The following is an 81,958-nucleotide window of genomic DNA, read 5'->3' on the forward strand; positions in this document are numbered from 1 at the left end:
TTGTTTGAGTGTTTTTTATTCTAAAAGGCGAGTTTTTGCTACTCTTCCCTCCAGATATCCCGATTATTAACGCTTTATAAGGAGTAAAGATGGGTTCTATTAGAAGTTATAAAGGTATTCGACCTCAACTAGGCAAGCGCGTATATGTCGACTCAACTTCTGTTCTTGTCGGTGATATCCAAATTGGTGACGACTCGAGTGTTTGGCCATTAGTTGCAGCTCGTGGTGATGTGAACCATATCCACATTGGTGCTCGAACCAATATTCAAGATGGTAGCGTACTGCATGTAACCCATAAAAATACTGAGAATCCCAACGGCTATCCGCTAATCATTGGTAATGATGTCACTATTGGTCATAAAGTCATGTTGCACGGCTGCGAAATCCACGATCGTGTATTGGTTGGTATGGGAGCGATCGTTTTAGATAACGTTGTTGTCGAATCAGACGTAATGATAGGCGCTGGAAGTTTAGTCCCACCGGGGAAAAGGTTGGAAAGCGGCTATTTATATGTTGGTAGTCCAGTAAAACAAGCTCGCCCCTTATCAGAGAATGAACGAGCTTTCTTACAAAAGTCTGCCAATAACTATGTACAGAATAAAAATGACTACATAAACGAAGTAGAAGACGTCAACGACGAATGATGTAGTTGGTTAGCAATAAGCTAATCGATGATGATATTGCCTTCTTCATTGAAGGCTTCATCTTCAATTAGCTCTTCCGCGATTTCTTCTATGTCGAATCGATAGTCAATAAATACTTTAATTGCCGCTTGTTCAGTTTCAACCAGGGAGCCACCAAGCTTTTCTAGCTTCTGCTTTGTTACATAGCATTCAATCAGAGCTCCTGATTGCTGCGCGGTAAAGTTTACCGCTTGTAATGTTTTATCCCATGATTGCATATCTGGGAATAAGATGGACTGATTCATCGTTTACTGACCTTCAAGGTTCTTTCTTAATTCTCTAAGGATTTGTTTTGCGCCAGGGCGTAAACCACGCCACAGCATAAAGCTTTCCGCAGCTTGTCCCACTAGCATTCCAAGACCATCATAAGCATGAGCGGCACCACTTTCTTTTGCCCATAAGTTAAAACTGGTCGTCCCTTGCCCGTAAATCATGTCGTAGCTCGTACTGTTAGCTGCAAAGATAGAAGAGGAGATAGCCGGCAGCTCACCGCTTAGGGAAGCAGACGTGGAGTTAATAATCACGTCGAACTCATCACTAATATCATCCATCTCTTTGGCAATGATAGAGCCATGTGCAATAAACAACTCCGCAAGCTCCTGCGCTTTGCTGAAGGTTCGATTAGTAATGGTTAAAGAACTAGGCTTTTGATCAAGAAGCGGCTTGATCACTCCACGAGCGGCACCGCCAGCGCCAATGATCAGGATCCGCGCACCTTCTAACACAACTTGATGTTGAAGTAGGTCTTGAACCAAACCTGCTCCATCGGTGTTATCGCCAATGATCTCACCATCATCTAACTTCTTGAGCGTATTGACTGCCCCGGCTAGCTGAGCACGTTCGGTCAGTCTACTAGCAAATTGATAAGCATCTTCTTTAAATGGCATGGTGATGTTGCACCCCTTGCCTCCTTCAGCAAAGAACAGCTTCGCTGCGTCAATAAAACCATCTACAGGAGCACTTTCTGCGGTATACACCAAAGATTGATTGGTTTGACGAGCAAACAAGGTGTGAATGAATGGCGACTTGCTGTGTCCAATAGGATTACCAAACACGGCATAGCGATCAATTTGCTGAGTCATTTCCTTACCTTTATTCCTTACCTACTATAGAGAAAAAACAGGGTCATCTGATTACAGATGACCCTATCACTATCTATCTATATAGAAAAGGAGATTCAACGCTCACCACTCTCGTGGCGTTAAGTATCGCTCGTAAAGTTCAGCCTCTGGAGAACCAGGTTGTGGCTCATAGCTGTATTCCCAACGCGCAAGTGGTGGCATCGACATAAGAATTGACTCTGTACGACCGCCACTTTGCAGACCAAATAGAGTTCCACGATCATACACTAGGTTGAATTCAACGTAGCGACCACGACGGTAAAGTTGGAATTCACGCTCACGCTCACTGAATTCAATTTCTTTACGACGAGACACAATCGGTAGGTAAGCTTGGCAGTATCCTTCACCAACCGCCTTGATGTAATCAAAACACTTGTCGAATTCCCACTGGTTTAGGTCATCAAAGAACAAACCACCAACACCACGAGTTTCATTTCGATGCGGTAGGAAGAAATACTTATCACACCAAGCTTTATGCTCTGCATAGACATCATCACCGAAAGGTGCACAAAGTTGTTTTGCGGTTTCATGCCATGATTGGCAATCTTCTTCGAATGGATAGAAAGGTGTTAGATCAAAACCACCACCAAACCACCAGATAGGCTCTTCACCCTCTTTCTCTGCGATAAAGAAGCGTACGTTAGCGTGAGAAGTCGGTACATATGGGTTGTGAGGATGGATAACCAAAGAAACACCCATCGCTTCAAAGCGGCGACCAGCTAACTCTGGACGATGCGCCGTGGCTGATGCTGGCATCTCATTACCTTCGACATGAGAGAAATTCACTCCCCCTTGCTCAAAAACGTCACCATCACGCAAAACACGGGTACGACCACCACCACCAAGGCGCTCCCCTTTTTCACGTTGCCATGCGTCTTCAACAAAGACGGCCTTTCCATCTTCTTGTTCTAACTGCTGACAAATGGAATCCTGAAGTGACATCAGGAACTGTTTTACGGCGTGCTTATCGATTGCTGACATACGTGTAGTACCTATTGATTGCTGACTAGCAGGGTTAGCCCTGTCTTAATATTTGCGAGGTTTTAGCATCACGAATTTCACTAGGCTTGTCACGACCGCTGGTTTCACCACATAAGATCGCCACAAGCCGGTCACCCAATTGTTGCTCTACTTCTTCAGTCGTCATACAAGGAGGCTGACCAGTGAGGTTCGCGCTGGTAGAGGTTAGCGGCTTTCCGAAAGCATTACACATCTTTTGTACCAAAGGATGATCCGTCACACGCACTGCAATCGAATCAAATTGCCCCGATACCCAATGAGAAACTTTGTCACTCGCAGGCATAATCCAAGTGTATGGACCAGGCCACGTTGCGTGTACTTTATCTAACTGCTCTTGAGTCAACTGAGATTCATCAACATAAGGCAAAAGCTGTTCATAGTTTGCCGCAATTAAGATTAATCCTTTCTCAACAGGGCGTTGTTTTAGCTCTAGCAATTTTTGAATCGCTTCTGGGTTATCTGGGTCACAGCCAACACCAAACACCCCCTCTGTTGGGTAGGCAATCACTTCGCCTTTTTGTAGTGCTTCTAGCACCTGTTCAAAGTTCTCCACCGATACTTCCTGATAATCTTGTCTGTTGTGTTTGTACTAAGTGTACAAATATTCATTCTCAGAGACTAAAGCAATTTGTTTATAAAATGTATCAATCGTATTCACAAACGCACGCAAACGTTTGCTTGAGGTGAAAATCCCCGTATAATGCGCACAAATTTATCAGCTCACCTAATTTTGCAGCTTGAAGGAGTTTGAGATGAAAGTCGGTATCATCATGGGTTCTAAATCAGATTGGCCAACCATGAAACTAGCAGCGGACATGCTGGATCAATTTGGCGTGTCTTACGAAACAAAGGTGGTGTCAGCTCACCGTACTCCTCAATTGTTGGCTGATTACGCAAGCAGTGCTAAAGAACGTGGCATTAAAGTCATCATCGCAGGTGCGGGCGGTGCTGCCCACCTACCAGGCATGGCGGCGGCGTTTACCAGCGTACCTGTACTTGGTGTTCCCGTTCAGTCTCGCGCACTGAAAGGCATGGACTCACTACTTTCTATCGTACAGATGCCAAAAGGTATTGCGGTTGGTACATTAGCTATTGGCGAAGCAGGCGCAGCAAACGCTGGTATCCTAGCCGCTCAAATCCTTGGTACACATGATGAAGCGATCATGGCAAAAGTCGAAGCGTTCCGTAACGAACAAACGGAAACCGTATTGGCGAACCCAAACCCTGCTGAGGATTAATCAGATGCATGTACTGGTTCTTGGTGCGGGTCAGTTAGCTCGTATGATGTCTCTGGCTGGTGCGCCACTGAATATTCAAATTTCAGCTTACGATGTGGGCAGTGGTAATATCGTTCATCCACTGACTCAACATGTACTAGGCAACGGCTTAGAAAATGCGATCGAACAAGTTGATGTAATCACTGCTGAGTTCGAGCATATCCCGCATGACGTGCTTGATATTTGCGAAGCGAGCGGTAAGTTCTTACCAAGTACACAAGCTATCAAAGCAGGCGGTGATCGCCGCATTGAAAAGGCATTACTTGATGATGCTGGCGTACGTAATGCGAAATACTATGTGATCAAAACTCGTGAAGATTTTGACCGCGCAATTGAACACGTCGGCATGCCAATGGTTCTGAAAAGTGCATTGGGCGGTTACGATGGAAAAGGTCAGTGGCGTTTAAAAGAACCTTCTCAGATCGACATAATTTGGACAGAAATGGTGGAATGCATTGCTTCAACACCAACTCAAGCCATTGTTGCTGAGGAGTTTGTTCCTTTTAACCGTGAAGTTTCACTGATTGGTGCTCGCAGTAACGATGGCAGTATTGAAGTTTACCCTCTCGCAGAAAACATCCACACAAATGGTGTATTAAGCCTCTCAACAGCAATTGATGCTCCAGAGTTGCAAGAACAAGCAAAAGAGATGTTCACGGCCGTCGCCAATAGTTTGAATTACGTTGGCGTGCTAGCCCTGGAGTTCTTCGACGTTGACGGCAAGTTGCTGGTTAACGAAATCGCACCACGCGTACACAACTCAGGTCACTGGACTCAGCAGGGTGCAGAAACTTGTCAGTTTGAGAACCACCTACGCGCTGTGTGTGGTATGCCTTTAGGTAGTACTAAGCTCGTTCGCGAGACCTCGATGATCAATATTCTCGGTGAAGATACCTTGCCAGATGCGCTACTCGCGATGAATGGTTGCCATATTCATTGGTATGGCAAAGAGAAACGAGAAGGTCGTAAGATGGGTCACATCAACGTATGCGGTGATTACACTGGTGAGTTGAATCGTAGGTTGTGTGCATTAACAAACGTGCTTGATGAAGAAACCTTCCCAGCAGTTCATGAATTTGCCAAACAGTGGCAAGCATAGAAAAGTTGATAAATAGACAACAAAGGGTCGCATGATGCGACCCTTTTTAATTTTGCCTGAGATTTATTGTGATTGTGTATGCTGGCACTTGCGACTTGCACATTGCAACTTAACCCCGCTGGCGAGTTTCTTTTCTACCAACAAGGTAAACCCGCATTCCTCACAGCGACCTCTTACAGGTGGTAAGTTTACCGCAAACTTGCACTTCGGATAGTTATCACACGCGTAGAATGTCTTACCAAACCGGGTCTTACGTTCAACTAAATGCCCTTTACCACACTCAGGGCAAGCGTATAGCTCTTTCGATTCTTGCTCGGGTTCGGGCTGATTGATTGATTCGATATGATGACAAGTTGGGTAATGACTACAGCCAACGAACATGCCGTATCGCCCTTGTCGGAGCACCAACTCATTGCCACAGTCAGGGCAAGGCACACCTAACTCTTTTACGATGTGGCCATCATTACTGTGCAACGGCTTGATATAGTCGCAGCTTGGGTATTGGCTACAACCAAGAAAAGGACCATGTTTGCCATGTTTCAGCCTGACTTCCCCACCACATTTAGGGCACGGCTCTCTCTCAAGCGCATGCTCGTGTGCCGAGAAAAGGTTGTGATCGATTTTACTACTCATACTCACCGTTAAAGCAGAAGATATTAGTGAAGAATACCCTGTTCCTTGGTGTACAGCAGCTCTTCCATCAGCGTGTAGGCATTTTCGTTGCCAGGGACATTAAACAGAACCATAAGAATGATCCACTTAAGGTCTTCAAGCTCAAATTCATTGGTTTCTAGCCCCATTACACGATCGATAACCATCTCACGTGTTTCTGTGGTTAGAACATTAATTTGCTCTAAGAACAGCAGAAAACCACGACATTCAAGATCTAAGCGCTGCATCTCTGATGCCGTATAGATACGTGTCGATGCCGATGCTATGCAAGTTGAAATCGCTGAATGCTCATCACTTTGTTGCAATGCTGCCAGCTCTTCTAACCAGACAAGGGCTTTGTAGATGTCTTTTTGCTGGAAGCCTGCACGAAGCAATTCATCTTCCAACTCGTCTTGTTCGACCTGTAACTCTGCATCGCTATGGATGTAGGTTTCGAATAGATACATAAGTATATCCATCATCATAGCTAGCCCCTCCCCTTTCGAATATAGCCACCGGATACTGCAACAACATGCCCTGAAAGCTCAAGCTCTAAGAGCTGCATCATGACTTCTTGGACAGGTATATTGGTCCTGCTTGCAAGAATATCAACTGGTGTAGCCTCATTTCCTACGTTAGCTAACAGCTGAGGAAATGGCAATTCTTCTTCATCAATTGGCGTAGAAAATAAATCCAAGCTCTGATTAATAGACCAGTCGAGCAAAGACTGTATTTCATTCAACACCTCTTGAGTGTTTTGTACGAGACAAGCCCCATTACGAATCAACTGATTACCACCGCTGGCATTGGGAGCATTAATCGAAGCTGGTATAGCGAAAACTTCACGGTCTTGCTCAAGAGCGTAGCGAGCGGTGATTAATGAGCCACTCTTTTCTGCTGCTTCGACAACCAACACGCCAAGCGACAAACCACTAATGATTCGATTACGTCGTGGGAAGTTTTCTGCTCGAGGTTTTGCATCTGGGCGAAACTCAGAGACTAACGCACCGTTTTCCATCACTCGCCGCGCTAAACCTCGGTGACGGGCTGGATAAACTTGCTCTAACCCTGAACCCAATACCGCAATGGTTTTACCGTCCGCTTGCAAAGCACCATCATGAGCGTGTCCATCGATACCCAAAGCCAAACCACTGGTAACAATCAGATCATGTTTCACCAAATCTGCAGCGAACTGACGTGCGTGTTGAAGCCCATCAACACTAGCATTACGGCTGCCGACCATGGCAATTTGAGGTTGAGACAAACAACTCGCTTCTCCCTTTATAAATAGTAAAGGAGGTGGAGCGACCGTTTGTTTGAGAAGTGGGGGATACAGAGTATCCGCCAAAGTAACAATATGATGATGAGATGAGGCGCTAGCCCAAGTAAGACAAGCGTCGACTTCTTTATCGACCTCAGACCATGCTTGCAGTTGCTTCGTGGTAAAACCCAAAAGCTGAAGCTGCTCAGTTGAGTATCCGACAATATTGCTTGGCGTATCTTTACTCAGCAGCTTATTCATCTTCACCCCGCCAATGCCTGGCAAGCAGCTCAGCTTTAACCAGGCGGCGAGGTCAGTATCATTGCGTAGTTTCATTCGTGGTCGATTCCTCAGCCAGAGGAGAAACCACTGATACCTCTTTATTGATTGGCTTAGTGCTATTGGTAATCAGTGCAAGACTGAAATATTCATAAGGACGAATGACCAGCAGTTCACCAACCTTACTTTGCGGCAAGGTGATCTTAGAGTCGAGTAAGCCACTGTCTTTCACAAAACCATCGCCACCTTTGAAAACCGGGTGCGCATCTTCTTTAAGATCAAACACACTGCCTTGGCGAAGTTGATCGGATGTTCCTTTATCAATCACAACCACTTGATTGGTTGAGCTAAATCGAATGCCCTCAATATTACCCAGCAATACTGCAGAACTGCCTTTTGGTGATGGCTGTGGGTAAAAGGTCGTCGTGAAATCACCATTTTCTAATGTTTGGACCGGCAAAGCGATATCGTTACGAATAATCTCTTGCAGTTGAGTGGTGATCTTTAATCCTGAGTACTCACTTGATGCCTCGATAAGTTCCCCTTTTGCAATCAAACGTAAAGCGGTAATTTGCTTAGATACGTCTTCACGGGAAAATGTTTCGACTGGACGATAGATAGCCCAACCTGTCGCCGTTTGTTCACCACTAATATACAGGGTGTCCTCAGCAGTCAGATATTTACTGCCTTTGCTACTACCCATCACTTTAGCCGCGCTTTCTAGCGTTTCATCGTCCACCAAACGGTCCGACTTGAGGTAAGGCATAACCAAACCTTCAGCAACGGTTGGCACCGCTTTCTTTTCCGTGATACGAGCTTTAGGGCTGAGCTTTTTCACCGCTTTTAAGCTCAATACTGGTTGACCATTAATCCATACTAGCGACAACTTGTCTCCGGGATAAATAAGGTGCGGATTATCGATCTCTGGATTGACCTGCCACAAACGAGGCCACAACCATGGGCTATCCAGATACATTGCTGAAATATCCCAAAGCGTGTCACCTTTGACCACAACATAAGTTTTAGGTGCGTCATCTTTGACGGTAAGCGGTTGGGAGTCCGTGTTTGCTACGGCATTGAAAGAGAAAAGTAACGGCAACGTAATGCGAGAAACGTTGCGGAAAATTCGATTCATGACCCTCGTCCTTGGTCTGTTAGGCAACTACCAGAATGGAAATTGGTATAAGGATGCTGTCATTTAGGTCATAAAATGTCTAGAATTGAGCCAACAAGGTTTGTGCTGTTACGGCACAGTTCAATATTTCGAGTGAATATGTCTGTATTACAAGTATTAACATTCCCAGATGATCGCCTGCGTACCGTTGCAAAACCTGTAGAAGAGGTGACACCTGAGATTCAAAAAATCGTCGATGACATGATTGAAACCATGTACGACGAAGAGGGTATTGGTCTGGCTGCAACGCAGGTTGATATCCACAAACGTATCGTAGTAATTGATATTTCAGAAACTCGTGATGAGCCAATGGTGCTTATCAACCCTGAGATTCTGGAAAAGCGTGGCGAAGATGGCATCGAAGAAGGCTGTCTATCGGTACCAGGTGCTCGTGCACTTGTGCCGCGTGCTGCTGAAGTTACTGTTAAAGCACTAGATCGTGATGGCAAAGAGTACACTTTTGAAGCCGACGATCTGCTAGCCATCTGTGTTCAACACGAACTAGACCATTTGATGGGTAAGTTGTTCGTTGATTACCTATCGCCACTGAAGCGTAAGCGTATTCAGGACAAGCTAGCAAAAATCAAACGCTTTAACGAGAAACAGCAAAACGCTTAATCTCGATACAATTTAATTAGAAGGAAGCCTACCTTGAGTCAGTCTTTACGTATTGTCTTTGCAGGTACTCCGGATTTCGCCGCCCGTCACTTGGCGGCGTTGTTGTCTTCGGAGCACGAAGTAATTGCGGTTTATACTCAACCAGATCGCCCAGCAGGCCGTGGTAAGAAGCTTACTGCAAGCCCAGTAAAAACCATCGCGCTTGAGCATGACATTCCGGTTTATCAACCAGAAAACTTCAAGTCAGATGAGGCTAAGCAAGAACTAGCGGATCTGAATGCCGACATCATGGTTGTTGTCGCTTATGGTCTATTACTTCCGCAAGTTGTGTTAGACACGCCTAAACTAGGCTGTATCAATGTTCACGGTTCGATTCTTCCTCGTTGGCGTGGCGCTGCTCCTATCCAACGTTCAATTTGGGCAGGTGATGCTGAAACTGGTGTTACCATTATGCAGATGGACATTGGTTTGGATACGGGTGACATGCTTAAAATCGCAACGTTACCGATTGAAGCAAGCGACACTAGTGCATCAATGTACGAAAAACTCGCAGGTTTAGGTCCTGATGCGCTGATTGATTGTTTAGCAGACATCGCAGCCGGCAAAGCAGAGCCCGTGAAACAAGACGACGAGTTAGCAAACTACGCGAAGAAGCTGAGCAAAGAAGAAGCGCGCATTGATTGGAACGATGATGCTGCGCACATTGAACGTTGTGTTCGCGCATTCAACCCATGGCCAATGAGCCACTTTGAAGCGGCTGAAAACAGCATCAAAGTATGGGAAAGTCGTGTCACGGATCAAACCAGCGACAAGCCAGCAGGCACCATTTTGCAAGCGGACAAAACCGGTATTTATGTTGCGACAGGCAACGGTGTATTGGTTCTGGAACAACTGCAAGTTCCGGGCAAAAAAGCCATGTCAGTTCAAGATATTCTGAACTCACGTGCATCTTGGTTTGAAGTTGGCACTCAACTGGTTTAAAAACCAGATAACCGTGTCAAAGACCAATAATACGAACTTTTAGAGGGCAGAGATGCCCTCCTTTACTTTAAGGTACTTATCATGAATGTTCGCGCTGCGGCTGCCAACGTCTTGTATCTTGTCGTCGACAAGGGCCACTCACTTTCAAGCGCTCTTCCAGCGGCTCAACAAAACGTACGACCACGTGATCACGCTCTTTTGCAAGAAATTTGCTATGGTGCTCTACGTTACCTCCCTCGCCTAGAAATGATTGCAAACCAGTTGATGGACAAGCCGTTAAAGGGCAAACAACGCGTTTTCCATCACCTGATTTTGGTTGGCATTTACCAATTGAGCTTCATGCGTATTCCTGCACACGCTGCAGTGGGTGAAACGGTTGAAGGTACTAAAGAGCTGAAAGGCCCCCGCTTGCGCGGTCTTATCAACGCAGTATTACGTAACTACCAGCGCAACCAAGAAGAACTGGATCAAATGGCTGTCAGCAACAATGCGGGCAAGTACGGTCACCCGAGCTGGTTACTTAAACTGCTGCAAGAAGCTTACCCACAACAATGGGAAAGCATTGTTGAAGCCAACAACCAGAAAGCGCCAATGTGGTTGCGTGTAAACCACCAGCACCACACTCGTGATGAATACCTTGCGCTACTCAAAAATGAAAACATTGATAGCACGCCACACACACAAGCAATGGACGCCCTAAAATTGGCGGCACCATGCGATGTGATGAAACTGCCGGGCTTTGAAAAAGGTTGGGTATCGGTGCAAGATGCGGCAGCGCAGCTGTCGATTAACTATCTTGAACCAAAAGATGGCGAGCTGATCCTAGACTGCTGCGCAGCACCAGGCGGTAAGACAGCGCACATTCTTGAGCGTACATCTGGTAGTGAAGTGGTTGCCATTGATTGCGATGACACGCGCCTTAAACGTGTGCACGAAAACCTGAAGCGCCTCAACCTTCAAGCAAAAGTGGTTTGCGGCGATGCGCGTAATCCTCAAGAATGGTGGCAAGGCGAACAATTTGATCGCATTTTGCTGGATGCTCCGTGTTCTGCAACTGGCGTGATTCGTCGTCACCCAGACATCAAATGGCTACGTCGTGCTGATGATATTGCCGCACTTGCGGATCTACAGAGCGAAATTTTTGATGCAATGTGGACGCAACTAAAACCTGGCGGCACCATGGTTTACGCGACTTGTTCAATCACACCACAAGAAAACGTGGAACAAGTAAAAGCGTTCTTAGCACGTACTGCAGACGCGCAATTAGTGGACTCCGATCCAAAGCAACCTGGTCGTCAGATTCTACCAGGCGAAGAAGATATGGATGGTTTCTACTACGCAGTGCTAACAAAAAAACACGCGTAACAGCATGCTAAATAGGGCGATTGAAGTGAATTCAATCGCCTTTTTCAGATAACGAGTAAAGAGTATGAAGATCATTATTCTTGGTGCTGGTCAGGTTGGCGGCACACTGGCGGAAAACCTAGTTGGTGAGAACAACGACATCACCATCGTCGACAAAAATGGCGACCGACTGCGTGAGTTACAAGACAAATACGACCTACGAGTGGTCAACGGTCACGCAAGCCACCCAGATGTTCTGCACGAAGCCGGTGCGCAAGACGCCGATATGCTTGTCGCAGTAACCAACACCGATGAGACCAACATGGCAGCCTGTCAAGTTGCGTTCACTCTGTTCAATACCCCAAACCGTGTTGCACGTATTCGTTCTCCAGAGTATCTGGCAGAAAAAGAAGCCCTATTTAAGTCTGGTGCCATTCCTGTCGATCACCTTATCGCACCAGAAGAGCTGGTAACGAGCTACATCGAGCGCCTCATCCAATACCCAGGCGCACTGCAAGTGGTAAGCTTTGCCGAGCAGAAAGTCAGCCTAGTAGCCGTTAAAGCCTATTACGGTGGTCCGCTTGTGGGCAACGCTCTGTCTGCCCTGCGTGAGCACATGCCACACATCGATACTCGTGTTGCTGCGATTTTCCGTCAGGGTCGTCCTATTCGTCCACAAGGCACTACCATCATTGAAGCTGACGATGAGGTGTTCTTCGTTGCAGCAAGTAACCACATTCGCTCGGTAATGAGTGAGCTTCAGCGACTTGAGAAACCTTACCGCCGCATCATGATTGTTGGCGGTGGTAACATCGGTGCGAGTTTAGCCAAACGCCTTGAGCAAACTTACAGCGTGAAGCTGATCGAACGTAACTATCAGCGTGCAGAAAAGCTGTCCGAGCAACTAGAAAATACCATCGTCTTCTGTGGTGATGCGGCAGATCAAGAACTGCTGACTGAAGAAAACATTGACCAAGTAGACGTGTTCATCGCGCTGACTAACGAAGATGAGACCAACATCATGTCAGCGATGTTGGCAAAACGCATGGGCGCAAAGAAAGTGATGGTGCTAATCCAACGCGGCGCTTATGTCGACCTTGTACAAGGCGGCGTGATTGATGTGGCAATCTCACCACAGCAAGCGACGATTTCTGCTCTACTAACGCACGTTCGCCGTGCTGACATCGTGAACGTTTCTTCACTGCGTCGTGGCGCAGCCGAAGCAATCGAAGCCGTTGCGCACGGTGACGAAACCACATCCAAAGTGGTGGGTCGCGCGATTGGCGATATCAAACTCCCACCAGGAACCACTATTGGTGCTATCGTTCGTGGCGAAGAAGTTCTTATCGCACACGATCGTACTGTCATCGAACAAGATGACCACGTCGTGATGTTCCTGGTCGACAAAAAGTACGTACCAGACGTCGAAGCGCTGTTCCAGCCGAGTCCATTCTTCCTCTAGGATTTTCCTATGGTCAACTTACGTCCCGTACTGTTTGTTATCGGGCTGGTTTTATCCAAACTAGCCCTTTTTATGTACGTGCCGACTTTGGTCGCGTTTTTCACTGGTACGGGCGGGTTCCTCGACTTCGCCCAAGCCGTAGTGATCACTCATCTCGCCGCTTTTATCTGTTTAACGATTGGTCGAACCGCCAAATTCAAACTCAGCGTGCGTGATATGTTTCTCATCACCAGTTTGGTATGGACTATCGCCAGTGCGTTTGCCGCCCTGCCATTTGTCTTTATCAACCATATCAGCTTTACCGACGCCTACTTCGAAACCATGTCAGGTATCACGACTACTGGTTCGACCGTACTTAGTGGTTTAGACAACATGGCGCCAAGCATCTTACTGTGGCGTTCTATCTTGCAATGGCTGGGTGGTATTGGCTTTATCGTGATGGCAGTAGCTATCCTACCGATGCTTAACGTTGGTGGTATGAAGCTATTCCAAACCGAATCCTCCGATTGGTCAGACAAAAGCAGCCCAAGAGCTAAGACTGTCGCGAAGAACATCGTATTGGTGTATTTGATGCTGACAGGCTTGTGTATCGTGGGATACTTGTTAACTGGCATGAACCTGTTTGAAGCAATCAACCACGCATTCACGACTCTATCCACCGGCGGTTACTCGACATCAGATGGTTCGATGAACCATTTCTCCAACGGTGCTCATTGGGTTGCGACCACCTTTATGTTCCTCGGTGGTTTGCCATTCCTACTGTTCGTAGCGGCATTACGTAAGCGCAGTATCGATGTCTTGATGAAAGACGCCCAAGTTCGCGGCTTTGCTTACCTATTTTTGTTTTCAAGCTTAGTGGTCGCCGCTTGGTTGGTACTTCGTGATGGCTACACCATTTTGGATGCACTGCGAGTTTCAATGTTCAATATTGTTTCAGTGGTCACCACGACGGGTTTTGGCCTGGAAGATTTCACAGCTTGGGGCGCATTGCCATCGACATTGTTTGCTTTCTTGATGATGGCAGGCGCATGTTCAGGCTCCACCTCTGGCGGGATTAAAATCTTCCGTTTTCAGATCGCGATGACACTACTCAACAAGCAAATCATGAAGCTTATTCACCCTTCAGGTGTTTTTGTTCAGCGCTACAATCAACGCCCTGTAAACGATGATATTGTTCGCTCTGTGGTGGCGTTTGGTTTGATGTTTTTCATCACCATCATCTTCATTGCTGGTTGTTTAAGTGCTCTCGGCCTTGATCCAGTCACCAGTATTTCGGGGTCGATTACCGCAGTTGCAAACGTGGGACCGGGGATGGGTGACATCATTGGACCAACGGGTAACTTTGCCCCACTGCCTGACACTGCAAAATGGTTATTAAGCTTTGGTATGTTAATGGGGCGTTTGGAAATTCTGACTATTCTTGTACTGTTCTTCCCTGCGTTTTGGCGCCGTTAAACAGACTCAAATAAAAGGTATAACAATGAAAACATGGATCACTCTGGCGACCCTACTCGCCTCTTCATCCGTTTACGCAGCTGAAGTCGTGAAGCTAGCAGATGGGCGCGAAGTAAAATTGAATGACGACTTCACATGGGAGTACGTCGTGAAGAAAGCAGCGTCTGAAAACACATTAGAAAAAGTTGAGGCGGTAGAGGCGGCTGCTGTTGTTGCATCAACAACAGCCGTAGAAGCAGTCACCACGCAAACCACTAAAGCACCTGAGATTGCAACAATTCCAGTCGTAAACAAAAAAGTGGGCACAACCATAGTCGTGAATGCGAAGAAGCCGACAATGCAGCTGTCCGACTCTGGTGTGGATGTGTTAATTGGTTCAGCGCGTTATGAAGACGGTGAACTGATCCTACCGACCTCAGTAACCAATCAAAGCTCACAATCGGTGATTCAGGTTGAAGTGGAAGTACAGGTATTCGATATGTCTGGCAAACCGTTGGCGAAAGAAAGCGTCACAGTTTGGCAATCCATCAAACGTATGGCAGACACTTACCTACGTCCGCAACAAGCTGAGCAAGGTAAAGCAATCAAGCTGGCAGTACCACAGTCGCAGCAATACCAGTTCTCGGCAGAAGTATTAGAAGTGAAGACCCGCTAATACAATAAAATATGCTTAGTCGAGTCTATTTCTATCAACTAAATAGGCTCGACAAAGTAGTAAATAGCGAAGAAATGGCATACACACCCCGCCAAAACAAAGCCGTGCCAAATTGCATGATTAAATGGGATTCGTTTCGCTACGTAGAAAATCACCCCAATTGAATACACCAATCCACCCGCCGCTAATAGTGTCAAGCCACCAATATCTAAATTAATCGCCAACTGATAAATCACAATCAGCGACAACCACCCCATCACCAGATACGTCATCAAAGACAGCTTCTTGAATCGATATACAAATGCAACCTTCATGATGATACCAATCAGCGCAATGGTCCAAATCACAATCATCAGCCCAATCGCTAATGGAGTACGCAGACTCACCAATAAAAACGGCGTGTAGCTGCCTGCAATCAAAAGATAGATGGCGCAGTGATCGAACGTTTTCAGCCAACGTTTAGCTTTGGGGTACGGAATGGCGTGGTAGAGCGTGGATGCCAGAAACAGGACAATCATACTAGAGCCGTATATTGCCATGCTGGTAATGGTCAACGTATCCGCTTGGTGGTCGATCGCCTTGATTAAAAGCAACACCAAACCAACGATGCCAAAAATCATCCCAATACCATGAGTGATCGAGTTGGCTAGCTCTTCGCCCTGACTGTATTGTGCTTTCTGTGGTGAGGACATGAACGCGCCTATACTAGAGTTTCGAATATTCACTCTAGTATGGCACATTAAGCTTACACGTGTAAGCTTAAATTATGACTAGTGGGCAGCAGTGGTTTGCTCAAGGTAATTCAGTACCAGCGGACCTACATCTTCTAATTGGGTGCTAACTGGAATGCTCAGTTCTCGTTTAAGTTTGCCGCTGCCTAGTAGGCTCGCCAACATGCCACTCGCCCCACTTCGTGTACGGTCAACTTCAAACCAAAGTTTAAGAGCCTGCTCGTCGCGATGAGCAACAAACTCTAATTCACGCCATACGCCATGATATGGTCCATCGGTTGGCACCATTTCAAACTCTTGCACGAATGGCAAATCAAAGCCTTTCACTTCTTCACACTCGACTTGGCGGATACGCAAACCTTGCGATTCAAAAGCAGACAAAATGGCATCCATAAGTGGGTCAGGTCTAACGGTAAGAATGTCTTTGTCGGTAGGGTCGAGCGCCATCGCAACGTCTAGGCCAGTCTCTAGCCAAACTTTGGCATCACCAATGGTCACAGGCGTATTCCAAGGCACATCAAGTTTAACCTCAAAAGTACGGTCTTCGCCGGGATGGATAGTAAATGCGTATGGGAGGTTCCACTTAGCAAGCACATGCGTTTGCGGTACCCGACGCATGCTGTGTCCTTCGCGAGCTCCGCGATCATCAGGCGCTTCTGCAATATAACGGCAACAAAGCTTCAGATCGATGTTGTCGATTGCTTGTTCAGTCGCTCCGCCATACACGTGGATAGAAACATCAACGCTCTGACCGGGATACAGTACATCTTGGTTTAGGATCGAATCGACCTTAGCACTGCCGATCCCAAAACTCGCAAGTGTCTTCTTCAAAAATGACATATGCACCTCCTTCGTAGAGATCTCATACTACTACTGCTGATCATGGGATCAAAACAAATTTTCGTCTCGATTTCGCACAGAAAACCATAAAATCCATACAATTCAACTGCTCAACTATCGACCAATTATAGCAGGAGTGCTAACCTATACATGATATGCATGCATATCGTTATTCCTGATGCATTATTTGGATTGGCGAGAGCCAGAAGAGCCACCCTTCAAGCAGTTGAAGCTCAACTCATAATGAATCAGGCCATTACATCGGCAATGGATATGCCTGGCAGTTAGGTATCTAAATGCGCCCAACAACAGTCAGGTTCGCACATACTAATCGTAGTGCAATGCGCCGTCGCAGTGGTTTCACTACTGCGCCAAAGGCAAAACAAGTTGCGCCAGCAATGACTCTGGTTGAGAAGACAGCGGTTATGCCAAGTGTTCCAAACAAAGTTATCAAAGCAGCTTAATTAAAAAGCGCGGCAATCACCGCGCTTTTTTCTTTGCTCCCCTACCTTTCCTATTTGGTGTTCGCCAAGCAATTTGATACCTTTAGTAGCAAATAACACCTATAAATTCTGTGGAGAAAGAAATGAAGTGTCATCGTATTGAAGAGTTGCTTGAGCTTCTAGAGCCTGAGTGGCATAAAGACCAAGAAATGAACCTGCTGCAGTTCATCCTAAAGCTAGCAAATGAAGCTGGCTATGAAGGCAAACTGGAAGATCTCACCGACGACGTGTTGATCTACCACCTAAAAATGCGCAACAGCGGCAAAGATGAAATGATCCCAGGTCTTAAGAAAGACCAAGAAGATGATTTCAAGACAGCAATCCTACGCGCACGCGGTATCATCAAGTAATCCGCTCAACACCCAAGCATTGATAAGCGACTCATTTGAGTCGCTTTTTTTATAACTAAATCAAACAGTTTAAAAAGGTGGTTATAACTGTTCAGTCATTTATTAGGTTAACTGTACTGACTTTTGTTGTTAAACGTTGACTGCGTTAAAGAAACGGAATTGTTATTGATTGTATAATCGCCGTTCATCAGTATTTACTAAAATAATTATGTTCAGCCATGAATCATGGCATGGACGAAGCAGCAATGTCATCGAGCAACATCACTAGAAGTGTCGCCGTACATTATAAAAAGCCTAAAGAAGGATGTGTGCATGAGTCAGGATAAGATTGATATCAAAGATGTGACTCCAAAAACCTTTAACCCGAAAACCCACAAAGGGAAAGGGGATCGTTTCAACCCAAGTAATCGAATCTATGTTCGAGAAAGTAAAGGCACCTTTCAGAAACTCCGTCGCTACGGCGGTTGGTTTTTATTGTTGCTGTTTGCATTGGTACCATGGATTCCTTACGGCGAGCGCCAAGCCATTTTGCTGGACATCGGTAACCAGCAGTTCAACTTTTTCGGCACAACGCTGTATCCACAAGACCTTACCCTACTCGCACTGCTGTTTGTAATAGCAGCGTTTGGGCTGTTCTTTATCACCACCTTCTTGGGGCGGGTTTGGTGTGGCTACTTGTGCCCGCAAACCGTGTGGACCTTCATCTATATTTGGTTTGAAGAGAAGCTCGAAGGCAGTGCAAATAAACGCCGAAAGCAGGATTCCAATAAGCTGACTGCAAATTTAGCCATGCGCAAAACCCTCAAACACATTGCGTGGTTTGCGATAGCTCTTGCGACAGGCTTTACCTTTGTTGGCTATTTCGTACCCATGAAGCAATTAGTCGTCGACTTTTTCACCTTTAATGCCAACTTTTGGCCCGTATTTTGGGTAATGTTTTTTGCTATTTGTACTTACGGTAACGCTGGCTGGATGCGCTCTATTATGTGTATTCACATGTGCCCTTATGCGCGTTTCCAATCGGCTATGTTCGATAAAGACACCTTCATCGTGGGTTACGACACCAAACGTGGTGAAAAACGTGGTCCTCGTTCACGCAAAGCCGATCCAAAGCAACTTGGTTTAGGTGACTGTATCGATTGTGATCTGTGTGTTCAGGTATGTCCGACTGGTATCGATATCCGGGATGGCTTGCAGTATGAGTGTATCAACTGTGGCGCGTGTATTGATGCATGTGACAACACCATGGAGCGCATGGGTTACGAGAAAGGTCTGATCAACTACACCACCGAACATCGTCTCTCAGGTAAGAGTACCAAAGTCATGCGTCCAAAACTGCTTGGTTATGGTGCGGTACTGTTAGTCATGATTGGCTTGTTCTTCCTACAAGTGGCATCGGTTGATCCAGCAGGCATGAGCGTGCTGCGTGACCGTAACCAATTGTTCCGCGTTAACAGCTCAGGCGAAGTAGAAAACACCTATACCTTAAAAGTGATCAACAAGACCCAACAAGTTCAAGAGTACGACTTGAACGTCGAAGGTTTGAGTGATGTCAGCTGGTATGGCAAACAAACCATTCAAGTTGAACCAGGAGAAGTATTAAACTTACCAATGAGCCTTGGCGCAGATCCTGACAAGCTAAACTCTGCGATCACAACAATTCAGTTTATACTCACCGATAAGAGCAACGAATTCACCATTGAAGTGGAAAGCCGATTTATCAAGAAGCTATAACTTCGATGACCAATGGAAAAAGGCTCAGCAATGAGCCTTTTTATTTATATGTCCCAAGGCACCTTCAACTTTGATGCCCTCACGCCAGACTTTATGTGGTACGCGTTAGAGAGCATCGGTATTCGAGCGGAATCTGGATTTCTCGCTCTCAACAGTTACGAAAACCGTGTTTACCAGTTCACCGATGAAGAACGCAAGCGCTATGTGGTGAAGTTCTACCGTCCTGAGCGCTGGAGCAATGAACAAATTCAAGAAGAACATGACTTCACCCTTGAATTGATCGACAACGAAATCCCAGTTGCTCCACCCGTGCGCATCAACGGACACACCCTACACCATTACCAAGGCTACGGCTTTGCTTTATTTGAGAGTGTGGGAGGTCGTCAATATGAAGTCGACAACTTAGATCAGCTCGAAGGTGTGGGTCGTTTTTTAGGGCGAATCCACAAAGTAGGCAGCCGCCAAGCCTTCCAGCATCGCCCAACGATTGGCTTGCAAGAATATCTTTATCAGCCAAGAAAGATTCTGCAAAACGCTAACATGATCCCAATGCATTTAGAGAATAGCTTCTTCAACGATTTAGACATGTTAATCAAATCGATTGAAAGCCACTGGCAGGATGGTTTCAATACCATTCGCCTACACGGAGATTGCCATCCGGGCAACATCTTATGGCGCGATGGTCCCATGTTTGTCGATTTGGATGACTCACGCAATGGTCCAGCAGTGCAAGACTTATGGATGCTACTCAATGGTGAGCGCCAAGATAAACTAATGCAGTTGGATATCGTCTTAGAAGCTTATCAGGAGTTTTGTGACTTTAACTCGGCAGAATTGAAACTAATCGAACCACTTCGCGGTCTACGAATGGTGCACTATATGGCATGGCTAGCAAAACGTTGGCATGACCCGGCATTTCCGCTCGCTTTTCCATGGTTCAATGAGCCAAAATACTGGGAAGGTCAGGTCCTTGCATTTAAAGAGCAGATTGCCAACTTAGAAGAAGCACCACTGTCTTTAATGCCTCAATGGTAAGTCAGGCCGAACAATTCAAAATGGAGATATTTAAATGAAAAAGCTGTTCGCACTGTTTTCTATGCTGATGCTAAGCCTGTCGGCACATGCAGCGCAATTCAAAGAAGGTGAACATTACAAAGTATTGGATCTAGAGGCATCGAAAAAGCCTGTAGTGACTGAGTTCTTCTCTTTCTACTGCCCACACTGTCATTCATTCGAGCCTATCATTCAGCAGCTGAAACAAAAGCTACCTGAAGGCGTAAAACTACAGAAGAACCACGTATCCTTCATGGGCGGAAACATGGGACCTTCAATGAGCAAAGCATACGCGACCATGGTTGCTCTAAAAGTAGAAGATAAGATGGTGCCTGTGATGTTTAACCGTATCCACAACATGCGTAAGCCACCACGTGACGATGCTGAAATTCGTCAAATCTTCCTAGACGAAGGTGTGGACGCGAAAAAATTCGACGCAGCATTCAAAGGTTTCGCAGTCGATTCAATGGTTCGCCGTATGGACAAGCAATTTGAAAACAGCGGTCTAACAGGCGTTCCTGCAGTTATCGTTAACAATAAGTACCTAGTTCAAGCGCAAGGCATTAAGTCAATGGACGAGTACTTTGCACTAGTAAACTACTTGCTAACGCTTAAGTAATCTGTGCAAAAACAAGAAAGGGGAGCACTGTGCTCCCCTTCTTTATTTGTGTATTTCTTGCAGCAGTTGATCTTTCTCCTGCCAAACATCACCAAGCCATTGTTGGAACTGGCGTTTATACGGCTTGTCATTAAAATAATCGCCCAATACACGTTCGTCGACAGGAAGCACTTTCACACGCACGACAATCTTGGTCATACGCCCCATAAGAATATCTTTAAATGGCTTCTCCGTATTATCTGGATATGCCAAGGTCACATCAATGATGTTCTCAAATTGCTCACCCATTGCCGCTAACGTATAAGCAATACCACCTGATTTTGGCTGCAACAAATATTGATAACCCGCTCGACTTTTACGCTGCTTCTCTTGTGTAAAACGCGTTCCTTCCACGTAATTCACTACTGTAGTTGGTGTATGTTTAAACTTGGCGCAAGAGCGGCGCGTCGTTTGCAAATCTTGTCCACGTTTATGTGGATTACGAAGCAGATATTCACGAGAATAGCGACGCATAAATGGCATATCTAATGCCCAACAAGCCATACCGATAAAAGGCACGTAAAGTAACTGTTGTTTTAAGAAAAATTTAGGCATAGGGATGCGATCTTTAAATACGCAGCACAGTACAACAATATCAGTCCAACTAAGATGATTACTGATCAGTAGGTACCAACCATCTTTCTTTAAGTTTTCTCCGCCTTGAACATCCCATTCAACGCGATTAAACAAAGCAAGGATGCCTGCATTGACTGTAGCCCAAACCCACATCATTTTGTTTGCAGCTTCGGTACCCTTGGCTTTGAGCTTTGCTGTTGGAAGCAAAAGCTTAAAAATGGCAATGATACAAATAGCGATGGAACAAATCGCAGAATTTATAATCACAAAAGAAGCGTTAAAAATGAGTAACAAATATGCCAACATGGTAACCAATCAGTAACTAGTGTACGTGAACAATAAAACAGCGTGTAATTATACGAATCCGTTGCCACATTGGAATATTTGTAATAATGGTCAGATTTGTTTCACTGTAAAACCGGACCAACGCTCAACTAACATTCTTCATTCGACAAACAAGGAGAAAGCGAATGAATCCAAGGCTAACCTTACTGCCTTTGGCTCTTATCGTCAGTACAGCTCAGGCTCAACTTGCTGAAACAGCAGGTTTTAGCGGTGAAATTTCGCTCAATGCAGGCTTCGTTTCATCAGAATCTCATTTCAATACCGATAATAGCAGCACCATCAACTCTCTCGATCAAAGCGCTGAGAGTGATAGCTCCTTTATTGCTGCGCCATTAGGCAACATCGCTTATACATTTGGTAGCAAACTCAACCAGCAAGTATACGTTGGTACTACGCGTGCCGATATTGCAGTGGGTACTTTAGCGTTCCAGTTAGGATATCAGTACCAATTGCCATCAGGCACAATATTAGATGTATCTTACCTTCCTACCGTTTTAAAAGGTGAAACGTGGCGCAACCCATATAAAACAGGTTCTGCAAGACAAACCACTGACGAAGGTGGCAACGCGTACCGCTTCCAAATCAAACGCTTCTTAGATGACAACTTTAACCTTGATTTGGCATACGCAGACAAAGATGTGGAAAAAGATGAAGTCACTGACCGCACTTTAGCCCGTGACGCGAAAGTATATTACGTAAAAGGCGATTATCGTATCCCGTTGAGTCGCACATCAATGCTACAACCTGCTTTAACCTACATTAATCAAGATGCCGTTGGTGATGCCGAGTCATTTGATTCATATGGTTTAGACTTAAGCTGGTTCCAATTTATGAACCGTCACCGCTTTGCCTTAACCGCTGGCTACACAATGAAAGACTACCAATCAGCAAGCAACACGTTTGGTAAAACACGTAGCGACGACACATTAAGTCTGTTTGCGGCATACGAATACGAAAATGTATTCGATTGGCAAAACTGGTCGTTCATTTCTCTGGCTGGCTACAGCAATACCGATTCGAATATCACTTTCTACGATGAGAAAGAATATTTAGTTTCAGTTGGTATGAACTACAACTTCTAAGATCGATACTCGCAGTAAATGGGATCCATTTGCTGCGAGTATAAAATGGACTGATCGTCACAATAAAAACAATTCATTGCTCAAACAATAGCCAATCGAACGCTCTTGTGGATAATATGCGCCCTATTTATTATTTGCGAGAGCCATACATGCACATCGATCCTCAATACGCTTCCGAACAAAACTTAATGAGCGTTCTTTCCAAGAACTTTCCGGGTTTTATCGCTGTGCGAAAAGAGACAGGTGAACATGTCGCCCTCAACCAGCGCTACCGTGCTTTCTTCGAAGAAGACATTCTCGGCATCAGCTTAGACAACATGATCACAGATTGTGATAACGAAGACCTACGAGATCTGTTACTTCAATGCAAACGCAACGATCAAGCTTTGATCGACAGCAAAGCCCCGATGCGAGTGGATATTGAAACCTTTCAAAATCACCACTTTGAATCTATGCGCTACCTTACCGAAGTTAATGGTGAGCGTCATATCGTATTGATGGCATGGGATATAACAGCGCGTATCGAAGAACAAAACCAGTTAAAACAAAGCCTGCATTACGATCACCTAACAGGTGCATTAAATAAAAAAGCGTTGATGTCAGCCATACAAAAGGGCTGTGACTGCTGCGTTGTGGCTTATCTTGATTTGGATAAATTCAAGCAAGTTAACGACACTTATGGTCATGCTATTGGAGATAAAGTACTGATCGACTTTGCTACCTTAATGATGCAAAAACTGGGAGAGAATGGCACGCTCTACCGAGTTGGTGGTGATGAGTTTGTCGTCCTATTTGATTGCATGCCATTATCCAGTGCTCAAGACATCCTGTTGAATATTCGCCAATTTGTAGAAAATGATATCCATCTACATGGTATCTCATTCAGTTTTGGCTTGGTGGAGTGCCAAGAGAATCTTGAGCAATGTATCGAGCATGCAGACCAAGCACTCTACCAAGATAAACGCAACCGAAAGCAGGCTTAAATTTATACTGCCTGCGCCGTCAACTGTTTGAGTAATCTATCCATCGCTCGATACCCCAATGCTTCTGCAAGGTGAGTTCGTTCAATTTGTGGTGAACCTTCCAGATCAGCGATAGTACGCGCAACTTTGATGATGCGGTGATACGCGCGAATCGACAATCCCAAGCGGTGCAAAGCGTTCTCTAGAAACTCGGCATCGCTTTTTTGTAGCGGGCAAAACGCTTCAATCTCTCGACTGCCCAACAGTGCATTAACCTTACCGCTGCGATTGAGCATATCATTGCGTGCTTGATTTACTCGTTCCTTGACCGCCGCTGTTGGTTCCCCTCGATCGCCCCCTTCAGATAATGTGCCTTTCGGCAAAGCAAGAATTTCCAGCGACATGTCAAAACGATCTAGAAGCGGACCTGATAAACGTCCAAGGTAGCGCAAAATAGCTTGTGGATTCGTCCGTGCTTGATTCCCTTCATAATATCCTGTCGGACTGGGGTTTAATGCACCAACCAATTGGAATCGAGCAGGAAAGCGCGTTTTACCTTGCGCTCTAGAGATAATAATTTCTCCTGACTCCAAAGGCTCTCGCAAAGAATCGAGCACCTTACGGTCAAACTCCGGCATCTCATCTAAAAACAACAACCCATTATGGGCTAGAGATATCTCGCCCGGTCTTGGTACTGAGCCACCTCCGACTAAAGCAGCCATTGAGCTGGAATGGTGCGGAGCGCGGAACGGTCGCGTCTTCCAATTGTGTTCATTGATTTCACTTTGAGTCAGCGACGCCACAGAAGCGGTTTCCATGGCTTCTTCATCGCTCATCTCTGGCAATAAATCACATAGCCGTGATGCCAACATGGTTTTACCTGTACCTGGAGGACCAAGAAAAAGTAGGTTGTGATTGCCAGCCGCAGCAATTTCTAAAGCGCGTTTACCTTGTTGTTGACCAATGATGTCTTGTAAATCACGACCGTGCGTTTTGGTCTCTTTTTTCTTCGGGGTTTGATATAAATTCAATTGATGCTGACCACAAAGCTCAGCACACACTTCCAGTAACGATTGGGCTGATTTATGCTGCTCTTTACCCACTAATGCCGCTTGATCACCATTCGCATGAGGCACCACTAAACGACGCTGTTTTTTGTTCGCAGCCAACGCAGCAGGTAGCACGCCTTTTACAGGTCTCAGCCCTCCAGAAAGGGCTAATTCACCAACAAATTCGTAGTTTTTGAGCTTATCTGTCGCGATTTGTTCTGAAGCAGCCAAAATCCCTAATGCAATCGGCAGATCAAAGCGCCCACCTTCTTTGGGCAAGTCAGCAGGAGCCAAATTGACCGTAATTCGTTTTGCTGGAAACTGAAAATTGGAATTAACGATCGCACTTCGGACACGATCTTTCGATTCTTTTACTGTGGTTTCCGGTAGACCCACCAGCGTAAACCCCGGCATCCCATTGCTGATGTGGACTTCCACGCTTACCGACGGCGCTTGCACACCCACACTTGCTCGACTATGAATGATTGCCAGCCCCATAATTTCCTCAAATTTTTGTTCGTTATATAACCAGATGTTTTCTATATGGATATGTTATATAGCCTGTCCAGAATGGTACTTAATGTGAAAAAAGAATGACTTTTTGCTTGTCATGCAGCAGATTTGTGTGTTACCACTAGTGACGCAAACATTTTCGTAGAACATTACACACTACTTTTTAACGAAAAAAAGAACGACAGACAGATGAACTTATTCGCTCACAACAACTCACTGCTAGCCCTGATTATCGTGGTCATTATTGGCACCGCGCGGGGTATTGTGGGCGAAAGATAACCACAAATTACGAAAAACCCCCGCACTGAAAAGTCCGGGGGTTTTTTTACAACTACAAGTTGTCATCTGTCTAACCCTCAGACAGCTTAACGGGAAGAATGGGAGTGCACATGAAGTGCAAAACACATGGCGATAGCTACGAGCCACAACGTAGCAAAGGAGGTTTACGATGACCGGTGCAGAACTAGTCGTAGCCGCTTTAAGGCAACAAGGCATCGAAACGGTGTTTGGGTATCCGGGTGGAGCCATCATGCCGATCTACGATGCCTTGTATGACGGAGGTGTGGAACACATCTTATGTCGTCATGAACAAGGGGCTGCCATGGCCGCCATAGGGATGGCCCGCGCAACACAAGACGTTGCGGTTTGTATGGCAACTTCCGGACCAGGAGCCACCAACCTTGTTACTGGTCTTGCCGATGCCTTTCTCGATTCCGTTCCTCTAGTAGCCATCACAGGTCAGGTTGCTAGCTCTCATATCGGTACCGATGCATTCCAAGAAATGGATGTGATTGGTATGTCCCTAGCTTGTACCAAACACAGCTACCTAGTGACCGACATTGAAGACCTTGCTCCAACACTTGCCGAAGCGTTCGAAGTTGCAAAAACAGGTCGACCAGGTCCAGTGATTGTCGATATCGCCAAAGACGTTCAGCTTGCCCAAGCACCCACAGAACTTCTGCCTCCTTTTGTTCCACCAGCCCCTCCATTAGCAAGTGACGCCGATATCCAGCGCGCACAAGAAGTACTTGCCGCTTCAACTCGCCCAGTTTTATACGTCGGCGGTGGTGTACAGATTGCCAAAGCGACAGATGCAGTACGCGAGTTTCTACGGTTAAACCCAATGCCAGCGGTCAGCACGCTGAAAGGCTTGGGCACCATTGAACGTCATGACCCACACTATTTAGGTATGCTGGGTATGCACGGCACTAAAGCTGCGAACCTAGTAGTTCAAGAATCTGACCTTTTGATTGTGGTTGGGGCTCGTTTTGATGATCGTGTGACGGGCAAACTCGATACCTTTGCGCCGCATGCCAAAGTGATTCATATCGATATCGATGCAGCCGAAATTCACAAGCTTCGCCATGCTAATGCACCACTTCGCGGTGAAATCAGCAAGATTCTTCCTCAACTAGAACTGACTCAAGATATCTCCCCTTGGGTGCATCACAGCGAAAGTCTGCGTAGCGGATTCAAATGGCGTTACGACCACCCAGGCGAGTTGATCTACGCACCGCTACTACTCAAACAACTGTCTGACATGATGCCGGATAGCTCAATTGTGTCGACCGACGTCGGTCAGCACCAGATGTGGGCAGCACAACATATCCAACCACGCGATCCGCAAAACTTCATCACTTCGGCCGGTCTTGGCACCATGGGTTTTGGTCTGCCAGCCGCAATGGGTGCCGCGGTCGCACGTCCTGATGATCAGTCTATCCTTATTACAGGTGACGGTTCATTTATGATGAACGTGCAGGAGTTGGGCACGCTAAAGCGTCGTCAGATTCCAGTGAAGATAGTCCTTCTTAACAACCAACGTCTTGGCATGGTTCGCCAATGGCAGTCGCTATTCTTCGACGGTCGTCATAGCGAAACCATTCTTGATGACAACCCAGATTTCGTGATGCTTGCAAAAGCCTTCGATATCCCGGGCAAGACCATCACCAAGAAAGAAGAAGTCGAACCGGCTCTCAAAGAGATGCTAGAAAGTAAGACTTCTTACATGCTTCACGTTTTAATCGATGAGGAAGAAAACGTGTGGCCACTTGTACCGCCAGGTGCATCAAATAGTGACATGTTGGAAAACACTTAAGAGGCAATCACATGGACAGATATTTACTCGACATCAAAGCCGACGACAAACCGGTACTGTTAGAGCGCGTTCTTCGTGTGATTCGTCACCGAGGCTTTGTGATCAAACAAGTCGCAGCTACCCAAAACCATGAAAGCAAAGTAGCCAGCGTAGAGATCATCGTCGACAGCGATCGACCTATCTCGTTCTTGGTCAATCAAATTGAGAAGTTGTGGGATATTCGTACCGTAGAAGTACTTAAGATCCGCAACGATGAACTCCCAAATCACAACTTACAACAACACGTAAGTGCATAAGGAAGGCAATAAATGGCAACGAAAACTGCAGATTACATTTGGTTTAATGGCGAGATGCTCCCGTGGGCTGAAGCGAACGTTCACGTTCTTACTCACGCAATGCATTACGGCACCTCTGTTTTTGAAGGCGTACGCTGTTACAACACGCCAAAAGGACCAATTGTCTTCCGTCACCGTGAACATGCGCAACGTCTAAAAGATTCAGCCAAGATTTACCGCTTCCCGATTCCATACTCTGTGGAAGAAATTATGGAAGCAACACGTGAAACCCTTCGCCAGAACAAGCTCGACAGTGCTTACATTCGTCCATTGGGCTTTGTGGGCAATGTTGGCTTGGGTGTTTGCCCGCCTGTTGGCACTGAAATGGATCTGATCATTGCGGCTTTCCCTTGGGGGTCTTACCTAGGTGAAGAAGCGTTAGAGAAAGGTGTTGATGCGATGATTTCAAGCTGGAACCGTGCAGCACCAAATACTATCCCTACCGCAGCGAAAGCAGGTGGTAACTACCTATCTTCACTGCTCGTTGGCGGTGAAGCTCGTCGTCACGGTTATGATGAAGGCATCGCTCTCAGCGTAGATGGTTACTTATCGGAAGGCGCAGGTGAAAACATCTTTGTTATCAAAGATGGCGTCATCACAACACCACCAGCAACCAGCGCTATTCTGCCAGGCATCACTCGCGATTCAATCATGACCATTGCGCGTGATAAAGGCTATGAAGTTCGTGAAGCAAACATTGCTCGTGAAGCCCTTTACCTTGCTGACGAAGTCTTCATGACAGGCACAGCCGCTGAAGTCGTGCCTGTTGCAACCATCGACAAAATTGAAGTAGGCAGCGGTAAGCGCGGTCCTATCACCAAAGAACTACAAGCGGCCTATTTCGGCCTATTTAACGGCACCACGGAAGATAAGTGGGGCTGGTTAGACTATGTGTACCCAGAACAGAAGTAAGAAGGATTAGGAAATGCCAAAATATAGATCAGCAACCACCACACATGGTCGTAACATGGCGGGAGCACGTGCATTGTGGCGTGCCACTGGCGTCAAAGAAGAAGACTTCGGTAAACCAATCATCGCAGTAGTAAACTCATTTACTCAGTTTGTTCCGGGTCACGTACACCTGAAAGATATGGGTCAGCTTGTAGCACGCGAAATCGAAAAAGCTGGCGGTATCGCAAAAGAATTCAACACCATCGCCGTTGATGATGGTATCGCAATGGGTCACGGTGGCATGCTGTACTCATTGCCTTCACGCGAACTGATCGCAGACTCCGTTGAGTACATGGTAAACGCACACTGTGCCGATGCTATGGTGTGTATCTCTAACTGTGACAAAATCACTCCGGGAATGTTGATGGCATCAATGCGTCTCAACATTCCTGTTATCTTTGTTTCTGGTGGTCCAATGGAAGCGGGTAAAACCAAGCTTTCCGATCAGATCATCAAGCTAGACCTTGTTGATGCAATGATCCAGGGCGCAGATCCAAAAGTTTCTGATGAGCAAAGCGAACAGATCGAGCGCAGTGCATGCCCAACGTGTGGATCGTGTTCAGGCATGTTTACCGCAAACTCGATGAACTGTTTAACTGAAGCACTCGGTCTTTCTCAGCCAGGCAACGGTTCTATGTTGGCGACTCACGCAGACCGTGAACAGCTATTCCTTAACGCGGGTCGACGTATTGTTGAACTGACTCGTCGTTACTACGAGCAAGATGACGAATCCGCATTGCCACGCAACATCGCAACCTTTGATGCCTTTGAAAATGCTATGGCACTGGACATCGCTATGGGTGGCTCAACTAATACGATTTTGCACTTATTGGCAGCAGCGCAAGAAGGCGAAGTCGATTTTGATATGGAAGATATCGATCGCCTGTCTCGCCAAGTACCGCACCTGTGTAAAGTCGCACCGTCCACTCAGAAATATCACATGGAAGACGTGCACCGCGCTGGTGGTGTAATGGCTATCCTTGGTGAGCTTGACCGTGCCGGTCTACTGCACAATGATGCGCGCACCGTACTTGGTCTTTCCATGAAAGAGCAGCTCGCAAGATACGACATCATCCAAACTGAAGACGAAGAAGTACTCAAGTTCTACCGCGCAGGTCCTGCAGGTATTCGTACTACACAAGCATTCTCACAAGATTGTCGCTGGGATCGACTTGATGATGACCGCGCTGAAGGTTGTATTCGTGCCAAAGACAATGCTTTCAGCCAAGAAGGTGGTCTAGCTGTTCTATCTGGCAATATCGCACTTGATGGCTGTATCGTTAAGACCGCTGGCGTTGATGAAAGCATTCTTAAGTTCACTGGTCCTGCCGTGGTTTTCGAGAGCCAAGAAGACGCCGTTGAAGGCATCTTAGGCGGAAAAGTTAAAGCGGGCGACGCGGTAATTATCCGCTACGAAGGCCCTAAAGGTGGTCCGGGCATGCAAGAAATGCTGTACCCAACCACTTACTTGAAATCGATGGGACTCGGTAAAGAGTGTGCACTTCTGACTGACGGTCGCTTCTCTGGTGGTACATCAGGTCTGTCTATAGGTCACGCCTCTCCTGAAGCGGCAAATGGTGGTGCGATTGGTCTGGTAAAAGAAGGCGATATGATCGCAATTGATATTCCAAACCGTTCAATTTCACTCCAAGTATCTGAACAAGAGCTTGCTGAGCGACGTGCAAAACAAGACGAACTAGGCTGGAAACCTGTTGACCGCCAACGTGAAGTTTCATTTGCACTCAAAGCTTACGCAAGTATGGCAACCAGTGCTGACAAAGGTGCAGTACGAGACAAATCTAAGCTCGAGGGCTAGCTTTATGAGTCAACCCTTTCCCTTAAAACAGGAAAACCAATCTGGTGCAGATTATCTGCGCCAGATCTTGCGAGCTCCTGTGTATGAAGTTGCGACAGTCACCCCATTGCAAGAAATGCCTCGCCTTGCTGCACGCATTGGTAACAATGTGCAAATCAAGCGCGAAGATCGCCAGCCCGTGCACTCGTTCAAACTGCGCGGTGCTTACAACATGGTGGCAAGCCTGTCTGAAGCACAGAAAGCCGCTGGTGTCATTGCTGCATCCGCAGGTAATCACGCCCAAGGCATGGCGCTTTCGGGTACAAAGCTAGGCATAAAAACCACCATCGTGATGCCAAAAACCACACCAGATATCAAAGTCGATGCTGTACGCGGGTTTGGTGGCAACGTGGTGCTGCATGGCAGTAATTTTGATGAAGCAAAAGCGGAAGCTGAGCGCCTATCCGAGTTAAACGGTTATACCTTTGTCCCACCATTCGATCATCCACTGGTGATTGCAGGTCAAGGTACTATCGGCATGGAAATGCTGCAGCAAAATGGTCACCTAGATTACATTTTCGTACCTGTTGGTGGTGGCGGTTTAGCCGCAGGCGTAGCGGTGCTTGTGAAGCAGTTGATGCCAGAAATCAAAGTAATTGCGGTCGAGCCAGAAGACTCTTCATGCTTAAAAGCAGCTTTGGATGCTGGTGAGCCAGTCGTACTAGACCAAGTCAGTATGTTTGCCGATGGCGTCGCAGTAAAGCGCATTGGTGAAGAGACGTTTCGTCTGTGCCAAAAGTACATTGATGGGCATATCGCAGTCTCCAGTGATGAAATCTGCGCTGCTGTGAAAGACATCTTTGAAGATACTCGTGCTATCGCAGAACCTTCCGGCGCACTTGCTCTAGCGGGCTTAAAGAAGTTTGCTGAGCAAAACAAACTCGAAGGCAAAAATCTAGGCACCGTACTGTCAGGCGCCAACACCAACTTCCATGGTTTGCGTTATGTTTCTGAACGCTGCGAGCTTGGTGAGAAACGTGAAGGTCTGCTTGCGGTCACCATTCCTGAGCGTCAAGGTGCCTTCTTTGAGTTCTGTAACCTCATTGGCGGTCGTGCCGTAACGGAGTTTAACTATCGTTACAACGATGACGCACTGGCGAATATCTTTGTCGGTGTGCGTTTGCAAGGCGGTCAGGAAGAACTAGAAAACATCATCCATGACTTGCGTGATGGTGGTTACCCTGTGGTTGACCTCTCTGATGATGAAATGGCGAAACTGCACGTACGCTATATGATTGGTGGTAAACCATCTAAGCCACTCAAAGAACGCCTCTACAGCTTTGAGTTTCCAGAATATCCGGGAGCGCTACTGAAGTTCTTGAGTACACTCGGTACCCATTGGAATATCAGCTTGTTCAACTACCGTAACCACGGAGCTGACTACGGACGCGTTTTATGTGGTTTCGAGTTAGATGAAAGCGATTTAGCTCAGTTTTCTGCGCATTTGCGCGAACTTGGCTATCAATGCAAAGACGAAACAGATAACCCGTCTTACAAGTTTTTCTTGTCTTAGAGCCGCCAAAGCCACTTTCCTTGAAAGTGGCTTTTTGTTAGTACTGCAGCCAATCCTGATGCAGTTTATTTGGTGTGCCTAAGTAATCCACCATCCATTGAATCAACTTGTGATTGTCATCTTTACGCCACACCAAACAACATTGGCTCAACGGTTTATCATCCTCCAGGACTTTTTCCACCAGCACACCATCGTGGATCAGTGGCATGGCAATATGGCGCGGCATGTAACCGACTCCTACTCCATTCTTCAGACATTCGATCGCGCTATACCAATTAGGTAACAGCAGACGACGCTGTTTCGGATAATGACCAGTATGACGTTTTGGCAGCACGTTCGAGGTATCATCGAGACAGATCGCCGGAAATTGACTCACAAACTCTTCTGTCAGGACTTGCTGGCGAACACAAGGGTGCGCAGGTGACATAACAAATGCCCAATCCAATACCCCCATGTCTTTTACTTCAAAATCACCCCCAACTGGAATCGCTGACGTTGCACCGACGACAATATCAGCACGCCCTTGGGCAATCGCTTCCCATGAGCCGTTAAACACTTCCATGTTGATTTGCAGCTCAGCAAATTCAAACTCACGATAAAAATCTTCAACCAAAGGCTTAAGCTTATCGAGTTTAACCACGTTATCCAGTGTGAGCTTCAATGTTGACTGCCAACCATGTGCCGCGCGGCGAGTTTGCGCTTTCACTTCAGCCATTTGTCGTAGCATTAAACGCGCTTCTTCAATGAACAACTCTCCAGCTGGTGTCAGTTCCACTTTTCTCGGTAATCGACGGAACAACACTACATCGAGATCTTGCTCTACTTGACGAACACCGTAGCTGATCGCAGAAGGGACTTTATGCAGCACTTCAGCAGCCGCAGTAAAACTGCCCAATCGAGCAACGGTATCGAGCATTTCCAGTGAAGACTTGGAGAACATGATTTCGACCTTTCAAAATTTTTGATTGATAACCAATAATTTTAGCGTTTTATTTTCTTAAAATCGAAAAATAGAATGGCGAGGTAAATAAATCAGGGTTGGCGCCAACTGATATTGACTAAAAAATGATTAAATAATTTGATTGGTTGAATCATGAAAATATCAAAACTACAACTCGTTTACCTTGCAGCCTTGTCTATGCTTGGCTTTATTGCGACCGATATGTACCTACCTGCGTTCAAAGCGATGGAAATCGACTTTGCAACAGGTCCAGAACAAATCGCACTTTCACTGACCGTATTTCTTGTTGGTATGGCTTTTGGTCAATTGATGTGGGGCTTGGCTTCAGACAAATTTGGACACCGTAATACACTGGCAGCTGGTTTAGTGCTGTTTACTGTTGCGTCCTTCGGTCTCGCATTCAGTGAGCAAGTGTGGCAACTATTAGCATTGCGCTTTGTTCAAGCAATTGGTGTCTGTGCCCCAGCTGTTATTTGGCAAGCGATGGTGATCAAACGTCACTCTAGCAGTAGCCAGCAGATTTTTGCGACCATCATGCCGCTGGTGGCTCTGTCTCCAGCATTAGCACCTCAGTTAGGTGTACTGCTCGCAGATAGTTTTGGCTGGCATAGCATTTTTGTAGCGTTGACACTGATGGGCGTACTGCTTGTCGTTGCGACAATGGCGCAAAAAAATGAAAAGGCAGAAACAAAACAAACCAGCATGTCGTCTGACATCAAAGCACTTCTAGGGTCTAAAACTTACCTAGGCAACGTGTTTATGTTTGCGACGGCATCTGCAGCTTTCTTCGCTTACCTAACAGGTATGCCAGAAATCATGTCTCAACTCGGCTACGAAGCAAAAGACATCGGTTTGAGCTTTATCCCACAAACCATTGCTTTCATAGTGGGTGGTTACCTAGGTAAAGTTGGTGTTCGCAAATTTGGTGATGAAAAAATTCTGCGTCAGTTGATCGGTTTATTCAGTGTTGCCGCGTTGCTTATCTTTGTAGCTTCGCAGTGGGAATTGACCTCCATCTGGCCAATCCTAGCGCCTTTCTGTTTGATTGCGGTAGCGAATGGTGCACTGTACCCAATCGTAGTAAACCGTGCATTGGCAAGTGCGAAGCAAAGCCCTGCAACCGCAGCTGGTTTGCAAAACAGCCTGCAAATTACCGTGAGCAGCCTATCAAGCGCGCTAGTAGCAGCGATGGCAAGCCAAGCTCAGATGGTAACGGGTGTTGCAATCATCATCTGTATGGGTGGTCTGTGGATGGGTTACATCTTGTCTAACCGTGAATTGTCTAAACACTTCACAACTCCAGACAATGCTCGCGTAGTGAGTGAAGACGAGCTTTAGATTCAATTCAAAGTTATCTTAAAACAAAGAGCCGCTGCTGAGCGGCTCTTTTATTCTGTATTAGTAACAATAAGCAACGAACTTACATGCTCTTCAGTCCCCACTTTTCAGCGGTTTGCTCAAAGAAGCCTTGGGTTTTCTTCAACTCAACCCAATGATTGATGTAATTAATCCATACTTGATCATCTTGAGGTAGCAGCATCGCAATAGGGGTAGACTTACGAGGCTCCTTCACCGGCACTATCGCCAGTTGCTTAAACTTGGTCACCAACGTTGCCGCTTCTACATTGGATGTTACCGATACATCAGCGCGGCGAGCTAATAATTCTTGGAAATCACGCGCAGGCGCTTCAATCACAATATGTTGTGCAGATGGAAAGAAATCTTTGACCATCTTTTCTTGCACAGTTCCCAGCGTAGCCGCCACTTTTACATCAGGTTTGTCAAAGTCTGCCCAATCAGAGAACTTCGCTAAGTCTTTCTTTTGTACAACAGGAACAAACGCAAGGTAGAAATACGGTTGACTATAACCCGCAACTTTCGCTCGTGACATATTCAATGATGCACTACCCGTAATATCGTATTTGTTGGCAGTAATGCCATTGACTAGCGTTTTCCAATCGGTCGCGACGTATTCCACCTTAACACCAAGATCTTTGGCAAGCTCAGAGGTGACGTCGATATCAAAACCACGATAGCTATTGGTCGCTGGATCTTTCATCGTCATCGGATTCCAATCCCCTGTCGTCCCGACACGCAACACACCTTTATCTAAGATCTCTTGTAGACGACTTTCTGCATGAGCGACTTGAGTTATCGCAAGCAAACACATTCCTAGCGCAAGCAAAGTTTTTTTCATTTTCTATTCCCTTAAAAGAATGACGGTAGGAGATATTCCCTTTAATTATTAACCATTAGTACGGCTTCATTGATAACATAGCAGCAACAAAGGAAGTTTTTTAGTCAGTTCAGGGAGTAAATGTGAACTATCGACATCTATGCTTAGTTTCGCTGCTGTTTCTCACCGGTTGTTCCGATTACCAATGGGGCTGGTATGTGCTTGACCCATCAACCGAGCAAGGGCTAACAAACATCAAGTTTTTGGTCGCCGGTTTTAATGACACGATCCAAGTGTCACTACTCAGCATGCTGTTTGCAATGACCATCGGATTGATTATTGCTCTTCCCGCCCTTTCTGACTCTCCGGTGCTCAAGTGGATCAACCGCGTTTATGTGGAAGTGATCCGCTCTATTCCCGTTTTGGTATTGTTGCTGTGGGTGTATTACGGAATGCCAACGTTACTCGATGTATCCTTAAACCACTTTTGGGCAGGTGTCATTGCGCTAACTATCGCAGAAAGTGCCTTTATGGCGGAAGTATTTAGAGGGGGAATCCAAGCCATCAGTCGCGGACAACACGAGGCAGCGGAGTCATTAGGGTTAAACTACTGGCAAAAAATGCGCTTAGTGATCCTTCCACAAGCATTTCGTCAAATCTTACCGCCGCTGGGGAATCAATTTGTTTATATCCTTAAGATGAGTTCGTTAGTCAGCGTAATCGGTCTAAGCGACCTAACAAGGCGTGCTAATGAATTGGTCGTGAATGAGTACTTACCATTAGAGATCTATACATTTCTCGTCTTAGAGTACTTGGTACTGATTCTTTTGGTCTCTCAAGCGGTTCGCTGGCTAGAAAAACGCATAGCGATTCCGAGTCACTAAACTCTCCCTTTCACAACACTAGATACAACAAAGCCGCTCATCTGAGCGGCTTTGGTTTATTTCGGTTAAAGAAAGCAGCTGAGGCTTACTTTTGTTTTACCGGGCGTTGCCAACCGGTAATTTTGCGCTCTTTCGCGCGAGTAATCACAAGCTCACCTTCTGCAACGTCTTTGGTTAATGTCGTACCAGCACCAATCGTTGCACCATCAGCAATCGTCACTGGCGCAACAAGCTGGCTATCTGAGCCAACGAAGACGTCGTTACCAATGATGGTCTTAAACTTGTTCGCACCATCGTAGTTACAAGTGATGGTACCTGCACCGATGTTAGTACGTTGACCGATCTCAGCATCACCTAGGTAAGTCAGATGGTTCGCTTTAGAGCCTTCGCCGATACGTGCGTTTTTCACTTCTACGAAGTTACCTACGTGAGAATCGTTACGCATTTCTGCGCCAGGACGTAGGCGCGTGAATGGACCAACTGTACATTCTTCACCAACTGTTGCACCTTCAATCACACTGTAAGGACGAACCACCGTGTTATCATCGATTTCACAGTCTTTCAGTACGCAACCAGCACCGATTACGACGTTATCACCCAGTGATACTTTACCTTCGATGATCACGTTTGCATCGATTTCACAATCCATACCGCATTGCAGTTCACCGCGTAGGTCGAAACGTGCTGGATCACGCAGCATTACGCCTTGCTCTAATAGCTTCTGTGCTTGCATTGATTGGAATGCACGCTCAAGACGAGCCAGTTGAGCACGGTCGTTAACGCCTTCTACTTCAATCGCGTTTACTGGGTGCACAGCCTCAACCGCGCGACCTTCATCGTGTGCTGCCGCGATAACGTCTGTTAAGTAGTATTCGCCTTGTGCGTTTTCATTATTTAGACCAGCAAGCCAGCGTTTCAGGTCACCACCTGTCGCCACCAGCACACCGGTATTACATTCTTTGATGAGCTTCTGCTCTTCTGTTGCGTCTTTTTGCTCGACGATCGCCACTACTGGACCATTTTTGCGAATGATACGACCGTAACCCATTGGGTTGTCTAGCATCACTGTTAGTAGTGCAATACCGCCTGTTGGTTGTGCATCTAATAGGTTTTCAATCGTTTCAGCTGAAATCAGTGGAACATCACCGTAAAGCACCAGTACTTTTTCATCGTCTTCAAACTTCGGAGACGCTTGATCAACCGCGTGACCTGTACCTAGTTGCTCCGCTTGCAGTACCCAATTAACCGGCTCTTCTGCTAGCGTTTGCTGCATTTGATCACCACCGTGACCATATACTAGGTGGATGTTTTGTGCACCAAGACCTGTACATGTATCGATAACATGTTTTGCCATCGGCTTCCCTGCCAAAGTGTGTAGCACTTTAGGCATGTTCGAATACATACGGGTACCTTTACCCGCAGCAAGAATCACAGCACTGAATTTCATTAATAACCTATTGACGTTCTATTTTAATTGGGCGTTATTTTAAACAGCTTGAAAGGAATAGTTAATGGTGGGATGTAAATTTCCAACTAAAATTAATCAAAAAGGCGACCAATTGGCCGCCTTTTTTCATGCAACGTTGCTAATTGAGCTTAGCGACGCTTTTTGGTCAGCTCGATAACTCGTAGCTGAGCAATGGCTTTAGCCAGTTCACTGGCCGCTTGTGCGAAGTCCATGTCACCATGCTGATTCTGGATTTGCTCCTCAGCGCGGCGCTTGGCTTCTTCTGCCTTCGCTGCGTCTAGATCTTCACCACGAATCGCAGTATCAGCCAGTACTGTAGCAGTACCAGGCTGAACTTCGACCATACCACCAGAGACATAAATGAACTCTTCGTGGCCGTGCTGTTTCACAATACGCACCATACCAGGCTTAATAGCGGACAGCAGCGGAGTGTGACCGTGGAAAATACCCAGTTCACCTTCGCTACCGGTCACCTGAAACGTTTCTACACGACCAGAGAAAATACGTTTCTCAGCGCTTACTACGTCTAGGTGAAAGGTTATTGGTGCCATATCGCCTCCTAGTTAGCCTTATAGCTTCTTCGCATTCTCGATAGCATCGTCAATCGTACCGCAGTACATGAACGCTTGCTCTGGAATGTCATCGTATTCACCAGCTAGTAGACCTTTGAAGCCACGTAGTGTCTCTTTAAGAGGTACGTAAACGCCTGGGTCACCTGTAAATACTTCCGCTACGTGGTAAGGCTGAGTTAGGAAACGCTCAATCTTACGTGCACGAGATACAACTTGCTTATCTTCTTCAGATAGCTCGTCCATACCTAGAATCGCGATGATATCTTTCAGCTCTTTGTAGCGCTGAAGTGTCTGCTGAACGCCACGAGCTGTGTCGTAGTGCTCTTGACCAACTACTAGTGGGTCTAGCTGACGAGAAGTCGAATCTAGTGGGTCGATCGCAGGGTATAGACCCATAGCTGCGATGTTACGGTTAAGTACAACCGTTGCATCCAAGTGCGCGAACGTTGTTGCTGGAGACGGGTCAGTCAAGTCATCCGCAGGTACGTATACCGCCTGTACAGACGTGATAGAACCTTGCTTAGTTGACGTGATACGCTCCTGAAGTACACCCATCTCTTCTGCAAGAGTTGGCTGGTAACCTACCGCAGAAGGCATACGACCTAGAAGTGCTGATACCTCAGTACCTGCAAGCGTGTAACGGTAGATGTTATCAACGAACAGAAGTACGTCACGACCTTCGTCACGGAAACGTTCTGCCATTGTTAGACCAGTCAGTGCAACACGTAGACGGTTGCCTGGTGGCTCGTTCATCTGACCGTAAACCATCGCTACTTTAGATTCTTCAGGATTCTCAACGTTTACAACGCCCGCTTCCTGCATCTCGAAGTAGAAATCGTTACCTTCACGAGTACGTTCACCAACACCAGCAAATACTGATAGACCTGAGTGTTGAAGTGCGATGTTGTTGATAAGCTCCATCATGTTAACGGTCTTACCTACACCTGCACCACCGAATAGGCCGATTTTACCACCCTTAGCGAATGGACAAACCAAGTCGATTACTTTAACACCAGTTTCTAGAAGTGCTGTTTCGTTTGATTGCTCTTCGTAGCTTGGTGCTTCACGGTGAATAGAGTAAACCTCTTCTGCACCGATCTCACCACGCTCATCAATCGCGTCACCTAGGACGTTCATGATACGACCTAGAGTTTTAGTACCTACTGGTACTGAAATTGGAGCGCCAGTGTTAACCACTTCAACGCCACGACGTAAACCATCAGAGCTACCCATTACGATACAACGAACTACGCCACCGCCTAGCTGTTGTTGAACCTCAAGAACTAGACGCTCTTTAGATTCTGTAACGTTTAGAGCGTCATATACACTTGGTACTTCGCTCTGTGGGAACTCTACGTCGACTACCGCACCGATGATCTGTACGATCTTACCTGTAGCCATCGTTAATCCTCTAAACTATTTCGTTTTACCTAAGCTTAAACCGCAGATGCACCACCAACGATTTCCGATAATTCTTGTGTGATCGCAGCCTGACGGGCTTTGTTGTACACAAGTTCTAAATCTTCAATCAAGTTGGTTGCGTTATCCGTTGCAGCCTTCATCGCAATCATTCGAGCCGCTTGCTCACAAGCAAGGTTCTCAACCACACCTTGGTATACCTGAGACTCTACGTAACGCACTAGAAGTGTGTCTAATAGAGGTTTTGGCTCAGGCTCATAGATGTAGTCCCATGAGTGCTCACGCTGCATCTCTTCGCTGTCCGATTTAGGCAAAGGTAGCAATTGATCGATCGTTGGTTGCTGAATCATAGTGTTCACAAACTTGTTGAACACCACATATAGACGATCCAGTTCACCTTCATCGTATTTCTTAAGCATTACGCCAACAGAACCGATTAGGTCTTCTAGGCTTGGGCTATCACCCAGACCAGAAACCTGTGCCGCAACTTTTGCGCCACCATGTTTAAAGAAAGCTGTTGCTTTTGAACCAATTACAGCCAGTTCAACTTCAGCACCTTTCTCTTTCCATGATTGCATGTCTGTAACGGCTTTCTTGAACACGTTAATGTTCAAACCACCACACAGACCACGGTCTGTCGAAACGATGATGTAACCAACACGTTTAGCTTCACGCTCTTCTAGGTACGGATGACGGTACTCTAGGTTTGCGTTAGCCACATGACCGATCACTTTACGCATTGTTTCAGCGTATGGACGAGAAGCTTCCATTGCGTCTTGAGAACGACGCATTTTTGAAGCTGCTACCATTTCCATCGCTTTCGTAATTTTCTGAGTGCTTTTAACACTACCGATTTTATTACGTATCTCTTTTGCGCCGGCCATCGTTACTCTCCGTTAGTTGGTGGCAGAAACTGCCACCGACCTAATTACCAAGTTTGGGTTGCTACGAAGTCGTCAGTCAGTTTCTTCAACTGAGCTTCAACTTCATCGTTGTATGCACCCGTCTTGTCGATCTCAGCTGCGAATTCAGCGTATTGACCGCGAGCGTACGATAGTAGAGCCGCTTCGAAATCTAGCAGTTTGCTTAGTTCAACATCTGCTAAATAGCCGCGCTCTGCCGCGAAGATTACTAGTGCTTGGTCAAATACAGACATTGGAGCGTACTGCTTTTGCTTCATTAGTTCTGTAACTTTTTGACCGTGGTCTAGCTGTTTCTTCGTCGCTTCATCAAGGTCAGACGAGAACTGCGCGAATGCCGCTAGTTCACGGTACTGAGCTAGTGCAGTACGGATACCGCCTGATAGCTTCTTGATGATTTTCGTCTGAGCTGAACCACCTACACGAGATACTGAGATACCTGGGTCAACCGCTGGACGTACACCTGCGTTGAATAGCTCAGTTTGTAGGAAGATCTGACCATCGGTAATCGAGATTACGTTAGTCGGTACGAATGCTGAAACGTCACCTGCTTGAGTTTCAATGATAGGAAGAGCAGTTAGAGAACCAGTCTTACCTTTCACTTCACCGTTAGTGAAACGCTCTACGTACTCTTCGTTTACACGAGCTGCACGCTCTAGTAGACGCGAGTGTAGGTAGAATACATCACCTGGGAATGCCTCACGGCCTGGTGGACGTTTTAGTAGTAGAGAGATCTGACGGTAAGCTACCGCTTGCTTAGATAGATCATCGTAAACAATCAGTGCGTCTTCACCGCGATCGCGGAAGTATTCACCCATCGCACAACCTGCGTATGGCGCTAGATATTGTAGCGCTGCAGATTCAGAAGCAGATGCAACAACAACGATAGTGTTAGCTAGCGCGCCGTGCTCTTCTAGTTTGCGAACTACGTTAGCGATAGTCGATGCTTTCTGACCGATTGCTACGTAGATTGAGAAAATACCAGAGTCTTTCTGGTTGATAATCGCGTCGATCGCCATTGCTGTTTTACCAGTCTGACGGTCACCAATTACAAGCTCACGCTGACCACGACCGATTGGGATCATTGAGTCAACTGATTTGTAACCAGTTTGCACAGGTTGGTCTACCGATTTACGGTCGATTACACCTGGTGCGATTACTTCTACAGGCGAAGTCAATTTAGCTTCGATTGGACCTTTACCATCGATAGGCTCACCTAGTGTGTTCACTACGCGACCTAGAAGTTCTGGACCAACTGGCACTTCAAGAATGCGACCAGTACCTGTAACTTTCATGCCTTCCTTAAGGTCAGCATATGGGCCCATTACTACCGCACCAACCGAGTCACGCTCAAGGTTAAGTGCTAGTGCATAACGGCCACCCGGTAATTCAATCATTTCACCTTGCATCACGTCCGCTAGGCCGTGGATGCGGATGATACCATCGCTTACCGATACGATAGTACCCTCGTTGCGAGCTTCACTAACAACTTCGAAAGATTCGATACGTTGTTTGATCAGATCGCTAATTTCCGTGGAATTAAGTTGCATGCTCCAATCCCCATTAAGACTGCAATGCATCGCTCAGGCGGTTCAAACGACCACGCGCTGAGTCATCGATGACTAGGTCTCCGGCTCGAATAATAACCCCACCAAGTAGGGTCTCATCTACACTGCAATTCAGCTTCACTTTGCGTTCAAGACGCACTTCAAGTTTGCTGCCAATGTTTGCAAGTTGTTCATCAGAAAGTTCGCTTGCTGAAATTACTTCAACATCGATTTCTTTCTCATGCTCTTTCTTCAATAGGAAGAATTGTTCACAAACATCAGGAAGGGCCGTCAGACGACCATTCTCAGCCATTACCTTAATCAGGTTTTGACCGTGCGCATCAACTTGTTCGCCACAAACTGCAACAAAGATTTCTGCCATTTTGTCAGCAGAAACAGAACCCGTTAGAAGTTCATTCATTTGTTCGTTTTTGGCAACTTCAGCAGCAAAAGATAGCATTTGACCCCATTGGTCTAGCTGATCTTTGTCTACAGCAAAGTCGAAGGCTGCTTTAGCATAGGGGCGTGCGATTGTAGTCAAATCAGACATATGCGCCCCCAGACTTAAAGTTTTGCAGTAATGTTGTCGAGAATATCTTTCTGAGCGTCTTTATCGATAGTACGCTCAAGGATTTTCTCAGCACCAGCTACAGCCAGAGTAGCAACTTGTTTGCGCAGCTCATCGCGTGCACGATTACGTTCAGCTTCAAGTTCTGCTTCCGCTTGCGCTAGGATTTTCTGGCGTTCTGCCTGAGCTTCCTCGCGAGCTTCATCAATAATTTGAGACTTACGCTTGTTCGCTTGGTCGATGATCTCAGTTGCTGTGCGCTTCGCTTCTTTCATCTGATCAGAAGCGTTGGCTTGTGCTAGATCCAAGTCTTTTGCAGCACGTTCCGCTGCTTGAAGACCATCAGCAATTTTCTTCTGACGCTCTTCGATCGCTTGCATCAATGGTGGCCATACATACTTCATGCAGAACCACACAAATAGTGCGAACGAGATTGCTTGACCTAGCAGAGTTGCGTTTATGTTCACAACAGCTACCCCTCTATTTGGACTTAGTGTTAATCAGTGACAAGCCTGAGCTCGTCCCGAGTTAAAGGTGATTAACCTAGTTGACCAACGAATGGGTTTGCGAATGTGAATAGTAGCGCGATTACGATACCGATCATTGGAACCGCATCAAGTAGACCTGCGATGATGAACATCTTAACTTGTAGCATAGGAGCCATTTCTGGTTGACGTGCTGCACCTTCTAGGAATTTACCACCTAGTAGTGCGAAACCAATCGCTGTACCAAGAGAAGCAAGACCGACGATAATACCTACGGCGATTGCAGAAAAGCTCAGTAAAGTTTCCATTACTATCTCCAATTTATAGTTGTTGGCTTAGTGCCCAAATAAAAAGCTTAAAAAATTAATGATCAGAATCTTCGTGTGCCATTGACAGGTAAACAATTGTCAACATCATGAATACGAAGGCTTGAATCGTAATAACCAAGATATGGAAGATTGCCCACGGTAGTGAACCCATCCATTGCAAGTACCATGGTAGCATTGCCGCACAAAGAATGAATACAACCTCACCCGCGAACATGTTACCGAATAGACGCATACCAAGTGATAGAGGCTTCGCTAGTAGCGATACCACTTCAATCAGTAGGTTAAACGGAATCATCAGTGGGTGATTGAATGGATGTAGTGCAAGTTCTTTTGCGAATCCACCTAGACCTTTCACTTTGATGCTGTAGTAGATCATCAATGCGAAAACGCCTAGAGCCATAGCCATGGTGATATTCACATCAGCAGACGGTACAACCTTAAGATAAGGGATACCTAGCCAATGCTCTGCTGGGTACGGTAAGAAGTCGATAGGAACTAAGTCCATCACGTTCATCAAAAATACCCAACAAAAGATAGTCAGTGCTAAAGGCGCGATCAGTGGGTTGCGTCCATGGAACGTGTCTTTGACGTTTTCCGCGACAAATTCAACGATCATTTCTACAGCACACTGAAGCTTACCCGGTACACCCGCTGTTGTTCTCTTCGCTACTTTGTAAAAAATTCCGAGGAAGATTAAACCAGTAAACCAAGAAAAAAACAGGCTATCGATATGTACGTTCCAGAAACTTGTCTCCTCCGCTACTAGACCTAACTTGTAAAGAGATAGGTTAGTAAGGTGGTGGGCAATGTAACCGGACGATGTTAGCGCTTCACCTGGCGCAGCCATAACTCATCCTATTTTTTGTTGTTAATGAATAGCACTGGTGCACAGATATTAATACCTAGTACCAGCAAATAGGTTAGTTTGAGGGGAACAAGTTCCACCTGCATATACATGTAGGCTACGTAGAACAACACAACCGTGATGAGGATTTTCAGAACTTCGCCTGTATAGAAAGAAGCCGCGATACGCTTGGCAGCGCGAGCCCCACTAAACATAAAAGCACATAACGCAAAGACAGCATTGGCAACAACAAAAATGCCCCCACCAACCAGCGCTGAAATTCCCCATTCAGGATTCACGGCTATCGCCATTCCTGCAGCCACAAAAATAACCGCGCCAGACTGGATCATTAACAATTGCTTTGCGAGCTCTCGTCCTGGTCTAGCTAACGCAGCTACCATGTATTCGTACCTCTAGTAATATCCACTTTGCACTAAACTCTCTGTGCAGGGAAATTGGCGAAAATTATACGGTGAGAACAATTGAATGCAATTATATTGCATCAAAAACTTACAGTTTTGTTTACAATCCGACAACTTTCACACAAAATTCGATTATTTTGATTAATTGACCTAAATCAATTATCTCATCTAGGCCTCTAGCTTGGCAATCAGTTGATCCAATTTGTGAGGCTCATCAAGACTTATCGTCACTTTCGCTTTGCCGTTTGCAGAACGGACCAAAGAAACCTTAGCATCAAGCAGTTGACTCAATTTATGCGACATTTGCTCTGCTTCGGTATCTTCTTGTTGAGCTTTTTGCTCATTCTGTGGGGCTAAGCACTTTTTTACTAACTGTTCGGTTTGGCGAACAGTCATTTGCTTCTTAGCCACTTGTTGCGCCACTTCGACCTGCTGTTCGCCTTCTAACGCTAACAGAGCTCGAGCATGACCCATTTCCAATTTTTTATCTGCAACCAGACCTTTTACATCAATTTCCAACTGATTTAGACGTAATAGGTTGCTCACGGTCGTTCTTGATTTTCCGATCACATCGGCCACTTGCTGATGTGTCAACGTGAATTCATCTTGTAGACGTTCAAGCGCTTGCGCTTCTTCAATCACGTTCAAATCTTCGCGCTGAATGTTTTCAATCAACGCCATCGCTATCGCAGCACGGTCTTCGACCTTTTTCACCAAACAAGGTACACGTTTTAGACCGGCTTGCTTTGCCGCACGCCAACGACGCTCACCTGCGATGATTTCAAACTGACCGCTTGCCACTTGGCGAACCACTATTGGCTGAATAATGCCTTGCGATTGAATCGAAGCGGCTAGTTCTTCTAGCGCTTCTGGAGCCATATCTTTACGAGGTTGGTAAACACCCGGCTGCAATTGACCAATAGCCAAATCAGTCAACTCGCCATCAGCCGACAACGCTTGGCTTTGCGATGCAATGTGCTGTTTTTCACGAGCTAACGAACTGGTCGACAACAACGCATCCAGTCCTTTTCCTAGACCACGCTTAGACATAGGAGGAATTCCTTAGGTTAGAGTTAAACTGGGATTTCTTCGCGGCGGAGCATTTCGCCCGCTAAAGCAAGATACGCTTTGGCGCCAGCTGAGTACTTGTCATAGTACATAGCTGGTTTACCGTGGCTCGGCGCTTCGGCCAAACGCACATTACGTGGGATCACAGTACGGTAAACTTTACTACCAAAGTGTTTTTTAAGTTGATCGGATACTTCATTAGATAGGCGGTTACGTGGGTCGTACATGGTACGCAGTAAACCTTCAATTTTGAGGTTCTCATTAACCACGGCCGCTAACTTGCTGATTGTATCCATAAGAGCAGTTAAACCTTCTAACGCAAAGTATTCACATTGCATCGGCACCAGCACAGAGTCGGCTGCGGCCATTGCGTTGATTGTAAGAAGGTTTAGAGAAGGAGGACAATCAATAAAGATGAAATCATAGTTATCGCGAACTGGCGCAAGGGCGTTTTTGAGACGAACCTCACGCGCGAATACTTCCATCAATTTGATTTCTGCAGCAGTCACGTCACCGTTCGCTGCAATCAGATCGTATTTCCCAGTGGTTTGTGTGCAAACCACTTGATCAAAAGGGGTATCTTCAACCAAAAGATCATACGCTGTCGCGTCAACCATGTACTTGTCGACACCACTAGCCATAGTAGCATTGCCTTGAGGGTCGAGATCGATCACCAAAACTTTGCGCTTTGTTGCCGCCATCGAAGCTGCTAAGTTAATGCACGTTGTTGTTTTGCCGACCCCACCTTTCTGGTTGGCGATTGCTACAATTTTACCCACGATTACCTCGCTAATTTTCCTTGCGCGATAAGATTACTAGATGACGATCACCTTCCAACTCAGGAACAGCTAAAGATATGATCTCCGTCACACTACACCATTCAGGAAGCTGATCTATTTCATCTTTAGGGTGTTGTCCTTTCAATGCAAGAAACACCCCTGAATCTTGTTTAGGCAAATGATGACACCATTCCACCATGTCCGTCATTGAAGCAAAAGCTCGACTCAAAACGCCATCAAATTTTTCTTCTGGCTGGAATTCTTCAACGCGACTTTGAATTGGTGTCACATTTTTCAACCCAAGTGCGTGCACAACTTGCTTGAGAAAACGAATGCGCTTACCAAGGCTATCGAGCAAGAAGAACGTCTTCTCAGGGTTCATGATTGCGAGTGGAATGCCAGGTAAACCAGGTCCTGTGCCAACATCGATAAAGCGCTCACCCGGTAAGTGAGTGCTAACGATGATGCTATCAAGGATATGTTTCACTAACATCTCAAGCGGATCACGGACCGACGTCAAGTTGTAAGCTTTGTTCCACTTGTCGAGCAATTCGACGTAACCGACTAACTGCTCGCGTTGCTTTTCAGACACTTCTAAATCGGTTTGTGCGATCAGCTCGTCTAATCTGGTACGTAAAGCGCTCATTATTCTTCCTCACCTTTCTTCAGCAAACCGTGCTTCTTCAGGTGAACAAGCAAAATAGAAATCGCCGCAGGGGTAATGCCCGAGATGCGAGATGCAATACCAATGCTTTCTGGTTTCGCTTCTGTCAGCTTTGCAACGACTTCATTGGAAAGACCTTTCACGTCTTTGTAGTCCAAATCAGCTGGCAACTTAGTGTGCTCATGGCGCAGTGATTTTTCGATCTCTTCTTGTTGACGCTTGATGTAACCATCGTACTTAACCTGAATTTCAACTTGCTCAGCAGCTTGTTGATCTTCCAATGCCGGAGCAAAAGCTTCGAGCTCGGTCAATTGTGAGTATGAGATCTCTGGGCGACGAAGAAGATCCTCACCACTTGCTTCACGCGCCATTGGCGTTTTCAGCAGCTTGTTTAATTCATCGATACCGATTGAATTTGGATTCATCCAGGTCGACTTTAGGCGTTGGCGCTCAGTTTCCATGTTGTCGATTTTTTCGTTGAAACGTGCCCAACGAACATCATCAATCAAACCAAGTTCACGTGCTTTTTCAGTCAAACGCAAATCGGCGTTATCTTCACGTAGCAACAAACGGTATTCCGCTCGAGACGTGAACATTCGGTACGGTTCTTTGGTACCCATGGTCGACAGATCGTCAATTAGAACCCCCATGTAAGCTTGGTCACGACGAGGGCTCCAGCCTTCTTTGCCTTGACTGTGCAAACTTGCATTAAGACCAGCCATTAAACCTTGTGCAGCGGCTTCTTCATAACCTGTTGTACCGTTGATTTGCCCCGCGAAGAACAAACCATTGATGAATTTGGTTTCGTACGTTTGCTTCAAATCACGAGGGTCGAAGAAATCGTATTCAATCGCATAACCAGGACGAACAATGTGTGCGTTTTCAAACCCTTTCATTGAGCGAACGATTTGAACTTGAACGTCAAACGGCAAACTGGTGGAAATACCATTAGGGTATAACTCGTGCGTCGTTAAACCTTCTGGCTCAATAAAGATTTGGTGACTGTTTTTATCCGCAAAGCGCATCACTTTGTCTTCGATAGACGGACAGTAGCGTGGACCTATACCTTCGATCACACCAGCGTACATTGGGCTACGATCAAGGTTATTACGGATCACTTCATGAGTTTGCTCATTGGTGTGAGTGATAAAACATGGGATCTGACGTGGATGGTGCTCTCGTTTCCCCATAAATGAAAATACAGGTGTCGGGTTGTCACCATGCTGCGCTTCTAGCACTGAGAAATCAACGCTTCGAGCATCAATACGCGGTGGCGTACCTGTTTTTAATCGATCAACTCGGAATGGTAGTTCACGCAATCGATCCGCCAATGCTATCGATGGTGGATCACCAGCACGACCACCGGATGAACTTTCCATACCAATGTGGATCTTACCACCAAGGAAAGTACCAACCGTTAATACCACAGCTTTCGCGTGGAATTTCAGCCCCATTTGTGTCACAACGCCAACCACACGATCTTGCTCCACAATCAGATCGTCGACCGATTGCTGGAACAGAGTTAGATTTGGCGCATTTTCTAATGCGTTGCGTACGTATGCTTTGTATAGAGCACGGTCTGCTTGAGCTCGTGTAGCTCGAACCGCTGGACCTTTGGAAGCATTTAGCGTTCGGAATTGAATACCTGCATGGTCAATGGCTTCAGCCATCAGACCGCCCATAGCATCCACTTCTTTTACTAAGTGACCTTTACCGATACCACCAATCGCCGGATTACAAGACATCTGGCCTAATGTATCGATGTTATGGGTAAGGAGAAGGGTTTTTTGTCCTGTGCGTGCAGATGCGAGCGCGGCTTCCGTTCCTGCGTGTCCGCCACCAACAACAATGACGTCAAAGTTTTCGTGATAAAGCATGAACTGACCTCAGGTATTCAAAGGATTTAATGGACAGATAAAAAAGAGCGGTATTTTACCTTTTTTATCTATGAGAGAGAATCGTTTTCTCGCTTTTCACATTTTAGACCTTAAGACTATATATATAAGATCTATATATATGATCTTTTATTGGATCTATTATTAGGATCGCAGGTTTCTGTGGATAACTGGAAAATGATCAACAAGATCATGGATCTTCTTTGGATCAAATCTTGTGATCATGATTTGATCTGATCGAGGATTTCCTGAGATCAAAATTGATGGTTATGCACAGGGCTAAAAAAAGATCTAAGTTGTTATTTGGATAACTAAAGGAAAGTCACTGGATCTTACCTTACTTATCCACAGATGTTTTGGGTGTTTTTTGAGCGGTTGAACGGTGTTGGCTGATAGGAGTTATTCACAAAGAGGAAAAACAGAGCCGTAATTCGGCTCTGTGAAAGGGGGATTAAGCAGAAAAACGTGCGAGGTTCTCGTTTAACCAAGCTTCTGCTGCGTCTTCAGGTACATCATGGTTAAGCACGTCTATTTTCAAGCAATCTGCTAAAGGTGTTGCACCAATATCTTCTAGTAGGTCATATGCATGCTGACCTGCTGCACAGAATGTATCGTAGCTTGAATCACCAATTGCGATGACGGCGAACTTCACATCCGCCATTTTTGGTGGCGTATTTTGCAGTGCGTTGATGAAAGGTTGGATATTGTCTGGATATTCACCTGCACCGTGAGTTGAAGTGATAACTAACCAAGTGCCTCGATTCTCGATCGACGACAACTCTGGTTGATTGTGGATCGTTGTTTCCAATCCGTTCTCATTGAGTAGATCACTTAGGTGATCACCAACGTATTCCGCACCACCGAGAGTACTGCCTGTAATAATGTGGATCATGTGTCTTCCTTTATAAGTCATACCAACGACAAGTTGCAGTTGTTCGTCAGTACAAAAAGAAACGCGGTGTTAAGCTTATGCCTGACACCGCGCGTTTTACTATTTACCGATACAGAATGAGGAGAAGATTCGTCCAAGGAGGTCATCGGAACTGAACTCTCCGGTAATCTCGTTCAAGTGTTGCTGAGTGATACGCAGTTCTTCTGCCAAAATCTCGCCAGCCATGAAGCCTTCAAGCTGTTCTTGACCTATTTGTAGGTGCTGAGCTGCACGTTCTAATGCATCGAGATGGCGACGACGAGCCATAAAGCCGCCTTCCGTATTGCCTGAGAAGCCCATACATTCTTTTAAATGGGTGCGTAAAGCATCCACACCTGCGCCTGTTTTTGCCGAAAGACGAATTAACGTTGGATCATTCACATGGCAGATCCCCATTTCTTCACCGGTTTGATCCGCTTTGTTACGGATCACCGTCATTCCAATACTGTTTGGTAGGCGATCAACGAAATCCGGCCATATGTCTTTTGGATCCGTGGCGTCAGTCGTGGTGCCATCTACCATGAAGAGCACACGGTCCGCTTGGGCTATTTCGTCCCATGCTCGCTCGATACCGATTTTCTCAACCTCATCTGAAGCATCACGCAGACCGGCAGTATCAATAATGTGTAGAGGCATACCATCAATGTGAATGTGTTCACGCAGTACATCACGTGTTGTACCGGCAATATCAGTCACAATTGCAGACTCTTTGCCTGACAGAGCATTCAGAAGGCTAGATTTACCCGCATTAGGACGACCTGCAATCACGACTTTCATACCTTCACGCATGATGGCGCCTTGGTTTGCTTCTTTACGCACTGCATCTAGGTTATCGATGATGGCTTGAAGATCGGCTGATACTTTTCCATCGGCAAGAAAGTCTATTTCTTCTTCAGGGAAATCGATCGCTGCTTCAACGTAAATTCGTAGGTGAATCAACGACTCCACCAGCGTTTGAATACGTTGTGAGAACTGACCCTGCAGCGATTGCAATGCTGATTTTGCCGCTTCTTCTGAGCTTGCATCGATCAAGTCTGCGATCGCTTCAGCTTGCGTTAAGTCCATCTTATCATTCAAGAATGCACGTTCTGAGAATTCGCCAGGACGGGCTGCACGAACACCATCAATGCCCAGAATACGTTTAATTAGCATGTCCATTACAACAGGACCGCCGTGACCTTGAAGTTCTAGAACGTCTTCGCCAGTGAACGAATGTGGGTTAGGGAAGTACAGTGCAATGCCTTGGTCTAGCACGATGCCATCTTCCGCTTGGAATGGCAGATACTCTGCGTAGCGAGGCTTTAGCGTTTTACCTGTGACTTCTAGTGCCACTTGATTGGCCTTAGGGCCTGAAACACGAATAATGCCGACACCACCACGACCGGGTGCGGTAGCCTGAGCGACAATCGTATCTGTAGTCATAATCTTGCCTTTTGAGCTGGGCTATAGGGTTTTACAGACCTAGGGAGCCAGAACCAATTAGTTAGCTGAATTGTAATCAGCCAAAAACAAAAAGGCGACCTTTTGGCCGCCTTTCTTATGCTTTTCTATAAAGGTTTACTTAGTGTGTAAGCCTTTTTTCTCCAGCGCTTTGTAAATCAAAGTCTGCTGGATCAGCGTAACGATGTTCGACACCAACCAGTATAGAACTAGACCTGATGGGAAGAACAAGAAGAAGAAGGTAAACATAACCGGCATAAAGGTCATGATCTTCTGCTGCATTGGATCCGTTACTGTTGTTGGGCTCATCTTCTGGATTAGGAACATTGACGCACCCATCAGTAGCGGCAGGATGTAGTAAGGGTCCTGTGCTGAAAGGTCGTGAATCCAACCAAAGAATGGTGAATGACGTAGCTCAACTGATTCCATTAGTGCCCAGTATAGAGCGATGAAGATAGGCATCTGTAGGATAAGAGGTAGACAGCCGCCCAGAGGGTTCACTTTCTCTTTCTTATACAGTTCCATCATCTCTTGGCTCATGCGCTGACGGTCATCGCCGATGCGCTCACGCATAGCTTGCAGCTTAGGCTGTAGCATACGCATTTTCGCCATAGACGTGTATTGCGCTTTCGTTAGTGGGTACATTGCACCACGAACGATGAAGGTCAAACAGATGATTGCCACACCCCAGTTACCCACGAAGTTTTGGATGAAAGCAAGCAGTGAGTGAAGTGGTTTAGCGATGAACCATAGCCAGCCGTAGTCCACTACTAGGTCTAGGTTTGGTGCTACTGCAGCCATTTCTTTTTGCAGTTTAGGACCAACCCAAAGCGTTGCTTCAAACTTCGCTTGGTCACCCGTCGCGATAGTTTTGTTTGGCATACGTACGCCGATATCACCTAGATTACCAATCACGCGAGTGTACAGGTTAGTACCTGGTTCGTTACGTGGGATCCAAGCTGCAGCGAAGTAGTGTTGGATCATTGCTGCCCAACCTTGACCATCTGCTAGGTTGAGAGACAAGTTGCGATCCTGCATGTCTTCAAAGCTGTATTTTTTGTAACGAACGTCTTCTGTTGAGTAAGCACCGCCACGGTAAGTTGGCATTGTGATGCTACCACCAGCGTCCATTAGGTTTTGACGCAAGTGAGCGTACATACCAAATGTTGCGTTGTTACCAGAGTTGTTCACTACATCGTATTCCACGTTCAGCGCGTAGCTGCCACGTTTCAGTACGTAAGTTTTAATGTATTCGATACCGTTTGCAGTGAACGTCATTGGAACGCGTAGTTCGTCTTGACCGTCAGCCAGTTTGAAGCTGTCTGCACTTATGTTGTAGTGAGGACGGTTAGTGCTGCTTAGGTCGATACCTTGAGGACCCACTAGACCGCTTTGCGCGATGAACTGGTGACCTTTAGTGTCTTTTAGCAGAACGAATGGATCTGATGAATCAAGTTCAGCAGAGTATTTGTTAAGGTCGGCATGTACCACATCGCCACCAACGGTGTCGATCGACAGAGTTAAAACATCAGTCGTTACTGTGATAGTTTTTGCAGAAGCTTGCTGTTGACCTGGAACTGGGTCTAGCTCATCAGCAAAAGATGGTGCAGGTAGAGTACTGCTTGATTGAGCCTGTTCAACTGCTTGAGGTGCTGGGTTCTTTGCTACTTGCCACTGTTGAAACAGCAAGAAAGAAACCAGTGCCAGAGCAATGAGCAGGATATTACGTTGAGAATCCATCGTTAGTTATCTCTGTCTTGTTTTTGGACTGGTGGAACGGGGTCATACCCCCCTTCATTCAAAGGGTGGCATTTTAATAGACGTTTGCCTGATAACCAACATCCTTTTACAAAACCGTGAGCTCTCAAAGCTTCTAGCGCGTAAGTGGAACAAGTTGGTGTGAACCGGCAGCGAGGACCAATCAGAGGGCTGATAAACCAGCGATAAAGATTAACGAGCCCAATGGCTATCCACGTGAAGGGCGAGACAGGCGATGCCATAGCTTATCAAACAACTTAAATAATTCCTCATTGCTTAAATCTTGCGCGCTTTTCTTCGCGATCACAACAAAATCTTTATTTGGAAGCTGATGTTGATTGTTACGAAAGCTTTCACGAGCCAAACGTTTAAAACGGTTACGACCGACAGCAGTTTTGATTTGCTTTTTCGGAACAGCTAAACCTAATCGTGGGTGAGAAAGTTTGTTATTGCGAGCAATGATGGTGAAATGAGGCGAGCCAGCTCGATGAGCTTGCTGGAAGACGTTTTGATAATGCTCGGGAGTTAACAAGCGTAACTCCCGATTAAACGCGTACGTGTTCAAAATAAACTAGCGATTATTTTGATAGGCGCGCACGGCCTTTTGCACGACGTGCGTTGATAACTTTACGACCGTTCTTAGTTGCCATGCGAGCACGGAAGCCGTGAGTACGCTTGCGCTTTAGAACTGTAGGTTGAAAAGTGCGTTTCATGATAATTACCTTTACTGATCAGTAGTTTTAGGTTCTTGTTAAACCCGGCGTGGGCATTTTGCTTTCTTTATATAAAGAAGCTCTTTATTAAAGAAGAACAACCGACGCCTCTCAACAAAGAGGCGGAATTGTAATCACACTCACATAATGTGTCAATGACTCATGAGTACGAAATTCCGACCGGGCGATTATACGTAGTGTGAGTCAAATCTCAAGGATCGATTGATCTTGATGCTTGATCTTTACTCTATTCCCACTTGGTTAAGGAATTTTTTCAAACGAGGATCTTGTGGATTATCGAAGATATCTTGTGGAGAACCTTGTTCAACAATGTTGCCTTCAGCCATAAAGATCACTCTGTCAGCGACTTCTTTGGCAAATTGCATCTCGTGCGTTACCACCAGCATGGTTTGGTGTTGATTCGCTAACTTCTTCATTAATGAGAGAACTTCTCCGACCCACTCAGGATCCAGAGCTGATGTTGGTTCATCAAAAAGCAGCAATTCGGGTTGCAGTGCCATCGCTCTACCGATACCCACACGTTGTTGTTGTCCACCCGAGAGCGCCGCTGGATAACTTTCACCTTTGTCCCCAAGACCAATGTCATCCAGAATCTGTTGAGCACGTTTTAACGCGTCATCTTTCTTCCATCCTCGAACAGTAATCAAGCCCTCTGCGATGTTCTGACGCGCATTCATATGAGCAAATAGGGCATAGTTTTGAAAGACAAACCCAGTACGGCGACGTAGAGCAAGCACTTCTGCTTTGGTGTGTTTTTGTGTGTCGACCGAAATGTCATCGATGGTAATGCAACCTTCGTCTGCTTGCTCTAAGAAGTTTACGGTACGTAGAAGTGTCGACTTGCCAGTACCGCTTGAGCCGATAATAACGATGATCTCACCTTGTTTGATGTCGAGATCAATGCCTTTTAGAACTTCAGTATCGCCAAAACGTTTGTGAATGTTTTCTAGTTTGATCATCGTACGTACGCCTTATTCAATTTCGCTTCTGCCCAAATCTGTACTCGAGTCAGGATAACCACCACGCCCCAGTAAATCAGAGCGACAGCAAGGAACGCTTCAAAGAAACGGAAGCTAGACGAAGCTTCCATCTGCGCTTTGGCCATGATTTCTGCAACACCAAGTGTGAAGGCGAGGGATGTCGACTTAATCATATCGATGAAGTAGTTCATCAATGAAGGCAGTGCGACACGTGTTGCCTGCGGTAAAATCACACGGCGCATCGCTTGTGTGGTTGTCATACCGACCGACAAGCTTGCTTCCATTTGGCTGCGATCAATGCCAATGATGGCTGCACGAATGCTCTCTGCCATATAAGCGGCAAAGTGCAGCGTTAAACCAATTACCGCAGCAGAAAAGGCATCGATTCCCACCATAAATGGGAAGATTTGCGGTAAGCCGTAGTAGAGCAGAAACAGTTGTACTAAAAGCGGAGTACCACGGAAGAAGCTGATATAAAGTTGGCTCAATTGGTCGAGAACTGGCAGCTTAAATACGCGAATGTTCGCTAAAATGACGGATAGAATTAAAGAAAAGACCAATCCCCATGTGGCCATTTCCATGGTCGTGCCAAGATACTTGAGCAGTATCGGTAGCAGCTCCAGCATGTAATTAAAATCAAATCCCATACGACTTACCTTGAGAAAAGAAAAGGTGGAATACTAAGTTCCACCTTGTCATTGAGTTAAAAAAGGACGCGAGATAAAGCCCTGCGTCCTAAAAGAAGAGAAGTTTTACTTCGTGATGTCGGCACCAAACCATTTCACTGAAATCTTCTCTACTGTTCCGTCTGCGCGCATTTCTGCAAGTGCTTTATTCACTTCCGCTTGTAGCTTACGACCCTTTTCGTTATCCACGAATGGCCAAGCGTTTTGAATCGTTTCAAATGGTTCACCTGCCAGTTGAAGCGGTAGACCCGTTTTCTTAATCAGCTCTAGGGCAGACAAACGATCCATGATGAAAGCATCCGCACGACCTAGTGCCACATCGTGTTCAATACCTGTATCGTAAGTCTTAATGTTGATCTTGCCATCTTTGTCGTAATCACGTAGCAACTGTTCAAAGTTAGAGCCTAGGTTAACAGCAACGGTTTTGCCTGCGAGATCTTCGACACCTTGGATGCTGTCGTTGCCTTTACGTACGGTAATTTGCGCACCATCTACTACGTATGGGTCTGCAAATAGGTATTTCGCTTTACGCGCATCTGTCATCGTGATTTGGTTCGAGATGGTATCAATACGACCTGTTTCGAGTAGGCCAAACAAACCAGAAAAGTTCGCTGTTACGTATTCGATCTTGTAATCATTACGCTTACCGATCTCATCCCACATATCCACTTCAAAACCTTGTAGCTTATCTTGCTTCACAAAAGTGAATGGGAAGTAGCGACCAGACATGCCAACTTTGACTTCAGTTGCTGCTTGAACGGTGGCGGCAGATAAAGCGATGGCTGCAACTGCAACCTTAATCCAGTTTTTCATAATACATCTCCATAATTTTATGGTTGGAAATACTACTGTCAGTTAGCTCAATTAAAGAAATAACCAAGTGCAATAACCTAGACCTCAGAGTAATAAGATCTTATTTGGTATAGATAGTAGCCAAGATATAGGGATAAATGATGAAAAAACGATCGAAAGAAGCATGAGTGACGATCGAAATAAGCCGATGAATGAAAATTCATACACAGAGTTATCACCAATGACTCGATCTGACTGATTTTGCCTAAATGTGGATCAATGTGTGGGCAAATTTGGGGCAAGATGTGTTGATCTCACTAAGTTGGGCGAAAATATTGTGAATAACTTAGATCTTATTCACTGGATCATCGATCAATTGCTGGCGATCTTGGTTATCAACAGGTAAAATTGCCAGTCTTTTCCGATAATTCAAATACTCAGTGGGGGCACCGTGTCATCTTCGCTTTGGTTGCAATGTTTGCAGCAGCTTCAAGAAGAGCTACCAGCTACAGAATTCAGTATGTGGGTTCGTCCGTTACAAGCGGAGCTCAATGACAATACTCTCACTTTGTTTGCACCTAACCGCTTTGTGTTGGATTGGGTTCGTGACAAGTACCTGAATAGCATTAATCGCTTACTGCAAGAATACTGCGGTAATGATGTACCTAGTTTACGCTTTGAAGTTGGCAGTCGCCGAGTTGCAGCACCAAAACCGGCACCGACACGAACGCCGGCGGATGTTGCGGCAGAGTCTTCAGCGCCCGCTCAGCTGCAAGCCCGTAAGCCTGTGCATAAAACGTGGGATGATGACGTGCAAGTGATCGCAGACATCAACCACCGCTCTAATGTGAACCCAAAACATAAGTTCAATAACTTCGTTGAAGGTAAGTCGAACCAATTGGGTCTTGCTGCTGCTCGTCAGGTTTCGGATAACCCAGGTGCTGCATATAACCCGCTGTTCCTATACGGTGGTACTGGCTTGGGTAAAACGCACTTGTTGCATGCAATGGGTAATGCCATTGTGGATAACAACCCAAATGCGAAAGTGGTGTACATGCACTCTGAGCGTTTTGTGCAAGATATGGTGAAAGCACTGCAAAACAATGCGATTGAAGAGTTCAAACGCTACTACCGAAGTGTTGATGCGTTGCTTATCGATGATATCCAATTCTTTGCCAATAAAGAGCGTTCACAAGAAGAATTCTTCCATACCTTCAACGCATTGCTAGAAGGTAACCAACAGATCATTTTGACTTCAGATCGCTACCCAAAAGAGATCAGCGGTGTAGAAGATCGTCTGAAATCACGTTTCGGTTGGGGATTAACCGTCGCGATCGAGCCACCAGAGCTTGAAACTCGTGTAGCGATCTTGATGAAGAAAGCGGAAGACCACCAAATCCACCTAGCAGATGAAGTGGCATTCTTTATTGCTAAGCGTCTGCGTTCCAACGTTCGTGAGTTGGAAGGGGCACTTAACCGCGTTATTGCTAACGCGAACTTCACCGGTCGCCCAATCACGATTGATTTCGTTCGTGAAGCGCTGCGCGACCTACTTGCTCTGCAAGAGAAGCTCGTTACTATCGACAATATTCAAAAGACAGTGGCGGAATACTACAAGATTAAAGTGGCTGATCTGCTGTCTAAGCGTCGCTCTCGCTCAGTTGCTCGTCCTCGTCAGTTGGCGATGGCGCTGGCAAAAGAGCTGACTAATCATAGCTTGCCGGAAATTGGTGATGCGTTTGGTGGTCGTGACCACACCACTGTATTGCATGCTTGTCGCAAGATTGAGCAGCTACGTGAAGAGAGCCACGATATTAAAGAAGATTACTCTAACTTGATTCGCACCCTGTCTTCTTAATCGGTTAGAATGACAGTATTCCAAGCAAATCATTAATTGAGCTGACAGCGTAAAGAGCCAAGCATGAAATTTACTATTGAACGTAGTCATTTAATCAAACCGCTACAACAGGTTTCGGGCGCATTAGGTGGTCGACCAACCCTACCAATTCTGGGTAACCTACTGCTTAAAGTAGAAGATAACGTGTTATCCATGACCGCGACCGATTTGGAAGTGGAATTGGTGAGCAAAGTGACTCTAGAAGGGGATTTTGAAGCAGGCAGCATTACCGTTCCTTCTCGTAAGTTTCTTGATATCTGTCGTGGTCTACCTGATGACTCCATCATTACCTTCGTATTAGAAGGCGATCGCGTACAGGTACGTTCTGGTCGTAGCCGTTTCTCACTGGCAACACTTCCAGCGAACGATTTCCCAAACATTGAAGATTGGCAGAGTGAAGTAGAAGTTTCACTAACTCAGTCTGATCTACGTACGCTGATTGAAAAAACACAATTCTCTATGGCGAACCAAGACGTTCGTTACTACCTAAACGGCATGTTGTTTGAAATCGACGGTACGACGCTACGCAGCGTGGCAACCGATGGTCACCGTATGGCAGTATCTCAAACTCAGCTCGGTGCAGATTTTGCGCAAAAGCAAATTATCGTGCCTCGCAAGGGGGTACAAGAGCTTGTTAAACTGATGGATGCGCCAGAACAGCCTGTCGTACTACAAATTGGCAGCTCAAATGTACGTGCAGAAGTGAACAACTTTATCTTCACTTCTAAGCTGGTTGATGGTCGTTTCCCTGATTATCGCCGCGTATTGCCGCAAAGCACCAACAAAACGCTAGAAGCAAGTTGTGATGAGTTACGTCAAGCCTTCTCACGTGCAGCTATTCTTTCTAATGAAAAATTCCGTGGTGTTCGTGTGAATCTTGCGGGTAGTGAAATGCGCATTACTGCTAACAACCCAGAGCAAGAAGAAGCAGAAGAAATGCTAGACGTGACCTTTGAAGGTGACGCTATCGAGATCGGCTTTAACGTAAGCTACGTGCTTGATGTACTTAATACACTGCGTTGTGACAATGTGCGTGTGTCGATGTCGGATGCCAACGCCAGTGCGTTGATTGAAAACGCAGACGACGATAGTGCAATGTACGTGGTGATGCCAATTCGTCTGTAAGTCATCTGAATGCCACTTTCTCGCCTCATCATTCAGCAGTTTCGAAACATTAAAGCCTGTGATATTGACCTATCAGCAGGCTTTAACTTTCTTATTGGACCGAACGGCAGCGGTAAAACCAGTGTTTTAGAAGCCATTTACTTGCTCGGGCATGGTCGCTCTTTCAAGAGTTCGTTGACCGGTCGAGTTATCCAAAATGAGTGCGATGAGCTGTTTGTTCATGGTCGTTTTTTGAACTCGGATCAATTTGAGCTACCTATCGGCATTAATAAGCAGCGTGATGGCTCAACAGAGGTTAAAATAGGCGGTCAATCTGGACAAAAACTGGCGCAACTTGCACAAGTTTTGCCTTTACAGTTGATACATCCAGAAGGATTTGATCTACTAACGGATGGTCCAAAACATCGTCGTGCATTCATCGACTGGGGTGTGTTTCACACCGAGCCTGCTTTTTATGATGCATGGGGGCGTTTCAAGCGTCTTAACAAGCAACGCAATGCTCTGCTTAAAACGGCCAGAAGTTATCGTGAACTCAGTTATTGGGATCAAGAGATGGCACATTTGGCTGAAAACATCAGTCAATGGCGAGCACTATACATCGAACAGATGAAAAGCGTAGCGGAAACTATCTGTCAGACGTTTTTGCCAGAATTTGAGATCCAATTAAAGTATTATCGTGGTTGGGACAAAGACACCCCTTATCATGAGATACTAGAAAAAAATTTCGAGCGTGATCAGTCATTGGGTTACACCTTTAGTGGTCCAAATAAAGCTGATTTGCGCATTAAAGTGAATGGAACGCCAGTTGAAGACGTTTTGTCACGCGGTCAATTAAAACTCATGGTGTGTGCTTTGCGTGTGGCGCAGGGGCAACACCTTACCGAAATGACCGGAAAACAATGTATTTACCTAATTGACGACTTTGCGTCGGAATTAGACAGCCAACGTCGCAAGCGTCTAGCTGACTGCTTGAAAGAGACGGGCGCACAAGTATTTGTAAGCTCTATCACTGAAAGCCAAATCGCCGATATGTTGGACGATACGGGCAAATTGTTTCATGTGGAACATGGCAGGATAGAGTAAAACTAGAAGAGAGAAACTCATGTCTGAAAATTACGATTCATCGAGTATTAAGGTACTGAAGGGTCTGGATGCGGTACGTAAGCGTCCAGGTATGTACATCGGCGACACGGACGACGGCACTGGTCTTCACCACATGGTCTTCGAGGTGGTGGATAACTCAATTGATGAAGCGTTGGCAGGTCACTGTAAAGACATCGTTGTGACAATTCATGAGGACAACTCGGTTTCAGTTACGGATGATGGTCGTGGCATTCCAACAGAAATGCACCCAGAAGAAAAAGTATCTGCTGCAGAAGTTATCATGACGGTACTTCATGCTGGTGGTAAGTTCGATGATAACTCATACAAAGTATCAGGCGGTCTACACGGCGTAGGTGTTTCAGTAGTAAACGCACTGTCTGAGAAAGTGGTTCTGACTATCCACCGCGGCGGTCATATCCATACGCAAACTTACCATCATGGTGAGCCTCAAGCGCCACTAGCAGTAATTGGTGATACTGACCAAACTGGTACACAAATCCGTTTCTGGCCAAGTGCAGAAACATTCTCGAACACAGAATTTCACTACGACATCCTAGCGAAGCGTCTACGTGAACTTTCTTTCCTGAACTCTGGTGTTTCAATCAAACTGGTTGATGAGCGCGAAGCAGACAAGAGCGACCACTTCATGTTTGAAGGTGGTATCCAAGCGTTTGTTGAGCACCTAAACACCAACAAAACACCAATCATCGAGAAAATCTTCCACTTCGACTTTGAGCGCGAAGATGGTATCTCGGTAGAAGTGGCGATGCAGTGGAATGACGGTTTCCAAGAGAACATCTACTGTTTCACTAACAACATCCCACAACGCGACGGTGGTACTCACCTTGCCGGTTTCCGTGCAGCACTAACGCGTACACTGAACTCTTTCATGGACAAAGAAGGCTTCTCTAAGAAAGCGAAAACAGCAACTTCTGGTGATGACGCGCGTGAAGGTCTAACTGCGGTTGTTTCGGTTAAAGTGCCTGATCCTAAGTTCTCAAGCCAAACTAAAGACAAACTGGTTTCTTCTGAAGTGAAGTCAGCGGTTGAATCAGCAATGGGTGAGAAACTGTCTGAGTTCCTAATTGAGAACCCGGCAGAAGCGAAGATGGTTTGTTCGAAAATCATCGATGCAGCTCGTGCTCGTGAAGCGGCGCGTAAAGCTCGTGAAATGACTCGTCGTAAAGGCGCACTAGACCTAGCTGGTCTGCCAGGCAAACTTGCAGACTGTCAGGAAAAAGATCCAGCACTCTCTGAACTATACATAGTGGAGGGTGATTCGGCAGGCGGCTCCGCAAAACAAGGCCGTAACCGTAAGAACCAAGCAATCCTACCGCTAAAAGGTAAGATTCTTAACGTAGAAAAAGCGCGTTTCGACAAGATGCTTTCTTCTCAAGAAGTAGCAACGCTGATCACTGCACTAGGCTGTGGTATCGGTCGTGATGAGTACAACCCGGATAAACTGCGTTACCACAACATCATCATCATGACCGATGCTGACGTCGATGGTTCGCACATCCGTACGCTACTGTTGACCTTCTTCTACCGTCAAATGCCAGAGCTTATCGAGCGTGGCTATGTGTACATTGCTCAGCCACCGCTTTACAAAGTGAAGAAAGGCAAACAAGAGCAGTACATCAAAGACGAAGATGCGATGAACCAATACCAAGTTGCTTTGGCACTTGATAACGCATCGCTACACGTAAACGCAGAAGCACCAGCATTGGCAGGCGAAGCGCTAGAGAAGCTAGTTCAGCAATACAACGCTGGTATCAAGCTAGCGGATCGCATGAGCCGCCGCTACCCAAGCGCACTAGTTCATGAGCTAATTTACACGCCGCGTCTAACGGCAGAGCAATGTCACAATGCTGCAGCAGTAGAAGCGTGGACAAAACAGCTTGTTGAGCAGCTAAACGCGAAAGAAGTAGGCGCAAGCCAATACAGCTTCGAAGTTGAGCAACACGAAGAGCTAGGTCTAAACCTACCTAAGATCATCGTACGTACTCACGGTGTGACTCATGACTACGCACTAAGCATCGACCTACTGAACTCGAAAGAGTACGGCAAACTAGCGGATCTATCTGAAGCGCTAGACGGTCTGCTAGAAGAAGGCGCTTACATCAAACGTGGTGAGCGTACTCAGCCGGTATCAAGCTTTGCAGCGGCACTTGAGTGGCTAATCAAAGAGTCGCGTCGTGGTCTAAGCCTACAGCGCTACAAAGGTCTAGGTGAGATGAACCCAGATCAGCTTTGGGAAACCACAATGGACCCAGAGACACGTCGCATGATGCAAGTAACCATTGAAGATGCGGTAGGCGCAGACCAATTGTTCACAACGCTAATGGGTGACCAAGTTGAGCCGCGTCGTAACTTCATTGAAGAGAACGCGCTGAAAGTAGCAAACCTAGACGTTTAGACTATTTTTCCTTTGCTGGATATGCTGATTTCGTTGTCGAAGATGCTCACATACACTTGTATGCTGCGCGCCTTCTCCTAGAACTAAGCATATCCCCCTGCGGAAAAACGAATCTAAATTTCTTTTGATAGAATTTTAAAAGCACTGCCTTCGGGTGGTGCTTTTTTATTGAGTGGAGAGAAACCAGATAAAAGAAACGAGACACAAGAATGGGCTGCACTCTATGGAGGCGGGGAAGCTTGGCTTTGAAACTCTACATTTAAGGAAAGAGTGGATGTAAGTGGCGCTTTTCATTATTAGTATGTTAGGACGTCATCTTCGAGAGGGAGGAACGATCGAGTCGGGGATCTAAAATATTTTCACCGTAGCCCTTGAAAGCCCATTTTTCGACCTTATATCTAGTTATGAAGAGGGATGGCTAACTTGCTCAACAAGAGAAGAACAGCGCCTCTGGAATCGCTAAACGAGATCGCTCAAGAGAGGATACTCAGTATTAGCACACAACTTGACCCTAGATTCGACATCATGTCCCCGCACCTAAAGAGTAGGTCAGAGGAATGAATCATCGGATCCCTTAGCTCGGCGTTTTCTTGCATAAATGCGCCACGTGGATGACCCTCATCTGGGCTAAGACTATTGCTTAAAAGAGGATAGATTATGCGTAATGTAGATTTCTCACCACTATACCGTAATGCAATTGGCTTCGACCGTCTGTTTAACCTGATGGAAGCAAGCTCTGCGAAAAACACTTCTGGCGGTTACCCTCCATACAACATCGAGCAAAAAGACGAGCACAACTACCGTATTACTATGGCAGTCGCTGGCTTTGCTGAAGATCAGCTCGATTTGACTCAAAACGAAAACATGTTGATCGTGAAGGGCGAGCGTAAAGCAGAAGAAGGTAAAAACTACGTTTACCAAGGCATTGCAGAGCGCGATTTTGAACGTAAATTCCAACTTGCGGATTACGTAAAAGTCGTTGGTGCATCAATGGAAAACGGTCTACTTCATATCGATTTAGTTCGTGAAATTCCAGAAGCGATGCAACCACGTAAGATTGCTATCGGTGGCAACAACCTGATTGAAAACAGCTAATCAGCTGATGACACTGCAGTTAACCACACGGTTATAGAATGAGAAAGAGCGCCTTCCATTATGGAAAAGGGCGCTCTTTTTAGTTTGGGGTTTTCAAATCCGCTATTTCAAAGCCGTAATTTCAAAGAGAAGAACGGCTGAGTTTAATCGGTCTATTTACCTTCGCGGTAAGCCTTTTCCACTTCTTCTGCGATAATCGCAATGCCTTTTTGCATCATCTCATCGTCTTGAACGTAGTTCATACGCAAGCATTGGTGTGCATGATCCCACTCGTCTTTCTGACCAATAAAGAAGTATTCACCCGGAACAATCAAGACCCCACGCGCTTTCAAGCGTTGGTACAGTTCCATTGTCGAAATTGGCAGTTCATCAAACCATAGCCACAAGAAGATAGCGCCTTCTGGTTTGTGAATACGGAAGCGTTCATCGGTAATCGCTTCTTGGAGCAGTTCAACCGCACGTTGCGACTTCTGTTTGTAGAACGGCTTAATCACCTCTGAGCTCAGTTTTAGCAGATCGCCTTTACCAATAATGTGGTTTGCCAACGCAGGACCAACACTGCCTGGAGCTAGGCTGATGATGCCGTTCATATTGGTTAATGCTTGAGTGATTTCTTCACTCGCAATCACAATCCCACAACGCACGCCCGGCAAGCCAAGTTTAGATAGGCTCATGCACAGGATGGTGTTTTCATTCCAGAACGGCTCGACATCTTCAAAGATGATATTTGGGAACGGCAGACCGTAGGCGTTATCGATGATTAGCGGAATGTTGTTCTCACGTGCTAGTTTGTCCAGTTTACGTACTTCTTCGTCTGTCAGTACGTTACCTGTTGGATTGGTTGGGCGAGACGCGCAGATTGCCGCAACAGAGTCATCGACGGTTAGCTGCTCAAAATCGACGTGGTATTTAAACAGACCGTTATCCAACAGTTCGATCTCTGGGTGGTAAGAGACAAAGATATCTTCATCAATGCCTGCGTCACCATAACCGATGTACTCAGGCGCGATAGGCAGTAGCACTTTCTTGTGCGAACCGTCTGGCTGTTTACCTGCCAACAAGTTGAACAAGTAGAAAAAGCCACTTTGGCTGCCGTTAGTTAGGCTGATGTTTTTCTCAGAAATATCCCAGCCATATGTTTCACGGAATAACTGAGCCAACGCTTTAACGAACGCGTCTTTGCCCTGCGGACCATCGTAGTTGGCGAGGGCGGCGACGAGCTCCCCACTGGCGAGCATTTCCTCACTGGCTTGGCGAAAGTAATCGAGCATGGCAGGAATGGCGGCTGGGTTACCTCCACCGAGCATGATGGCACCTGGTGTGCGCAGACCATCATTCAAATCGTCCATTAACTGCGTGATACCTGAATACTGATTAAATTTTTCACCAAACTTTGAGAACTGCATTTGTCGTTATACCTAATTCATTGTGATTGCTTTGTATATGTTTGTGCCGATGTTTTATCGGCTTATCGAGTAATCCTTGACCTTACCTCAATGCGTAATTAACGCAAAGTGTGAATTAAGCCGAAAAAGAAAAAAGTGTGTCATCAGACCAGAGGTACGAGATAAAAAGGCAAAAAGAGCAATAAAAAAGGGAAGCTTATGCTTCCCTTGCTGGTGGAGAGAGTGTGATTTACTCACCGGTGTAAATAATCAGCACCTTATCGTCTTGGTATTGGCGTTCGAACGCGTAGTAACCTTCTTGATTGCGAGTGATGTGCTTACCTTGAGCAACCGCTGGGTGGCGTTTACGGAATTCACCCAACTTTTGCCAATGTTGCAGTAGATCTTCACGCTCGCCATGAATCTTATCCCATGGCATATCTGAGCGTGTGCCTTGGTGAGCATCTGAACCAGTAATGCCAAAATCACGAGCTATCTCATCACCGTAATAGATCTGTACTGCACCTGGAGCCAGCATCAGTGCATTTGCGGCACGAGCTTGGTCATCAAAGCTGCGGCTGCGTGCTGACCAGAACAGCTGTGTGTCGTGTGAAGATAGGTAGCTCAACACGTTGAACTCAGGATCGGTATTGATGCGCTCTGCATAGCGGCGGTAATCATTATCAAGTTGAGCGAAACACTTCAGCGCTTTTGGTGCTACATCAGATTGGAACTCGAAGTTGATGATGGAATCGAAGCCGTTATCGAAATACGGGCTCTTCACTACGCTGTGTGCCCACACTTCACCCGTCATCCAAAAAGGTAGGTCATCCAAGGCTTTGTCTGGGTTGTTTTGCTTCCACTGGGCAAGCGCTTGAGTGGTGCTGGCTTTCAACTCTGCCCACGCTTCCATTTCAACGTGTTTAGCGGTGTCGACACGGAAGCCGTCAATGCCGTAGTCGCGCACCCAATCGGATAACCAGGTAATCAGGTGTTCACGTGGGGTTTGCAGCTCATCTTGCGCATTGGTGTCTTTATTGCGGAAGAAGTTTGGTAATCCGGTTTTCTGAGTCGATTCGGTTTTGAGATCCGGTAGGTAGTTCAAAGACATGGTGATGTCGTTGTAGCCCGGAGCATCGTAGTCACCAATGTCGGTGCGGATCCAATCTTTGCCCCACCATTTATCCCACGCTTCGCTATCACCGTATTTGATGTAGTCGTTGAAGCTGTGCCAGCTTTGTCCTGATTTTGGCTGCCAGTCGGTCCATTTTTCACCAAGGACTTCTTTGGCTTCTTGGTCATCAAGGTAAAGCTGACCAAATCCGAATTCCTGCATGTCTGCTAATGTCGCATAACCTGTGTGGTTCATGACTACATCCCAAATCACGCGAATGCCTTTCTTGTGGGCAGTATCGACGAAGGTTCTGAGTTCATCTTCGGTACCCATGTTGGCATCAAGCTTGGTCCAATCTTGGTGATAGTAGCCGTGGTAGCCATAGTGCTTAAAGTCGCCTTTATCGCCGCCGCCAACCCAGCCGTGGATCTGTTCCAGTGGTGAAGTTATCCAGATAGCATTCACACCAAGTGATTCGATGTAATCGAGTTTTTTCGTTAGACCCGCTAAGTCACCACCGTGGAAGGTACCAATCTCATATTTTCCGTCTTTGCTGCGACCGTAGCTGTTGTCGTTGTCTGGGTTGCCATTGTAGAAGCGGTCAGTCATGACGAAGTACACCGTTGCGTTATCCCAACTGAACGGTTTATCGGCTTGCTGTTCAACTTCTTCTAGCAGCAATAGACCTTGGCTCATAGGACCCGGTTGCATGGTGACGCTGCCATTGGCGACTGTGGCTTCTTGTCCGGTTAAGGCATCACGAACGACAGTGCCATCATTAAAGGTTTGAGCAACGTTGATGGTTTTTGGCGCGTCAGTTGCGACAGGGCAAGAGTAGGTGATGTCCTGACTCAGCTTTGGTTTGATTTTGACCGTCAGCTCGTTGGTGGTTGGATTGAGCGTAAATTGATAGGTATTGGCTTTGAAGATGCGCAGCGGCATTTGTGCATCAGTGGCGCAGTTATCCATTTTTAATGGACGATTGAACTTGATGCGATCTTCTTCTGCTAGGGCAAAGCTACTGCCACAGCTTTGCTTGCTGTCAGCAATGGTAAAGGTATAACTGCCTTTTTCGAGTTTTTGCTCGGCGATAAGTAAGCCTTGTGAGTTTTCTTCAAAAACAGCGGTGTCATCACCAACGCTTAATACGATGGCATTTTCTGGAATCTGGCTGCAGGCGCTCAGTAGACCGATAGAGAGTGCGAGAATTGTTTTTTTCATTGTGTCCTTCCCCCGAATAAACAGTCCAGTTATAGCAAAACTGTGCCTCTACAATCCGAGCTCTACACCAACAAGTTAAACGCGTCTCACCCTACAAATTTTAGTCTTGTTCACAAAATGAATAATAAGCGTCACCTTCATCGGTTTGAAGGCAACAAAAAAGGGAAGCATCTGCTTCCCTTTTACTTATTTCTTAATCACTTCTAAGAGTAATGAATTACTTTTGAAGCAAAGAAATGTCTGCGATCTGTAGGAACAGGTTACGCAGGTTGTTCAGTAGTGTCAGACGGTTCTTCTTAAGTGCTTCGTCGTCTGCCATTACCATTACGTTATCAAAGAACGCATCAACTGGTTCACGTAGGTCAGCTAGCTTGCTTAGGGCTTCTTGGTAGTTACCTGTAGCAAATGCTGGCTCAAGCGCTTCCGTCATTACTTCAACGCTTTCTGCTAGTGCTTTCTCTGCGTCTTCTTGTAGAAGTGCTAGGTCGATGTCTGCTGCTAGTTCGCCGTCGAATTTCGCTAGGATGTTACCTACACGTTTGTTCGCTGCTGCTAGAGACTCTGCTGCTTCTAGTTCACGGAAGTGAGAAACCGCTTTAACACGTTGGTCGAAGTCTGCTGGTTTCGTCGGACGACGCGCTAGAACCGCTTGAATGATGTCTACGCTGAAGCCTTCGTCTTGGTACCAAGCACGGAAACGACCAAGCATGAACTCGATAACGTCTTGTTCAACGTTGTCGTTGGTTAGGCGGTCGCCAAACAGTGACTTCGCTTTCGCTACTAGGTCAACAAGATCTAGGTTGTAGCCGTATTCAACGATGATACGTAGTACACCTAGAGATGCGCGGCGTAGTGCGAATGGGTCGCTGCCTTTAGGTGCTTGACCAATACCGAAGATACCTACGATAGTGTCTAGCTTGTCTGCCATTGCAACTGCAGTTGAAACACCGTTTGATGGCAGTTCATCACCTGCGAAACGAGGCATGTATTGCTCGTTCAGTGCTACTGCAACTTCTTCTGCTTCACCGTCGTGACGAGCATAGTGCATACCCATAACACCTTGAGTATCCGTGAATTCGAATACCATTGAGGTCATTAGGTCACATTTTGCTAGTAGGCCAGCACGCTTTGATTTCTCAACGTCAGCACCGATTTGCTCAGCAATGTAGCCAGCAAGTTCTGTGATGCGGTCTGTTTTGTCTTTGATCGTACCCAGTTGCTTTTGGAAGATCGCTTGCTCTAGTTCAGGCAGACGGTCGATAAGCGGACGCTTACGGTCTGTGTTGAAGAAGAACTCTGCGTCAGCAAGACGAGGACGAACCACTTTCTCGTTACCTTCGATTACGTAACGAGGCTCTTTTGATTCGATGTTCGATACGAAGATGAAGTTAGGTAGTAGCTTCTTGTTTTCGTCGTAAACAGGGAAGTATTTTTGGTCACCTTTCATGGTGTAAACCAACGCTTCAGAAGGTACTTTTAGGAACTCTTCTTCAAACTTCGCTGTTAGTACCACTGGCCATTCAACCAGAGACGTTACTTCTTCTACTAGGTCATCTTCTAGGTCAGCGATACCGCCAACCGCTGCTGCTGCTTTTTGTGCGTCAGCTAGGATGATTGCTTTACGCGCTTCGTAATCTGCCATTACTTTACCGCGCTCTTCTAAGATCGCAGGGTATTGTTCAGCAGAATCGATAGTGAACTCTTGCTCACCCATGAAGCGGTGACCACGGATAGTGCGGTCTGAAGCGACACCAAGGATCTCGCCTTCGATTAGGTCGCTGCCCATTAGCATGGTTAGCGTCTTAACTGGACGGATAAATTGAGTCGTTTTGTTACCCCAGCGCATTGGTTTTGCGATAGGTAGGTTTGCTAGTGCTTTCGCTGCAAGTTCAACTACGATCTCAGACGTTGGCTGACCTTTCACTTCTTGTTTGAACAGTAGCCATTCACCTTTGTCTGTTACCATGCGCTCTGCTTGGTCAACCGTGATGCCACAACCGCGTGCCCAGCCTTGAGCCGCTTTTGTTGGGTTGCCTTCCGCGTCAAACGCAGCAGAAACCGCAGGACCACGTTTTTCAACAACTTTGTCAGACTGGCTGTCTGCTAGTGCTGTTACTTTAAGTGCAAGACGACGAGGTGCCGCGAACCATTTTACGCCTTCATGAGCAAGCTCAGCGCCTTTTAGTTCTGCTTCGAAGTTTGCTGCGAATGCTTCAGCTAGAGTGCGAAGTTGCGTTGGTGGTAGCTCTTCTGTACCTAGCTCGATTAGAAATTCTTTTGCCATGTTACTCTACCCCTTACGCTTGTTCTTTCTTACACATTGGGAAGCCAAGAGCTTCACGCGATGCGTAGTATGCTTCTGCAACTGCTTTCGTCAGGTTGCGGATGCGTAGGATGTAACGTTGGCGTTCAGTTACTGAGATCGCTTTACGTGCGTCTAGTAGGTTGAATGCGTGACCAGCTTTTAGGATACGCTCATAAGCAGGTAGTGGCAGTGGCTTTTCAAGCTCAAGCAGCTCTTTACACTCTTTTTCGCACTGTTCGAAGAAACCAAATAGGAAGTCAACGTCTGCGTGCTCGAAGTTGTAAGTCGATTGCTCTACTTCGTTTTGGTGGAAGATGTCACCGTAAGTCACTTTGCTGCCGTCTGGTGCGATGTTCCAAACTAGGTCGTAAACAGAGTCTACTTCTTGGATGTACATTGCTAGACGTTCGATACCGTAAGTGATCTCACCAGTGACTGGCTTACACTCAAGACCGCCAACTTGTTGGAAGTAAGTAAACTGAGTCACTTCCATGCCGTTTAGCCAAACTTCCCAGCCTAGACCCCATGCGCCTAGTGTTGGGTTTTCCCAGTTGTCTTCTACGAAACGGATGTCGTGAACAAGTGGGTCAATACCAAGTACTTCTAGAGAACCTAGGTACAACTCTTGGATATTGTCTGGTGATGGTTTTAGCGCTACTTGGAATTGGTAGTAGTGCTGTAGACGGTTAGGGTTTTCACCGTAACGACCATCGGTAGGACGACGTGAAGGTTGTACGTAAGCTGTAGACATTGGCTCTGGGCCAAGTGCTCGTAGACATGTCATTGGATGAGAGGTGCCCGCACCCACTTCCATATCTAGCGGTTGAACAATGGTACAACCATTTTGAGCCCAATAATCCTGCAGCGCGAGGATCATTCCCTGGAAGGTTTTGATATCGTATTTTTGCATAAGTCAGGTTCGCGCGATTCTCTTATTACTTGTGAATTCGTCTCTTTTGCTGGGTTTTATAGCCTCAACAATAGCGATTCAAAGTAATTACGGTTGAATAAAATAACAATCAAGTATACCCAGATATTGAGCATGGGAGTAGAGCTAATCTTGATTAATTCGTGGGCAATTTTCTCCTTTAATGGATTTTTACCGCTTTATCTGCTGAATTTTTCCTAAAAGGGAGTTTTCACTGGCTTTCACTCTTGAGGTGATGAGCAAAGGTGGCTAGAATTGCGCCTGTCTTTGGGGAGTAGCTTACTCGATGAAATGCCTATTTCATCTGGTTCGTTCGTCAACATAATTGGTGCAAAATCACCATGGCGTTCGAGACTCATCAACCCGATGAGTTTAGCAAGACCTTAGACAAATCATCATGAACCGGGGTGGGGCGTGAGATTTGTCTTAGGTTAAAAATAATTATCCCGCCCCAATGAGCATGTCGTGAGCGTTTTAGCTATTTCAATTACTACTGTAGCGTTAGCAGAAATTGGCGATAAGACCCAATTGCTATCTCTATTACTTGCCAGTCGTTACCGCAAGCCAATCCCTATTATTGCCGCAATCTTTTTGGCAACCATTGCCAACCACGCTTTGGCTGCATGGTTAGGTGTGGTTGTGGCAGATTACCTTTCGCCTGAGGTTTTAAAATGGGTGCTGGTGGTTAGTTTTGTCGCCATGGCGGCTTGGGTGCTGATCCCAGATAAACTGGATGATGACGAACAGATCTCCAACCGTGGTCCATTCATTGCGAGTTTTATTGCTTTCTTCGTTGCGGAGATTGGCGACAAGACTCAGATTGCAACTTCTATCTTGGGTGCGCAATACGCAGATGCATTGAGTTGGGTGATTCTTGGTACCACGATCGGCATGTTGCTTGCCAATGTTCCCGTGGTTTTAATCGGCAAGCTATCGGCGGATAAGATGCCTTTAGGATTGATTCGTAAGGTGACCGCTTTCCTATTTATTGCCCTTGCTATTGGTGCAGCATTTTTCTGATCATCTTAAAGATAAATCGTGTTAATTATCAATAATTAGTGAAGTGATGCATGAGTTCAAACTCTGGTTCAAAATCATTCAGGACCGTGACGGATGACATATTAGTGTCATACTTGTCATGGTACTTTAATGGTGTGAATGATAGCGAGAGGGCAAGGTTATGCTTACACGTTACATGGGGATGACCCCAAAGAGTCAGAGTTATTTATTCACCTTTGGTTTAGCGCTGTGCTTATTGGCAATGGTGTTGACCGATATGTGGTTGCCGATTGTTGCAGGGACCTTCATCCTTACTGGTCTAACAGTAGAGGCTTGGATTCGGGTCGCGCATATTATTCCGATGCATGAAGAGATGCGTGCAATGAGAAAGCAACTGAACAAGCTACAATCTGAAGTTCGCACACTAGAATACGATGAATAAACAAACGGCAGCCAATTGGGCTGCCGTTTTTGATCTTGCTGAGATTATTCCAAACCTTTCTTGATCAGGTACTGGTATGGAAGCTGTTCCGTTTGTGCCGCAATCAGCTGGTGATCCATAAATCGACAGAAACTCGGGATATCTCGAGTTGTGGATGGGTCGTCTGCTTTAACTAGCAATACCTCACCATCTTGCATGTTTCGAATTGTCTTCCTGACCATCATCACTGGCTCTGGGCAGCGTAATCCTTCCGCCTCTAATGTCTTGGTCGCCAGTTCAGGATTAAAGCTCATAGTGTGATTCTCGTAACTAACTGAGCGTTGAATTTTACTTTCGTTGAAAAAATATTCAATAACCACTTGGCAAACCGAATTTTTTGATTTACCTTAAATTAACAATTTGGTAACAACTGGCAAGGAGAGACGATGTTAACAGCGTTAGACAGACTAACCATCTATTCGGTTTTATGTTTTATCTCGTTCTGTGCATTGGTACTTAGGACGCCAGGTGAAACCTCATTGATGCCTCTTGTAGGCATGAGTGCAACGATTATTGGGATTTGGATTGAGATGCACAAATGGTCAGGTGCATCAGAGCAAGAAAATTAGCGCTTCTTGCTGTAATCGGAACCTACTGATATACCGCTCACCAAGTTTAACGACACTTCATTCCGACACTATCCCCATTTTTCTTGGGCTTCCCCGCTGAAAGGCGGGATTTTTTTTGCCTGAAGAGTACAATTTACCTAAATCCCCTACATGTTAAGTGGCAAATCGTGGAATTAGAAGACATCTATCGTCGAGACCTGAATTTATTGGTCGCATTACGTGTGCTGATTGAAGAGAGCAGTGTCAGTAAAGCAGCAACTCGCCTCAATTTAAGCCAATCGGCAATGAGTCGTGTGCTAGGGCGTTTACGTGATCTGCTTGGTGACCCACTGTTTACTCGTCAAGGTCAGCACTTGATCCCAACTCAAAAAGCGTTAGAAATTGATCGTTCTTTGGGTGAGCCTTTGGAGTCACTACGCCAATTGCTTTCTCCACGTGAGTTTGATCCACGCAGTTGCGATCAGACGTTTAATATCGCGACAACTGATTACGCGATGCAAACCATTCTGCCCTTCGCGTTGCCGCGTATCTATCAAGAAGCACCGAATGTGTCGTTTAACTTCTTGCCGCTGCAACACGACCGCTTATCTGATCAATTAACATATGAAGGCGCGGACTTAGCGATTTGTCGTCCAACAGGTCCAGTGGAGCCATTACGCAGTGAAGTGTTAGGGCGAGTTGGTGTGTTGTGTATGCTATCTAAGCAGCACCCGCTAGCTGAGAAAGAGATGAGTCTGGATGATTATCTCAGTCATCCGCATGCCATGATTGCCATTAGTGATGGGGTTAAAGCGCTGATTGAACAAGCGCTCGTGGAGAAGCCGCAACGTCAGATGGTATTACGCGCTTATCACTTGGAAGCGGCGCTGGCGATCGTTGATACTCTGCCAATTATTATTACCGTGCCTGCCGATTTAGCGTACTTGGTTGCTGATCGCTATGACTTAGTAGTGAAGCCATTACCATTCCAATTCACGCCGTTTGAATATTCGATGATTTGGCACGCACGTTGCGAACACTCTCCCGCTCAAGAATGGTTGCGTGCAGTAGTTCGTGAAGAATGTAGTCGTCTTATTGCTAAACGAATTGAAGATATGGGGTTGGACTGATTTTTCCAAAAATCGAAATAGCAAAAAGCCGGGCAATGACCCGGCTTTGTTTATTCTATCGAAGAGTTAACGCTTATAACTTGATAACCACACGACCAGTTACTTGACCGTTTGTGATGTCTTCAGCGTATTTTGGTGCTTCTGCTAGCTCTACTTCAGTACAAGCTTGCTCGAAGTAGCTGTCTGGTAGTAGTTCTACCAATTTTTCCCATGCTGCAGTACGTTTTTCAAATGGGCATGAAACAGAATCCACACCTTGTAGACGAACGTTACGTAGAATGAATGGCATCACTGTCGTCGGTAGATCGAAGCCACCTGCAAGACCACAAGCTGCGACTGCACTGTTGTAATCCATTTGCGCCAATACTTTTGCTAGCACTTTGCTGCCTACGGTATCAACCGCACCTGCCCATACTTGCTTTTCAAGCGGACGTGCTGGTTCTTCAAACTCAACACGGTCGATGATGCGGCTAGCTCCTAGCTTTTCTAGTAGCGGACCATTTTGTTCAACACGACCTGTCACGGCTGCCACTTTGTAGCCAAGCTGTGCTAGAAGCGTCACAGCTACTGAGCCTACACCGCCACTTGCGCCGGTTACTAGGATTTCACCGTTTTCAGGTTTGATGCCTGCATCAAGCAGTGCTTGAACACACAGCATGCCAGTGAAACCAGCAGTACCAACCATCATGGCTTTCTTGCTGTCCAGACCTTTTGGTAGTGGTACTAGCCAATCCGCTTTTAGACGAGCACGTTGAGACATACCGCCCCAATGGTTTTCACCCACACCCCAACCAGTAAGAACAACTTTGTCGCCTGCTTGGTAGCGGTCGTCTTCTGAGCTTACTACCGTACCTGCTAGGTCAATACCCGGCACCATCGGGAAGTTACGGATGATTTTACCTTTACCTGTAATTGCAAGACCGTCTTTGTAGTTCAACGATGAGTAATCAACGTCAATCAGAACGTTGCCTTCAGGCAGTTGTGTTTCATCGATTTTCTCGATGCTAGCGATAGTACGTTTGTCTTCTTGATTTAGAACTAGAGCATTAAACATAAGGTTCTCCGATTGTGCGGTAGCGTGACTCTGGGTCACATGCAGCAAGATATCAACTGCTGCTAAGTGTATGTCTTCTTTGTCTATGAATAAAATGAAACTTGAGCATTTAATGTATGCTTTTTGTGCATGTAAGCAATGTTTAGCGTAAAACAAAGGGCGACATCAGATGTCGCCCTTAAGTGTAATACTAAAAAATTTCAGTATTGGTTCATTTGCTCGTGACTGTTGAATTGATCACTACAACCTAGCGTTTCTTAAACAGACTATGGTCGTTCAAATACAGTCGCAATACCCTGACCTAAACCAATACACATGGTTGCGAGACCGTATTTCGCATCTTTCGCTTCCATTAGGTTGATTAACGTCGTTGAGATACGTGAGCCAGAACAACCAAGCGGGTGACCCAATGCAATTGCACCACCGTTAAGGTTGACCTTCTCATCCATAACATCAAGCAGACCCAAGTCTTTAGCACATGGTAGAGACTGCGCGGCAAATGCTTCGTTTAGCTCAACCACGTCCATGTCTTCAATTGAAAGACCAGCACGCTTGAGCGCTTTTTGTGTCGCAGGTACTGGACCGTAACCCATGATTGAAGGATCGCAGCCCGCAATGGCCATACCTTTAATGCGTGCTCGAATCTTCAAGCCAAGTTCATTAGCTTTCTCTTCACTCATGATCAACATCGCTGATGCACCATCAGACAGCGCCGATGATGTACCGGCTGTTACTGTGCCGTTGGCTGGGTCGAAAACAGGACGAAGTTGAGATAGACCTTCAACGGATGTTTCAGGGCGAATGACTTCATCGTAATCTAGAGTGAACAGCGTGCCGTCAGCCGCATGTCCTTCAATTGGTAGGATTTCGTTTCTAAAACGACCCTCTACGGTTGCAGCATGTGCACGAGCATGGGAACGCGCAGCAAACTCGTCTTGTTGCTTACGGCTAATGCCATGCAGCTTACCAAGCATTTCAGCGGTTAAGCCCATCATGCCTGCTGCTTTTGCAACTGTCTTGGACATACCTGGGTGGAAGTCCACACCGTGGTTCATTGGTACATGTCCCATGTGCTCAACACCACCAATTAGGCAGATTTCAGCGTCACCCGTCATGATGGCACGTGTACCATCGTGAAGCGCTTGCATTGATGAACCACACAAGCGGTTAACCGTCACGGCGCCAATCTCAATTGGTAGACCAGCAAGTAGCGCCGCATTACGTGCCACGTTAAAGCCTTGCTCTAGGGTTTGTTGTACACAGCCCCAGTAGATATCTTCAATCTCGCTTGGGTTTACTTGTGGGTTACGTGCAAGAATACCTTTCATTAGGCGCGCAGATAGATCTTCTGCTCGCGTATGACGGAAAGCACCACCTTTAGAGCGACCCATTGGAGTACGTAGACAATCGACTACGACAACATTTCTTGTTTGATTAGTCATTTTAGAATCCCTCCTTAGATAGAACCTTGCTGTTGTGCACCGTAAAAGCTTTCACCTTTCGCCGCCATATCAATCAGCATCTGTGGTACTTGGTACATAGCACCAAGCTCTGAGTATTGTTTTGCCATTGCAACAAACTCAGCAATACCTACGCTATCTAGGTAGCGGAATACGCCACCGCGGAATGGAGGGAAGCCAAGACCGTAAACCAGTGCCATATCCGCTTCTTGTGGAGTGGCAATGATGCCTTCTTGTAGACACAGTACCACTTCGTTGATCATTGGAATCATCATACGTTGAATGATGGTTTGTTCGTCAAAGTCCTGTTTATCGGCACAAACGTCTGCGAGCACCGGCAAGATTTCTTCAGAGAAGGTTTTCTTAGGCTTACCTTTTCTATCAATGGTGTAGCTGTAGAAGCCATTGCCATTCTTCTGGCCGTATTTATCTGCTTCGAACAGTACATCTATTGCGTCACGACCTTGTTTGCCCATACGCTCAGGGAAGCCTTGTGCCATAACGGCTTGTGCGTGGTGAGCAGTATCAATACCAACAACATCGAGCAAGTATGCAGGTCCCATCGGCCAGCCAAACTTACGTTCCATAATTTTGTCGATTTTCGTAAAGTCAGCACCATCGCGAAGTAGCATGCTGAAGCCACCAAAGTATGGGAACAATACGCGGTTTACAAAGAACCCAGGGCAGTCATTAACGACAATTGGTGATTTGCCCATTTTCGCTGCGTACGCAACAACGCGATTGATGGTTTCATCAGAGGTATGTTCACCACGGATGATCTCAACAAGAGGCATGCGGTGCACTGGGTTGAAAAAGTGCATGCCACAGAAGTTTTCTGGGCGTTTTAGCGATTTTGCCAACAGGTTGATAGGAATTGTCGAGGTGTTTGAGGTAATAACGGTATCGTCACCGACATGCGATTCGACTTCACTCAAAACTGCTGCTTTTACTTTCGGGTTTTCTACTACGGCTTCAACAATCACGTCTGATTCTTCAATGCCTGCGTAATGTAGGCTTGGTGTGATAGACGCTAAAATACCAGCCATCTTAAAGCCATCAATGCGACCACGAGATAAGCGTTTATTTAGCAGCTTAGATGCTTCAGTCATGCCTAAATCGAGTGAAGGTTGCGCGATGTCTTTCATTAACACCGGTACGCCTTTTAATGCAGATTGGTAGGCGATGCCGCCGCCCATAATGCCCGCACCAAGCACAGCCGCACGTTGCGTGTCTTTACTCGCTGACTTCGCTGATTTTTTAGCAAGCCCTTTGATGTATTGGTCGTTGAGGAACAAGCCAACCAGTGATTTTGCTTCTTCAGACTTAGCCAGTTTTACGAAGTGCTTACGTTCAATGTCGAGTGCTTCGTTACGAGCGAAACGAGCGCCTTCTTCAATAGTAATAACGGCTGTCATTGGAGCGGGGTAGTGAGGACCCGCTTTTTGTGCCACCAGACCCTTCGCCATGGTGAAGCTCATCATTGATTCAAGCTTACTTAGCGTTAGAGGTGATGTCTTTTGCTTGCGACGAGCTTGCCAGTCCAACTTCTCGTTGATTGCCGAGGTCAGTGTCTTGAGTGCTGACTCGTAAAGTGTGTCGGTATCAACAACCGCATCCAGAAGACCAATCTTTAACGCTTCATCCGCACGACACGCTTTTCCTTGAGTGATCACTTCCATCGCACTATCGGCACCGATAACTCGTGGCAGACGCACACAACCACCAAAGCCCGGCATGATGCCCAGTTTTGTTTCTGGTAGACCTATGCTGGTGGTCTTGTCACCAATTCTCATGTCAGTTGCAAGTACGCATTCACAGCCGCCACCTAACGTGTGGCCTTTTAGTACCGAGATAGTTGGGACAGGCAAGTCTTCCAGCTTATTGAAGATGCTGTTAGCAAATTGTAGCCACTGATCGAGTTCAGCGTCTGTCTTAGCGAAAAGACCTAAGAATTCGGTGATATCAGCGCCAACAATGAACGCGTCTTTATCTGAGGTGAGCATCAAGCCCTTCAGTCCTTGGTGCGCTTTTAGTGCATCAAGGGCTTTGTCGAGTGACTCTAGTGTCGCTAGGTCGAGTTTGTTAACGGATTTTGGAGAGCAGAAGCTTAGTTCTGCAATACCATCTTGTACTTCCTTTACCTGTAGGGTTTCGGCTTGGTAAATCATTGTCTATCTCCATGACATACAATCTTGGATTGTCTGTATACCAATTTGATGCGGGCTGAGCGCCTGTAGGGCAGCAAATAGATATAGAGGAAAGTCGTTTTATTTATTGTTCTGGTTAGACCAGTGAAGTTAGTTTGGACTTCGGACTGGTTAATTTCAATACATTTTTTAAACAAGTGTTTAACATTGTGCACTAAGGCAGATCTTATGCGACTCACAATTACCTCTCGTGATAGACTTTAGACAAAGAGAAAAGTGACTTAATCCTATGAATGACCTGCCTTATCTGATTCCTGCTCAGCCTGCTCAATTTGAAGAAGAGATCAAAAAGAGTGTCTTTATTACTTACTTAGCACATACGCCAAGCGTGGAAGCGGCGAAAGCATTCGTTGAGCAGATCAAAACCAAGCATGCTGATGCAAGACACAACTGCTGGGGATTTGTTGCTGGTCGACCAGAAGATTCGATGAAGTGGGGCTTTAGTGATGATGGAGAACCTTCAGGGACAGCAGGTAAACCAATCCTTGCTCAGCTGTCTGGCTCTGGAGTTGGAGAGATTACCGCTGTAGTGACTCGATATTCTGGCGGCATTAAGCTTGGTACAGGTGGTTTGGTCAAAGCCTATGGTGGCGGCGTGCAACAAGCGCTCAAGCTGCTTCAAACAATTGAGAAAAAAATAACCACAAAACTCCGACTAGAGTTAGACTATGGGTTTATGCCTATCGCACAGTCGCTTATGCCCCAGTTTGGTGCGGTTGAAGTGGATGCTGAATACAGCGATCAGGTGGTATTAGTGGTGGAAATTGAGCTACGTGAAGTGAGCGCGTTTACCCAAGCTATCATCAACAAAAGTGGTGCAAAGGCAATTGTCACCCCACTAGACGGACAATAATGAAAAATAGGAAGCCACAGGGACAGCTTCGCTAGTCAATCAATCCATGCAATTTCGTTCAATTATTCGAATCGTCGGGCTATTGCTCGCACTTTTTAGTGTCACAATGCTCGCGCCTGCGCTAGTTGCGCTTATCTATCGAGATGGTGCGGGTGTACCTTTTGTCACGACTTTCTTCGTACTTCTTGTATGCGGTGGGATCTGTTGGTTCCCAAACCGCAGGCACAAACACGAGCTTAAAGCGCGTGATGGCTTCCTTATTGTTGTTCTTTTCTGGACTGTACTTGGCAGTGCTGGCTCTATCCCTTTTCTGATCTCAGATAACCCCAATGTATCTGTGACTGACGCTTTTTTTGAGTCCTTCTCTGCTTTAACGACAACAGGTGCGACGGTGATCGTCGGGCTCGACGAGTTGCCAAAAGCGATTCTCTTTTATCGCCAACTTCTACAGTGGTTTGGCGGTATGGGTATCATCGTATTGGCGGTAGCCATTCTTCCTGTTCTTGGTATCGGTGGTATGCAGCTGTATAGAGCTGAAATACCAGGACCAGTAAAAGATACTAAGATGACCCCACGTATTGCTGAGACAGCAAAAGCACTGTGGTACATCTACTTGAGTTTGACTATCGCATGTGCCGTAGCATTTTGGCTAGCAGGCATGACGCCGTTTGATGCCATTAGTCATAGCTTCTCCACTATTGCCATCGGTGGTTTCTCTACGCACGATGCCAGCATGGGCTATTTCGATAGTTATGCCATTAACATGATTACCGTTGTCTTCTTGTTAATCTCGGCATGTAACTATTCTTTGCACTTTGCCGCGTTTGCGTCTGGTGGCGTGCATCCTAAATACTATTGGAAAGACCCAGAGTTTCGCGCGTTTATCTTTATTCAAGTGGTTCTGTTCTTGGTTTGCTTCTTATTATTATTGAATCATCACTCGTATGACTCTCCTTATGATGCCTTCGACCAAGCCTTGTTCCAAACTGTGTCAATCTCTACTACTGCAGGTTTTACTACAACCGGCTTTGCTGATTGGCCGTTGTTCTTGCCAGTGTTGTTATTGTTCTCTTCTTTCATCGGTGGTTGTGCTGGTTCGACTGGTGGTGGCATGAAAGTGATCCGTATTCTGCTACTGACCTTACAAGGTGCTCGTAAGCTGAAGCGTTTGGTGCACCCTCGTGCGGTGTACACCATCAAAGTGGGTGGCAGTGCGCTACCGCAGCGTGTTGTTGATGCGGTTTGGGGATTCTTCTCTGCGTACGCGCTCGTATTTGTGGTTTGTATGCTGGGGTTGATTGCGACTGGCATGGATGAACTAAGTGCGTTCTCGGCGGTAGCTGCGACTCTGAACAACCTCGGTCCTGGCTTAGGGGAAGTAGCACTTCACTTTGGTGATGTTAATGACAAAGCAAAATGGGTATTGATTGTTTCTATGCTGTTTGGTCGTTTGGAAATCTTTACCTTACTTATTTTACTTACGCCGACGTTTTGGCGCAGTTAAGGGGAAATTGTGGCAAAAGCATTATTTCTATATTCTTCCCGAGAAGGGCAGACTAAAAAAATTCTCCACTATATAGATGAGCAGCTATTAGAGTTCGATTGCGAGCTGGTGGATTTACATAGTGTAGAGACGATTGATTTCAGCCAATACGACAGAGTATTGATTGGAGCCTCTATTCGTTATGGTCATCTTAATAAGAAGCTGTACCAGTTTATTGAGCGAAACCTCAATCAACTTGAACAAAGTAAAGTGGCATTTTTCTGCGTAAACCTAACTGCTCGCAAAGAAGACCAAGGAAAAGATACGCCAGAGGGTAGCGCTTACATTCGTAAGTTCCTGACCAAGTCGCCTTGGAAACCAATCTTAATTGGTGTTTTTGCTGGTGCTCTTTATTATCCTCGTTATGGTTGGTTCGACAAAACTATGATTAAGTTCATTATGTCGATGACAGGGGGCGAAACCGATACGACCAAAGAAGTGGAATACACCAATTGGGAAAAAGTGGCTCTTTTCGCAGATAAATTCAAAGAACTGTAGAAATAACGTGCTCTTTTGAACGCTTTTGATGCAAATTTATCCGAACGA

80 protein-coding genes are annotated in these 81,958 nt (G+C 46.1%); 35 read left to right on the forward strand and 45 right to left on the reverse strand.

Annotation, left to right across the window (positions count from 1 at the left end; all coding sequences use genetic code 11):
• Positions 1 to 89: 89 nt before the first annotated feature.
• Positions 90 to 644, forward strand: a complete 555-nt coding sequence (locus VHA02S_RS14315; RefSeq protein ID WP_005450962.1) for a gamma carbonic anhydrase family protein — start codon at positions 90 to 92, stop codon at positions 642 to 644.
• Positions 645 to 664: 20 nt separating this feature from the next.
• Here VHA02S_RS14315 and VHA02S_RS14320 read toward each other — a convergent pair whose 3' ends face one another.
• The 4 genes from VHA02S_RS14320 to tsaC form a co-directional block, all read right to left on the reverse strand.
• The gene (locus VHA02S_RS14320; RefSeq protein WP_038897981.1) at positions 665 to 928 is read right to left on the reverse strand and encodes a DUF1488 family protein; all 264 of its coding nucleotides are present in this window, start codon (positions 926 to 928) and stop codon (positions 665 to 667) included.
• Between the two features lie 3 nt (positions 929 to 931).
• A complete protein-coding gene (gene aroE / locus VHA02S_RS14325; RefSeq protein ID WP_017190966.1) occupies positions 932 to 1,765 on the reverse strand; it encodes a shikimate dehydrogenase in 834 nt (277 codons plus the stop codon).
• A 102-nt stretch (positions 1,766 to 1,867) separates the two neighbouring features.
• Positions 1,868 to 2,785, reverse strand: a complete 918-nt coding sequence (gene hemF / locus VHA02S_RS14330) for an oxygen-dependent coproporphyrinogen oxidase (protein ID WP_017817571.1) — start codon at positions 2,783 to 2,785, stop codon at positions 1,868 to 1,870.
• Positions 2,786 to 2,819: 34 nt separating this feature from the next.
• On the reverse strand, positions 2,820 to 3,377 hold the full coding sequence (gene tsaC, locus VHA02S_RS14335) for an L-threonylcarbamoyladenylate synthase type 1 TsaC (RefSeq protein ID WP_005450969.1): 558 nt from the start codon (positions 3,375 to 3,377) through the stop codon (positions 2,820 to 2,822).
• Positions 3,378 to 3,576: 199 nt separating this feature from the next.
• Here tsaC and purE point away from each other — a divergent pair, with 199 nt between their 5' ends.
• Positions 3,577 to 4,062 carry a 5-(carboxyamino)imidazole ribonucleotide mutase gene (gene purE, locus VHA02S_RS14340; RefSeq protein WP_005440742.1) on the forward strand — a complete coding sequence of 162 codons (486 nt, stop codon included), beginning with the start codon at positions 3,577 to 3,579 and terminating at the stop codon, positions 4,060 to 4,062.
• A gap of 4 nt (positions 4,063 to 4,066) precedes the next feature.
• The gene (locus VHA02S_RS14345) at positions 4,067 to 5,200 is read left to right on the forward strand and encodes a 5-(carboxyamino)imidazole ribonucleotide synthase (protein ID WP_005450972.1); all 1,134 of its coding nucleotides are present in this window, start codon (positions 4,067 to 4,069) and stop codon (positions 5,198 to 5,200) included.
• 63 nt (positions 5,201 to 5,263) lie between these two features.
• On the opposite strand, the gene VHA02S_RS14350 is transcribed toward VHA02S_RS14345, so the two are convergent.
• Genes VHA02S_RS14350 through VHA02S_RS14365 form a run of 4 tightly spaced genes read right to left on the reverse strand, consistent with a single transcriptional unit; the run spans position 5,264 to position 8,526 of the window.
• Positions 5,264 to 5,833 (reverse strand): DNA topoisomerase family protein, encoded by a 570-nt coding sequence (locus VHA02S_RS14350; RefSeq protein ID WP_005450974.1) that lies wholly within the window; start codon positions 5,831 to 5,833, stop codon positions 5,264 to 5,266.
• Positions 5,834 to 5,856: 23 nt separating this feature from the next.
• Positions 5,857 to 6,336 carry a DUF494 family protein gene (locus VHA02S_RS14355; RefSeq protein WP_005429833.1) on the reverse strand — a complete coding sequence of 160 codons (480 nt, stop codon included), beginning with the start codon at positions 6,334 to 6,336 and terminating at the stop codon, positions 5,857 to 5,859.
• Between the two features lie 2 nt (positions 6,337 to 6,338).
• Positions 6,339 to 7,448 carry a DNA-processing protein DprA gene (gene dprA / locus VHA02S_RS14360; protein WP_038897980.1) on the reverse strand — a complete coding sequence of 370 codons (1,110 nt, stop codon included), beginning with the start codon at positions 7,446 to 7,448 and terminating at the stop codon, positions 6,339 to 6,341.
• On the reverse strand, positions 7,432 to 8,526 hold the full coding sequence (locus VHA02S_RS14365) for a LysM peptidoglycan-binding domain-containing protein (RefSeq protein ID WP_038897979.1): 1,095 nt from the start codon (positions 8,524 to 8,526) through the stop codon (positions 7,432 to 7,434). The genes dprA and VHA02S_RS14365 overlap by 17 nt, the downstream gene beginning before the upstream one ends.
• A 138-nt stretch (positions 8,527 to 8,664) precedes the next feature.
• On the opposite strand from VHA02S_RS14365, the gene def reads away from it, so the two are divergent.
• The 6 genes from def to VHA02S_RS14395 all read left to right on the forward strand — a co-directional run bounded on the left by def (position 8,665) and on the right by VHA02S_RS14395 (position 15,080).
• Entirely contained in the window at positions 8,665 to 9,183 is a 519-nt protein-coding gene (gene def, locus VHA02S_RS14370) for a peptide deformylase (protein ID WP_005450979.1), read from the forward strand.
• Positions 9,184 to 9,216: 33 nt separating this feature from the next.
• Positions 9,217 to 10,164 (forward strand): methionyl-tRNA formyltransferase, encoded by a 948-nt coding sequence (gene fmt, locus VHA02S_RS14375; protein WP_038897978.1) that lies wholly within the window; start codon positions 9,217 to 9,219, stop codon positions 10,162 to 10,164.
• Between the two features lie 81 nt (positions 10,165 to 10,245).
• Positions 10,246 to 11,529 carry a 16S rRNA (cytosine(967)-C(5))-methyltransferase RsmB gene (gene rsmB, locus VHA02S_RS14380; protein ID WP_005450981.1) on the forward strand — a complete coding sequence of 428 codons (1,284 nt, stop codon included), beginning with the start codon at positions 10,246 to 10,248 and terminating at the stop codon, positions 11,527 to 11,529.
• Between the two features lie 64 nt (positions 11,530 to 11,593).
• Positions 11,594 to 12,970: a Trk system potassium transporter TrkA gene (gene trkA, locus VHA02S_RS14385; protein ID WP_005429806.1), complete on the forward strand. Its 1,377-nt coding sequence runs from the start codon at positions 11,594 to 11,596 to the stop codon at positions 12,968 to 12,970.
• Between the two features lie 9 nt (positions 12,971 to 12,979).
• Positions 12,980 to 14,425, forward strand: coding sequence for a TrkH family potassium uptake protein (locus VHA02S_RS14390; protein ID WP_005450983.1), 1,446 nt, complete (start codon positions 12,980 to 12,982; stop codon positions 14,423 to 14,425).
• A gap of 25 nt (positions 14,426 to 14,450) precedes the next feature.
• Positions 14,451 to 15,080: a DUF3157 family protein gene (locus VHA02S_RS14395; protein ID WP_005450985.1), complete on the forward strand. Its 630-nt coding sequence runs from the start codon at positions 14,451 to 14,453 to the stop codon at positions 15,078 to 15,080.
• A 38-nt stretch (positions 15,081 to 15,118) separates the two neighbouring features.
• Here VHA02S_RS14395 and trhA read toward each other — a convergent pair whose 3' ends face one another.
• On the reverse strand, positions 15,119 to 15,772 hold the full coding sequence (gene trhA, locus VHA02S_RS14400; protein WP_005450987.1) for a PAQR family membrane homeostasis protein TrhA: 654 nt from the start codon (positions 15,770 to 15,772) through the stop codon (positions 15,119 to 15,121).
• 78 nt (positions 15,773 to 15,850) lie between these two features.
• Positions 15,851 to 16,651 carry a sporulation protein gene (locus VHA02S_RS14405; RefSeq protein WP_038897976.1) on the reverse strand — a complete coding sequence of 267 codons (801 nt, stop codon included), beginning with the start codon at positions 16,649 to 16,651 and terminating at the stop codon, positions 15,851 to 15,853.
• 296 nt (positions 16,652 to 16,947) lie between these two features.
• Between VHA02S_RS14405 and VHA02S_RS26185 the strand changes: the two genes are divergently transcribed.
• The 5 genes from VHA02S_RS26185 (at position 16,948) to VHA02S_RS14425 (ending at position 20,910) form a co-directional block, all read left to right on the forward strand.
• Positions 16,948 to 17,115, forward strand: coding sequence for a hypothetical protein (locus tag VHA02S_RS26185; protein WP_005450993.1), 168 nt, complete (start codon positions 16,948 to 16,950; stop codon positions 17,113 to 17,115).
• 122 nt (positions 17,116 to 17,237) lie between these two features.
• Positions 17,238 to 17,504 carry a YihD family protein gene (locus VHA02S_RS14410; RefSeq protein WP_005450994.1) on the forward strand — a complete coding sequence of 89 codons (267 nt, stop codon included), beginning with the start codon at positions 17,238 to 17,240 and terminating at the stop codon, positions 17,502 to 17,504.
• A 312-nt stretch (positions 17,505 to 17,816) separates the two neighbouring features.
• Positions 17,817 to 19,238: a cytochrome c oxidase accessory protein CcoG gene (gene ccoG / locus VHA02S_RS14415; protein ID WP_005450996.1), complete on the forward strand. Its 1,422-nt coding sequence runs from the start codon at positions 17,817 to 17,819 to the stop codon at positions 19,236 to 19,238.
• Positions 19,239 to 19,286: 48 nt separating this feature from the next.
• Complete coding sequence (locus VHA02S_RS14420; protein WP_005450998.1) at positions 19,287 to 20,273, forward strand: serine/threonine protein kinase; 987 nt, start codon at positions 19,287 to 19,289, stop codon at positions 20,271 to 20,273.
• A gap of 34 nt (positions 20,274 to 20,307) precedes the next feature.
• A complete protein-coding gene (locus VHA02S_RS14425; protein WP_005451000.1) occupies positions 20,308 to 20,910 on the forward strand; it encodes a thiol:disulfide interchange protein DsbA/DsbL in 603 nt (200 codons plus the stop codon).
• A 42-nt stretch (positions 20,911 to 20,952) separates the two neighbouring features.
• On the opposite strand, the gene yihG is transcribed toward VHA02S_RS14425, so the two are convergent.
• Entirely contained in the window at positions 20,953 to 21,831 is an 879-nt protein-coding gene (gene yihG / locus VHA02S_RS14430) for a 1-acylglycerol-3-phosphate O-acyltransferase, YihG family (protein ID WP_005451002.1), read from the reverse strand.
• A 164-nt stretch (positions 21,832 to 21,995) separates the two neighbouring features.
• Here yihG and VHA02S_RS14435 point away from each other — a divergent pair, with 164 nt between their 5' ends.
• Together VHA02S_RS14435 and VHA02S_RS14440 are read left to right on the forward strand one after the other, a co-directional pair.
• Positions 21,996 to 22,952: a DUF2860 domain-containing protein gene (locus VHA02S_RS14435; protein WP_017190999.1), complete on the forward strand. Its 957-nt coding sequence runs from the start codon at positions 21,996 to 21,998 to the stop codon at positions 22,950 to 22,952.
• A 149-nt stretch (positions 22,953 to 23,101) separates the two neighbouring features.
• Positions 23,102 to 23,935 carry a sensor domain-containing diguanylate cyclase gene (locus VHA02S_RS14440; RefSeq protein ID WP_038897975.1) on the forward strand — a complete coding sequence of 278 codons (834 nt, stop codon included), beginning with the start codon at positions 23,102 to 23,104 and terminating at the stop codon, positions 23,933 to 23,935.
• A gap of 2 nt (positions 23,936 to 23,937) precedes the next feature.
• Here the strand turns inward: VHA02S_RS14440 and VHA02S_RS14445 are convergent, their stop codons facing one another.
• Positions 23,938 to 25,461 carry a YifB family Mg chelatase-like AAA ATPase gene (locus tag VHA02S_RS14445; RefSeq protein ID WP_038897974.1) on the reverse strand — a complete coding sequence of 508 codons (1,524 nt, stop codon included), beginning with the start codon at positions 25,459 to 25,461 and terminating at the stop codon, positions 23,938 to 23,940.
• 463 nt (positions 25,462 to 25,924) lie between these two features.
• On the opposite strand from VHA02S_RS14445, the gene ilvG reads away from it, so the two are divergent.
• Genes ilvG through ilvA form a run of 5 tightly spaced genes read left to right on the forward strand, consistent with a single transcriptional unit; the run spans position 25,925 to position 32,225 of the window.
• A complete protein-coding gene (gene ilvG / locus VHA02S_RS14450; protein ID WP_038897973.1) occupies positions 25,925 to 27,571 on the forward strand; it encodes an acetolactate synthase 2 catalytic subunit in 1,647 nt (548 codons plus the stop codon).
• Positions 27,572 to 27,582: 11 nt separating this feature from the next.
• The gene (gene ilvM, locus VHA02S_RS14455) at positions 27,583 to 27,867 is read left to right on the forward strand and encodes an acetolactate synthase 2 small subunit (protein WP_005440786.1); all 285 of its coding nucleotides are present in this window, start codon (positions 27,583 to 27,585) and stop codon (positions 27,865 to 27,867) included.
• A gap of 12 nt (positions 27,868 to 27,879) precedes the next feature.
• On the forward strand, positions 27,880 to 28,818 hold the full coding sequence (gene ilvE, locus VHA02S_RS14460) for a branched-chain-amino-acid transaminase (protein ID WP_005451015.1): 939 nt from the start codon (positions 27,880 to 27,882) through the stop codon (positions 28,816 to 28,818).
• Between the two features lie 13 nt (positions 28,819 to 28,831).
• Entirely contained in the window at positions 28,832 to 30,673 is a 1,842-nt protein-coding gene (ilvD, locus tag VHA02S_RS14465) for a dihydroxy-acid dehydratase (RefSeq protein ID WP_038897972.1), read from the forward strand.
• Positions 30,674 to 30,677: 4 nt separating this feature from the next.
• Positions 30,678 to 32,225, forward strand: a complete 1,548-nt coding sequence (gene ilvA / locus VHA02S_RS14470) for a threonine ammonia-lyase, biosynthetic (RefSeq protein ID WP_005429804.1) — start codon at positions 30,678 to 30,680, stop codon at positions 32,223 to 32,225.
• A gap of 37 nt (positions 32,226 to 32,262) precedes the next feature.
• On the opposite strand, the gene punR is transcribed toward ilvA, so the two are convergent.
• A complete protein-coding gene (gene punR, locus VHA02S_RS14475) occupies positions 32,263 to 33,165 on the reverse strand; it encodes a DNA-binding transcriptional activator PunR (RefSeq protein WP_005451018.1) in 903 nt (300 codons plus the stop codon).
• Between the two features lie 153 nt (positions 33,166 to 33,318).
• On the opposite strand from punR, the gene punC reads away from it, so the two are divergent.
• Positions 33,319 to 34,524, forward strand: a complete 1,206-nt coding sequence (punC, locus tag VHA02S_RS14480) for a purine nucleoside transporter PunC (RefSeq protein WP_038897971.1) — start codon at positions 33,319 to 33,321, stop codon at positions 34,522 to 34,524.
• Between the two features lie 82 nt (positions 34,525 to 34,606).
• Here punC and VHA02S_RS14485 read toward each other — a convergent pair whose 3' ends face one another.
• Positions 34,607 to 35,383: a transporter substrate-binding domain-containing protein gene (locus VHA02S_RS14485; protein ID WP_038897970.1), complete on the reverse strand. Its 777-nt coding sequence runs from the start codon at positions 35,381 to 35,383 to the stop codon at positions 34,607 to 34,609.
• A 122-nt stretch (positions 35,384 to 35,505) separates the two neighbouring features.
• Here VHA02S_RS14485 and VHA02S_RS14490 point away from each other — a divergent pair, with 122 nt between their 5' ends.
• Entirely contained in the window at positions 35,506 to 36,246 is a 741-nt protein-coding gene (locus VHA02S_RS14490; protein WP_009699092.1) for an amino acid ABC transporter permease, read from the forward strand.
• 85 nt (positions 36,247 to 36,331) lie between these two features.
• On the opposite strand, the gene glmU is transcribed toward VHA02S_RS14490, so the two are convergent.
• The 23 genes from glmU to VHA02S_RS14600 all read right to left on the reverse strand — a co-directional run bounded on the left by glmU (position 36,332) and on the right by VHA02S_RS14600 (position 56,568).
• Positions 36,332 to 37,693, reverse strand: coding sequence for a bifunctional UDP-N-acetylglucosamine diphosphorylase/glucosamine-1-phosphate N-acetyltransferase GlmU (gene glmU / locus VHA02S_RS14495; protein ID WP_017191013.1), 1,362 nt, complete (start codon positions 37,691 to 37,693; stop codon positions 36,332 to 36,334).
• A 149-nt stretch (positions 37,694 to 37,842) separates the two neighbouring features.
• Positions 37,843 to 38,265, reverse strand: a complete 423-nt coding sequence (locus VHA02S_RS14500) for a F0F1 ATP synthase subunit epsilon (RefSeq protein ID WP_005429758.1) — start codon at positions 38,263 to 38,265, stop codon at positions 37,843 to 37,845.
• 18 nt (positions 38,266 to 38,283) lie between these two features.
• Positions 38,284 to 39,687 (reverse strand): F0F1 ATP synthase subunit beta, encoded by a 1,404-nt coding sequence (atpD, locus tag VHA02S_RS14505; RefSeq protein ID WP_005451025.1) that lies wholly within the window; start codon positions 39,685 to 39,687, stop codon positions 38,284 to 38,286.
• 35 nt (positions 39,688 to 39,722) lie between these two features.
• Positions 39,723 to 40,589 carry a F0F1 ATP synthase subunit gamma gene (gene atpG, locus VHA02S_RS14510; RefSeq protein WP_005440806.1) on the reverse strand — a complete coding sequence of 289 codons (867 nt, stop codon included), beginning with the start codon at positions 40,587 to 40,589 and terminating at the stop codon, positions 39,723 to 39,725.
• 44 nt (positions 40,590 to 40,633) lie between these two features.
• Positions 40,634 to 42,175 carry a F0F1 ATP synthase subunit alpha gene (atpA, locus tag VHA02S_RS14515; RefSeq protein ID WP_005451027.1) on the reverse strand — a complete coding sequence of 514 codons (1,542 nt, stop codon included), beginning with the start codon at positions 42,173 to 42,175 and terminating at the stop codon, positions 40,634 to 40,636.
• Positions 42,176 to 42,188: 13 nt separating this feature from the next.
• Complete coding sequence (gene atpH / locus VHA02S_RS14520) at positions 42,189 to 42,722, reverse strand: F0F1 ATP synthase subunit delta (RefSeq protein ID WP_017191014.1); 534 nt, start codon at positions 42,720 to 42,722, stop codon at positions 42,189 to 42,191.
• 14 nt (positions 42,723 to 42,736) lie between these two features.
• Positions 42,737 to 43,207, reverse strand: a complete 471-nt coding sequence (gene atpF / locus VHA02S_RS14525) for a F0F1 ATP synthase subunit B (RefSeq protein ID WP_005451032.1) — start codon at positions 43,205 to 43,207, stop codon at positions 42,737 to 42,739.
• A 71-nt stretch (positions 43,208 to 43,278) separates the two neighbouring features.
• Positions 43,279 to 43,533 (reverse strand): F0F1 ATP synthase subunit C, encoded by a 255-nt coding sequence (atpE, locus tag VHA02S_RS14530; protein ID WP_002540812.1) that lies wholly within the window; start codon positions 43,531 to 43,533, stop codon positions 43,279 to 43,281.
• Positions 43,534 to 43,588: 55 nt separating this feature from the next.
• Positions 43,589 to 44,401 carry a F0F1 ATP synthase subunit A gene (atpB, locus tag VHA02S_RS14535; RefSeq protein WP_005451034.1) on the reverse strand — a complete coding sequence of 271 codons (813 nt, stop codon included), beginning with the start codon at positions 44,399 to 44,401 and terminating at the stop codon, positions 43,589 to 43,591.
• 8 nt (positions 44,402 to 44,409) lie between these two features.
• Positions 44,410 to 44,799, reverse strand: a complete 390-nt coding sequence (locus VHA02S_RS14540; protein WP_005440813.1) for a F0F1 ATP synthase subunit I — start codon at positions 44,797 to 44,799, stop codon at positions 44,410 to 44,412.
• A 189-nt stretch (positions 44,800 to 44,988) separates the two neighbouring features.
• On the reverse strand, positions 44,989 to 45,870 hold the full coding sequence (locus tag VHA02S_RS14545; RefSeq protein ID WP_005451035.1) for a ParB/RepB/Spo0J family partition protein: 882 nt from the start codon (positions 45,868 to 45,870) through the stop codon (positions 44,989 to 44,991).
• Positions 45,871 to 45,893: 23 nt separating this feature from the next.
• Positions 45,894 to 46,667 carry a ParA family protein gene (locus tag VHA02S_RS14550; protein ID WP_005451036.1) on the reverse strand — a complete coding sequence of 258 codons (774 nt, stop codon included), beginning with the start codon at positions 46,665 to 46,667 and terminating at the stop codon, positions 45,894 to 45,896.
• Positions 46,668 to 46,677: 10 nt separating this feature from the next.
• On the reverse strand, positions 46,678 to 47,313 hold the full coding sequence (gene rsmG, locus VHA02S_RS14555; protein ID WP_005451038.1) for a 16S rRNA (guanine(527)-N(7))-methyltransferase RsmG: 636 nt from the start codon (positions 47,311 to 47,313) through the stop codon (positions 46,678 to 46,680).
• The gene (mnmG, locus tag VHA02S_RS14560) at positions 47,313 to 49,208 is read right to left on the reverse strand and encodes a tRNA uridine-5-carboxymethylaminomethyl(34) synthesis enzyme MnmG (RefSeq protein WP_005451040.1); all 1,896 of its coding nucleotides are present in this window, start codon (positions 49,206 to 49,208) and stop codon (positions 47,313 to 47,315) included. The genes rsmG and mnmG overlap by 1 nt, the downstream gene beginning before the upstream one ends.
• Before the next feature lie 469 nt (positions 49,209 to 49,677).
• Positions 49,678 to 50,118 carry an FMN-binding protein MioC gene (gene mioC, locus VHA02S_RS14565; RefSeq protein ID WP_005451042.1) on the reverse strand — a complete coding sequence of 147 codons (441 nt, stop codon included), beginning with the start codon at positions 50,116 to 50,118 and terminating at the stop codon, positions 49,678 to 49,680.
• A 99-nt stretch (positions 50,119 to 50,217) separates the two neighbouring features.
• Positions 50,218 to 51,579 (reverse strand): tRNA uridine-5-carboxymethylaminomethyl(34) synthesis GTPase MnmE, encoded by a 1,362-nt coding sequence (gene mnmE / locus VHA02S_RS14570; protein WP_038897969.1) that lies wholly within the window; start codon positions 51,577 to 51,579, stop codon positions 50,218 to 50,220.
• Between the two features lie 135 nt (positions 51,580 to 51,714).
• Positions 51,715 to 53,337 carry a membrane protein insertase YidC gene (yidC, locus tag VHA02S_RS14575; protein ID WP_038897968.1) on the reverse strand — a complete coding sequence of 541 codons (1,623 nt, stop codon included), beginning with the start codon at positions 53,335 to 53,337 and terminating at the stop codon, positions 51,715 to 51,717.
• Between the two features lie 2 nt (positions 53,338 to 53,339).
• Complete coding sequence (gene yidD, locus VHA02S_RS25395) at positions 53,340 to 53,597, reverse strand: membrane protein insertion efficiency factor YidD (protein WP_005451046.1); 258 nt, start codon at positions 53,595 to 53,597, stop codon at positions 53,340 to 53,342.
• Positions 53,564 to 53,887 carry a ribonuclease P protein component gene (gene rnpA, locus VHA02S_RS14580; RefSeq protein WP_009699098.1) on the reverse strand — a complete coding sequence of 108 codons (324 nt, stop codon included), beginning with the start codon at positions 53,885 to 53,887 and terminating at the stop codon, positions 53,564 to 53,566. Before rnpA ends, yidD begins: the two co-directional genes overlap by 34 nt.
• A 46-nt stretch (positions 53,888 to 53,933) precedes the next feature.
• Entirely contained in the window at positions 53,934 to 54,068 is a 135-nt protein-coding gene (gene rpmH / locus VHA02S_RS14585; RefSeq protein ID WP_005378825.1) for a 50S ribosomal protein L34, read from the reverse strand.
• A gap of 242 nt (positions 54,069 to 54,310) precedes the next feature.
• Positions 54,311 to 55,048 carry an amino acid ABC transporter ATP-binding protein gene (locus VHA02S_RS14590; RefSeq protein ID WP_038897967.1) on the reverse strand — a complete coding sequence of 246 codons (738 nt, stop codon included), beginning with the start codon at positions 55,046 to 55,048 and terminating at the stop codon, positions 54,311 to 54,313.
• Positions 55,045 to 55,716 carry an amino acid ABC transporter permease gene (locus VHA02S_RS14595; protein WP_005451049.1) on the reverse strand — a complete coding sequence of 224 codons (672 nt, stop codon included), beginning with the start codon at positions 55,714 to 55,716 and terminating at the stop codon, positions 55,045 to 55,047. The genes VHA02S_RS14590 and VHA02S_RS14595 overlap by 4 nt, the downstream gene beginning before the upstream one ends.
• A 105-nt stretch (positions 55,717 to 55,821) precedes the next feature.
• The gene (locus tag VHA02S_RS14600; protein WP_005451059.1) at positions 55,822 to 56,568 is read right to left on the reverse strand and encodes an amino acid ABC transporter substrate-binding protein; all 747 of its coding nucleotides are present in this window, start codon (positions 56,566 to 56,568) and stop codon (positions 55,822 to 55,824) included.
• A gap of 430 nt (positions 56,569 to 56,998) precedes the next feature.
• On the opposite strand from VHA02S_RS14600, the gene dnaA reads away from it, so the two are divergent.
• The 5 genes from dnaA (at position 56,999) to VHA02S_RS14625 (ending at position 64,184) form a co-directional block, all read left to right on the forward strand.
• Positions 56,999 to 58,405 carry a chromosomal replication initiator protein DnaA gene (gene dnaA, locus VHA02S_RS14605; RefSeq protein ID WP_038897966.1) on the forward strand — a complete coding sequence of 469 codons (1,407 nt, stop codon included), beginning with the start codon at positions 56,999 to 57,001 and terminating at the stop codon, positions 58,403 to 58,405.
• A 63-nt stretch (positions 58,406 to 58,468) separates the two neighbouring features.
• Positions 58,469 to 59,569, forward strand: a complete 1,101-nt coding sequence (dnaN, locus tag VHA02S_RS14610; RefSeq protein WP_005451063.1) for a DNA polymerase III subunit beta — start codon at positions 58,469 to 58,471, stop codon at positions 59,567 to 59,569.
• A 9-nt stretch (positions 59,570 to 59,578) separates the two neighbouring features.
• Positions 59,579 to 60,652 (forward strand): DNA replication/repair protein RecF, encoded by a 1,074-nt coding sequence (gene recF, locus VHA02S_RS14615; RefSeq protein ID WP_009703686.1) that lies wholly within the window; start codon positions 59,579 to 59,581, stop codon positions 60,650 to 60,652.
• A gap of 19 nt (positions 60,653 to 60,671) precedes the next feature.
• Entirely contained in the window at positions 60,672 to 63,089 is a 2,418-nt protein-coding gene (gyrB, locus tag VHA02S_RS14620) for a DNA topoisomerase (ATP-hydrolyzing) subunit B (RefSeq protein ID WP_038897965.1), read from the forward strand.
• A gap of 657 nt (positions 63,090 to 63,746) precedes the next feature.
• On the forward strand, positions 63,747 to 64,184 hold the full coding sequence (locus tag VHA02S_RS14625) for an Hsp20 family protein (RefSeq protein WP_005426066.1): 438 nt from the start codon (positions 63,747 to 63,749) through the stop codon (positions 64,182 to 64,184).
• Between the two features lie 152 nt (positions 64,185 to 64,336).
• On the opposite strand, the gene VHA02S_RS14630 is transcribed toward VHA02S_RS14625, so the two are convergent.
• The 4 genes from VHA02S_RS14630 to glyQ form a co-directional block, all read right to left on the reverse strand.
• The gene (locus tag VHA02S_RS14630; protein ID WP_038897964.1) at positions 64,337 to 65,590 is read right to left on the reverse strand and encodes a valine--pyruvate transaminase; all 1,254 of its coding nucleotides are present in this window, start codon (positions 65,588 to 65,590) and stop codon (positions 64,337 to 64,339) included.
• A gap of 229 nt (positions 65,591 to 65,819) precedes the next feature.
• Positions 65,820 to 67,904, reverse strand: coding sequence for an alpha-amylase (locus tag VHA02S_RS14635; protein ID WP_038897963.1), 2,085 nt, complete (start codon positions 67,902 to 67,904; stop codon positions 65,820 to 65,822).
• 217 nt (positions 67,905 to 68,121) lie between these two features.
• Positions 68,122 to 70,188, reverse strand: coding sequence for a glycine--tRNA ligase subunit beta (glyS, locus tag VHA02S_RS14640; protein WP_038897962.1), 2,067 nt, complete (start codon positions 70,186 to 70,188; stop codon positions 68,122 to 68,124).
• 13 nt (positions 70,189 to 70,201) lie between these two features.
• A complete protein-coding gene (glyQ, locus tag VHA02S_RS14645; protein ID WP_005451074.1) occupies positions 70,202 to 71,119 on the reverse strand; it encodes a glycine--tRNA ligase subunit alpha in 918 nt (305 codons plus the stop codon).
• Between the two features lie 483 nt (positions 71,120 to 71,602).
• Here glyQ and VHA02S_RS14650 point away from each other — a divergent pair, with 483 nt between their 5' ends.
• Together VHA02S_RS14650 and VHA02S_RS14655 are read left to right on the forward strand one after the other, a co-directional pair.
• On the forward strand, positions 71,603 to 72,157 hold the full coding sequence (locus VHA02S_RS14650) for a TMEM165/GDT1 family protein (protein WP_005451076.1): 555 nt from the start codon (positions 71,603 to 71,605) through the stop codon (positions 72,155 to 72,157).
• Between the two features lie 160 nt (positions 72,158 to 72,317).
• Entirely contained in the window at positions 72,318 to 72,578 is a 261-nt protein-coding gene (locus tag VHA02S_RS14655; RefSeq protein WP_005451077.1) for a hypothetical protein, read from the forward strand.
• A 44-nt stretch (positions 72,579 to 72,622) separates the two neighbouring features.
• Here VHA02S_RS14655 and tusA read toward each other — a convergent pair whose 3' ends face one another.
• Positions 72,623 to 72,871 (reverse strand): sulfurtransferase TusA, encoded by a 249-nt coding sequence (tusA, locus tag VHA02S_RS14660; RefSeq protein WP_005426051.1) that lies wholly within the window; start codon positions 72,869 to 72,871, stop codon positions 72,623 to 72,625.
• 132 nt (positions 72,872 to 73,003) lie between these two features.
• On the opposite strand from tusA, the gene VHA02S_RS14665 reads away from it, so the two are divergent.
• Both VHA02S_RS14665 and VHA02S_RS14670 read left to right on the forward strand, forming a co-directional pair.
• Entirely contained in the window at positions 73,004 to 73,186 is a 183-nt protein-coding gene (locus tag VHA02S_RS14665; RefSeq protein WP_005426049.1) for a hypothetical protein, read from the forward strand.
• A 167-nt stretch (positions 73,187 to 73,353) separates the two neighbouring features.
• Positions 73,354 to 74,295, forward strand: coding sequence for a LysR family transcriptional regulator (locus VHA02S_RS14670; RefSeq protein ID WP_009699107.1), 942 nt, complete (start codon positions 73,354 to 73,356; stop codon positions 74,293 to 74,295).
• A 73-nt stretch (positions 74,296 to 74,368) separates the two neighbouring features.
• Here the strand turns inward: VHA02S_RS14670 and acuI are convergent, their stop codons facing one another.
• From acuI to fadB, 3 genes are all read right to left on the reverse strand, one after another.
• Complete coding sequence (acuI, locus tag VHA02S_RS14675) at positions 74,369 to 75,349, reverse strand: acrylyl-CoA reductase (NADPH) (protein ID WP_038897961.1); 981 nt, start codon at positions 75,347 to 75,349, stop codon at positions 74,369 to 74,371.
• 266 nt (positions 75,350 to 75,615) lie between these two features.
• On the reverse strand, positions 75,616 to 76,791 hold the full coding sequence (gene fadA / locus VHA02S_RS14680) for an acetyl-CoA C-acyltransferase FadA (RefSeq protein ID WP_038897960.1): 1,176 nt from the start codon (positions 76,789 to 76,791) through the stop codon (positions 75,616 to 75,618).
• A gap of 14 nt (positions 76,792 to 76,805) precedes the next feature.
• The gene (fadB, locus tag VHA02S_RS14685; protein ID WP_038897959.1) at positions 76,806 to 78,977 is read right to left on the reverse strand and encodes a fatty acid oxidation complex subunit alpha FadB; all 2,172 of its coding nucleotides are present in this window, start codon (positions 78,975 to 78,977) and stop codon (positions 76,806 to 76,808) included.
• A gap of 268 nt (positions 78,978 to 79,245) precedes the next feature.
• On the opposite strand from fadB, the gene VHA02S_RS14690 reads away from it, so the two are divergent.
• Genes VHA02S_RS14690 through hemG form a run of 3 tightly spaced genes read left to right on the forward strand, consistent with a single transcriptional unit; the run spans position 79,246 to position 81,910 of the window.
• Positions 79,246 to 79,869, forward strand: a complete 624-nt coding sequence (locus VHA02S_RS14690) for a YigZ family protein (RefSeq protein ID WP_005440863.1) — start codon at positions 79,246 to 79,248, stop codon at positions 79,867 to 79,869.
• Positions 79,870 to 79,915: 46 nt separating this feature from the next.
• Entirely contained in the window at positions 79,916 to 81,373 is a 1,458-nt protein-coding gene (locus tag VHA02S_RS14695; RefSeq protein WP_038897958.1) for a TrkH family potassium uptake protein, read from the forward strand.
• Positions 81,374 to 81,382: 9 nt separating this feature from the next.
• Positions 81,383 to 81,910 (forward strand): menaquinone-dependent protoporphyrinogen IX dehydrogenase, encoded by a 528-nt coding sequence (gene hemG / locus VHA02S_RS14700; protein ID WP_005451088.1) that lies wholly within the window; start codon positions 81,383 to 81,385, stop codon positions 81,908 to 81,910.
• Positions 81,911 to 81,958: the final 48 nt, after the last annotated feature.

It is taken from the genome of Vibrio harveyi NBRC 15634 = ATCC 14126 = KCTC 12724, assembly GCF_001591145.1.
GTDB lineage: Bacteria > Pseudomonadota > Gammaproteobacteria > Enterobacterales > Vibrionaceae > Vibrio > Vibrio harveyi.

What these genes read in the sequence shown, in the direction of transcription:
- VHA02S_RS14315 (WP_005450962.1), top strand. Translation starts at nt 90, where the DNA reads ATGGGTTCTATTAGAAGTTATAAAGGTATTCGACCTCAACTAGGCAAG.
- VHA02S_RS14320 (WP_038897981.1), bottom strand. Translation starts at nt 928, where the DNA reads ATGAATCAGTCCATCTTATTCCCAGATATGCAATCATGGGATAAAACA.
- aroE (WP_017190966.1), bottom strand. Translation starts at nt 1,765, where the DNA reads ATGACTCAGCAAATTGATCGCTATGCCGTGTTTGGTAATCCTATTGGA.
- hemF (WP_017817571.1), bottom strand. Translation starts at nt 2,785, where the DNA reads ATGTCAGCAATCGATAAGCACGCCGTAAAACAGTTCCTGATGTCACTT.
- purE (WP_005440742.1), top strand. Translation starts at nt 3,577, where the DNA reads ATGAAAGTCGGTATCATCATGGGTTCTAAATCAGATTGGCCAACCATG.
- VHA02S_RS14345 (WP_005450972.1), top strand. Translation starts at nt 4,067, where the DNA reads ATGCATGTACTGGTTCTTGGTGCGGGTCAGTTAGCTCGTATGATGTCT.
- VHA02S_RS14350 (WP_005450974.1), bottom strand. Translation starts at nt 5,833, where the DNA reads ATGAGTAGTAAAATCGATCACAACCTTTTCTCGGCACACGAGCATGCG.
- VHA02S_RS14355 (WP_005429833.1), bottom strand. Translation starts at nt 6,336, where the DNA reads ATGATGATGGATATACTTATGTATCTATTCGAAACCTACATCCATAGC.
- dprA (WP_038897980.1), bottom strand. Translation starts at nt 7,448, where the DNA reads ATGAAACTACGCAATGATACTGACCTCGCCGCCTGGTTAAAGCTGAGC.
- VHA02S_RS14365 (WP_038897979.1), bottom strand. Translation starts at nt 8,526, where the DNA reads ATGAATCGAATTTTCCGCAACGTTTCTCGCATTACGTTGCCGTTACTT.
- def (WP_005450979.1), top strand. Translation starts at nt 8,665, where the DNA reads ATGTCTGTATTACAAGTATTAACATTCCCAGATGATCGCCTGCGTACC.
- rsmB (WP_005450981.1), top strand. Translation starts at nt 10,246, where the DNA reads ATGAATGTTCGCGCTGCGGCTGCCAACGTCTTGTATCTTGTCGTCGAC.
- trkA (WP_005429806.1), top strand. Translation starts at nt 11,594, where the DNA reads ATGAAGATCATTATTCTTGGTGCTGGTCAGGTTGGCGGCACACTGGCG.
- VHA02S_RS14390 (WP_005450983.1), top strand. Translation starts at nt 12,980, where the DNA reads ATGGTCAACTTACGTCCCGTACTGTTTGTTATCGGGCTGGTTTTATCC.
- VHA02S_RS14395 (WP_005450985.1), top strand. Translation starts at nt 14,451, where the DNA reads ATGAAAACATGGATCACTCTGGCGACCCTACTCGCCTCTTCATCCGTT.
- trhA (WP_005450987.1), bottom strand. Translation starts at nt 15,772, where the DNA reads ATGTCCTCACCACAGAAAGCACAATACAGTCAGGGCGAAGAGCTAGCC.
- VHA02S_RS14405 (WP_038897976.1), bottom strand. Translation starts at nt 16,651, where the DNA reads ATGTCATTTTTGAAGAAGACACTTGCGAGTTTTGGGATCGGCAGTGCT.
- VHA02S_RS26185 (WP_005450993.1), top strand. Translation starts at nt 16,948, where the DNA reads ATGCGCCCAACAACAGTCAGGTTCGCACATACTAATCGTAGTGCAATG.
- VHA02S_RS14410 (WP_005450994.1), top strand. Translation starts at nt 17,238, where the DNA reads ATGAAGTGTCATCGTATTGAAGAGTTGCTTGAGCTTCTAGAGCCTGAG.
- ccoG (WP_005450996.1), top strand. Translation starts at nt 17,817, where the DNA reads ATGAGTCAGGATAAGATTGATATCAAAGATGTGACTCCAAAAACCTTT.
- VHA02S_RS14420 (WP_005450998.1), top strand. Translation starts at nt 19,287, where the DNA reads ATGTCCCAAGGCACCTTCAACTTTGATGCCCTCACGCCAGACTTTATG.
- VHA02S_RS14425 (WP_005451000.1), top strand. Translation starts at nt 20,308, where the DNA reads ATGAAAAAGCTGTTCGCACTGTTTTCTATGCTGATGCTAAGCCTGTCG.
- yihG (WP_005451002.1), bottom strand. Translation starts at nt 21,831, where the DNA reads ATGTTGGCATATTTGTTACTCATTTTTAACGCTTCTTTTGTGATTATA.
- VHA02S_RS14435 (WP_017190999.1), top strand. Translation starts at nt 21,996, where the DNA reads ATGAATCCAAGGCTAACCTTACTGCCTTTGGCTCTTATCGTCAGTACA.
- VHA02S_RS14440 (WP_038897975.1), top strand. Translation starts at nt 23,102, where the DNA reads ATGCACATCGATCCTCAATACGCTTCCGAACAAAACTTAATGAGCGTT.
- VHA02S_RS14445 (WP_038897974.1), bottom strand. Translation starts at nt 25,461, where the DNA reads ATGGGGCTGGCAATCATTCATAGTCGAGCAAGTGTGGGTGTGCAAGCG.
- ilvG (WP_038897973.1), top strand. Translation starts at nt 25,925, where the DNA reads ATGACCGGTGCAGAACTAGTCGTAGCCGCTTTAAGGCAACAAGGCATC.
- ilvM (WP_005440786.1), top strand. Translation starts at nt 27,583, where the DNA reads ATGGACAGATATTTACTCGACATCAAAGCCGACGACAAACCGGTACTG.
- ilvE (WP_005451015.1), top strand. Translation starts at nt 27,880, where the DNA reads ATGGCAACGAAAACTGCAGATTACATTTGGTTTAATGGCGAGATGCTC.
- ilvD (WP_038897972.1), top strand. Translation starts at nt 28,832, where the DNA reads ATGCCAAAATATAGATCAGCAACCACCACACATGGTCGTAACATGGCG.
- ilvA (WP_005429804.1), top strand. Translation starts at nt 30,678, where the DNA reads ATGAGTCAACCCTTTCCCTTAAAACAGGAAAACCAATCTGGTGCAGAT.
- punR (WP_005451018.1), bottom strand. Translation starts at nt 33,165, where the DNA reads ATGTTCTCCAAGTCTTCACTGGAAATGCTCGATACCGTTGCTCGATTG.
- punC (WP_038897971.1), top strand. Translation starts at nt 33,319, where the DNA reads ATGAAAATATCAAAACTACAACTCGTTTACCTTGCAGCCTTGTCTATG.
- VHA02S_RS14485 (WP_038897970.1), bottom strand. Translation starts at nt 35,383, where the DNA reads ATGAAAAAAACTTTGCTTGCGCTAGGAATGTGTTTGCTTGCGATAACT.
- glmU (WP_017191013.1), bottom strand. Translation starts at nt 37,693, where the DNA reads ATGAAATTCAGTGCTGTGATTCTTGCTGCGGGTAAAGGTACCCGTATG.
- VHA02S_RS14500 (WP_005429758.1), bottom strand. Translation starts at nt 38,265, where the DNA reads ATGGCACCAATAACCTTTCACCTAGACGTAGTAAGCGCTGAGAAACGT.
- atpD (WP_005451025.1), bottom strand. Translation starts at nt 39,687, where the DNA reads ATGGCTACAGGTAAGATCGTACAGATCATCGGTGCGGTAGTCGACGTA.
- atpG (WP_005440806.1), bottom strand. Translation starts at nt 40,589, where the DNA reads ATGGCCGGCGCAAAAGAGATACGTAATAAAATCGGTAGTGTTAAAAGC.
- atpA (WP_005451027.1), bottom strand. Translation starts at nt 42,175, where the DNA reads ATGCAACTTAATTCCACGGAAATTAGCGATCTGATCAAACAACGTATC.
- atpH (WP_017191014.1), bottom strand. Translation starts at nt 42,722, where the DNA reads ATGTCTGATTTGACTACAATCGCACGCCCCTATGCTAAAGCAGCCTTC.
- atpE (WP_002540812.1), bottom strand. Translation starts at nt 43,533, where the DNA reads ATGGAAACTTTACTGAGCTTTTCTGCAATCGCCGTAGGTATTATCGTC.
- atpB (WP_005451034.1), bottom strand. Translation starts at nt 44,401, where the DNA reads ATGGCTGCGCCAGGTGAAGCGCTAACATCGTCCGGTTACATTGCCCAC.
- VHA02S_RS14540 (WP_005440813.1), bottom strand. Translation starts at nt 44,799, where the DNA reads ATGGTAGCTGCGTTAGCTAGACCAGGACGAGAGCTCGCAAAGCAATTG.
- VHA02S_RS14545 (WP_005451035.1), bottom strand. Translation starts at nt 45,870, where the DNA reads ATGTCTAAGCGTGGTCTAGGAAAAGGACTGGATGCGTTGTTGTCGACC.
- rsmG (WP_005451038.1), bottom strand. Translation starts at nt 47,313, where the DNA reads ATGAGCGCTTTACGTACCAGATTAGACGAGCTGATCGCACAAACCGAT.
- mnmG (WP_005451040.1), bottom strand. Translation starts at nt 49,208, where the DNA reads ATGCTTTATCACGAAAACTTTGACGTCATTGTTGTTGGTGGCGGACAC.
- mioC (WP_005451042.1), bottom strand. Translation starts at nt 50,118, where the DNA reads ATGATCCACATTATTACAGGCAGTACTCTCGGTGGTGCGGAATACGTT.
- mnmE (WP_038897969.1), bottom strand. Translation starts at nt 51,579, where the DNA reads ATGACTACAGATACGATTGTCGCTCAGGCTACCGCACCCGGTCGTGGT.
- yidC (WP_038897968.1), bottom strand. Translation starts at nt 53,337, where the DNA reads ATGGATTCTCAACGTAATATCCTGCTCATTGCTCTGGCACTGGTTTCT.
- yidD (WP_005451046.1), bottom strand. Translation starts at nt 53,597, where the DNA reads ATGGCATCGCCTGTCTCGCCCTTCACGTGGATAGCCATTGGGCTCGTT.
- rpmH (WP_005378825.1), bottom strand. Translation starts at nt 54,068, where the DNA reads ATGAAACGCACTTTTCAACCTACAGTTCTAAAGCGCAAGCGTACTCAC.
- VHA02S_RS14590 (WP_038897967.1), bottom strand. Translation starts at nt 55,048, where the DNA reads ATGATCAAACTAGAAAACATTCACAAACGTTTTGGCGATACTGAAGTT.
- VHA02S_RS14595 (WP_005451049.1), bottom strand. Translation starts at nt 55,716, where the DNA reads ATGGGATTTGATTTTAATTACATGCTGGAGCTGCTACCGATACTGCTC.
- VHA02S_RS14600 (WP_005451059.1), bottom strand. Translation starts at nt 56,568, where the DNA reads ATGAAAAACTGGATTAAGGTTGCAGTTGCAGCCATCGCTTTATCTGCC.
- dnaN (WP_005451063.1), top strand. Translation starts at nt 58,469, where the DNA reads ATGAAATTTACTATTGAACGTAGTCATTTAATCAAACCGCTACAACAG.
- recF (WP_009703686.1), top strand. Translation starts at nt 59,579, where the DNA reads ATGCCACTTTCTCGCCTCATCATTCAGCAGTTTCGAAACATTAAAGCC.
- gyrB (WP_038897965.1), top strand. Translation starts at nt 60,672, where the DNA reads ATGTCTGAAAATTACGATTCATCGAGTATTAAGGTACTGAAGGGTCTG.
- VHA02S_RS14625 (WP_005426066.1), top strand. Translation starts at nt 63,747, where the DNA reads ATGCGTAATGTAGATTTCTCACCACTATACCGTAATGCAATTGGCTTC.
- VHA02S_RS14630 (WP_038897964.1), bottom strand. Translation starts at nt 65,590, where the DNA reads ATGCAGTTCTCAAAGTTTGGTGAAAAATTTAATCAGTATTCAGGTATC.
- VHA02S_RS14635 (WP_038897963.1), bottom strand. Translation starts at nt 67,904, where the DNA reads ATGAAAAAAACAATTCTCGCACTCTCTATCGGTCTACTGAGCGCCTGC.
- glyS (WP_038897962.1), bottom strand. Translation starts at nt 70,188, where the DNA reads ATGGCAAAAGAATTTCTAATCGAGCTAGGTACAGAAGAGCTACCACCA.
- glyQ (WP_005451074.1), bottom strand. Translation starts at nt 71,119, where the DNA reads ATGCAAAAATACGATATCAAAACCTTCCAGGGAATGATCCTCGCGCTG.
- VHA02S_RS14655 (WP_005451077.1), top strand. Translation starts at nt 72,318, where the DNA reads ATGCTTACACGTTACATGGGGATGACCCCAAAGAGTCAGAGTTATTTA.
- tusA (WP_005426051.1), bottom strand. Translation starts at nt 72,871, where the DNA reads ATGAGCTTTAATCCTGAACTGGCGACCAAGACATTAGAGGCGGAAGGA.
- VHA02S_RS14665 (WP_005426049.1), top strand. Translation starts at nt 73,004, where the DNA reads ATGTTAACAGCGTTAGACAGACTAACCATCTATTCGGTTTTATGTTTT.
- acuI (WP_038897961.1), bottom strand. Translation starts at nt 75,349, where the DNA reads ATGTTTAATGCTCTAGTTCTAAATCAAGAAGACAAACGTACTATCGCT.
- fadA (WP_038897960.1), bottom strand. Translation starts at nt 76,791, where the DNA reads ATGACTAATCAAACAAGAAATGTTGTCGTAGTCGATTGTCTACGTACT.
- fadB (WP_038897959.1), bottom strand. Translation starts at nt 78,977, where the DNA reads ATGATTTACCAAGCCGAAACCCTACAGGTAAAGGAAGTACAAGATGGT.
- VHA02S_RS14690 (WP_005440863.1), top strand. Translation starts at nt 79,246, where the DNA reads ATGAATGACCTGCCTTATCTGATTCCTGCTCAGCCTGCTCAATTTGAA.
- VHA02S_RS14695 (WP_038897958.1), top strand. Translation starts at nt 79,916, where the DNA reads ATGCAATTTCGTTCAATTATTCGAATCGTCGGGCTATTGCTCGCACTT.